Genomic DNA, 115,343 nt, shown 5'->3' on the forward strand with positions numbered 1-115,343 from the left:
CCCGATCACTGGTATCCGCTCGCCTGGTCGCGCGAGCTCAAGCCCGGCAAGACGCTGGGCGCCCATTTCGCCGGCGAGCCGATCGTGCTCGCGCGCACCGCGTCCGGCTCGGTATTCGCGCTCGAAGACCGCTGCGCGCACCGGCAGGTGCCGCTGCACGCGGGCGTGGTGGATGGCGAGTCGATTCGCTGCGGCTATCACGGCTGGACCTATGACTGCTCCGGCCAATGCGTGGACGTGCCCTACCTTGGCCGCGAGCGGCTGCCCAATGGGGTGCGCGCCTATCCGTGCCGCGAGGCGCACGGCATGATCTTCGTCTTCCCCGGCGACGCCACGCTTGCCGGCGAGCGGCCGCTTCCGCAGCTCGCCTCGGTGACGGACAAGGCGTACAAGACGCGCCGCTTCGGCCGCGAAGTGAGCTGTCACTACTCGTTCATGCACGAGAACCTGATGGACATGAATCATCAGTTCCTGCACCGGCGGCAGATGGGGCAGATGCGGGCGCGTTCGCTCGGGCGGCGGCGCGGCGAGAACTTCATCGAGGTCGATTACACGTTCGTGCGCATGGCAGGCAAGCAGCCGGCGGGGGAGGCGCTCGTGTTCGGCGCAAGCAAGAATCGGTCGGAACAGAGCGGCCAGAGCGTGATGACCGTGCGCACGGAATACCCCTATCAAACACTGCGGATACGCTCGAACGACGACGCGCTCGTGATGGACTTGTGGATCGTGTATGTGCCGCTCGACGCGCGGCAGCGCACGAACCGCACCTTCGGCCTGCTTTCGGTGCGCAGGCCGTCCGTGCCGTTTTTGCTCGACGCCGCATGGCCGCTGCTGGTCTGGTTCACCGAGCGCATCTTCAAGGAGGATCGCGCGATCGTGGAACTGGAGCAGGCCGCCCATGACAGGCAGGGTGCGGACTGGAACCACGAGGTCTTTCCCGTCATCAACGAATTGCGCGAGCTGCTGCGCAATTGCGGCGACCGCACCGTGATTCCGATACGCGAGGCGAGCGACCTGGCTTGACGCGAAGGCGCGCCGAAAGCGGCGCGTTCCACGAGCGCTTCCCGTACCTCCTTGCCCGCGGGCACGACTTCCTTGCCGATGCCGTCGCCAGTGTCGTTGCGCTTTACCCAGCTCGGGGTTCAAAAACCGATGCTAGACTCCGGGCATTCTTGACGTGAATTCACAAGTGACGATCGTGGCCGATATCGTCCAACCCGCCGATCTGGGCTTCTTTTCGACGCTCGTCTCCTCGGGCAGCCTGAGCGCCGCCGCGCGCGAACTGGGCCTGACGCCTGCCGCGGTCAGCAAGCGGCTTGCGCAAATGGAGGAGCGTGCCGGTGTGCCGCTCGTCAACCGCACGACCCGCCGCATGACGTTGACGCCCGAAGGCGAGGTGTATCTGGAGCACGCGCGCCGCATTCTCGACGAGATCGACGAACTCGGCGAGTTGCTGGGCGGCGCGAAGCAGCATCCCAAGGGGCTGCTGCGCGTGAATGCCACGCTGGGATTCGGACGCAGCCATATCGGGCCGGCGCTTTCGCGCTTCGTCGTGCAGTACCCGCAGGTATCGGCGCAGCTTCAGCTCTCGGCGACGCCGCCCCCGCTGACCGAGGACTCATACGATGTGTGCATTCGCTTCGGCGAGCCGCCCGACCCGCGCGTGATCGCGCGGCGTCTCGCTGCCAACCGGCGCCTGCTTTGCGCGGCGCCCGCGTATCTCGCTAGCCGGGGCGCGCCCGCCACGCCGCATGACCTCGCGAAGCACAACTGCATCAGCATTCGCCAGGGCGACGAGGCCTATGGCGTGTGGCGGCTTTCGCGCGAACGCGGCGGCTCGCGCAAGCCGGAAGCCATCCGCATCAATGGCAACCTCACGACCAACGACGGCGAGATCGCCGTGAAGTGGGCGCTGGACGGGCACGGCATCCTCATGCGCGCCGAGTGGGACATCAACGAGTATCTGGCCGATGGGCGGCTCGTCGTCGTGCTGCCCGAGTACGAAACGCCGGGCGCGGACATTTATGCCGTCTACGCGCAGCGCCTCCAGCTTTCCACGCGTATTCGCGCGTTCGTCGATTTTCTCGCCGTCGAACTCGGCAGATCGCAGCGGCATCAGGCGCCGCGCCGCGCTTAACGTCGCACGCGCGGTGCCTGCCAGTTCGATTTGCGCGCGAAGTCGACGAACGAACTCAGGTAGTCGACCACGGCATCCGATTCGCGCGTGCCGAGAAAGATCTGCTTGGCAATGCCTTCCTTGCCGAGCTTGAGCACGACCAGCGGCATGCGGTCGGCGTATTCCTCCGCGAGCCAGCGCGGCAACGCAGCCACGCCGCGTCCGCTCGCCACCATCTGCAACATGATGTCGGTCGTTTCGATCGTCTTGTGGCGGCGCGGCGCGATGTTGGCGGGCCGCAAAAACTGGTTGTAGATGTCGAGCCGATCCGTTTCCACCGGATAGGTAATGAGCGTTTCATCCACGAGCGCCTCGGGCTTCACATAGCGAACCTTGGCCAGCCGATGTCCTTCGGCCACCACGAGCACCTGCTCGTAGTCGAACACGGGTTCGAAGCGCAGGCCGGGCCGGTTGAGCGGATCGGGCGTGACCAGCACGTCGATGTCGTAGCCGAACAGCGCGCCGATGCCGCCGAACTGGAACCGCTGCTTCACGTCCACGTCGACGTCGGGCCAGCGCGCGAGGTAGGGCGAAACCACCTTGAGCAGCCACTGGTAGCACGGATGGCACTCCATGCCGATGCGCAAGGTGCCGCGCTCGCCTTCGGCGTACTGCTTCATGCGCGCTTCGGCAAGCTCGAACTGCGGCAGCAGACGCTCGGCGAGCGAGAGTAGATACTGTCCGGCCTGAGTGAGGCGCAGGCTGCGCCCCTCGCGGTCCCAGATCGGCGTGCCGAGCTGCTGCTCGATTTTCTTGACGGTATGGCTCAACGCCGACTGTGTGAGAAAGAGTGTGCTGGCCGCGGCCGTGAGCGACCCCTGGCGCTGGACCTCGCGGACGATGACGAGATGAATGCGTTCGAGCATGGTGGCCATAGATGAAAAAAAATAATCGATAAATGAAATAATGCCATTTTATTTCATGATGCGAAAATCCTATGATGACTGCCACCCGGGTTTTTCCCGCACTCTTCTTTTTGAACGGCAGCGCATATGGTCACCACGCACAATCTTGGCTTTCCGCGCATCGGCGCGAAACGCGAACTCAAATCCGGCCTGGAACGCTACTGGAAGGGCGAGTCCGCGCGCGACGAACTGAAGGCGCTCGGCGCCGAACTGCGCGCACGCCACTGGGGGAACCAGAAGGGGCTCGACTTCGTGCCCGCCGGCGATTTTTCGTTCTACGACCAGGTGCTCGACATGAGCTTCACGCTCGGCAACCTGCCCGAGCGCGTCCAGGGCTTTCACGGCGACAAGCTCGATAACTACTTTCGCGTGGCGCGTGGCCGTTCGGCACACGGCGCCGAAGAACACGCGGTCTGCTGCGGCGGCGTGGCGGCGGGCGAAATGACGAAGTGGTTCGATACGAACTATCACTACATCGTCCCCGAATTCACGGCCGGGACGCAGTTCAACCTCGACACGTCGCGGCTTTCCGGGCAATTGCGCGAGGCGCGCGAACTGGGCGTGAAGGCCAAGCCGGTCATCATCGGCCCGCTGACCTATTTGTGGCTCGGCAAGGTCAAGGACGACTCGGACAAGCTGGCGCTGCTGCCGCGCATCATGCCCGTGTACCGCGCATTGCTCGACTACTTGCGGGTGATGGAGGTCGAGTGGGTGCAGATCGACGAGCCCGTTCTCGTGACCGAGCTAGACCCGGCGTGGCGCGCCGCGTTTGCGAGCGCGTACGAAGGGTTCGAAGTGCGCGGGGTCAAATTGCTGCTCGCCACATATTTCGGACAACTGCAGGAAAACCTGGATCTCGCCTGCTCGCTGCCCGTCGATGGGCTGCACATCGATGCGATCAACGCACGCGACGAAGTCGCGCTGGCCGTGCAAAAGCTGCCTGCGCACAGCGTGCTTTCGGTCGGCGCGGTCAACGGGCGCAACATCTGGAAGACGGACCTGAGTGCCGCGCTCGAATGGCTCGAGCCGCTCGCGAAGCAGCTTGGCGATCGTCTCTGGATCGCGCCGTCGTGTTCGCTGCTGCACGTCCCGGTCGATCTCGCGGCCGAAGAGAAGCTCGACGCCGAAATCCGCTCGTGGCTCGCATTCGCGCTGCAAAAGCTCGACGAAGTGAAGGTGCTTGCGACCGCCCTCAATGAAGGCCGCAAGCAGGTCGCCGCGGAACTTGTCGCGAACGCCGCCGCGATTGCGGCGCGCTGTGCCTCGCCGCGCGTGAACAATCCGGCGGTAAAGGCCGCAATTGCGGGCATCGACGTGAAACTCGGCGACCGCAGGCACCCCTACGCCGAGCGCGCCGCGAAGCAGGCCGCGCGGCTCGGGTTGCCCGCATACCCCACCACGACGATCGGCTCGTTCCCGCAGACCGCGCAAATCCGCCACGCGCGCAGCCAGTTCAGGAGCGGCGCGCTCGACAACGCGGGTTACGAGGCCGCGATGCGCGCCGAGATCGAACGCAGCGTGCGCGAGCAGGAAAAGCTGGGCCTCGACGTGCTCGTGCATGGCGAAGCCGAGCGTAACGACATGGTCGAATACTTCGGCGAGCAGCTCGACGGCTATGCGTTCAGCCAGTTCGGCTGGGTGCAGTCGTACGGCTCGCGCTGCGTGAAGCCGCCCATCCTGTTCGGCGACATCAGCCGGCCGAAGGCGATGACCGTCGAATGGATCACCTACGCGCAGTCGCTCACGAACAAGCCGATGAAGGGCATGCTCACGGGCCCCGTCACGATCCTGAACTGGTCGTTCGTGCGCGACGACCAGCCGCGTTCGGTATCGTGCTACCAGTTGGCGCTCGCGATCCGCGAAGAGGTGCTCGACCTCGAAAAGGCCGGCGTGCGCGTGATTCAGATCGACGAGGCCGCGCTGCGCGAAGGCCTGCCGCTGCGTCGCGCGCAATGGAGCGAGTATCTGCGCTGGGCCGTGGAGTCGTTCCGCATTGCCGCGAACGGTGTGCGGGACGAAACGCAAATCCACACGCATATGTGCTATTCCGAGTTCAACGACATCATCGCGTCGATCGCCGAAATGGACGCCGACGTCATCACGATCGAGACATCGCGCTCGGACATGGAGCTGCTCGACGCGTTCGACAACTTCAGGTATCCGAACGAAATCGGTCCGGGCGTGTACGACATTCACTCGCCGAACATCCCGAGCGAAGCGCACATCGTGCAACTGATGCGCAAGGCTGCCGGGCGTATTCCGGCGCAGCGGCTGTGGGTGAATCCCGACTGCGGACTGAAGACGCGCCAGTGGACCGAGGTGATTCCCGCGCTCACGAACATGGTCGCCGCCGCCAGGACGCTGCGCGCCGAGGCTTAACCGGCAAGCGCCCGTCCTGTTTCGCGACAGCGACAATCACGGCGGCGAGACGATGCGCCGCCTCGCTCCGCCGCGCGCGGCGAGATCTGTCGAACCCGCCGACGCGCCGTGGGCGTGCGCGAACGAGGGCGACACCGTGCGCACCGCGGAGCGCATCGACGAATTGTGCGGAACAGCCAGATGGTCCTTACATTGTCCTTGCGCGCCGCGCCTGGCGGCGCGGATTTCCGGCCGCTCGGTCCGGCTTGCCGAACGGCGGCGTCTCTCCGATCCGCGCAGTTCCCGGTACGCTTCCGGTTCGCCGGGAATGAAACAAAGTGGATCTACAGAACAAGCCGCTTTTGAGGCAGACTGGGTCTGTGGCTGCGTCGGCCACGCTATCCTTTTACTCCACGAGCAGGGACAAACAGGGACAAACGCATGTACGTACCAGCCCATTTCGCCGAAACCCGCAAGGAAGTGCTGCATGACCGCATCGCCCAACACCCGTTCGGCACGCTGGTCACGCACGGTAAAAGCGGACTCGACGCCAATCACATTCCTTTCGAACTCGCGGCCGCCGAAGGCGAACTGGGTGTGCTGCGCGCGCATGTCGCGCGGGCTAACCCGGTATGGCAGGACGTGTCGAATGGCGACGAGGTGCTCGTGATCTTCCAGGCCGGCAACGCCTATATCTCGCCGACCTGGTACCCAAGCAAGCATGAATTGCACAAGCAGGTGCCGACGTGGAATTACATCGTCGTGCATGCTCGCGGGCGCATTGCGATTCTCGACGACGAGCGCTACGTGCGCGGCGTGATCGCCCGCCTGACGCGCACGCACGAAGCGTCCCAGCCGACGCCCTGGAAAATGTCCGACGCGCCGAAGGACTACATAGACGCGATGGTCAAGGAGATCGTCGGCGTGGAGATCGAAATCACGCAGCTCGTCGGCAAGAGCAAGCTCAGCCAGAACAAGGAGGAGCGCGATATTCGGGGCGCTGGCGAAGCACTCAAGTTGCGCGGCGACTCGCCGATTGGCGACGCCATGCTTGCCGCGGCCGCCGGGAAGGTGCAATAGCGCGGGGGGACCTTCAATGGCAAGCGTTCCATCTCCAGCGTGCGGCTTCCCGGTCAGAGATTCCGCGAGCACGCGATGGGTTTCGTCGCGCTTCGCGCTCGGCGTGGAGACCAGGCACCTCGGCAAAGCCGACGGCCGCGGCATGCGACTGGTCAGGTTCGCTGCGGGCGTCGAGTACGTGCCGATTTCCGTATCGCAGGCGCGATGCCGTGGCCTGAACCCGACAGTACGAGACCGGAACGACGCATCCTCGCGAATATGAAATCCACGACGCCCGTTTTCGCACGCTGCTGCAGCCGAACGCGCAGTTCGAGGAGCTCGCCGAGGAGCTCGCGGGCGACGGTATTCACTGCTATGCGCCCGATGGAACGCGCCTCGGCAAAGTTCTCGTGCCGGAAACCGTCGCGAATCTCGTGTTCGGCGGCGCGAAGCGCAATCGTCTTTCCATCGCGGCCAGCACGTCGCTGTATTCGCTTTATGTCGGCGTGCGCGGCGCGTCCCATGGAGAGTTGCCATGAAATCCGCTGATCCGGCCGCCGCTTTGGGGCTTTCGGGCGCGCTGATTCTGCTCGACGGTCGTGATGACGTCGCCATCGCGCGCGAGCAGTTGCTGCCGGGCTCGCCCCTGGGGGGCGAATACACGGTTGCGGGCATGATTGCGCCAGGCCACAAGGTCGCGCTGCGCGATATCGCAGAAGGCGAGCCGGTGCGCCGTTATGGTCAGATCATCGGCTTCGCGAGCCGTCCCATTCGCCGCGGCGAGCACGTGCACACCCAGAATCTGTCGATGGGCGACTTCGAGCGCGACTACGCGTTCGGCGTTGACGCGCACGAAACGCTGGCGGCCGCGCAACCCGCCACGTTTCTCGGCATCCGGCGCACCGATGGCCGCATTGCGACGCGCAATTACATAGGCATCCTGACGTCTGTCAATTGCTCGGCCACTGTCGCGCGCGCGATAGCCGACCACTTTCGCCGTGACATCCGTCCCGAAGCGCTGGAGCCGTTCCCCAACGTGGATGGCGTGGTGGCGCTCACGCATGGCGAGGGATGCGCGCTCGCGGCCGAGGGTGAGCCGATCGCGGTGTTGCGCCGCACGCTCGCGGGCTACGCGCGGCATCCCAACTTTCACGCAGTGCTGATCGTGGGGCTCGGCTGCGAGACGAACCAGATCGACGCTCTCGTGGAGGCCGAACACCTCGAGCGCGGTGGGCGCCTCTCGACGATGACGATTCAGCAGACCGGCGGCACCGCGCGCACGGTCGCCGCCGGCATCGAACGGGTGCGTGCGCTGCTGGCAGAGGCGAATCGCGTGACGCGCGAGCCCGTGCCCGCGCGTCACCTGATGGTCGGTCTGCAGTGCGGGGGCTCGGACGGCTATTCGGGCATCTCCGCGAACCCCGCGCTTGGTGCGGCGGTGGACCGGCTGGTCGCGCATGGCGGGACGGCGATTCTTTCCGAAACGCCCGAAATCTACGGCGCCGAGCATCTGCTTACGCGGCGGGCCGCCTCGCGCGAGGTGGGGGAAAGGCTGGTGGCGCGCATCCGCTGGTGGGAGGCGTATTGCGCGCGCATGCAAGCCGACATGAACAACAATCCGTCGGCCGGAAACAAGGCGGGTGGCCTCACGACGATACTCGAGAAGTCGCTCGGCGCGGTGGCCAAAGGCGGCACGACGCAACTCGTCGAAACCTACGAATATGCGCAGCCTGTGCGCGCGCAGGGGCTCGTGTTCATGGACACGCCCGGCTACGATCCCGTTTCCGCCACCGGCCAGGTGGCCGGCGGCGCCAATCTGATCTGCTTCACGACGGGCCGAGGCTCCGCATACGGGTGTGCGCCTTCGCCGTCGCTCAAGCTGGGGACGAACAGCGCGCTGTGGCGCCGCCAGGAAGAGGACATCGACCTCAATTGCGGCCGCATTCTGGACGGCGAGCAAAGCGTGGACGAGGCGGGCGCGGCGATCTTCGAATTGATGCTCGCGACCGCCTCGGGACAGCGCACGAAGAGCGAGCGGCACGGCTACGGCCAGAGCGAATTCGTGCCGTGGCACCTTGGGGCGGTCATGTAGGGTGCGCGCAGGCAGGACAGGCGCCGCCAGGCTGCAGTCACTGCGCGACATTCAGCCATGCACGCGGTTCGAAACATGTCGAACGCCATCGCTTCAAAGGGGCCGGAAGTCTCCGTCGACGCGTGGCCGCCCTGCGTTCGATGCGCCCTCTCGCGAGCACGACGCGCAGGCGTTCGTCGAGTGGCTGAAGGCGACGCGCCGCGAGGCGGGTCTCGTCGAGGCTGCGCGGATGGGGGACCGGAGCGGGAAATCGCTGCTTGCGAGCGCCAAATACGCCAATGACGCGCCGCTCACTGGTCGCACGTCACCTCGTTTTTGGGCGCGACGATAATCACGGGATACGTTCCCCGATCGAGTTCGACGCGCACGACGATGGACGTGGTGGCCGCATCGCTGTCGTCGTAGACGCTCACCTTTTCGTCCTTCAATAGCGTCACGCCGGTGCAGCCCGAAGCGTGGCTGTCGTCGTCGGCGATCTTGCATTGAATTTCGTTGTCCTTGAGGTAGCGAATCCGGTCGCGCTCGGGCGTCGCCAGATACTCGCGCACGCTCGACGGCGAGCCCGCCACGCCGGTGACGTAGCCGATGGCGCAGTCGCGTTTCGAGTTCGAGTCGCCGGCCGACGTTTGCGCCATGGCGGTCGTGGCGGCTGCGAGCGCCGTGACGGCGAAGACGGAGGAGAGGATGACGCACTTCATGTTTCTTCTTTGCCGCGTATGAGAGGAGCGTAATTCTAGCGCTTCCCGATATTCCGCTAAGATCGACGCGAAATTCACAGACTGAAGCTTCTGCAAGCCAAACGCGCAATGGACCGTATCGACGCCATGAAGGTATTCGTCGCCGCGCTGGACGAGGGGAGCCTGGCGGGCGCGGGCCGCCGGCTGGGCCGCTCGCCTGCGGCGGTGAGCCGGGCCATCGCGTTTCTGGAGGCGCACACGGGCGCGCCGCTGCTGTATCGCACCACGCGCACGATCCGGCTGAGCGAAGCGGGCGAGCGCTATGCGCTGGCGTGCCGGCGCATTCTCGCCGATCTCGAAGAAGCGGACCTGCTCGCAGCCGACGAGCGTTCCGCGCCGCGCGGGTTGCTCGGCGTGACGGCGGCGGTGGCCGTGGGCGAACACGTGCTGCGCCCGATGATCGACGAGTTTCTCGATCACAACCCCGAGGTGTCGATCCGCCTGCATCTGCTCGACCGGCCGGTCAGCCTTGTCGACGAGGGCATCGATGTCGCGCTGCGCATTGCGCATCTGCAGGACTCGACGCTCGTCGCGATACCGGTGGGTGAAGTTCGGCGCGTGGTGGTCGCTTCGCCGGAGTATCTCGCCACTCACCCAGCCATCGAGGCGCCCGCCGATCTCGCCAGCCACCCGATCATCTCCATGACGCATTTCGGGCTCGACTCGTGGAGCTTTCCGGCGGCGCGCCAGACGGCGCTGCCCAAGGTCGTGCAGTTCTCGCCGCGCTTCATCGTCAATACGATTCGAGGCGCGCTGGCTTCGGCCGTGGCGGGACATGGCGTGACGCGTCTCTTTTCCTATCACGTGGCCGAAGAGGTCAAGGCCGGCGGGCTCAGGATCGTCCTGCGCGACAACGAACACGCGCCGCTACCCGTGAATCTCGTGATGCCGCAAGGGCGCCTTTCGGTGCCCAAGGTGCGCCGTTTCGTCGATTTCGCCGCGCCACGGCTGCGCGAGTATTTCGAGCAGGCCCGGCAAATTACCGACGCCGATTGACGACCCATTCGATCGCCGCACGGAAGAATGACTTCCGCGCGGCGGCGATTCTCCCGGCGCGCGAGCTAACCTAGACTGACTCCCACATTCAACGGGTGCTTAACCGCATCGGGTCATGGGAGTTGTCATGCAGCAGGCCGTCCCGAATCCGGCCGTCTGCGGCGTCCGGCGGGGCACGCTCGCCGAGGTCGGCGCGAACCTGATCGGCATTCGTTTCGCCCGTATGCCGGTTTTCTCCGCGCCGAGGGCGAAATGAGCGCCACGGTTTCTTCTTCGGCGCGCGCGTTCGCGCCGGCCGAGCCAGGCGGCTACGCGGAGCGCAACCTCCGTTACTGGCGACGCAATCTCGTCGTCTGCGTGTTCGGCTCGTTCACGACGCTCGTGAGCCTGAGCATGCTCCTGCCGTTCCTGCCGCTCTACGTGCGGCAGCTCGGCGTAGCCTCGCAGCCGGCCGTGATCCAGTGGTCGGGCATCGCGTTCGGCGCGACCTTCCTCGGCACGGCGCTCACCGCGCCGCTCTGGGGGCGCCTTGCCGACCGCTTCGGCCGCAAGCCCATGCTCGTGCGCGCAGCCATCGGCATGGCCGTGGTGATGTCGCTGATCGGCATGGCGCATAACGTGTACGAGCTTGTCGCGCTGCGCCTGGTCGCCGGGCTCGTGGGCGGCTACGCGTCGGCGTCCGCGGTGATGGTCGGCACCCAGGCGCCGCGCGAACGCGCGGGCTGGGCGCTCGGCATGCTTTCCACCGGCGCGCTGGCCGGTAATCTCGTGGGGCCGCTGGTGGGCGGCGTGCTGCCCGGCTGGATCGGCATACGCGGCACGTTCTTCGCGGGCGGCGCGATGATCGCGCTGGCGGCATTGTTGACCATCTTCGTGGTGAAGGAAGCGTTTCATCCGGCCAGCGACGCGAAAGCCCACGCGCGCGGCGCGGCGGCAGCGAACGTGCGCCGTCCCGACTACGCGGTCGTGGCCGCGCTGCTGGTGACCGCGATGATGGTACTGCTCGCCAACATGTCGATCGAACCGGTCATCACGGTCTATATCGGCAGCCTGGGTGTGGGTGCGGCGGATCTCGCGCGCGTGGCGGGCGTGGTCATGGCATGCTCGGCGCTCGGCAGTATGCTCACGGCGGCGCGCCTCGGCGCCCTGGCCGACCGGTTCGGGAGCTGGCGCGTGATCGTCGCTTGCCTCGTGCTCACGGGGCTCGCGATGGTGCCGCAAGCGTTCGTCACGCACTGGTGGCAGCTTGCGGCCTTGCGCATGCTGATGGGCATGACGCTCGCCGGCCTCCTGCCCTCCATCGGCAAGCTGGCGCGGCAGTCGGTGGACGAAAGCAGGACGGGCAGCATGCTCGGCTATCTGCAATCGGCGCAATTCAGCGGCCAGGTGGCGGGCCCGGTGATCGGCGGCGTGATCGGCGTTCATTTCGGGCTGCACGCCGTGTTCTTCGCGACCGGCGCGCTCCTCGCCGCCTGCGGCGGACTTGCGCACTGGGCGCAGCGCCGCGTTCGAGCCTGATACGCTGACGGGCACAAGGAAACTGGACCGCATCCGGAGGGAAAGCAACATGAGCACACAAGCAGGCGATCGCGCGTTGCTGCGCGCGATCGGCATTCAGAAGCCGATCATTCAGGCGCCCATGGCGGGCGTCACCACGCCGGCGCTGGCCGCCGCCGTTTCGAACGCGGGCGCGCTCGGCTCGCTAGGCGTCGCCGCGATGAGCGCGGAGAACGCGCGCAAGGCGATCCGCCAGACGCGCGAGCTCACGGCGAGGCCGTTCAATGTCAACGTGTTCTGCCATCGTCCGGCCACGCCCGACGCGGCCGTGGAGTGCGCATGGCTCGACTGGCTCGCGCCGGTGTTCCGGCAATACGGCGCGACGCCGCCGCAGTCGCTCTCGGAGATCTATACGAGCTTCGTCGTGAACGAGGCGATGCAGGCCATGCTGCTGGAAGAGAAGCCGGCCGTCGTGAGTTTTCATTTCGGCTTGCCGCCAGATGCGGTGGTGGCCGGCCTCAAGCACGCGGGCATCCGCTTGTTTGCGAGCGCGACGAACCTCGACGAGGCGGCGGCAGCCGTTGAAGCGGGTGTCGATGGCATCGTCGCGCAGGGCATCGAGGCGGGCGGCCATCGCGGCGTGTTCGATCAAGACGCGCGCGACGAGGGGCTCGGCACGTTCGCGCTCACGCGCCTGCTCGTGAGCGAGTTCGACGTGCCGGTGATCGCGGCGGGCGGCATCATGGACGGCGCGGGCATTGCCGCCGCGCTCGCGCTCGGCGCGCAGGCGGCGCAACTGGGCACGGCATTCGTGGCCTGCCCGGAGACCTCGGCCGACGAAGGCTATCGTCGCGCCTTGCTCGGCGACGCGGCGCGCCATACGACGTTCACCTCGGCCATCTCGGGGCGCCTCGCGCGCAGCATCGTCAACCGCTTCACCGCGCTCGGCGAGGACCCGCAGGCGCCGCGCATTCCGTCCTATCCGATCACCTACGATGCGGGCAAGGCCCTGATCGCTGCCGCGAAGGCCAAGGGCGAGTCCGGCTACGGCGCGCAATGGGCTGGCCAGGCCGCGCCGCTCGCTCGCGCCTTGCCTGCTGCGGAACTCGTGGCGCAACTGGAGCGCGAAACGCGCGAAAGCATCGAGCGTTTGCAGTCCGTATGGGGCTGACGAGGCGGCTGGCGACAGCGCGCGGTCCGGCCCGGCTTGCCATCGCGTCGGCAAGCGGGCCCCGGCCGGGGGCGAAGAGCGGGGCACCGGCGCCGGAAATGGCGGCGTAGCTGCCGGGCGGTCGCGGCGGCGCGCGCCCGGTCGCCGGACCGAAGCCGGATGCGGCATACTGCGAAACGCGTCACGCCTTTGCTCCCGGGGAGGGCCGCGATGATTTTCCGCCAGCTTTTCGACCCCGTATCGTGTACCTATAGCTACGTGCTCGGCGACGCCGAAAGCGGCGAGGCGCTGCTGATCGATCCCGTCTACGAGCATGTGCCGCGCGACCTTGCGCTGCTGCGGGAACTGGGCCTGCGGCTTCAGGCGACGCTCGATACCCACGTGCATGCCGACCACGTGACCGGCGCATGGCGCTTGCGCGAGCGCTGCGGCAGCCAGATCGCGCTTGCCGCAGCGGTGGGCGCCGAGGGCGTGAATCGCCCGTTGCGGCATGGCGACCGGGTGACCTTCGGCAAGCGTCATCTGGCGGTGCGCGCAACGCCAGGCCACACCAGCGGCTGCCTGACCTACGTGCTCGACGACGAGCGCATGGCCTTCACCGGCGACAGCCTGTTGATCCGCGGCTGCGGCCGCACCGATTTCCAGGGCGGGAGCGCGGAGCAGCTGTTCACTTCCGTGCGCGGGCAGATCCTCAGCTTGCCCGACGCCTGCCTGCTCTATCCGGCGCACGACTATCGCGGCATCACGGTCACGAGCGTGACCGAAGAGCGGCGCTTCAATCCGCGTCTGGGCGGCGACGTCGATCTCGGCGACTTCGCGGGCTACATGAACAACCTGAATTTGCCGCACCCCAAGCTGATGGCCGTGGCGGTGCCCGCCAATCTGCGGTGCGGCAAGCCGGAAGGCGAGGCGCCGATAGACGAATCGCCCGACTGGGCGCCGCTCACGCTGCGCTTTAGCGGCGTTTGGGAAATCGAGCCCATGGCGCTGCTCGAACATGCGGCGGCGATGCAGATCGTCGATGTGCGGGAGGCGCCGGAGTTCATAGACCGCCTCGGCCACCTGCCCGGCGCCAAGCTGGTGCCGCTCTCGCAGTTGATGTCGCGGCTCGACGAGCTTGATCGGACACGGCCGGTCGTGGCGGTATGCCGCTCGGGCGCGCGGTCGGCGCAGGCGAGCGTGTTGCTGAGCAAGGCCGGCTTCGGCAAGGTGGCCAATCTCGCTGGCGGGATGCTGCGCTGGAAGGCCGAGGGGCTGCCCGTCGCGCCGGGCAACCCCTGACGACGCGTTCGAGGAGACGACCATGGCATCGCGCGACTTCACCGGGTTTTCCTGGGACGAACAGGAAGACATCAAGGCCGTGCTCGCAAGCCGGGGGCGCGATCTGCGCGAGTTCAATATCACGGACAACGACGAAGCGGCGGCCGGAGGAAAGCGCGCGACGACCCGGCAGATCAGCGTAACGCGGGTCAGCAACGGCAAGACGGCGGTCTACGACACCGACCGCTTCGCGCCGTGGATCGCGGATTTCGACGAAGCGCTGCGGGCTGGCGAGTTCGACGACTGAGCGAAAACGGACGCATCGAGCGCCCGGGTGGCGCGCGGCGCGCGCGCGTTGCCGGCGTACACTTTTGCCTTGGGAAAGCAAACGGGAACCAGGAGCCAGGCAAGCCATGACGAACGCGACGGTGCCCGATGGCCGGAACGATCACTGGCTCGTCGTGCGGCGCGATGCGCACACGGGCATCGAAAGCCTGCGCGCCCATTTCAGCGGCCACGCCTACGATCCCCACGATCACGACGACATGCTGATCGGCTACACGGAGCAGGGCGTGCAGCGCTTCCAGTGTCACCGGTCGCAGCATACGAGCGTGCCGGGCCGCGCGATCCTGATCGAGCCGGGCGCGCTGCACGATGGTCACGCGCCCGAACCGGGCGGTTTCACCTATGCCATGCTGTACCTGCCGCAGCCGTGGGTCGAGCGCGCGGCGCGCAGGCTGAATATTCCCGGGCTTGGCGGCGTCGAGGCGGCTTTCGGCAATACGCTCGTTGACGACGCGCGCCTTGTCGACGCGATTCGGCGCGCTTTTGCCGCGATCTACGGTAACGAAGGCCGGCTGGCGCGAGACGAGGCGCTCGATCGGCTGCTGGAGCGCCTCGGCGGACAGTTGCGCGATGCGTCGACAGCGGGCGGCCTCGCCGCGCCGCCCGCGATCGTCCGTGCGCGCGATCTGCTGCACGAGCACATGAGCTGGAACATCGGGCTCGACGAACTCGTCGATATCTCCGGCATCGACCGGTTTCGCCTGACGCGTATGTTCCAGCGCGAGTTCGGCACATCGCCGCATGCATACCTCGTGCGTTTGCGCCTGCGCGCGGCGCGAAAACTGCTTGCGGCTGGCCACACACCGGCGCAGGTTGCCGCGGAAGTCGGATTCGCCGATCAAAGCCATCTTGGCCGCTGGTTTCGCCGCGCGTACCGCATGACGCCCGCAACCTACCGGCGCATATGCACGAACATGCCGGACTGAGCACCGAGGTGCTGCGTGCGCATCGCTTTGCCTGGCAAGGGGGCTTTGGGCGCGGGCCCCGTTGGCGTTGAAATAACCGGGCCGCCAAACCACCATTCATCAGGCTATCAATCAGGCCATCAATCGCGCGCCAATGAAAGCGGAAGCGCTGCCTACACACGCAGCCCTGCTCAATCACGGATACATGACCGTCGACGTGTGGGCACGGAACACGCCGACCACCCGTGAATGCGCCGGCGAACCGGCCGCGTTGGCGCTTGACGGCAGCTTCCCGCAGGGCGGCTCCTGTGCGACATGCGGGGCAGCGGCGCGTATTTGGCGGCGTGGCGGCGTATGGCGCCAGCCCGCGGATTATCGGCTGAGCGCGGCCTGGGCCCGCTGCAGCCACTCGCTATTGTGTTCGCGGGCGTGGCGTGGCCAATGCTTCGCGTCGTGGACGATATCCGCGTAGAGGTCGCGCGCCCGCTGGCGGTCGGCTTCGTCGCCTTGCGTGGCCAGCCAGTCGGCGTACTGGCAACGCGGTGCGGCGTCGCTGGCGCAGGTGAGCGCGGTCTCGAACGCGGCGCGCGTGCCCGGCGCTCCGCTCGCGGCCAGGGCACGCGCATACAGCAAGGCAGGCTCCGGTTGCTGGCGGGCGAGAGGCTGAACGGCGAACAGCTTTTCCAATGTGTCTTGCGTGGCCGAAGCGTCGCCGTTCGCAAACAACGCGCGCGCAAGCCCCTGGAGCAGCGCCGGGTCGGACGAGAATGGGCCGCTGGCCGCCGCCTGATAATGCTGCAAGGCTTCGGCGGGGTTGCCGGCGTCGAGCAGCGCCGCACCTAGCCGCATGCGATGCGCGACAGTCGGCGCGCGGTCGAAATCGATGCGCGCTTCGCGCACCGCGCGGTTGGGATCGACGAGCTGCGAGAAAGCCTTTGTCGTTGCCCTTGCCCCGCGCGACTGGCGCAGCGTGGGCAAATAGATGACGAAAAAGTAGACGAGGCTGCCGAGGCCCGGAAAAAGAAACAGGATCAGCAGCCAGTACATGTTCTGCTGGGTGCGCACGGCGTGGACCGCGAAGAGCAAGGCGATGATGACGTAGAGGCTGATTCCGAAAATGCGCATTGGCGAGAAGGTCCGTAGTCGTGCGTAATTCGCGGCAAGTCGTTGAATCGACCTGGCCGGTTCGCGGGGCGGCGCCGCATTCGTGTGATTCCGGCGCCGATGCACCGGTGACGGCGCAACCGATATTGGCAGATTGCCGTGAATTCTAAACTGGAGGTGCCGGAATTGCGGAACACGACACCATGACGCTCGTCAATCGCCCCATTGTCCTGACCGGCGACCGCACGACCGGACGCTGTATCCCGGGCTCTACGTCGGCTCTTTGAGCGCTCGGCGCTCGCGTAGTGGCAACTCGAGGCGCAGCCGTTCCTCCTGCTCGCGGACACACGGGCGCCTTGGCCGACAACGTCGTTGATGTCGCGCTCGATCATTTCGCGGTCGGCATTGACCCGGCGAAATCGACTTCTTCATCCAGTCGCAGGTGACGGAGCCAGCCGGGCTACCGCAATATCTGCTGGATCTCGTTACTGTCGCGCGCTTCGAGCGCAATCCGACCATCAAGGCGCGGCTTCGGGCGCGACATCATTGGGGGCTTTCTCACCTGTCCTATTGCTCAGACGGCCGACGACATCGCGGTGTTCAAGGCAACGCACGTGCCTGTGCGTCTGCCGCTTACCGGAGCTCGCCGACCTGCAGGCGGCGGAGATCGTCGGTTACGGGGACTCCGGCAAGGATGACGAGCAGCATCGACAAGGGTATGCCGGATGCGAACCCAAAGTGACGGAACGCAACGGCGCCCAGCATTCCCCCGAACAAAAACATGCCGAGCAGGGAGGCGAGCACACGCACGCGCTGCATGTCCGCCGCAACATGGTGCGAGGCGGCCGTCGGCACGCCCCAGTTCCAGTACAGCGCCTTGCCGAGTTCGATGCCGAGATCCGTCACGATGCCGGTCACATGCGTGGTCCGGATCTCGGCGTGGGAAATTTTCGTGATCATGGCGTTCTGTACGCCCATGACGTAACAGAGGAGCGCAACAGTCACCGGCACGAAAAGAACCCGATGAACTTCGAGGTTCGCGCCGAGCGCGGCGAAGCAAAGAAGCAGGGCGGCTTCGAGCAGCAGTGGCAGGGCATAGACGCTGTGCGCGTCGCGGCGGCGTCCCCAGTTGATCAGAATGGCCGAAGTCGCCGCGCCTGCGGCAAATGCGAGGATCGCGCTCAGCGCGGAGAGCACGAGACCGAATTCGCCGAGCGCAACGTTGTCGGCGAGGGACGAAACGATGCCGGACATGTGCGATGTATATTGCCCGACAGCCAGAAACCCGCCGGCGTTGGTGGCGCCGGCGACCGCGGCCAGTGCGCGGCCGAGCCGGAGGTTGGTGTGGTCAGTGCGTTCGACTGAGGTCAAGCTGCGGAGGTACTGGATAGGCACGGCGGCTTTCCGGGCGGCGGGCATCGGGGATGCATAGTGTACGTCGCGTGTCCATGTCGGCAGCGTGGTATCCGCTACGTCGAACCTGCGGTGTGTTGCCGCAGGCGGCGCCAATCTCGCGCGGGTCGGCGCGCCGGTGGTGCTCGGTACCGTTTGGGGGACGCATCATTTCCGCGAAAAAAATGGCGCTTGTTCGATGCCGCTGGGGGCCGACAAAAAGAAGGCCACGATTGCCTGACGAAGCGCTTTGCGACGAACCTGACACGCCCACATGGGACCCGTGCGAGGAACAGGTAGATCCTCCTTGAGTTTGGTAATGTAGCGGTGCGGATTGCGAGTCGGCACACGAAGCACGCGAATGCGAGGTTTGTCCGTGGCGTCACGCAACGGATGTGGACTGCCTGCGTCTAACGTGTGCCGGTCGATCTCCTCGTTGTTCACGGGCGCTTGCAACGTTGGTTGCGCAAGCTGTTTTCAGGAGCGCAAGCATGAAGGCAATCGAGACGGGAAAGATATTCGGCGCAATGTTTGCAGCGGTCATCGCGGGTTGTGCGACCTTTGCAAACGCACAAACTAACATGAACGTTCCGGAAGCCGGGTCCTCCCAAAGGGAGGCGGTCGCGGTGTCTTCGCACCGGAGCCGCCCGGATAGCGCGCTGGTTCGCGACGTCCGCCGGGCCTTCACGCGCACACCGGGGCTCAATTTCGCGAACGTCCACGTCGCAGGACGCAACGGCGTCATTACGTTGACCGGCTCGGTGCCTCAGCGGTCGCAAATCGGGCGGGCCGGCAATGCGGCAAGGTCGGTCCGCGGAGTAAGAGGAGTGTCGAACAGACTGACGGTGCGAACCAGCCGGGGCAGCGGCCGTTAGGCCGCCGCTGCATGATCGAGGCCATTTGCAAGGCGGTCTTTGCGATCGCAGGCGTCGCTCCTTGCCGATTTATTTTCCACAAAGCAGCAGCAGACGTGCCTGGTCCGAGCATGGCGCTCCATTGATTTTCTGAGCGGCGGCGTTTTGCGCCGTGGTGGAGCCCGCGGCCGACTGCGTCGCGGCGCGATGCGCGAAACATGCCTTCAGGCGCCGCTCCACCGGCGGATAGTATTGCCAACCTTTTCCGAGGCCGGGGAGCTCTAGCTTCACCTGCTTCCATTTCGGGTGACCGTGCTCCTGCAGGTTGTCGAAGTTCTCGCAGAGCGAATCGGCGAAGCGTTTCAGGTTGCCGACCGTATCACGCAGATTGTAGTCATAGGTGACGAGAAAGGCCTTGACCGTCCACGTCGGCACGTCTTCCTTCAGCCAGTTCGGGTAGCTCGATACGCGGATCGTCGCGGGAAAGTAGGTTTGCCTCGCGCGTGCGGTTTCGGGAGCATTCGGGTCGACGCGCAGGAAGCGGATTTGCTGCAGAAGATCGGGATTCATGTCGGTAAAAAGCTTGGCGGGCTGTCCGGCGACGATGATCGCGACGTCGATCTTCTTTACGATCAGAGCGGCGAGCGCGTCTTCGTTGCTCAGGTGCTGCGCGTTCTGCTCGGGAATCGGCTGGCCGAACATCAGGCGGTACAGCGTCGTCGCCGACTGCGCGGTGCCGCTGCCGATCAGACCGACGCTGATCGTCTTGCCCTTGATTTCATTGATCGTCTTCATCGGCGAATCGTTTCGGACGACGAAGTAAATCTCCTCGTCGTAAAGCGGCATGATGAGCCGCAGCGGCCGAATCATCGTGCCGGCGTCCTCGTTGCCGGAATTCGCCATATCGACGTAGGCCTGGTAGACATCCGACTGGACGAGCGCGAGCTTCACGCCGGGCTCGAAGCGCATGCGCTGCACGTTTTCCGCCGAACCCTTCGATGGAATCACTTCGAGGTCGATGCCTGCCGGCTGGGCAACCCATTTCGACAGGTCCTGGCCGATCTGGATGTACGTGCCGCGCTCCGGGCCCGTCACGATCCTGTAGTGCGCGTCCGCCGTAGCCGCGACGGCGAGCGCCGCGAAAAGCAGGGCGAACAGTCCGGTCAATCCCGCTAGCATTGTTTTCAGCATGGTCTCTCTCCCGCTTCGGACGTGATATACGGCGGACTTCGGATATGTTATGGAATCCTTGTCAATGTGTGGCGGCGGCCGGTGAAGCGTGCTTCCACCCGAACTGGAGGATCGCGCGCTCCTCTGCATCGACATTGCTGCCGCTGCTGGCCGGGGTGGGGGTGCTGGCGGTAGCGGGCGGGTTCACCGGCTCCGCCCGGGCGCTTGCGTAGGCGTTTGCTGGTGCGTTCGTCGTGTTCGTCGCGCTCGGCAGCGGCGCCGGAGCGGCCGCTTGCGCGCCGCCACGCTGCGAATTCGGCGAACCGCGTGGCGTCCAGGCCGTCGCCAGGATGGCGCGCTCCATCAACGATTGCGCATGCGGGCTGCTGGAATCGATCGCTAGCGCTTCGGAGGCCCGTTGCTGCACGCAGGCCCAGGCGTTCTGCCTCGCACATTGGTCGGCGATCTGCAATGCGCTGTCGCGCCGTTGCTCATGCGCCGCGATGTCGCGCTGTATCTCGCGCGCGTCCTCGTTTTCGGCGTCGTGCGCGAGCGCGGCATTGCCCGCCGCCTTCGCTTCAGACAAGTTGTTCCCGGCGAGGCTTGCCCGCGCGGCGCGCAGACTGTCGGCCACGTCCTTGAAGTGGGGAACCGCGTATGGTTTCGGCGTGGTGGATTGCGGCCCCGTATCAGCACTTTGGGGCGTCAAGTCTGGCTGCGGCCGAGCCGTGTAGAACGAGACCGAACCGCCCGACGAGTGGGTGCTTTGCTCGTCGATTGCACTCTCCTGCCTGCGGATTTGGCCTGGCAGAAGATATGCGGCATACGTGATCGCGAGAAGGACACAGACTAGCAAGATGCCCTTCGTGAAGGTCCCCCGTCCCGTGCGCCAAAACAGCCATCCATGCTCGAGTTGATAGTTGTGCTGGTAATCCGCCTTCACCGACCGATGGTCGAACGTCGACGTGCCGGCCGGCGATACCTTCGCAGCCGCGGGCGAAGGCGGCGCGGCCGCCGTGGAGCCGAGCGCTCTGAACGTGGCTTTCGGGCCTGTGCGCGCAACCGCGCCGAGCGGATGATCCGCGCCGCAATAAGGGCAGAGGTCGGCGTACTGGTAGAGCAATCCGCCACAGCGCTTGCACGGTATAGGGATACTCTGGTCGCGAGTAATCTGAGCGGACATGATGTCGTCCCACCGTTATGGCGATGCCATTTCGGCATGCTCAGAATCGTCGTTGAAGCGATCGGCGAAGCGTCGCGGAACCCACGATCTGCATGCGCAGGAAAGCGGCGGGCTGGACCGAGCGCAGCCGCCTGGATAAAGCTTCGAAGAAAATATGGGTGATTTCCAACAGCGCGTCAATCGCCGTTGTTACCTACCGCACATAAGCGTGATGCGCAATGCTCCATGACGATTCGATCGCGGGAATATTTACCGCTTGCATGTCCGGATCGCGTGGCGCTTTTATTTATAAGAATAGCTAAATGACTGAATGTGCCTTGTCGAGAAGGCCCGATTGCTTTGTGTCTAAGTCGTATGCATGGTCCAGTCGGGCAATGCGCGCTGCGCGTAGCAATCGTGGTGTTGGAAGGGAACACGGCTTACCGATCGCCCTTCCTCACGGCGAATGCGTCGGATTCGGCATACGCCCGCTGCCACCAGGTCGAGCGCGCCGCCGGCGTGCAGCGAGCACGGCCGTAATCAGCGTCGTCGCGAAGACCGCCAGTGCCACTGCGCTCGTCATGCCCCCGGCCTGCCGCAGCCAGAATGCCGCGGCGAGGTCGCCCGTCACCCGCATGGCGAGCCCAACGTGGAGCGCAACGAGAGGCACATAGAAGAGAGGATGGTATTTCACGGGCAGTCGCGTGAGCGCGGGCACGATGATCGGCGCATGCCCGAACACCATGGAAAACACGAAGCCGAGCGTAAGCGCGTGAAGCGCCGCGTCATGCCACGGGCGACCGGGCGTCAGCGCGCCGGCAAGACCAAGGATGCCGCTCAGTGCGAGCCATCCATAGCCGCTGAGCAGACACACGGCGATAAACCGCGTGAGCGCGTGTTGCCGCACCGTATGGCGCGCAATGTCGAATCTGGCCAGCCACGCGGCGAGCAGAACGAGGCCGACCGCGAACAGGCGTGCGCCTGCGTCCGGCTGCCATAGCGCCCAGGGCAGGCTCGCGACCATCAAGGCGACCGGCACGAAAAAGGCATGCCGGGCGTAACGCGGCAACCGCAGCATTCGCGTGAGTTCGAGCCGTTCGGCTGCGATCGTCAGCACGAGGAACGAGAGCCAGCACAGCAAGCAAGCCGACACGTCGTTCGTAATCGTCCAGACCAGATTGCCGAACCACCAGCAGAGCACTGCGAGCGCGAGCACGGCCAGATGAAGGGCGGCTTGCCTGCGAATGACCTGCAGGCTCCCGACTAGCGCGACGCTGGCCGCAAAGAGGAGCAGCGATTGCGCGATGACAGGCGACGCACTGGCTAGCAGCACGATACCTGCCGCAATCGCGCTGGCGGGGGCCAGCAGGTAAACGCGCCTTTGCAGCGCGACTGCGCGCTCCATGCTGATTAGGGATCCGAAGAAAACGGGGGCCATGAGCACGCCATGCCAGGCGACGCTCGTCATCATGTGCGTGGGCACTCGCACGCCCAAGCGGGCGAGGCCGGCCATAACGGCGCAGACAAGCACGAGGACGATGGTCAGCGCGGCAGCGAGCCTGACAAGATGGCGCAATGATCGGGAGAGGTTCATGGTACGTGGCCCGGCTGTCGCGAAGATGACGGCATTCTGCGTGATCAGTCCGGTTCCCATCCGAGAACCTGGCGTGCCGGCTCGCTCATCATGGCAGGCGCCCAGGCTGGATCCCATACGAGTTCGACTTCGACTGTCGTGTCGTCCGAGACCATTTCCTCAGCCACGGCCCGTACCTCGTCGATCACCATCTGACTCATCGGGCAGGCCGGCGAGGTCATGGTGATGTCGATCTTCAGTCCGTCGGCGCGGCGGGCGATGCCATAGACGAGGCCCAGATCGACAATGTTGACGCCCACTTCGGGGTCGATCACGCTGCGCAGCGCTTCGCGGATCTCGCGCTCTTCGTTCGTGTCGTCGGGCTTTATGCGGGCGGTGTTCATGGAAAACGATAGGACAGCAAACAATATGCGGATGGCGCTTCGTACCGGCGGCGCCGAGGACACCAGGCGGCGTTCGTGCTCACCGTATAAAATTCACTGATGATGAATGTTTTAGCCATCATAGAGCGCCGGGAAGTCGAATGCAAAGCCTGCGGGCATCATTCGGTGCCACGAGCGGCATGCTAAAAACGCCGAATAATCAAATGCTTGAAAGTGCGCGCACACACGGGCTCCGGCTCTGTGCTGATTGGCCGCATGAAGCTATCGCGGCGGCGCCGGTCATGCCTACGGCAGGCCGAGAATTCAGCCTGCGGCTCGGGCCGATTCTGAAATTCCGGCGCGGCGAAGGGTGGCCAGATTGAGGGCGCCACGGCGAAACGCCAGAAAATCAATGGCTTGAGCGAGACTTCGCTTCGTGTCCGCGTGCTGGCACGGCTGCTGCTTTACAGACGCCCAGCGGCCATCCGGCTGCCATCATTTTTAAACAAGCACCGGAGACGCGACGCAGCCGGTCGCGAAAACGAAGGAGACATCCCGTGCACAACAGCGTACCCGCAACCGCCCCCGTCTCATCGCAGACGATCCCCGAGCCGTCCGCCGCCACCCGAACCCGCTTCTGGCCCGAAGGCTGGTGGAAGCTGATGGAAATCCGCATTGGCATCATTCCGCTGCCCGTCTATGTGATCCTCTTCGCGCTCATCGCCGGCTTCGCGGTTACCGGCAAGGTGCCCGGCGAGATCTCGATGGCGATCGCCGTGCTCGCGTTCTGCGGCTTCACGTGCGCCGAACTCGGCAAGCGCCTGCCGCTCCTGCGCAACGTCGGCGCGGCCGCGATCCTCGCGACTTTCGTGCCTTCGGCGCTCACCTACTATCGCGTGCTGCCGGGACCCGTGCTGCACCTCACGGTCGAGTTCACGAAGCAGACGAATTTCCTGTATCTCTTCATTGCGTCGATCATCGTCGGCAGCATTTTGAGCATGGACCGGCGCGTGCTGATCCAGGGCTTCCTCAAGATCTTCATTCCGCTCGCCGCCGGCACGCTGGCCGCGACCGTCGTGGGCACCACCGTCGGCGCGGCGCTCGGTCTTGGCGTCAAACATACGCTGCTCTATATCGTCGTGCCGATCATGGCGGGCGGCGTGGGCGAAGGTGCGATCCCGCTCTCCGTCGGCTATTCGGAAATCATGCACGTCGCGCAGGGCGATCTGTTCGCGCAGGTATTGCCGCCCGTCATGCTCGGCAGCCTTATCGCAATCGTCCTTTCCGGCATGCTCGACATGCTGGGCAAGCGCTTCCCGCATTTGACCGGGAATGGCCGCCTGCAAGTGGGCGAGGCCGACGAGATGGCGCCGTCGAGCGAGGTAATCGGCGGGCAGGTCGATGTGGGCCACATCGCCGCAGCGGGCATCACGGCGATCACGCTGTACCTCATCGGCCTGATGGCGAACAAGCTGTTCGGGTTGCCCGCACCGGTTGCGATGCTGTTCCTCGCCGTGCTCGTGAAGCTCGCGCGCGCGGTATCGCCGCCGCTGCAGGAAGGCGCGTTCGTGGTCTACAAGTTCTTCTCGACCGCGGTCACCTACCCGCTGCTGTTCGCCATTGGCGTGGCGATGACGCCGTGGGACAAGCTTATGGCGGCGTTCACGCTCGTCAATGTCGTGACGATCGCCGCGACCGTCGTGACGCTGATGGGGACAGGCTTCGTGGTCGGCCGCCTGATGAAGATGTACCCTGTCGACACCGCAATCGTGAACGCGTGCCACAGCGGCCAGGGCGGCACCGGCGACGTCGCGATCCTGACCGCTGCGAACCGCATGCAACTGATGCCGTTCGCGCAGATCGCAACGCGCATTGGCGGCGCGATCGTCGTGACGGTCACGCTCGTCATGCTTGCGCATTTCGGCGCATGACGCATGACGGCACGCACGCTCGCGATGGCGGCGCCGGCGCGGGGCATCCGCGCATTGCGCCGCCCGTTGGCGGCCCATCGACGAGGGCAAACGTGCACATGCGCTACAAGGGCATTCCGTGGTGGGGATGGGCGGCGGCGGCCGTGCTCTACGTCGGCACGGCCGCCGCCGCGGTCGAGTTCGCGTGGATCCGCGCGATCGATGCGCTCGCCGGCCTCGGCGCGCATCGGCTCGAACTTTACGCCGCGAGCCTGAAGAGCGAACTGGGGCGCTTCGAAATGGTGCCCGCGCTCGTCGCGAGGCAGGACAGTGTGCGTGCGTTGCTCGAAGCGTCGCCGGACGAAGCGCGCGGCATGCTGCCTGCGGTCAACGCCTACCTCGAAGCGGTCAACCGTGACGTGGGCAGCGGCGCCGTCGACGTGATCGACGCGCATGGGTCGGTGATCGCCGCGAGCAACTGGAATCAGCCGGGGAGTTTCGTCGGCACCAACGTGTCGTATCGGCCGTACTTCAAGGACGCGCTCGCGCGGGGCCGGGGCCGTTTCTTCGGCATCGGCACGAACACCGGCATTCCCGGCCTGTACTTTGCGAACGCGGTGCATGGCGCGAAGGGCACGGCGCTCGGCGCGGTGGCGGTGAAAGTCAGCGTCGATGCGCTCGAATCGGCGTGGCGCACGCCTGGCGAGGCGGCGATCGTCGTGGACGGCAACGGCGTGATCGTGATTTCGACCGAACCCGAATGGAAATTCGCGGCCATGCGCGCAATGACCGCGCAGCAGCAGCGCGACATTCAGGCGTCGCGCCAGTACGCGGGGCGCATCGTCGAGGCGTTGCGTTATCGGCGGGCCGGCGACTGGAACGAGGCCGCGTGGATCGGCATTTTTCCCGACCTGCGCCGAGCGGGCCGCACGACCCGCTTTCTCGTGATGTCGCAGCCGGCGCCCCAGGGGCACGACACGATCATGGTCCTGCTCGATACCGCCGGCGCGCGGCGGCAGCAGCGCATCGCATTCGCGTTCGTGACGGGCGTGTTCCTGATCGCCGCGCTCTACGCGCTGTATGCGGTCCAGCGCCGCCGTGCGATTGCGGAGAAGCTCAAGGCGCAGGAAGCGCTGCGCCGCGCGAACGATCGGCTGGAGACGACCGTCGCGCAGCGCACCGCAGCGCTCACGCACGCGAATGCGCAGATGCAGCGCGAGATCGCCGAGCGCGAGCGCACCGAGCAGCGCCTGCGCGCTACGCAGCAGGAAGTCGTGCACGCGGGCAAGCTCGCGGTGATCGGCCAGATGGCGGCCGGTCTCACGCACGAGCTGAACCAGCCGCTCGTCGCGATCCGCACGCTGTGCGACAACGCACGCACGTATTTCGAGCGCAATCAGCCCGCACAGGCCATGGCCAATCTGGAACGCGTTGGACGCCTCGTGGACAGCATGGCGGCGCTGACGAGCGAACTGAAGGCTTTCGCGCGCAAGCCGGCGGTGGAGCGCGTGGCGGTGTCGCTGGGCGAGGCGGTCGCGCACGCGCGGCTAATCTACGACGCGCGGATCCGCGACGAAGCGGTGCGGCTCGACGTGCGGATCGCGCCCGGCACGACCGTCTACGCGGAGTCGAGCCAGCTGCAGCAGGTGATCGTCAATCTGCTCGGCAACGCGCTCGACGCCGTGCGCGACGCGAACACGCGCGTCATCGCGATGGCGGCGAGCGAGCCCGATACGCAAGGCCGCGTGCGCTTCACGATCGACGACAGCGGCCCCGGCATCGCGCCCGAGGTGCTCGTGCACCTGTTCGAGCCGTTCGTCACGACGAAACCGCGCGGGCAAGGCCTGGGGCTGGGGCTCGCGATCACGTCGCGCATCGTCGAAGGCTTCGGCGCGAAAATAGCGGCGGCAAACCGTGAAGAAGGCGGGGCGCGCTTCACGATCGAATTCGCGGCGGCCGGGCCGCAAAGGACAGAACATGGAAGATGGGATTCGGGTACTGATTGTTGAGGATGACGAAAATGTTCGCATCGGAGTGGAGCAGGCCGTTGCGCTGGCAGGGTTTCCCGTGAGCGCGTACGCGTCGGCAGCGGACGCGTACGCGGACGTCGCGCCCGGCGCGCCCGTCGTGATCGTGTCGGACGTGCGGATGCCCGGCATCGACGGGTTGCAACTGCTCGACCACGTGATGTCGGTCGATCCGCAGATTCCCGTGCTGCTGATCAGCGGGCACGCCGATATTTCGACGGCGGTGAGCGCGATGCGCGTGGGCGCATACGATTTCATCGAGAAGCCGTTCTCTTCCGATGTGATCGCCGGCCGCGTGGCCCGCGCCGTCGAGAAGCGGCGGCTCACGCTCGAAGTCGAGGGGTTGCGCGCGTCGCTGCATAACTGGCAGGGAATCGAGGCGTTGGTGCTCGGCAAGTCGCCCGCGATGGCGGAAGTCCGCAAGAAGATTCTGCGGCTCGCGGATACGTCCGTGTCGGTGCTCATCACCGGCGAAACGGGCACCGGCAAGGAGCTCATCGCGCGCAGCCTGCACGACTTCAGCGCGCGGCGCGATGCGCATTTCGTGGCGCTGAACTGCGGTGGTTTGCCCGAGCAGGTGTTCGAGAGCGAGCTGTTCGGCCACGAGGCGGGCGCGTTCACGGGCGCGATCAAGAAGCGCGTCGGCAAGATCGAGTGGGCGAATGGCGGCACGCTCTTCCTCGACGAGATCGAGACCATGTCGATGCCGCTGCAGATCAAGATGCTGCGCGTGTTGCAGGAGCGCGTGGTCGAGCGGCTTGGCGCGAACGAGCTGATTCCCGTCGATTGCCGGATCGTCGCCGCTTCGAAGGCCGACCTCGCCGAGGTGGCCGCGGGCGGCGGGTTTCGCGCCGATCTGCTGTACCGGCTCAACGTCGCGCAGATCGAATTGCCGCCGCTGCGCGAACGCCGCGAGGACGTGCCCTTGCTGTTCGAGCACTTCGTGCTCGCGGCCGCGCGCCGCTTCGCCACGCCCGCGCCGGTCGTAACCGCTGCGCAGGTATCCGAACTGATGACCCACGCCTGGCCCGGTAACGTGCGCGAGCTGCAGAACGTGGCCGATCGCTTCGTGCTCGGGCTGACGGGAGAGAGCCTGCTTTCCGGTGGCGCCGCCGCGACGAAGGGCGACACGCTTGCGGAGCAACTGGCGTACTTCGAGCGGATGCTGATCGAGAACACGTTGCGGCGCCATCACGGCAGCGTCGCCGATGCGAGCACCGAGCTCGGCATGCCGAGAAAGACGCTCTATCACAAGCTGCGCCAGTTGAAGATCGCGGCGCGGGATTCGCAGGGCGAAGACAGGGACGCGTGAGCCCGGGCCCCCGAGCCCGACGGCGATCGTCCGTGTCAAACGTATTGCCGGGACTGCTTGCCTGATCGATCGGTGCTGGCACCGTTTGCATCTGGACCACGCGATCCGGTAGCGGCGGTAAACGAGCGAGGCGCCCTGGCGGCGGAACAACGTCCGCCGCCAGGGCGCCTCATGGACCGGTCTCGCGGCCGGTCAGTTGGCTACGTAGCCGGTCGGAACGGTCGAGTTGGCGCTGGCCACCGACGCGTTCTGCGAGATCACGTACACCGGCGACTCGGTCAGGCTCAATGCCAGGCTGCCGTTGGTGTACTGCATCGTCGAAGGATTGCCCATCTCGTCGATCACGGTCACGGTGCCGCTCGTGCCGGGCGCATCGACCGCGAGATGGTACAGCACGCTATAAGTCGAGCTGTAGCCGGTACTCGCGCTCCACACACTGTTGTTGTGGGTCCAGAGGGCCGTGATGACCGCGCCGTTGTTCAACTGCTGAAACGCATAGGCATAGACGCCCGCGGGTGTTCCCTTCACGGGGCCGAGCGTGTTGGTGCCGTCGAGAATGCGCGTCATCGCCGCCACGGCCATCGCCGCCGGCTTGGGGCTGATGTTCTGGGCACCGTATTGCCCCTGTGCGTCGCTCAGGTCGAAGAACGTGCCATAGCCCACCTTGTCGGGGAAGTCCGCGCCATAGAACACCCAGGTCTGATCGGCACCTTCGCCGAGAACGATCACGTGGCTGCGCGCCACCAGTGCGCCCTGTGCGTACAGGATGTTGGCGCCCGGATAGTTCGGGCCGTACGACGCGCCATTGTCATAGCTGATGCCCACCTCGGTATTGAACAGCTTCATGCCCGGCTTGTAGTCGGCCGCCATTTCGCTGCGCAACGCGCGCATCTGGCCCATCAGCGAGCCGGACAGCGTGGAAGGGTCGCTTGCGAGACGTTCCGGCGCATAGGAAGGCGAGGTGCCGTTGATGTCGTAATAGCCGTGCGTCGTCACGCCGTCGATGACCTGTGCGTAGCCGAGCGGCGCGAGCGTCCGGAGCTGCTCGGCGGTGCCGGACGGCGCCGTGTCGGTCGGGCCCATCACCACCGCGTGCGGATCGGTCGAGTGAATGCCTTGATACACGGTCTGGTAGAGCTGCACGAATTGCGCGTTCGTGCCCTGCCATTGCGCGTCCGGTTCCCAGGTGAGCTGGTAGTAGTTGGCCGCCTGCTTTGGAAAATAAGTCGTGCGAATGATGTTCGATTCCGTGCCGATCCGGCTCATGTAGTCTTGATAGTACGAGAGATCGGTGGGCGGCAGCGCTTCGTCTTCGAATATACCTGTCGGGCTTGCCCAGGCAGGAATGCCGTCCAGACGCACGAGGCGCATCACGTCGCCCGTCTTGTAGAACGGGTCGAGATTGTCGGCAGAGGGATTGAAGGTATTGCGGCCGCTGGGCTCCATGTTATAGAGCTCGCGATGGTCGAACGTCCACGAGATGCCGAGCGCGGAGAGCACGGAACCGTTGTCGTCCTCGCCCTGCATGCCGAAGCGATGCTGATCCTGATGTGCATAGGCGACGGCGGGCACGACGCCCGCGAGATTGGGCAGCACGCCGAACGTGGCGTTGCCGGCGGGCCGCGTCCCGGCGGATGAGATCTGCCCGCCGGCGGTGGCGAGCGTTGCGGACACGGCGAAATAACCCGCGAGCGTGGAGGTGCAGGTGAACGTGGTCGTCACGGGGCCCGCCGTCACGGGCAGGCTGCCGCTTGCGGCCACTTTGCCGACCTGGTCGGTGATCGACCAGATCAGCGTGTCGGACGCGGGCGCATTGGTCGTGAACGCGACGGGAAACGGCGTGCCCGAGGCGAAGATGCGGCCGCTTTGCGCAGTCGGCGTATCGGCGGAGACGAGCGTTCCGCTTGAGCCGGCGCTCGACGTGGCGGGCGAGCCGCAGCTCATCGTCCCCGGCGTCAGCGCCGGTGAATCCGAGCCTGAAGCGTTGGCGCCAGCGGCAGCGGCAGTGGCAGTGGAATTCGCGCTGCCTGTGCCTTGCTGGCCGGACGTTGCGCTCGCGGCATTCGCGCCGCCCGCGTTTTGCGGGGTGGTCGAAGCACTGGCGTTCGACGTATCCGTTGCGGGGCTTCCGGAGCCTCCGCCGCCGCACGCCGCCAGCACCAGCGACGACAACAAAAGATAAAAGAGCTTCATCGAATGAAAAGGCAAAGCGACGCCCAGCCGGCTACCGCGCGAGAAAAGCGCGCTCAGGTGCTGGCCGGAGTCGGAAGAATGAAACTGGCGGGTGCGCCACATCGGCTCGACGTGGCCATGCGCCCGCTGGATTGCGCCGCGCAGTTCGCGTGACAACGCGAACTGTGTATCTGTCCTTTCGCTTTCGCGCGGGCGAATGGTGCGCCCTTGCTACGGCTGCGCCGTCGGGATTTCGGCCTTGCGCGGGATCCCGGAAGGGAGGGAGACGTGCGCAATATTTGCAGGCTAAGATTTCGAAGTCACTACTTGAAGTCAGACGCGCGGCGGATATTACCGATATTCCCCCCTGGCATGTGAAAATCAGGCGTAACAAAATGTCACACGAATTGCGGCGAGTTGCAATTACCGAAATTTAGTGAAATTCCGCCAATAGCAAGGTATTAATTACCTCGACGCGCTGCGGCAATGCTTGCCGCATCAATTACGGAATGGACACGCTGTTGCCGGCTATAACGGCGGCTCTCAGGGGAACTGAAGGCGGTATCGTAAATTTTTCGCATCCATAATGCCGCCCTTTTATAATTTTTCTGAATTATTTCGGGTCGGGTATTAATTGTCCGGATGGATTTTAATTCGAGTGAACCGACTATGCCACCTGGGAGGATTTTCTCCGCTGTGGAGCGGTTTTTTTATGGCCCGTGAATTGCAAAGATTACCGGCGGCGGCATTCGTGGTGCTGCGCTCGCCTTGCGTCGTTCGGATATACCGCGGGTGGCCGCGACCACCGCGACCCGCGCTTTAGCGATCCGCGCACTGCTGCCATTGCGCCGGATAGCGGGCGCCGGCTTTCTGGATCGGCTCGAGCACCGCTTCGATGGCGGCGAGATCGCCGGGCGTCGATTCGACAAGGCCGCGCCGGGGTTTTCGTCGGGCCCAAAAGCTTCGTCATGCCAGGTAAAAGCCCTTGCCCCGCGGGCTGAACGGTACGAAGCCAATGCCCAGTGCCTCGAGAGCCGGCATGATCTTTTGTTCGGGTTCGCCCTATCGGAGCGAATACTCGCTTTGCAGCGCGGTCCTGGGGTGTACGGCGCGGGCGCGGCGAAGGGGACGGACTGCTCGCCGGCTTGGGAATGGTCGAAATGCTTGGCCTTGCCTTCGCGGATCAACTGCTTGACCGTCCCCGCCACGTCTTCCATGGGCACGTTCGGATCGACGCGGTGCTGGTAGAAAAGATCGTGCCGTCGGTCTTCAGGCGCTCAAGCAAAGCTTCGGCCACGGCGCGGAGGCGCTCGGGCTGGATGTCCATGGGTTTTTTCGAGTCGCCGCCGCGGAAGCCGAGCTTCATGGCGATCACCGCCTGGTCGCGAAACGGCGCGAGCGCTTTGCCGACGAGTTCTTCGTTGACGAAGGGCCCATGGACATCGGCGGACTTCGGCGGTGTCGAAGAACGTGACGCCGCGCTCGAACGCCGTGCCGATCACGCGGATCGCTTCGGTCTTTTCGGTGGCGGAGCCGTCGGGAATCCCAGCTCCATGCAGCCGGGAGGCGCAGGCCATGCGCGAGCGGGCCGACGCTGCGTCGTAGCGGGCCGCGACGGGCGGCGGGCGGACGGCCCTGCAATGCTGTGTATCCCGAGCCTGCGCCGATACAGTGGAATACAAAAGCGCGCGCGCCTTGCGGTATAACCCTACCATCCCCGCACACGGAGGCTGTTCATGCACGCCGACGGTTTCGCGGTCCGCTGCCTTGCCCCGCTCGCTTCGGCGGTGCGGCAATGAGCGCGCTGCGTTGGCCGCGCACGCTGTTCGCGCGTCTTGCCCTGATTTTCTGCGTCGGGCTCGCGTTCGCGCAGGTGTTGTCGTTCATGCTCACGATGACCGAGCGCGACGACGCCACCGCGAACATGATGACCGACTACATCTCGCGCGAAGTCGCCCTGTCCGTGGCGCTGCTCGACCATCTGCCCGCGGCCGGGCGCGAGGCGTGGCTGCCGCAACTCGCGCGGCGCAGCTACAGCTTCATCCTCGGTCCCGGCACGCCCGGCGAGCCGCCCCGCGCGCGGCGTTCGAAGCGCGTGGCGTCGGCCATCGCGAGCGGCGTGGGCGCGCAGTACGCGCCCACGGCCAATTCCGTGCCCGGCGACGGCGAACGGCTGCAGATCCACCTGCGTCTCTCGGATGGCGCGCCGCTCACCATCGACTATCGTCCGCCTTCCGCGCTGCCCTTGTCGGGCTGGCTGCCGGCCGTGCTGGCCGCACAGCTCGCGGTGCTGGCGGCATGCTGCTGGTTCGCGGTGCGCATCGCGACGCGGCCCCTGCATGAGCTCGCGCGCGTGGCCGACGCGCTCGGGCCCGACCTGAAGGCGGAGCGCCTCGAAGAAGACGGTCCCTCCGAAGTGGCGCGGGCGGCTCGGGCGTTCAACGCCATGCAGCAGCGCATTTCGGCGCACGTGGCCGAGCGCATCCAGATCCTCTCGGCCATCTCGCACGACCTGCAAACGCCGATCACGCGCATGCGGCTGCGCGTCGACCAGATGGACGACGAAGCGCAGGCCGGCAGGCTCACGCAGGACCTTCGGGAGATGGAACAGCTCGTGAAAGAAGGCGTGGCCTACGCGCGCACGCTGCATGGCACCGGCGAGACGCCGCGGCGCGTCGACCTCGACGCGCTGCTCGACAGCCTCGTCTGCGATTACGTCGATGCCGGCTCGCCCGTGACCTTCGAGCGCCGCCTGAACGTGGCGGTCGTCACGCGCGTGCAGGCGCTGCGCCGCATCGTGGGCAATCTCGTGGACAACGCGCTGAAATACGGCGGTTCGGCAGCGATCGACGTGAGTGCGTCGGCGCATGGCAACGCCGTCACGATTTCGGTGCTCGACCGCGGTCCCGGCATTCCCGACGAAGCGCTCGAAAAGGTGTTCGAACCGTTCTACCGGCTCGAAACGTCGCGCAATCGCGGGACCGGGGGCACGGGGCTGGGCCTCGCGATCTCGCGGCAGCTTGCCGTGGTCATGGGCGCCCGGCTCTCGCTGCACAACCGGCCCGAGGGCGGCCTGGAAGGACGGCTCGTGCTCGCGAGCGCGGACGACGCATGATCCTCGCACGCTCACGAAGCGAGCGGAATGAACACGTTGAACTGCCCTTCGTCGGGGTGCCGCGAGCGGTGGCCTTTGCCTACGGTGTCTTCGCAGAGCACGACCGTGCCTGGCTCGCAGCGGCGCATGTCGCCGTCGCTCGTTTCGAATTCGACCCAGCCGGTCATCCAGATCACGAACTGGCGAACCGGCGTGGTGTGCCAGTCCGCCTCCTTGAGACCTGCGGGCACCCAGCCGAAGCGCACCGATTTGGCCGGCTCCCAGGTCGAAAGATAAATGGGCGGGATGTTGGGAAAGAGTTCGAGCGGCGTGAGCGGGATATCCATGTCCTCGAAATGAGATTCGCCCTCGGCGTCGGCGTAGATTCGCAGACATTTCATGGGGACCTCCTGGAGCCGGTTTCGTGCTCGGCGCTCCGGCCGCGAGCGGGCATGAAGAATGCCGATATGGCGGCCGCCGGCCGTTTCAGGTCGGCGTGTGGCGCGCCGGAGCGCCAGCGGACATTGTCGTCCGGAATCGCGCAGCGCGGTGCCGCCTTGTAGGCCGCGCAGCAATTCACGCGCCGAATGCAATGCATTGTGTCTGCCCGCGTGGCCGGGACATTGCGACACGGAGGCGGGCGCGGCTTGCGCCATGAAGCAGTTCACGAGATCGATCGCATGGAGAGCGCGATGTGCATGTGTGCATGACGATCTGGAAGGGGGGCTGTCGGTGCGGCGCGGTACAGTTCGAAGTCCGTACGGCCATCGAGCGGACCGGCCGCTGCAACGCGACCCGTTCACGCCTCGCGCGCAAGGAGAGGAAGAGCCAATGATGGAAAAGAGAGATCATGTCCTGATCGTCGATGACGATCGCGGCATTCGTGAACTGGTCGGGATCTATCTCGAGAAGAATGGCATGCGCGTGTCGCTTGCCGCGAACGGGCGCGAGATGCGCGCGGTGCTGGAGAGCGGCGTGCCCGATCTGATCGTGCTCGACCTCATGATGCCCGGCGACGACGGCCTCGTGCTGTGCCGCGAACTGCGCGCGGGCAAGTTCCGCGCGGTGCCCGTAGTGATGCTCACGGCGCGCAACGAGGAGACGGACCGCATCGTCGGCCTGGAAATGGGCGCCGACGACTACTTGCCCAAGCCCTTCGCGGTGCGCGAATTGTTCGCGCGCATCCGCTCGGTGCTGCGCCGCGCGCGCATGCTGCCGCCGGGCATGGAGGTGAGCGAGTCGGCTCAACTGCTCGCGTTCGGCGACTGGCGGCTCGATACGACGGCGCGGCATCTGCTGGACGCCGAAGGCACGGTCGTGGCATTGAGCGGCGCGGAATACCGGCTTTTGCGCGTCTTTCTCGATTATCCGCAGCGCGTGCTCACGCGCGACCAGTTGCTGAACCTTACGCAAGGCCGCCAGGCCGACGCGTTCGACCGCTCGATCGATCTGCTCGTGAGCCGCCTGCGCCAGCGCCTGCGCGACGAGGCGCGCGAGCCGCGCTACATCAAGACGCTGCGCAGCGAAGGCTACGTGTTTTCAGCGGCGGTGAATGCGGCCGGGACACCGGAACAGGCGGGGCGTTCACGCCTGGTGTAGCCGAAAAAATTCAGCAGATCTTCGCTCACTGGCGCCGGCTGTTTCTCTGGCAGATCGTACTTCGGTGGGCGATTGTCACGCCAGTCTCGCCTTCTTCTTTTCCGCCCGGGACGTAGTAAAGCCGCGTGCCTTCAATGGTCGCGAAATGATGCGCGAAGCTCGGGAGGACCAGGTCGGGACCCCGGTCGACAGTGCAGGACGGCGTGCTCATGAAATGATGTTCCTGTGAAAAAATGGAAGCAGTCCAGTTTTAGAAGTAATCGTTTCCAAAATAGACAAAAGAATTTCAATCGAGCAGACGCATCGCTTCATCGGCGGTGGCCAGCATGTGGCGCAGCGTGCGCCCGGATTTGCCTATCAGACAAAAGCCGTGGAGCAAGGCCAGCAGGCTGCGCGCCATGGCCGGCACGTGGATTTCCGGTGCGATCGAGCCGTCTTTCTGCCCTTGCTGAAGCAGTTCGCGCAGCATGTCTTCGGTGTGCCGCATAGTGGATTCGATGCGCGCGGCGATTTCGTCGTCGAAGGTCGCGAGCGCCGTTGCGCTCGAAACGACGAGACATCCGCGCCGTCCCTCGGCGCCATGGGACGATTCGGCGTAAAAGTGCAGGACGGCACGGATCTTCTCGCGTGCGTTGGTGTGTTTGCCAAGACGGTGCCGCAAGTCGTCATTGCGCACGCTGACGTAATGATCGAATGCTGCGAGGAATACGCCGCGCTTGTCGCCGAACGCTTTGTAGAGGCTGCCCGCGGTCAGGCCGGTCGCGGCGCCGAGATCGCCCACCGATGTGGCGTGGTAGCCGCGTTCGCGGAATACGCGCACGGCGCCGCCGACGACGGTTTCCATGTCGAACTCGCGAGGGCGGCCGGGGCTGCGGGCCAGGGTGCGGGATTTGTGGTCGGATGCCATTGAGGAAATGATCGTTTTCCTGATCAACATGGCGGCGCCAAAACCCCTCACTCGACATTTTCTCCCCGTCCCTTATGCTGCGCCGCCAAACGCTCCTGATGCGCAGGCGGCACCGGATCATAATGGCTTAACTGAATGCTGTAATTCCCATGTCCGCCCGCAAGCGAATTCAGCCGGGACTGGTAGTCGTTCAATTCGGCAAGCGGCACTTTCCCCGCAATGACCATGGCCTGCCCGCCCATCGTGCGCGTCCCATGCACCTGCCCGCGCCGCGCGGAGAGATCGCCGATGATGTCGCCCATCGCCGCTTCGGGCGTCATCACCTCGATATCGACGATGGGTTCGAGCACGATGGGCTGCGCCTTGAGCACCGCGTCGATAAACGCCTTGCGCCCCGCAGTAACGAACGCCACTTCCTTCGAATCGACCGGATGGCTCTTGCCGTCGAACACCGTCACCCGCACGTCCTGCATTGGAAAGCCCGCGAGCGGTCCGTTGTCGACCACCTGCAAGATGCCCTTTTCGACGGCCGGCATGAACTGCGAGGGAATCGCACCGCCCTTCACCGCGTCCACAAATTCGAAGCCGGCGCCGCGCGGCAACGGTTCCACCCGCAGCATGACTTCGCCGAACTGGCCCGCGCCGCCCGTTTGCTTCTTGTGGCGGCAATGCCCCTCGGCCTTGCCGCCGATGGTCTCGCGCCACGCGATCGTCGGCGGCCGCGTCACGACTTCGAGTTTGTACTGATCGGTTAGCCGCTCGAGCATGTAGCGCAAATGCAGTTCGCCCAGCCCGCGCACGACGGTCTCGTTGGTGCCCTCCGGATGTTCGATTTGCAGGCACGGGTCTTCGGCTGCGAGCTTTTGCAGCACTTCCCACACGCGCTGCTCGTTGCCGGGCCGCGCCGGCTCGATCGCGAGGCCGTAAATCGGATTGGGAAACGCAGGGGGAGCGAGGTGGATGTTGCCGTCTTCGGGCGCGTCGTGCAGCACGGCATCGAAGCCGATGTCGTCGGCCTTCGCCACCGCGCAGATGTTGCCGGGTCCCGCGCGCTGGACCTCGGTATGTTCCTTGCCCTGCAGCATCAGCAGATGCGCCACCTTGAACGGCTGGCGCGCAGTGCCGATATAGAGCTGGCTGTCGCGCGTGACGGTGCCCTGATGAATGCGAAACACGGCCACCTTGCCGATATACGGGTCCATCACGATCTTGAAGACGTGCGCGAGCACGTGCTTCGCGGCGTCCGGTTCGGCGCGCATGGGCTCGACCTTGCCTTCGGCCTCGCGGTAGAACATCGGCGGATTGCCTTCGGTCACGTTAGGCAAGAGCCGCACGAAAACGTCGAGCAGTTGTGCAATGCCGGCCTCCGTCGTCGTGGACGTGAAGCACACCGGCACGAGATGCCCTTCGCGTAACGCACGTTCGAAGGGCTCGTGCAACTGCTCGGGGCGGATCGCCTGGCCTTGCTCGAGGTACAGCTCCATCAACTCGGGATCGAGCTCGATCACCTGATCGATGAGCGCATTGTGCGCTGCTTCCACGGAATGAAAGTCGGCCTCGCCGGCGGGATTGAAGAAACAGTCCACTACTTCGCGCCCGCCCTGTGCGGGCAGATTGATCGGCAGGCACGTCTTGCCGAAGGTCTCCTGAATCTGCGCGAGCAGTCCCGGCAAATCGACCTTTTCCGCGTCGATGCCGTTCACGACGATCATCCGGCAGAGCTTGCGCTGCTGCGCGTACGCCATCATGCGGGTGGTCGTCATCTCGATGCCGGTGCGCGCGTTGACGACGATGGCCGCCGTTTCCACCGCGGGCAGCGCGCTGATCGACATGCCGGCGAAGTCCGGATAGCCCGGCGTGTCGAGCAGGTAGATGCGCGTGTCCTGATGGTGGAAATGGGCAACGGCGGAATTGAGGGAGTGGTGGTACTTGCGTTCGAGGGGATCGAAATCGCAGAGGGCGGTGCCGCGACTGACGCTGCCTGGCGCGTGCAGCGCGCCGCCCTGGTGCAGGAGCGCTTCGGCAAGCGAGGTCTTGCCGCAGCCGGCATGGCCGACCAGAGCGATCGTGCGGATGGCTTCGGGACTGTAATCCATTTGGCGATCCATTGGTGTACAGGTTCATCCAGTGTGATCCACAATCATTCCTTGATTTCACTGTAGGATCAATGGGTTGTCAACATGATTGGCCCGACTGGAGCCATTTCTATCCAACTGCTGCCAGGCGGCTGGTGGGCTAGATGGCGGGGCAAGGTCCTTGGGGAAATACCCTATGCCAATGCTTGCCGACCGCGCGCTGCACAAACTGAAACCCGGCGACAGGCCGCTCACCGATAGTCAGGTGCCCGGACTGATGATCCGGCCCACTTACCATCGTCGGTAGTGGGCGCTGCGCTACGTGAGTCCTGCGACGCGGAAGCGCTGTGAAATGGGATTGGGGGTGTACCCGTCCACGTCGTTGCGCGATGCTCGAGCGCGCTGGAGATGCGCCGCCAGCTCGGCGACGGCCACGACCCCCTCCAGGAGCGTAGACGCGAGCAGATGGTCATCGAGCGGGATGCGAAGGTGCCCACGTTCTTGCAGCCCGCCGGGAAAAACACACGAGAAGGCAAAGAATGGTGGAAGCATGCCGACGGCAGAAATGCGCGGTGCTGGCTCCGTAGCGTAAAAGCGCACCTCGTGCCGCTGCTGGAACGTCGCGTCGATACCCTCAGGCCGCGCGACTTTTCCGATGCGCTTGCGTCTGCCTGGATCGGGCGCCCGCGTGTTGCGGATAATGTCTTTCAGCGTGCTGGTGCGATCATGGAATGGGCTTCCGCTGCGTACCCGGAGTACGTGGCTTGTAATCCGGTTCCAGGCGCGCGCCTTGCACGCATCGAACCGCACGAGGTTATGCGCGCGTGCACGTTCGTGCTGCTGCGCACGGCGGTTCGCCCGGCCGAGGCGCGCCGCATGGAGTGGAATGAGCTTGATCTTTGATCGGGCGCCGTGGCTGATCCCGGCAGAGCGAATGAAAGGCGGGGCGAACACGATGTGCCGCTCGTCCCCGGGGTGGTGAGCCTGCTGCGTGTGATATGCGAAATTCAAACGCACGATCGGTACGTTATCCTGAACGTAACCAATATTGGGCCGGTTTCCGATGTCGATCTGCAGACGTTCTTTCGGGAAACGGGCCTTGTGCCTGATACCCCGGGCCGCACGCCTGTGCCGCATGGATGGCGTGCGTGCTTTCGCGATTGGGTCGAGGCCAAAGGCCATGATCCCGGACTTGGCGAGCGCCAACTTGCGCACCAGCCATGCTGAGAGAGGGCAGTGGCATATCAACTGGATACGATGTTCGAGCGCCGCGCGCTTCTCATGGGCGCATGGACGAGCATCGAGGCCGGTATGGCGGCCGACAGGATAGTCAGCTCCGTATCGTGGGTTTCGCTCGCGCACTGACCGCTCCTTGTCATTGCTCAGCCCGTATGTCTGATGGCGGCGGCGGCGCGGGCGACACGACGACGGCGTACGCCATGTCGAGTTCTATCTCCAGCTTTAGCTCGCGCACGCAACTGGACTGCAGCGCTCCCCACCGAGCGCTCCCGTGTGGCTGCACGTCATGTACACGGGTATGGGCGGTAACGTTGTGTTTTCCACTTCGAGCGACGGAGAGACTTGGGTCCAGGAGTACAGCGTGGCGGCGCCGGTGCTTGGCGCTCTGTCGCGGTGCGGCCTGCGGGCTGACGCAAACAACCGGGGCGGCCTGGGTACCGCCAACCAGGGCGTCGCGCTGACCGGCTTCCATTGCGCGCGCGGTTAAGGGAGGCAGTGTATATTGCCGCTTCGGCCGCGCCGGATCGGCCTTCCAATAATCGATAGATACGGGGCTGAGACATGCAGGATCGAGTGGAGCGGTTCGCGACACTGGACGGAATACGCGCGGTGGCGTGCTTTCTTGTCGTGGCACATCATGCGCCGGACCTCTTCCCGTGGGTTCCGTATCCGGGCAATGCCTACCTTGCCGTCGATCTATTCTTTTGCCTGAGCGGTTTCGTGATCGCCCGAACCTACGGCGCGCAGTTGCGCAATGGCGAACTGTCGCCGGGGCGCTTTTTGCTGAACAGAGCGATCCGGTTTTATCCGCTGTATATCTTGGGGCTCGCGCCTGGAATTCCGCGATTTCTTGCGGCGTGGCATGGCACGGCTCCGGGGGCGCTTGTTGCCTTCGTTCTTTCGCCCGAGATTCTTTATTTGCCGACGTTAGGCTTGCGGGATGCATTTGTGTTAGATACCCCGGCCTGGTCGCTTTCCGCCGAGTTGCTGGTGAATGGTGTCTACGCGCGATTCGCATTTCGGTCACCGTTTGTTTGGCGGCTGCTGACGGCTATTTCGTTGTTTGCGGTCGTGGCGCACGCCGCCATTACGGGCGATGCTGATGCCGGCTGGAGCAGCGCGACCATACCGGTAGGATGGGCACGCGCCGCGCTGATGTTCTCGCTCGGGACCGTCGCGCAGCGATACGTGCGGATACATGCTGTACCAGGCAACGCAATCGCAGCGGCAGTTCTCGCTGTCGCTGCGATTGCACTGGCAGCACCTCATGCTTCGGCGTTTGCCGCGATCGCCGTGACGGTTATTGCATCTCCAGTCGCAATTTATCTCGGCGCGCGTGTCGAACCGACTGGTGTCCTGCGGACTATTCTGAAACTGGGCGGCCGGCTGTCATATGGGGTGTATATCCTGCATTTGCCCTTGATCGAATTGATCCGCATCCGCCTTCCTTTGGCGAGCCTTACGCGGACATCTGCGGAAGCTCTTGGGTTAGCGTTTATCGTGGTGCTATGCGCGGCCGTTTGGCTGCTGGAGCGCTACTACGTCCCTCCCGCGCACAGGCTGCTGCGTGGCGCCGTTGATTACCTGGCACGGCGGCCAAGGCCTGCATCGTTTGGGTAGACGACGTGCCGGTCTGAAAATCCGCATCACCACAGATAGCCGCCTCCGGGCGGTTTTTTATTTGGCCGCTATTGCGCGGCTTTTTTTTCATTTACGGTGGAGTGGATGCGCGTTAGGCCTGCCGTGGACGAAAGTGCAGGTGTCGCGCGGCCGGTGTTCAGCGTCGACGGGCATTCTCCGGAGAATGGCGCACGACGTATACGACACTGTTCGTGCCCGCCGCGCAGATCGGTACGCGGCAAATGTTCGAGCCGCTGCAGGGTGTGAATCTGGCATACTACGAGCGCTTCAGCGCGACGCTAGCCGGGCTGGTGATCGTGTGGGAACGGGGCGGACTGCCGGTTCGACTATCCACGCCTCGATCCGCGCTGGATTCACCGACCTGGCGAGATGCTGCATTTTCTCGAGCAGGACTGCCGCGTCATTGACACATCGGCGTGGCCGGATGGCCTCGACCTCGACGACCATAGTTTGAATTTCGGTTATTCGATGGCTGGATGCATGGGTGGAAACGGAGGGGCGGTCTACCGTTTAAATGAAGGCATGCAGGGCGAGTATGTGTCAATTGCATGTCACGACGTGAAGCGGAAGATGTGATTCGTCACAGCATTGAGCGTACAAAAAGCGGTCGATGGTCACGTGCGTCAAGTCTCTTATGCCCCAAAATTTAAAAAAGGTTGGGGCGCTCCGTTGGGTATCTGACTGGAATTTCGGCGCTCCGGGGCGATGTGGCCTGTGATTTCAGGAAGTCGGTACTCCATTGCTCCCGCGTTGTCGGTTCGAAGGCTTATTGCGCGCGAACGATTCTGGTGTCCTAAGCATTTATTAATCAATGCCACTGTGGAAAAGAAATGAAAAAGAAAATCTCAGCCGTTTTGATTCCAATTGCCGTCACGTCGTTGTTTGCCGGATGTGGAGGCGGTTCGGGGGGCGGGTCGGGTAGCATCGCGCCAGCAACAATCAACGGGGTGGCCGCAACTGGCGCGCCTATTGCGAATGCGGAGGTTTCGTTAAAATGCGCCTCCGGAGACGCGTCGGCGACGACGTCGACCGGCGGCGCGTGGTCGGTTAGCACTTCGGGTCTTGTCTTGCCGTGTGTTATGAGAGTGCCGACGTCTACCGGGCAGATTCTGCATTCCTATGTCACGGGGCCTGGCACGACAGACATTACACCGTTTACGGAACTCGTTACGGCGGCTCTCGCTGGCAGTACTGACACGGAAGCCTTCTTTAATACGTTCTCGGCAGCAACGGCAAGTGCGGCGAGCTCGCAGCTTCCATCGGCTTTGGCCAGTACGCGACAACTGCTCGCAAGCATCGGCATCGACACCAGTTCGCTGAATCTGATGAATCAGTCGTTTGAGCCGGCTTCGGGGAATGTGTACGACGATGCATTGGAGCTGTTGCGGACACAACTTTCTAACAATTCGACGAATCTTGGCGCTCTGGCGCAGCGGCTCGTAGTGGGCACCGTCGGGGCGACGGGTGCGACGGGGCCCGCAGGCGCCACGGGCGCGACCGGAGCTACTGGAGCAACAGGCTCTACCGGACCGCAAGGCACGACTGGGGCAACGGGTGCCACGGGAGCTACTGGCCCACAAGGCGCGACGGGCGCGCAAGGTACTCCTGGAAGCAATGGAGGGGCAGGCGTGCAGGGAGCGACGGGGGCTGCTGGTCCGACGGGTGCGACTGGACCACAGGGCGCCACCGGGGCGACGGGACCTGCTGGTTCGACGGGTGCTACCGGAGCGACAGGGTCTGCTGGTTCGACGGGTGCGACTGGACCACAGGGTGCTACCGGCGCGACAGGGTTGCAGGGAACACAGGGGGCGACGGGAAGCACCGGCGCCACCGGACCGCAAGGAGCGGCGGGGGCCACAGGAGTGACGGGGCCCACAGGAGCGACCGGTTCTCAAGGCGCCACTGGAGCGACGGGTCCCGCCGGAACAGTTTCCGGGCTCGGAACTCCCGGGAGCGCCTCAACGTCGACCGGCGCGCAATGCACGCTCGGTACGGTATGGTTGACTGCGGCTCACTATAGTCCAGGGCTTCCGGCTAACGGACAGCTATTGCTGATTGCAGATTACACGCAGTTGTTCTCGCTACTTGGCACTACCTATGGCGGGGACGGCGTCACCACGTTCGGTCTGCCAAATCTTTCTTCGGTGACGCCGAATGGCCTCACCTACATGATTTGCGTCTCTGGTGTATACCCATCTCCTGGTTGATGACCCGATGCATTTGAGCAACAGCGGCCTACAGTCCGAAGTAGGCCCTGTTCGACTCCACGCGTGCTGCTTCCTGGGGCGGGTAAAGCCGCTCGACGAGGAGGCGCTTCAGTGCGGCCCGGCCTTCATCTACCGCACCTGCATACCACGCGCTTACGGACAGTTCGTCCAGAGCCTTCCAGCGGTAAATCGATTCGTCAACGAAGAGGGTGTCTTGAGGGCGCGTCAGTGACGCCGCCCGGGCTGCGAACAGATGCGCTAAGGCAAATTCACCGCGCAAGCGGTGGTAGCGAGCGAGGTCGTGCAGGGGTTCGGCACGCGTCGGGCGGGCCTGAAAGGCGCTCAAATATGCGTCGACCACTTCGTTTCGCGGTGCGCCCAGTGCATCGGTCAGCGAGGCCGCCTGGTAGAGGCTGTACCAACATTCTTCGTCCCAGCCACCCATTGCGTGCCGTTCGCGGTATGTACGGACGCTGTCCGTAATTCGACCGGCGTCGCGATAGCTCTGGGCAAGGTAGAAACGATAACGCGCGTTTGCTGGCTCGTCGCGGACAGCGCGCTCCAGAACTTCAATGTCACGCTCGTAGGTATGCGTATCGCGCGCGCGAGCCCCATCTCGGGAAACCACGATCGTGGCGTCCGGCAAATCCACCCACGCATGGTCACGGTCCTGGGTCAGGTATTCGTGCAAGACGCCTTCCCAACGCCAGGGCTGCTTCGAAGCAACAAGTGCGTTACGCTGATAGGTCCATTCAACAAGCCTGCAACGGAACCGATAGCCATCAGCACTCAGGGCGGCCCATGAGTAGCCTTGTGGCAGCTCCAGCACCTCGTCGGCATCGATGAAAAGAAGATATTCGCCATGTGGCTTTGCAAGCGCCATGGCCTCATTGCGATTGTGCGCGAAATCACGCCACGGTCGCTCGTGCAATTCGCCGGGGACGTCCGCCATGCATTCACGGATAAGCGCCTGGGTGCCGTCGCTCGACCCCGTATCCACGATGACCCAATAGTCAATCCAGCTCTTGAGACTGGCGAGGCATCGCCCGATGACTGGCGCCTCGTTCTTGACAATCATGTTCAGGCAAATCTTCATTGAGCGCTTATCCGGACGCAAGAAGCATATTATGCATGCGGTGCCGACGACAATTTGTGGATCTGGCAATTGAGGATGGCGGCATCCAGGCACTGATACCGGGGCGGGAGAAAGGCAACACTATCGCGACCAGGGGAGTGGTGGCGTTGGTCGCCGTGCCAGTGACCACATGAAAAGAGGTCGCCGCATAAAGAGGTCGTCGTCGCAGTCTGGAGGAGCGCGGCGGCTTGAAGGTATCCCCAAGCGCACGAGCCCCACCGTGGCGTCGGGATAGATGATGGGCTGATACTTACCGGGCGGCCTGTTCCAGTTCGGCGTGTCGTTGTTGGGCAAGCGCGGATCCCGATCAAGACCGAGCGGGACGACATAGCCAATGGCTGCGAGCGCACGCGCGTGCCGATCGCCCCCGGAAGTCTCCATTGCGGATAGCTGAATTCCACGATCTGCCTTTTCCAGAACGCCTGTCGCGTGATGGACATGGGAATGACAGTTTTTTTGCCAGCTTTTGATTTCCATGCCTTATAATCCGGGCTCCCGAGCGGGTTCGAGTCCCGCCTTGGGCACCAGCAGCCGTGAAAATGAATCCGCCGCAATGGCAATTCATATGGCGGTCGTTCTGCATGGGGGTATAGCTCAGCTGGGAGAGCGCTTGCATGGCATGCAAGAGGTCAGCGGTTCGATCCCGCTTACCTCCACCAAATTAGTCGTTTGATGTCGTCCGGAACAGTCTGTCAATAGCGAAAAAAAGCCCCGAAAAATCGGGGCTTTTGCGTTTCTGGAGACCACGCTGTCTGGCTCGGTCTTCCGAAGGCACTGGCTGGTGAGCGCTACGGCCCGTCACCGGGTGGCCGGTGGCTTTAAAGGCTCGGCAATGCACAGGCCGGCGACGCTAACTCAAGGCAGTCAAGCAAGCTTGCTGAAAGCGGGGTTTTGGCCAACGCCGTCTTCCGCCTGCTCCCTACCGTTAAGGGTTCGGCATGCCGATTGACGGCGATGGTAATCACGTTGCTCGCGCAACATGACGCTTTTTATCCTCATCGTGATGGCCGCGACGTTTCTCGTCTGTGCGTGTCACTGATGACTCGGCGCACCGTGTTCCTTAAGAGCGTCGGCATCGCGATGCCACGACCGCAACCCCCTGCACTCCATCTCCATTGCTCGATGCAAGGCGTACGGCGCTTTCGCGGGCCGCGCGGCATCCTTGCGTGACGTCTTCCGGGTCGTGCGCAGTCTGTGGCGACCCCGTACATCGATCTCTTGCCGTGTTCGTCAAAAAGCGCAATGCATGGTTGACTACCATCGCTAATTTGTTTGGTGGATGATCCACGACGAAAAAGGCGAGCATTATTCGATCAAAATATTGATTCAGATCAAAGAATGCGTGAATTTTCGACTGGAGTTACGCGCGGGAGTGCCGATAGAAAAGATACCGACCCTTGATTGATCCTCGACAAACTGGTCAGGGTCATGGCGACGGTGGCTCCAGACAAATGACTGGTTGAGAACACGAATGGAAAATATCTTGCGCAAGCAAGCAAGCAAGCAAGCATCCTGACTTTGCGGCCATCGGCGGCTGCTTCATTCGATGCGGACCGTCTCCGTTCCGACCGCTGGCTGGCATGATGCCGTCGCGGGAGGGCTGTTGCAGGGATCCCGTTTGTCGCGTCCGATGCTCCTCCCCTTGTGGAGCGGGTGCCGGCGCAATCCCTGCGCGCCTCGCATGTAGCACTTCGTCATTTCGTGCCGGCCGTAGCCGTAGCCGTGCAACGGTCAGCAGGGTTCCCGGGCAGTCAGCTTGCCGGTCGATTCCGGGTTGCCGCCGAAGTGGACAGCGACGTTGCGCGCAGGATCGTCCGTCGCCGAGCCCTACTGTCTCCGGACACCGGCGCGGCGATTTCAGGTTCGCGGCCAGTCGAGCGTCGGCTCGACCGGTGTTGCGCCGGAGCCGACGACCACGACCAGACCAATCACTCTTGCCGCGGCTTTCGCCGCGCAATGCCCGCAATGCACCGGGGCGCGCACGGCCGCGAGGCCGACAACCGCGGCCGGAGCACCTCAGATTCGAGATATGACATGGAAGATCTGCGCGAGACCTTCGAGCTGAAAATTGCAGCTCACCGTGTACTCCTCGCCAGTTTGCTGGCGAAGCTTGCTGGGACGGACGAGGAATTGGAAAGCCTGCGCGAACAGGTTCTCGATGGGAACCTGGCCGCATTGGTCAGGATCCGGTATCCGGGAACCGGGGACGCGTTCTTCGAGGAGATGGAGCACGTGCTGCTGTTGGCCCACCTGGCCGCGGAGCGAGTCGAGGAGCGGCGCAGGGCCGGGAACGAGGAATAACGCGGCACCGGATTACGAACACAACGAACAAGCCGTGGGATTCGAGCCGTTCACGATGAATTTTCATATATCGCAATCCTCTGGATGGAATTGCGCGGCTCCGGAACGGGAGTTTTTCTGTCCCACGGCGTATCTAATCGAGGATCAACGATGCGAAACAATCAGCCGGTCACCCAGCGCGAGCGCGAACTCCCCGCGAACTCGACGCTCATGTCGAAAACCGATGCGCAAGGCCGGATCAATTATGCCAACGTCGATTTCGTGCAGGCCAGCGGCTTCAGTGCCGACGAGCTTCAAGGTCAGCCGCATAACATCGTGCGCCATCCCGACATGCCCGGCGAAGCGTTCGCCGACATGTGGCGCACCCTCAAGGACGGCCAGCCGTGGTCCGCGGTGGTGAAGAACCGGCACAAGAGCGGCGACCACTACTGGGTGACGGCCAACGCCGTTCCGATTGTCCGCGGCGGACAAACGACCGGATATCTGTCGATCAGGACGAGGCCGTCGCGCGAGGAAATCGCCGCGGCGGAAGCGCTATATCGCGACTTTCGGGAGGGCAGGGCCGGTAAGCGGTCCTTTCACAAGGGCTTGATCGTCCGTTCGGGGCTGATGAAAATCACCTCGTTATTCAAGACCGCGAGCGTGCGGACGAGACTTCACCTCGCGATGGCGGCGTTCGCCGCCTGGCAGATCGCGGGCTTCGTCATAGCCGGGCCGACGTCGATTCCCGCCGCCGTGACGGCCGGATTCGCCCTCGCCGGCATGGCCGCTCTCACCGTGTTTTTCGGCAGGCAGATCGCGACGCCGCTCGAACGGGTCCTTAAGGGAGCCCTCGAGGTCGCCTCCGGCGACAGATACGAGGTCAAGCCGCTCGACCGTGTCGACGAGATCGGCATGATCAATCGCGTGGTCGGCCAACTGGGCCTGATCTTGCGCTGGCTGGCACTGGACGTGAACGGGCAGGTGGCGGGCGTCCGTACCGCCAGCCGCGAGATCGCCCAGGGAAACCTCGACCTGAGCCGCCGCACCGAACAGGCGGCGACGAGCGTGCAGCAGACCGCGAGCGCGATGGCGGAGATCACGTCCGCCACGCAGAGCAACGCCGAAACGGCCCGCGAGGCCGCCTTGAGCTCCGCGCAGACCCGCGACGCCGCAACGAAGGGCGGGCAGGCCATCGAGGAAGTGGTGGTCACCATGGGCGACGTCACGTCGAGTTCGCGCAGGATCACCGACATCATCGGCGTGATCGAAGGCATTGCGTTCCAGACCAACATCCTCGCGCTGAACGCCGCGGTCGAAGCCGCGCGTGCCGGCGACCAGGGGCGGGGGTTCGCCGTGGTGGCGGGCGAGGTTCGCGCCCTCGCGCAGCGCAGCGCCACGGCGGCCGGCGAAATCAAGCAGTTGATCGGCGAAAGCGTCAGCACGGTCGATTCGCAGTCCAGCCAGGTCAACGAAACCGGCCAGACCATGAAAGAGATCGTGGAGCAGGTGAAGCGGGTTTCCGGGCTGATCGCCGAAATCAGTGCGGCCATCAGCGAGCAGAGCATCGGGATGACGCAGATCGACGGGGCAATCGAGAAGCTCGACGAAATCGCGCAGCAGAACGCGGCGCTCGTCGAGGAGACCGCGGCGGCGTCGGAAAACCTGAAGCAGCAGGCGACACAGCTTGCGCAAGCGGTCAGCGTATTCTGCTGACCGCCTGGCCGAACGTGATCGTTGTCCTTCCCGATGCGAAAACCCGGCCCCGTCAGGGACTCATGCGGTTAAACGAGGGCGGAGCGCCGAACGTCACGCAGAAAACCTCATAGAGCATCCGCTCCGCCGCGCGCCAGGCTTCTTCCACCACGCAGTACCGCACCCGGGCCGCGCCGCGGGCGATGCACTGGAACAGCGGCATATTGTTGCTGCTGCCGCGCAGATGATGGCCGAGCCGCTGGCGCAGATCGCTACTCGACCCGATGTAGACCACGTCGGTGGGGGTCGCCCGCGCGAGTCCACTGTCGGTCCAGCTTCCACTGCTGCCGTGCTGTGCTGCTTCCGCGTTCGCGCGGATCTCGTAGACGCCCGGCTGGTCCGGTACGCAGGCACGCAGCGTTTGAGCTGTTAGCGGGAGCAGCGGGGAGAACCCCTCCGTTGCGGCCACGTAGCCCATGCGAGCACGGCGGTTTCGGGAATCTGGAATGGCGAGATCGCGGCGGATGCTTGCCACCGAACGGCGCAGTACTCGCACGCCGTAGTCCTGCGCCAGAATGCGTGCGATGGCGTCGTCGGTCAGCGGCGTCTGCAGATCGCCTCGCAGCATCCGGCTCTTTTCTTCGCGGATCACGCTTTCGACCATGTGCCGGTGTACCTGCCGCGGCTTCGGAGCGAGCGTGGCAAACGGAACGATGCGTCCGTCGGCTGTGGTGAGGGAAAGCCGGCGGACGAGGCGCGAAACGCGACCCTCGTCGGCCACCACGGCCAACTGCGGGTCGGCACGCAAACGGGCGGAGAGGAGCCCTTGTGTCAGCGGCGTCAGCGTCAGCGGAGCCCCCGAGCGCAAATAATGCTCCTGTGCTGCGATGGCCGCCCCGGCGAGCGCGTCGGTCAGGCGATTGCGCGTGTTGATGAGCCGCAGACGCCCAAGCAGGGCGGACTGATTCTGGGCAAGCGCCGCACGCCGTACACGGTGCTCCAGTGCCGCCTCGTCGAGCCGGTATTCACGGATGTAACTCTCGCGGGCGTAACGCAGCACCAGCACGCCGTTTGAGTCTGCGATGCGGCCGAGCGTCGGGTTTGCAGGCCCGTTCTGTCGAGCGTCCTCCAGATGCGAACCGGACAGCCGCCCGATCTCGACCCACGCGGCGAGTCCCAGCCGGCCGATATCGGCGTCGGCTGTCGCCACCGCCCGGCTGAAGCTGCGCAGGGACAGTTCGAGAAAACGCGCCAGCACGATCTTGCCAAGCAGATCGGGGTCCATCCTTCTACCAGGTTGCATTGCTCGGTTGCCTTGCTTTGTCATCAGAGGCGCGGATACTGGCACGCTCCGGTCCGGCATGGCAACTGCGGAGCCGGCCGCCAGCGTTTCGCCGACTACATTCCCCTAGCAAGTTTTCGAGAATCGAGCATTACTTTTGCCGATTCTGTCCCCACAATATTTTTGACGCACATCAACATTTTTTGCATCAGCACCTCAAACACCGCAGGTACAGGCCGATAAAAAGTTAGTCACGCCCAGCTTGCGGGACAGGGCGTGGTTCGCAAGAACGACAGGTTGACGTGAAGACGCGTTGCCCATGCAAGGCTGGCTGACGAAGTGCAAGGCCAATGCGGTGACGGCCTGCATCGGTCTCGGTTTCTGGTCCCTTGCGACCGGAAGGCAGGCGCATTCGGCGAGGCGAGGAAGGCCCGCGCGCCACGGGGCAGGTCGTTCATGACATTCCGCAGATCGATCCCAGCCAGTTCCGGCCTTGCCTCGCAGGCTGGAATGGCACGGTCACACCCAGTTGCGGCCGCAAACACCCCCTCGCCAGTCAGCCAATCCATCCGCGAAGGATGGGTTGCATCTGGAACATGAAGCAGAACAGTCACGTTGCAAAGAAGGATTGATTGTGCGTAACAATTTGCCCGTTACCGGGCGCGAATATGAGTTGCCGAAAGACACGACGCTCATGTCGGTGACCGACTGCAATGGGCTCATCACGTATGCGAATGCGGCGTTCGTCCGGGTAAGCGGGTTTGAGCGGGAGGAACTCATCGGTCAGCCGCACAACGTGGTACGCCATCCGGACATGCCGCCCGAGGCGTTCGCCGACATGTGGGCCACCTTGCGGGCGGGATTGTCGTGGGCCGCGCTCGTGAAAAACCGGCGCAAGAACGGCGATCACTACTGGGTCCGCGCTCACGTGGCTCCCATCGATCACCGCGGCACGCTGCTCGGCTACATGTCGGTCCGCACATGGGTCGGCCGCGACGAGGTCGAAGCGGCCGACGAACTCTATCGGCGTTTTCGCAGCGGGAAGGCGACCCATCTGGGGTTCCATCGTGGCACGGTGGTGCGAAGCGGATGGATGCGCTGGGCCTCGTCGCTGAAGACGATGCGCGTGCGTTGGCGCATTCGCTGCGGCGCGCTGATTGCCGCCGCGCTCGGCATACTCGGCAACGATGCGTTCGGGCTACGAGGCGTCAGCCTCGCCGCCGTCTCGGGAATCGAGGTGGCCATCTTGCTGCTGCTGGTGGCATGGATCGACATGCAAATATCGCATCCGGTCGAGCGCGTGCTTCGCCAGGCCCTCGACATCGCGACCGGCAAGCGCAACGAAGATCTGCACATGGACCGCGTCGACGAGATCGGGATGATCCTGCGGGCGATCGAGCAGTCCGGGCTGAACCTGCGTTCGCTCGTGGACGACATCGGCGAGCAGATTCCCGGGCTGGGAAGTACCAGCCGGGAGATGGCCCAGGGCAGCATCGATCTCGGCTCGCGCAGCGAAGAGACCGCGGCGAGCCTGGAACACACCGCCGCGTCCATCGAACAGATCACCGCGGCGGTCAGGAACAACGCGCAGACCGCCGGCCGCGCGAACGAACTCGCCGTCGCGGCCAGCGCGGCGGCGGCCCATGGCTGCGAGATGATGGACAAGGTGACGGCCACCATGGACGGCATCACGGTGTCGAGCCGGCGGATCAGCGAAATCGTCGACGTGATCGACGGCATTGCGTTCCAGACCAACATCCTCGCGCTCAACGCGGCGGTGGAGGCGGCCCGCGCGGGCGAATCGGGGCGCGGCTTCGCGGTGGTGGCCGGCGAAGTCCGGGCACTGGCCCAGCGCAGTGCGAACGCGGCGAAGGAGGTCACGGCGCTGATCGGGCAGAGCGTCGCCACGATAGAGGGCGGCAATCGCCTCATCGACGAGGCGAGCACGGCGATGACCGGCATCGTCGATTCGATCACCAGCGTCACGTCGCTGATCGGCGATATCAGCTCGGCCACGCGTGAGCAGTCGGACGGCATCGGCGAGGTCAACAGCGAAGTCATCCGGTTGGAGCAGATGACGCAGCAGAACGCGACCCTCGTCGAGCAGAGCGCGGAAGTCTCCGGGCGATTGCAGCATCAGGCCGCGCGGCTGATCGAAGCTGTGACCGTATTTCAATGAGCGCTTGCGTCCTGACAGACAAAAAGATGGACGATCGATCAGGCTTACAGAATAAAGGGGATTGCGAGTGCAGAGGATAACCGGGTTGTTTGTCGCCCGTCAGCCGGTTCTGGACCGGAGCGGTTCCGTCGTCGCGCACGAGATACTGCTTGGGGACGACGATGCACAGGTGGCCGACGATCACGGGCGCTTGCGCGAACAGGCCGGGAGGGCGGAGCGTGTCCGCAGTTCGGGGGAGCTGGAACGACTGATCGGCTTGGGGGATACGTTCGTCAGTTATGCCGATGTTACGCATCCGCAGGATCTGATCGGCGAGTTGCCGTTTTCCGGCGTGGTGCTCGAGGTCGCGGCCGGATTCCTGCCGGCACCGCAGCTTGTCAGCCAATGCGAGCGGCTGCGCGCAATGGGTTATCGCCTTGCGCTCGACGGCGTGCGGGGATTCGATCCGGCACTCGAGGCGCTTCTGCCCTATGTCGATGTCGTCAAGCTGGACTGGCCCCGCATTCCCGCCGACGAAGCGGCGGGGATCGTGGCCCGGTTCAGGCAGGCCGGAAAGCAGGTACTGGCGGAAAGGATCGATCAGCGCGACGCCCATGCGAACGCGATGCTGGCCGGTTGCGACCTGTTTCAAGGATTCTTCTTCGCCACGCCGCTGGCGTCGCCGGTATCGCGCCCATCGTACGCGTTCGCCGCGATATTGAAGGTGCTTCGCATGTTGACCGCAGACGCAAGCGAGGCGGAGATCGAGCAGGCGCTGAAGGAAGCGCCAATGCTGGTCGTCCAGTTGCTTCGGCTCGCGAACAGCAGCAGCCTGCTTTCGCTGCGCAACAGGAAGATTGCGTCGATACGGCAGGCTTTTTCTGTCGTCGGCAGCCGGCAACTGACGCGCTGGTGTTGCCTGCTCCTGTACGGCAGTCCCTCCGGACTCGCAGCGGAAAACGATCCGCTGGTGCAGTTCGTGACGCAACGAGCCGCGATCATGGAATTCATCGCGCAGGAGACGGGCGGCGACAGCGGCCTCTGCCAGTCGGCCTATCTGGCCGGCTTGCTGTCGCTGGCCCATGTTTCGCACGGTGGCGATGCGAGTACGTTCATCGCGGAGTTGCCCGTCGGTCCGGCCATCAGAGCCGCCGTCACCGAGCGCGGCGGCCCGCTGGGCAGCATGCTGCTGATCGCCGAACAGCTCGAAGCAGGAGGCTACCGGGCCGCATTGGCGTCGTGCCGGGCGGCATTCGGGCCGGAACTGGCGGCGCATCTTGCGAACTGGATGCCGTGACGGCTGCGCAGATCCGGCCATCCCGTCATGGGCGGCCTCGCGGCACACTCGCCGTGAAAATGCCGCTCAAGCAACCAGGGCGACTTCCGTAAAAGTATCTGTAGCAGCTCATTTCCGGCTCGACTCACGGGCGCGATCTGTTACGCCAAGGAACGGATTCATGTCAGCGGGGAGTGACCATGCCGGAATGCAGATCTGATCGATACATCAGCGATCCGAACCTCATCGATATACTCGCCCGGTCGCTGGAAGAGGTCATTCAAGGCCTTCGGAAACCTGTGTTGCCGTCTCTCGCCGCCTGCGGAACGGCGAACGGGGGCCGGCAAATGGAACGTGGCCGCAGCGAGCCGCGTCCGCCGGACGAGCAATGCAACGGCGATCAGGAAAGCCATGTCACCAGGTCGAAGTGAGCTTCGCGACCGGGCCGCGCCAGGCGCGCCGCGAGGACGCCGATGGACGCGCGCGTGGCGATCGCGTCGTGCGCGGCGCGAGCCAGGCGCGTGCGCCGCAACCGGCTGATCCGCGAGGCGCCGGGTGCGTTTTTTCAACCCTTTCCCAATCGTTCAGGGGCTAACGTGGCAGCAGTCCAATCCATCCGTGGCACCGGTATGCAAGGCGCGGCCGGGGCCGATGCAGGCGGGCAGGAATTTCTCGTCTTCACCCTCGGCGCGGAAGAGTACGGCATCGACATCCTCAAGGTGCAGGAGATACGTGGTTACGACAGCGGGACGCGCATCGCGAACGCGCCCGACTTCATCAAGGGCGTCATCAACCTGCGCGGCATCATCGTGCCGATCGTCGACATGCGCATCAAGTTCCATCTGGGCCGCGTCGAGTACGGCCAGCAGACGGTCGTCATCATCCTGAATATTGCGCACCGCGTGGTCGGCATGGTGGTGGACGGCGTCTCGGACGTGCTCACGCTGCAGACGGACCAGATCATGCCCGCGCCCGAGTTCGGCGCCACGCTCACGACCGAGTACCTCACGGGTCTCGGCACCGTGGACGGCCGCATGCTGATCCTGCTCGACATCGAATCGCTGATGTTGAGCCCCGACATGGCGTTGATGGACGAGCCGGCAACATGAACAGCCTGCCCGACAAGGACGGCAGGCGTTAGAGAAAACTCGTTATTTCAGGAACTTGAATCGACATGAACCAGATGATCGATCCCCATACGGCTGGCCCAGGCAACGGGTCTGTCGACGTTGCAAGTGAGCGGATTCTCGCGCGTATCGCGCAACTGACGCGTACGTTGCACGATTCGCTGCGCGAGCTGGGGCTGGACAAGAACGTGGAGCAGGTCGCCGCCGCCGTGCCCGACGCGCGCAAGCGCCTCGAGTGCGTCGTGGAGATGACCGGACAGGCCGCGGACCGGGTATTGACGGCAATCGAGATCGCCATGCCCATGCAGGAGCAGCTGAGGCTCGATGCGAGCAGCCTCGATGCGCGCTGGACCCGGTGGTATGCCGCCCCGCTCGGGGAAAAAGACGTCGAAGCGCTAATGGACGACACGCGCGCGCTCTTGCAGCGGATTCCCGTCGTGACCGGCGCAGCCAGCGAGCAACTGCTCGAAATCACGCTGGCCCAGGACTTTCAGGACCTGACGGGACAGATGATCCGGAAGATCATGGAAATCATGCGCGTCATCGAGCAGCAGCTCGTGAACGTGCTGCAGGAGAACATTCCTGCGGCACGCCGCGCGCAATTCGCCGCCATCGCCGCGCCACTGGCAGCGAACGCGGATGTTCCGGATCGTCAGACCGGCGTGCAGGGCGGGGACGACGCGGGCGATGCGGCAGAGGATCAGGCGATGCTCGACGAGTTCCTCGAAAGCCTGGGATTCTGAGCAGCCGGACGAATGTGATGAGTCGTCCGGTGACGTCATGGGAGAGGGGGCAGAAACTGGATTTTTACTTTAAAGAAATCAATTCGAATGGCAAACGTTTTACAGATAAATAAATTAGCCTGATTCCGGATCGCAAACGTTAAAATCAATCGCGGATTCACCATTAATTCATAAGACAAGATACGACACAGCGTTCGAATGGCCATCGCAGCAGGCTTTGATCGGCCACCAGAGCGAAAACGCAATAAGGAGAACGCCTGTTTAAATTGCATTAATTAAAAAGACTGCCCTTAAGTAACCCGAATCGCAGCCGTTGAAGACAGATTGTGTCCGCGTGCAATCTGGTGATCTGTAATGGCAATCCATAGCGATAGTTCGTCCCCGCCTTCGGCTGGGTTCAGCCCCCCCGTATTCCGGGCGGAAGGCGAGGACGAATGGTTCGCAGAACTGGACTCGTTGAAGGGGCGCAAACGCTCGTCTGAAGATCCCCTTGACCGCATCGTGCGCTGCGCCGGGAAATTCTTCGACGTACCGGTTTGCATCGTTTCGCTGCGCGGGCGCGACGCGCAATGGTTCAAGGCAAAAGTCGGTATCGAAATCGACACGATGCCGGGCGATGGATCGTTTTGCGAAGCCGCGCTGGCTCAAAGCGATTTTTTTCTTGTCGAGGACACGCTGCTTGATCGCAACTTCGCCAGTCACCCGTTGGTGACCGGAGAGGAAGGCATTCGCTTCTACGCTGGCACGCCACTGGAAATCGAGCCGGATCTCAAGATCGGCACTTTATGCGTGCTCGACAGGAAGCCGCGCCTGTTCGGACAGAGCGAACAGGAGATGTTGAGAAACTTCGGCGCGTTGGTGATCGAAGAGTTGCGCCTGCAAATTCGCGAGATCCATTTCGAAGTCGAATTGAACAAGGTCCGCGAAGCCGAGGCGGCCAAGCTCGCATCGCAAAAGGAGCGGGCCGAGTTCCTCGCCATGGTGGCGCATGAGGTCCGCACGCCGCTCAATGCCTTTGCGGGCATGGTTGCCTTGATGGGAAGCGATGCGCTGGCCGATGACGATGGTTCGGCCATGAGCGCATTGCAGAATTCCGCCGATCACCTGGTCAGGATCGTCAACGAGGTCCTCGATTTTGCCCAGCTGGAAGAAACCGGCTTCGTCTTCCATGACGCACCGTTCGACCTGCATCGCGAACTACGTTGCGTATTCGCCGTGCTCCGGCCGCAGGCAACGGCGAAGGGATTGCAGTTCGATCTCGACCTCGACGCATCGGTACCGCAGTATGTCGTGGGCGATCGCACGCGCATCTCGCAGGTCTTGCTGAATCTCCTGACAAACGCGATCAAATTCACGCCGCAAGGATGGGTTCACGTGTACGCGACAGCCCACGCCGTCTCGGCGACGCGCGTGGCGTTGACGATCGCCGTGCGCGACACCGGCATCGGCATGACGTCCGAGGCAACGGCCAGCGTGTTCAAGCGCTACTCGCAGGCCGATCCGCACGTCCGCAAGAAATATGGCGGGACGGGCCTCGGGCTCGTGATTTGCCGGAAACTCGTCGAAGCGATGGGGGGAAGCATTACCGTCGACAGCGTTCCGAAGGCCGGTTCGGTTTTTACGCTGCGCATTCCGTTCGAGAAGGCGACGTTTCAGGCGCCCGGCGCCACGGTTCGCGATGATCGCGACGGCCACGGCATCAACCGCGCAGGCCTCACGATACTGGTCGTGGACGATGACGCCGTGAGCCGCAAAGTGACGAGCGCGCTGCTCCTTCGCCTCGGCTACGCCGTCGAGGCCGTGGCGACCGGGCGCGAAGCGCTCGCCGCATTGCGCTCGCGGCCATTCGATATTGCGTTCGTCGATCTCGGCATGCCGGATCTCGATGGGCTTTCGCTGGCTCGGGAGCTGCATCTGCAACCTGAGTTCGGCGTGCCGCCTCCCCTGATCGCATTGACGGGCCGCGCGAAGCCCAGCGACGAGCCCCAGCTCGACCTTTTCGACGACTACCTCGTCAAGCCCGCAAGCGTCACATCACTCGACGAAGCCATCATGAGCATTCTCTCGCGCCGGGAAAATGTATCGACCGGCGCCTCCGGACTGGAAAGCCTCGAGTGAAACCCTCCCTGAATGAGCTGGGGCCGACGACGCATCGCCCGTTCGTGCGACGGATCGGTTGGCTCGGCACCACCGCGCTGGCGGTGGGGGGATGCAACCAGAATCTGCTTCTCGTCACGGCGCTGTTCGTGGGCGAGGGGAGCATTCCAGGCCACGGGAGCGCCGCGGTGCTGCTGCTGCTGGCCGGTCTTCTGCTGGGCTATGCCGCGCTTCCCGGCTGGATCGAGCTGGTGATGATGTCGCCCAACCGGGTCGGCGGCGTCGCATCGGCCTGCGCAGAGGCATTCAAGCCCTACGGCAGCATGCTTTCGACGTTGACGGGCATGTGTTACTGGTGGGGGCGCATACCGGTCTGCGGACTGGCCGCCTTGCTTTGCGCCACCGCGATCAATCGATGGTTTCTCGCCGGCGTTCCGGTTCCCGCCATCGCCTGTGCGCTGCTCGGACTGTCGACGCTGGCCAGCCTGCGTGGAATCCAGTGGGTGGCGCGGCTCGCCGTGCCGGTCGCGACGGGCTCCGCATTGCTGGCGCTCGCCGCCATCGTCGGACCGATGCTGACGGGCACGGCCGACTGGTCGAGGGCCACCGACCTGCACTTGACGCTTCCGTTCGCGGGCTGGTTCGGCACACTCACGTCGGCGATGTCGGGGCTCTACCTGGTCGGATTCGTCGCGCCCGCATTCGAGGCCGCCGCGTGCCATGCGGCGGAAACCTTGAATCCCGAGCGAAACGTGCCGCGCGCGATGAAGGCCAGCGCGGCGATGGCGGCCGTCTATTTCGTGGGACTCCCGCTCGTCTGGCTGCTTGTCCCCGCTGCGGGGCCGTTGGGCGCCGACCTCGGCCTGCTGATGGGCGCGGCCTTCGCGCCCGCCTTCGGCGCGCTGGCCAAGTGCGCGGCCGTGTGGTTCATCGTGTTCAACACGCTCATGGGCGCGCTTCAGCCGCTGGCGGGGGCCTCGCGCACGCTTTCGCAACTGGCTGACGACGGTCTCGCGCCCGGTTGCCTTTCGCGCCGAAATGCCAACGACGCCCCGGTCGCGGCCACGCTCGTCACGGCGGGCGCGGCCGCCGTGTTTCTCCTCGCCGACGTTCCCGTCTGGCTTGTCGCCGCCGCGAACTTCGCCTATCTGTTCGGCATCGCCATGCCGGGCATCGCCGTGTGGCTGATGCGGCGCCACGAACCGCTGGCTTTGCGTCTATACCGGGCGCCCCGATTCACGATCGGACTCGGCCTCGCCGCTGCTCTCGCGTGGTGCGGGGTCACTGTCCTCGGTCTCCAGCAGTTTGGCCGCGCCGCTTTCCTGACGGGGCTGGCGATGGCTTACTCGGGCGTCGCGATCTACGCATGGCGAAAGTGGGAGGACCGGCGCCGCGCCGGGTTGACCGGCCTCGCCTTCACGCTGCAGTTCCGGTTGACCGGCGCGATGCTGCTGGTGCTCGCCCTCTACGGAGCGGGCTATTTCCTCGCCGTTTCGCAACTGCCGCCTGGCCTCGTGGTCTTGAGGGCCGCGCTCGAAGACCTGTTCGTGGTGGTCGCCATGCTGACCATCATGGTCGGCATCGTGTTGCCGGGCATGATCGCGCACTCGGCGCAGGAAGTTGCGCGGGTCGCGAGAAATCTATCGAGAGGCACGCTGCGCGACTTTTCGAACGCCATGAATGCGCTCGGCCGCGGCGACCTCGACGCGGCAGAGGCCATCATCGACATCAAGCCTGTCGAGGCGCGCTCGAACGACGAACTGGGCGAGCTGGCGGCCAGCTTCAACGAATTGCAGGTGGAGGTGGCGTCGGCCGCGCTTGGACTCGCGGGCGCGCGGCAGGGATTGCGCGAAGCCCGGGAACGCCTGACTCGCGCGAACACGGCGTTGCAGCAGAAGTTCACCGAGCAGCAGCAACTGGCGGCGGAACTGCTGATCGCCAAGAATGCCGCGGAGATTTCGAGCGCGGCCAAGAACCGCTTCATGGCGCGCATGAGTCACGAGCTCAGAACGCCGCTCAACGGCGTGATCGGTCCGGTGGAGCTGCTGCTCGATTTCGAGCAGAGTGCCGAGCAGCATCGGCTGTTGACCATGATCCGCCATTCCGGCGCCACGCTGAGAGACCTCATCGAGCGCATTCTGGACATTGCCGGGATCGAAGAAGGCCTCGTCGCGCTCAACAAGGAGCGCTTCGACATAGTCGGCCTCGTCAAGGAAGCCGCGCACCCGTTCGTTCTCGACGCCGAGGCGAGGGGGCTGGCGTTTCATCTGGAGATCGAAGGGCTGGAGGATGCAATCGTCTGGTCCGATTCCGGGCGCATCCGGCAGATCATCGTCAACCTTCTGTCGAACGCCCTGAAATTTACCGGACATGGCGGCGTCGGGCTGCGCGTGAATCTGCTGTCCGGCCCCGGTGGAAACGGCCATCTGCGGATAGCGGTTCAGGATACCGGACGCGGGATTTCCCCTGATAACCACGAGCGCATCTTCATGCCGTTCGCTCAGGCAGACGAGAGTCGAACCCGGGAGTGCGATGGAGCCGGTGTGGGTCTCTTTCTCGTCCGCGAACTGGTGGTGCGCTTCGGTGGAGAAATCGAGGTGACGAGCGAGTTGGGCAGCGGCGCGACATTCGTGGTGCGCTTGCCCGTGGACCTTACGTGGGCGGAGGCCCGGCTCAATGCCTCGCCTTCAGACGATTTACCGATGGCGGAGCCGCCGATGATCGATACGGTGCCTGACATTCCCCCGGCGGCGCAGGATCCGGCCAGGCCGGCGCCCCCGGTCTGCGCCTGTCCGCCGGAGCAAATCGGTTCGCCGCCGCGCATCCTGCTCGCCGAGGACAACCAGGTCAATCGGGCGGTCGTGGTGGCATCGCTTGGCCGTCTCGGTTTGACTGCGGAGATCGCGGTGGACGGCGAGCAAGCAGTACGCGTATTCGAGCAATCGCATTTCGATCTCATCCTCATGGATTGCCATATGCCGAAAATGGACGGCATGGCGGCGATTGCCGCCATCCGCGCCTCGGAGCGCGCGCGCGAAATGCCCCCCATGCCGATCATCGCCATCACGGCGGACCTGACTTCGGCAAACGTCGCGCAGTGCATGGCCGCGGGCGCGTCGGAAGTGCTTGCGAAGCCGTTCACATTTGCACAATTCTCGGAGAGAGTCATGTTCAGGGTAAATGCGGCCGGTTCGCCGGGCGACGACGCGGCCAGCGGCAGCAGCGTGGCCGTGCGAGGCGGGCATCCGGCGCAGCAAGATGCGCAGATCGACATGCAATGTATCGACGAACTGTCCGATCTGGCGGACGGCGACGACGGAATGGCGCTGGCCGCCGACATCGTCACCACGTTCCGCGAGGATGGCGCACGTCAGATGGCCGAATTGAACCTGGCCATATCGACGCGGACGATGTTGCAGGTCGGCCGAATCGCCCATTCCCTGAAATCCAGCAGTGCGTATGTCGGGGCGAGCGGCTTTTCCGCCCTGATGAAAGAGATGGAAATGCGGGCATCCGCCAACGACAACGACAACGGAACAATCTCTGATCTTATGGAACGAGCCGAGCGCGCATTTGCCTTGATCGACGAGCGTCTTTCGGAAGTGGTTCGGGAGATGACATGACGGAGGCGAGCAATGATCGTGGCGGCGCGGCCTTGATCGTCGAGGACGATCCGGTTCAGATCAAGATCATCCAGGCGATGACGAACCAGCTCGACGTCGAAACCGTCATGGCGACCAACGTGAACGAAGCGCTGCGTCTGCTGCGGGATACAAGCATCGAGTGGATATTGCTCGATCTGAAGCTGGGCGAAGAATTCGGCCTCGATCTGCTGCGCAATCTGGGGGCCATCCAGCCGCCGCGCTCCGTTATTCTGGTGAGCGGATGCGACAAGAAAACCCAGGCGGCGGCGATGCGGCTGGCCCAGACTCAGGGCGTCCACGTAGCGGGCTCGCTGAGCAAGCCGATTAACCGGGACGAGCTGGGGCGCTTGTTGAAGCAGAGGACGCCGAATCATCCGTTGCAGTCGTCGCAGCGCGAACCGGCTGCCGTGTGTGCGGCGGATCTTGCGTCTGCGATCGAAGCCGGCGAGATCGTTCCTCTGTACCAGCCCAAGATATCGCTTTCGAGCGGTATACCGATAGGTGTCGAGGCGCTGGCGCGATGGCCGTCGCCAAAGATGGGCAATATCAGCGCCGACGTGTTCATCCCGCTCGCGGAGTCGTCGGGGCAGATTCGCTCGCTGACGGAAATCGTGTTGAGAAAGGCGCTGGAGGCTTGTGCGCGCTGGACCGACGAATTTCCGCATCTGTCACTATCGGTCGCGGTAAACGTGAGTCCATTGGCGATCGATTGGGCGTTGCTCGCCTTCGTCGGGACGGTCCTCAAGGAAACCGGAGTTCCGGCCAGTCGCCTCGTTCTGGAAATCACGGAGGGTAACGACCTCGGTAATTCCTTCGAAGTCAGCGACGTGCTGACGCGTCTGCGGATCATCGGCGTGCAGTTGTCGATCGACGACTTCGGGACCGGTTATGCCTCGCTGCTGTCGCTTTTTAGAATGCCTTTCAACGAGCTGAAGCTCGACCGGGCATTCGTTTCGTCGGCGAGCAGCGACGTCGATGCAGACCGGATGCTGCGCTCGATCGTCAGGATGGCACATGAAATGGGCCTTCGCACCATTGCCGAAGGCATCGAGACGGAAGATGCGCTGCGCTGCTTGCAGGATTATGGCTGCGATGCCGGCCAGGGATGGCTGTGGGCGCCGGCGTTGACGGAAAATAATCTGGTCCAGTGGTTGCGCAGCGGGGTGGGCGGCTGGGTCCCCGCAGGGTACGACGGGGGCCGGTGCGTTCCTGCGCTCCCGGGACATTGAGTATCGGTTGGAGGGGCATGGTGAATCGCGATCGGAGCATTTCTGGCGACACGCGCGAGAGCGTCGAGCTCGCGTGTCGGGCCGCGGGGTTGCCCCGTTGGGAGGTGCTTGCCGCAGCCTGTCGCAACGGCCGCCTCGTGAGAGTGGCTTTCGCGAGTCCGCGCCCGGCGGAATTCGTCAAGGAGTTCGCGGAAATTGTCAGGGCGAGCGGAATGAAATTCGTCGTCGACCGGGACCTGGAGCTCTACATAGGCGGGGGCGATGCGATCGGGCCTGGCCGGCAACGGGGCGGGGAGGATCTGCGGGATCTCGTGATCGGCGAGCTCATGGATTTGGGCGCTGTCGGTGAAAAAGAGCGTAAGGCACTGCGCGCAGAGCTGTCCGCCGTGCAGCGCGCGGCGGGCGTCAAGTACAGAAACCGGCGCAGGCCGATGCGGTTGACCGGCGTTTCGGCGCTGGTGCTCGACGACGACGCGGTGTCCAGAAAAGTGCTGGCAGCCGCGTTGCAGCGCGAAGGTTGCGCCGTGAAGTCGGTCGGCGACATCGACGAAGCGTTCCAGTGGTTGAGCAAGTCTCCACCCGACGTCGTGATCGTGGATATCTCGCTGGGCGGCACGGTCGACGGGTTCGCCGTCTGCGAAATGATTCATGCGAGTCCGCCACTGCAGGCGACGCCCGTCATCATGGTCACCGGCTATCCCCAGGTCAATCCGCAGGAACGGGCTGAAAAGACCGGCGCTCGCGCGTACTTCGAAAAGCCGGTCAAGCCGCTCAAGCTGAGGGAAAGCGTTCTCAAGTTCATTGGGCGCGATCTGAGGTAGGCGCGCCAGGCGATCTTTTGAGCCCGGCTGGGGCCGTTGCCCGGCGGCGTGGCGGCGGCCGGGCTTTACCGGTATCTGTACGCCGTGCATTGAGCGTGCCGCGCCGCTTCGGCAAGGCGCTGTGCAAGCGTCACGAGGTCAGGCGCGAAGCCCGTGAGCGACACGCGTTAGCGGATTGTCGGCCGGCTTGTTTCACCGGTTTCTTTCTCGTGTTTCATCGGCTGAGTCCATGCGCCCGCGCGGTAACGGGTTATCCGTTACCGCGCGGGCAGCGCTGGAAGCGGGCCGTGCGTCAGGCTGTTGCGCACGAGTCGGGATGGAACCCATGCGGCGCGCCGGTTCTTCGCGATTGCCTCAGGTTGCTCGGCGTGACGCCGAAGCGGAGCCGGAAGGCCGTCGAGAAGTTGGCGCCGCCGCTAAAGCCGACCATTTCGGCAATGGAACCGACCTCGAGCGAGGTTTCCGTCAGCAATTGCTTTGCCTTCTTCAGGCGCTTCTCGCGCACGTACTCGGCCGCGCTCAGCCCGACGCAGCGCTGGAACGCGAGCGTCAGCCGGCGCGCATTGGTCCCCACCGATTTCGCGAGTGCCTGCATGTCCGGTGTTTCGGCGAGGTTGGCATGCACGATGGCGCGTGCGCTGCGAAACAGCACGACGTCGAGGTTGCGCGCGGTTTCGTTCAATATGACGCTGTCGTCCTCATGAGGACGGACGGCCTTGTTGAGCATGTGTATCTTGAGGCGAAGGCGCAGTTCCTCGAGGTCGAACGGCTTGAGGATGTAGTCGATGGCGCCGGCCATCAACCCGGCTACGCGCTCCAGCGGCTCCACGGCGGCGGTCACGAAGATGAGCGGAATGGCCTGCGTCGCCGGATTGGCCTTGATTTGCCGGCATGCCGCGAGCCCGTCGCATATCGGCAGCGTGATATCCATCAGGATCAGATCCGGCTGGACCAGCTGGGTCTTTCTGACGCCGTCGAGTCCGTCGGCGGCGACGTAGACCCGGTACTCCTGCTGTCCCAGGAAGTCCGCGAGCAGCACCCTGTCGTCCGGATTGTCATCTATCACAAGTACGCGCAGTTTCCCGTTCCGGCTTCTGACGGGGCTACGTTCAAGCTCTGCCTGGTTCATGTGTATCGGATCGTTGGTCGTGTCTGTCGAGCGGCAAGATTGGCGACCTGGCGTCTGGTGGCAGACGGGCGAGTCACTCGGGCAATCAGAGGTATCGATGGCTTCCGCGACTGCCACGCTCCCTTCTTTAGTACATATCGGTTCATCTCTGCGTTCCTTGAGTCCACTTGCGGGTCGCGTTTGCATTGCCTCAAAACAGCAGGCAAAAGCGCTATATACATCGGGGTCTGCCTCGCTGACAAGGCTTCTCGCCAGCGTTGCGCCTGTGTGCGCGGTTCGCGTTCAACGTTCCGGGCGCGATGCCTGTGCCCACAGATTTCCAGGCAAACGTTTGGCATGTAAACGACGGGTGCATGGTGCGTTGTCGCCGTCGCCGCGCGACGCCGGCCGGCTTCAATTTTTTTTTCGAAAGCAAAATTCCCCGGCAGTTTGGCAAACGTCTTGAGTCGCGAAGTTTTTCTCGACCCGGTATTGTTCGACTCCTGTGAAACCCCGGGCAATGAAGTTACCGGGAGGGTCCCGGTAACTTGCAACCGCCGGCATTTGCCAGGCGGTGGGCAGAACAGCGAGGTATTCCATGAAGAAGGCAGTACTACTAACGTGTGCGCTCGCACTCAGTGGAGGCGCATGCGCCGCCGCCGGGACAGAGAGCGCCAGCGTCGTGGCGAGCACGGGGGACATATCGCTGTCGCAGGCGGACGTGACAGCCATCATCGAGTCGCTTCCCGCCGACGTCCGGACGCGCCTGCGTACCGATCCTTCGTTCCTCGACGACATCGTGAGGGGAAGGCTGATGGACCGCCGGGTGCTCATGGAGGCGCACGCAAGAGGCTGGGACAAGCAACCGCAGGTGCGCGCGCAGATGGAGGCGGCGCAACGTAACGCAATCGTTCGTAGCTATCTGTCCTCGCTTTCCGAGCCGCCGGCATCCTACCCGGACGACCATCTGATCGAGGCCGTCTGGCGGCACGATGCGGCGAGGTTCACGGTGCCGCGCGCCCTGCATCTGGCGCAGATATTCATTCCGGCGCCCGCGGGAGCGGACGCCGCAATGCTCGCGAAGGCCCGCAGGCAGGCCGACGACGCGGCTCGCCAGGCGGGCGCGCCCGGCGCCGACTTCGGCGCAGTTGCCGCGACGTACTCGCAGGACGCCGCCAGCGCGGCGAAGCACGGCGACCTCGGCTTCGTCCCGGAAACGCAGTTGCTGCCGCCGGTTCGCCAGGCCGTCGACACGCTCAAGCCGGGCGGCACGAGCGGCCTCATTCGCACCGACGCGGGCTTTCACATCGTCCGGCTGATCGAGGTGCGGCCCGCCTTCGTGAGGCCGCTTTCCGATGTCAAGGACTCCATACGTACGGCGTTGCGGCTGCAAAAGCAGCGGGCGAACGCCCAAGCCTATCTGGCGACGTTGATGAAGCAGGACAGCGTGAAGATAAACGAGCAGGCGCTCAACCAGGCGTTCGCCGCGGCGCACTGAGCGGGCCCGGCGCGGGCCGCAAGATCGTGCGGCAACGGGCGGCCGGAAACCGGAGCGAAGCAATCGTTCAGTAGTGCAAAAAAAGAAGGCGGCATGCGCGCGCTGCCGGACGGTCCTCGACGACCGTCGGCGGCGCGGCGAGCCGTGCATTCGATACTCAGCGATACGGGGAAATTTTTCGATGAAGACAGAGTCATTTCCGAGTCTGCCAGGGCGGGCTGGTCGGCTGGCGACCAGGAAGAGCACGGCCGCCGTTTCGACCGCCGTCATGTTGCTGGCGGGGCTTTTGAACGGACAGCAGGCGCTGGCGAACGGCACCAACAGCACCCATGCGGCGGCCACGCCGCCGACGCCGTCGTATCTCTCGACGAGCCAGCAGGTGTCCGATCCGTCGGATGCGACGTGTAGCCAGCAGCTCACCAATCTCGGCATCGTCGCCCAGGCTGCGGGCACGGCGGCCCAGCTGGCCGGCGTCACGTCGGAAGCGGCGGAGCTCGCCACGGAAGACGGCTTTGCCAACCCGGCTCCCGCAACCGGGGCCGCCGCGGATGCGGTCGGCCTCGGCACCTCGCTGGCGGCCCTGTACGTTCAGGTGACGCAGGCCGGCCTGCCGAACTGCGATCAGGAATTCACCGGGTCGATCCAGGTCGACGCGGGCGGCGCGAACATCACCGGCGACTCGATCTTCCAGAACAACCTCGGGGTGGTCGGCAACGTCAACGTCGGCGGCGACGTCAATGCGAGCCACGTTGCCGCGACCCAGGGCATCTCGGCGGACGCCGGCGCGATCACGCTCGGCGACACGAACATGTCGACCTGGTCGAACGGCATCACGCTCGGCGGCGGCGCGCTGTCGGGCGCGGGCTACGGCGGCGCCGAGGCCACCACGGGCGACGTCAACGCAGTGGCGATCGGCAACAGCGCCAACGCCACCACGGGCACCTCGACCGCGCTCGGCACCGACGCGAACGCCTCGGCGGTCGGGTCGACGGCCATCGGCGCGGGCGCCTCGGCGACCGGCATCTATTCGACCGCGGTCGGCGTGAACGCGACGGCGTCGGGCACCAACAGCACCGCGCTCGGCGCGGAGTCGCTGGCGAGCGGCGACAACAGCACGGCGGTCGGCGAGTCGGCGCAGGCGACCGGCCTCAACTCGACCGCCCTCGGCCAGTCGGCGGTGGCGTCCACGACGGACAGCACCGCGCTCGGGCAGAACGCGCACGCGACCGGCGTGGCCGCGACGGCGACCGGCGAGGGCGCGGTGGCGTCCGGCGCGGACAGCGTCGCCAACGGCCAGGGCGCGGGCGCACTGTCGGCCAACAGCGTGGCGATCGGCCAGAACGCCGTGGCGCAGGCGGTGGACGCAACGGCGCTCGGTCAGGGCGCGTTCGCGTCGGGCCTCAACGCGACGGCGCTCGGCCAGGGCGCGGTGGCGTCGGGCAGCAACAGCACGGCGACGGGGACCGGCTCGCTCGCGAGCGGACTGAACGCGACGGCCAACGGCGTCGCGTCGGTGGCGAGCGGCGAGGACACCGGCGCGTTCGGCGGCGGCGCCAGCGCATCGGGTCTCGCGGCCACGGCGCTAGGAGAAAGCGCCGTGGCGTCGGGCGACGGCAGCACGGTGACGGGGCAGGGCGCGCTCGGCAGCGGCATGGGCGCGACGGTCACGGGCCAGAGCGCGCAGGCGACGGGTGCGTACAGCTCGGCGTTCGGCCAGGCTTCGCAGGCGAGCGGCGACCAGTCGACCGCGTTGGGGCAGGCATCGCTCGCATCGGGCGAGAACGCGACGGCGGTGGGCGAGTACGCGGTCGCCAACGCGGCGGGCACGACCGCGTTCGGCCAGGGCGCGCAGGCCATCGCGCAGAACGCGACGGCCACGGGCCTGAGCGCCCTCGCGTCGGGGGCGAGCAGCACGGCGACGGGTGCCGGTTCGCAGGCAAGTGGGCTGAACGCGACGGCCAACGGCGTCGCGTCGGTGGCGAGCGGCGACGACAGCAGCGCGTTCGGCGGTGCGGCCAGCGCGTCGGGCCTCGGCGGGACGGCGCTCGGCGAGTCGGCGCTCGCCGGCGGCGACTATTCGACGGCGACGGGCCTGGGCGCGACCGCCACGGGCGTCAGCAGCGTGGCGAACGGCGCGGGTGCGCTCGCGAGCGGCGCAGCGAGCGTGGCGGCGGGCGCGGGCGCAACCGCCAACGCCGATTACACGACGGCGGTCGGCCAGGGCGCGACGGCGTCGGGCCTCAACGCCACGGCCAGCGGGCAGAGCGCGACCGCGAGCGGCGCGGGCGCGACCGCCACGGGCCAGGCGGCGCTGGCGAGCGGCATCGATTCGACGGCCACGGGTCAGGGCGCGCAGGCGAGCGGCACGAACGCGACCGCGACCGGCAACGTCGCGGTAGCGAGCGGTGCGAACTCGACCGCCGAAGGCACGTCGGCCGTGGCCTCGGGCGACGACAGCCTCGCGGCCGGCGCGGGCGCGGCGGCCACCGGCAACGCCAGCACGGCCACCGGCGTGCTGGCGCAGGCGAGCGGCGTGAACTCGACCGCCAACGGTCAACTGGCGGTCGCTTCCGGCGTCGCGGCGACGGCGCTCGGCCAGGGCGCGCAGGCGGGCGGCGCGGACGCGACGGCCACCGGCGCGGCGGCTTCGTCGTCGGGCCTGAACAGCACGGCGACCGGCGCGCTGGCCCAGGCGAGCGGCGACAACTCGATCGCCTCGGGCCAGGCATCGATCGCTTCCGGCACGAGCAGCTCGGCATACGGGCAGAGTGCGCAGGCGATCGCGGACTACGCGACGGCGCTCGGCCAGTCCGCCCTCGCGGCCGGCGTCGGCAGCACGGCGAGCGGGGAGGGCGCGCAGGCCGGCGCCGCCTATGCGACGGCCAACGGCTCGAACGCCGTGGCAAGCGGTTCGTACAGCACGGCGGTCGGCTCCGGCGCGAGCGCTTCCGCGCTGAGCGCCAGCGCGTATGGCGCGAGCGCCACGGCCGCGGGCACCGGGGCGACGGCAATCGGCGACGGTGCCTCCGCGAAGACCAACGACACGGCGCTCGGCTACAACGCGCACGTCACGGCCGACGGCTCGGTGGCGGTCGGCGCGAACTCGCTCGTCGCCGCGCCGGGCGGCATCGCGGTCGGCTCCGGCTCGCAGGTGAGCGGCGCGGGTGCGCTCGCCATCGGCCAGGGTGCGCAGGCGAACGGCGCGGGCGCGCTCGCCATCGGCCAGGGCGCGCAGGCCAATGCGCCGGGCGCGATCGCGCTGGGCAGCGGCACCGTCAACAACCAGGCGAACACCATCTCGACCGGTGGACGCCCGCTCACCCAGCTCGCGCCGGGCTCGAGCAACACCGACGCAGCCAACATCGGCCAGTTGCACGCCGCCGCGGCGCAGGCCATCGCAATCGGGCTGATCGCCTACCCGAACGGACAGAAGTCGAACTACATCGGCGTCGCCGCCGGCCGCTACGGCTCGGCGAACGCCGTCGCGATCGGCTATGCGCACGACTTCTCGTCGCAACTGTCGGTTCGCGCGGCGGTGTCGTACTCGCCCACGTCCGGCGCATCCACCGGCGAGGGCGTGTCGATCAACTTTAGCTGGTAACGGGCGGCGCCCGGCACGGCAAGACAGCGTATTCGTTCGGCCGCTGGCGCACGCGCGGCGGCCCCCTTCTCTTTGAATGAAAGCATCCGAGCAGACGATGAAGACTTTCCCGATGGGTCATGGCCTTCCGAAAAGGAAGACTGCCATTGCGGTTGCATTTGCGTTCCAGGCATTCGCGCTCAGTTATGGCGCCGCCGCGCAGACGGTGACCGTCGACAGCACCGCAGGCGACGCGACCGGCACGGTGTCCGGCAACGAAACCAATGTCGTCTATTCCGGCAGTCCGGCCGCGCCGGCCATCGCCGCGGTGACGATGGTGCAGAACGCCTCGCTGGGCGGTCAGGCCGGCGTCGCGGTGTCGAGCACGGCGACGAACACCGACACGCAGCTGGCCCTGTCCGGCGGCAACACCATCAACGGCTCCGTGAGCGGCGTCAACGAGATCAATGTCGGTGGGCACACCGATTCGTCGATCAACGGTTCGGTGCAGTCGGTGGGCACGCTGACGCTGGACACGACGAGCCACCTGCTCCTCGGCGGTTCGACCTCGGTCAACCAGGTGAACTTCGATCAGGGCGCGACGGTTGGCGTGTCGTCCTCGTTGCAGGCGTCGACGATCGACTTCCGCAACGTGGCCGGAACGATCGACGTCGCGAGCGGCGGGACGCTGGCCGGCACCGTGCAGAGCAGCGGCGGATCCAACGGCACCGTCGTGTTCGAGCGCGGCGGGAGCGCGAGCGGCGCGCTGGGCACGACCGCGGCGAAGCTGGGTTCGGTGCAGGTCGGCGTGGCGGGCGCGGGCACGCTGACGATGCAGGGCGGCGTGGCCGCGCAAAGCCTCGCGATCGAGAACGGCAGCACGGTGAACGTCAGCAACGGTTCGGTGACGGCGGGCACGTCGCTCGCCGGCGGGGCGACGCTGTCGGTGTCGAACGGCAACGTGGCGGGCAACGTCACGACGACGGCGAACGGCACGGGCACGCTGACGCTCGGCGGCGGCACGCAGACGGTGGCCGGCAACGTGGGCGCGAGCGGCGCGGCGCTGGCCGCGGTGAACGCGGGCGCATCGGGTTCGACGACGACCTTCACGGGCGCCGTGAACGCGGTGAATACGAATGTCGGGGCGGGCACGGCCAGCTTCGCGGGCCTGACGACGGGCACGCTCGGCTTCACCGGAGCCGGCACGGCCAACCTCGGCGCGGGTCTGACGGGCAACGTCGATTTCGAAAACGAGGCCGCGACGGTCAACGTGGCGAACGGCCAGACGCTCGACGGCACGGTGCAGAGCACGGGCGGCGTGAACGGCACGCTGGCGTTCGCGCAGAACGGCACGGTGACGGGCGACGTGGGCACGAGCGGCGCGTCGATTAGCGCGCTGAACGTGGGTACCGCAGCCCAGGGGACGGTGACGGCCCAGGGCAACGTCTACGCGAACACGGTGTCGTTGCAGAACGACAGCACGCTGTCGCTTTCGGCAAACCAGAACCTCACGGGCAACGTGACGACGACGGCGGACGGCACGGGCGCGCTGTCGCTGTCGGGCGGCACGCAGACGGTGAGCGGCGACGTGGGCGCGAGCGGCGCGTCGCTCGGCGCGTTGAACGTGGGCACCGCGTCCCAGGGGACGGTGACGGCCCAGGGCGACGTCTACGCAAACACGGTGTCGCTGCAAAACGGCAGCGCGTTGACGCTGGTGGCGGGCAAGAACCTCACGGGCAGCGTGACGACGGCTGCGGACGGCACGGGCACGCTGACGCTGGCGGGCGGCGCGCAGGCGCTGACCGGCAGCGTGGGCGCGAGCGGCGCGTCGCTCGGCGCGCTGAACGTGGGCACCGTGTCCCAGGGGACGGTGACGGCCCAGGGCGACATCTACGCGGATACGGTATCGCTGCAAAACGGCAGCACGCTGTCGGTGTCGAACGGCGACGTGGCGGGCAACGTCACGACGGCGGCGGACGGCACGGGCACGCTGACGCTGGCCGGCGGCACGCAGACGGTGAGCGGCGACGTGGGCGCGAGCGGCGCGGCGCTGGCTGCGGTGAACGCGGGCGCATCGGGTTCGACGACGACCTTCACGGGCGCGGTGAACGCGGTGAACACCACCGTCGGAGCCGGCACTGCGAACTTTGCGGGTCTGACGACGGGCACGCTGGGCTTCAGCGACGCGGGCACGGCGAACCTCGGCGCGGGCATGACCGGCAACGTCGATTTCGCAAACCAGGCCGCGACGGTCAACGTGGCGAACGGCCAGACGCTCGACGGCACGGTGCAGAGCACGGGCGGCGTGAACGGCACGCTGGCGTTCGCGCAGAACGGCACGGTGACGGGCGACGTCGGCACGAGCGGTACGTCGATTAGCGCGCTGAACGTCGGTACCGCAGCCCAGGGGACGGTGACGGCCCAGGGCAACGTCTACGCGAACACGGTGTCGTTGCAGAACGACAGCACGCTGTCGCTTTCGGCAAACCAGAACCTCACGGGCAACGTGACGACGGCGGCGGACGGTACGGGCACGCTGACGCTCGCGGGCGGCACGCAGACGGTGGCCGGCGACGTGGGCGCAAGCGGCGCGGCGCTGGCCGCGGTGAACGCGGGCGCATCGGGTTCGACGACGACCTTCACGGGCGCGGTGAACGCGGTGAACACCACCGTCGGAGCAGGTACCGCGAACTTCGCGAGCCTGACGACGGGCACGCTGGGCTTCAGCGACGCGGGCACGGCGAACCTCGGCGCGGGTGTAACCGGCAACGTCGATTTCGCAAACCAGGCCGCGACGGTCAACGTGGCGAACGGCCAGACGCTCGACGGCACGGTGCAGAGCACGGGCGGCGTGAACGGCACGCTGGCGTTCGCGCAGAACGGCACGGTAACGGGCGACGTGGGCACGAGCGGCGCGTCGATCGCCACGCTGAACGTCGGTACCGCAGCCCAGGGGACGGTGACGGCCCAGGGCAACGTCTACGCGAACACGGTTTCGGTGCAGAACGACAGCACGCTGTCGCTGGCCGCGAACAAGAATCTCACGGGCAACGTGACGACGGCGGCGGACGGCACGGGCACGCTGACGCTCGCGGGCGGTACGCAGACGGTGGCCGGCAACGTGGGCGCGAGCGGCGCGGCGCTGGCTGCGGTGAACGCAGGCGCGGCCGGCGCCACGACGACCTTCACGGGCGCCGTGAACGCGGTGAATACGAACGTCGGGGCGGGCACGGCCAGCTTCGCGGGCCTGACGACGGGCACGCTCGGCTTCACCGGAGCCGGCACGGCGAACCTCGGCGCGGGCATGACCGGCAACGTCGATTTCGCAAACCAGGCCGCGACGGTCAACGTGGCGCACGGCCAGACGCTCGACGGCACGGTGCAGAGCACGGGCGGCGTGAACGGCACGCTGGCGTTCGCGCAGAACGGCACGGTAACGGGCGACGTGGGCACGAGCGGTACGTCGATCAGCGCATTGAACGTCGGCACCGCAGCCCAGGGGACGGTGACGGCCCAGGGCAACGTCTACGCGAACACGGTGTCGTTGCAGAACGACAGCACGCTGTCGCTGGCGGCGAACCGGAATCTCACAGGCAACGTGACGACGACGGCGGACGGCACGGGCGCGCTGTTGCTGTCGGGCGGCACGCAGACGGTGAGCGGCGACGTGGGCGCGAGCGGCGCGGCGCTGGCCGCGGTGAACGCGGGCGCGGCCGACGCCACGACGACCTTCACGGGCGCCGTGAACGCCAACCAGATTCTGGCGGGCGGCAACGGATCGGTGACCACGTTCGACGGCGCCACGACCGGCGCCGTGCAGTTCGCCGGCAACGGCAGCGTCGTGCTGAACGGTCCCGCAGCCCTGAAGGGAACCGTCGATTTCAGCGGCAACGCGGGCGCGCTGCACATCGGCGATGGCGTGAACGTGGCGTTCGATGCCGCGCATCTGAACCTCCAGAACGCCGGCTCGGCCACGCTCGCCTTCGACGGCAGCAGCACCGTGACCACTTCGATCGGCAGCGCCGGCAACGGCGTCGTCAACAACAGTCCCGCGCCCGGCGCGGGCAGCGGCAGCGTGCCGGGCGCGATCGACGCCGGCGCCGACGGCAAGGTCGTGACGTTCACGAACACGGTCGCGGTGGGCTCGGGCAACCTCAACGTGAGCGGCACCGGCGAGGTGGTGCTCCAGCGCGGGCTCGACGGCGGACTGAATTTCGCGGCGGACGGCACGGCCATCGTCGCGGACGCCCGGCAGATCAGCGGTGCGGTCAGCGCGTCGGCGGCCGGCACGGGCACGCTCGACTTCGCGGGATCGAGTTCGACCGCGGCGGCGATCGGCAGCGCGGCGGCGCCGCTGAAGGCCATCGACTTCAACACGTCGGGTCAGCAGGCCACCGCGTCGCTCAACAACGACCTGTACGCCGACACCATCAGCGTGGGCGCGAATACGGCGGCCACCGTCACGTCGAACCTCGCGTTCGGCGGCAACCTCTCGCTGGCGGCCGCCAGCTCGTCGCTCGACCTGCAAACGTCGACGCTCTCGGGCGTGGCCGGCGCGAGCGGGTTCGATCTCGGCAGCGGCACGCTGAAGACCACGATCGACGGCGCGACCTTCGGCGCGGTTCATGCGAACGCCTTCAGCAATGCGTCCGACGCGCACGTCGCGGTGACGGTGCTGCCGTCGAACACGGCCGTCCAGAACGGCGAGACGTTCGAGATCGGCGGGGCCGCCGCGGGCAATACCGGCGCGCGCACGCTCGACGCCGGCAACGTGTCGACGAACAGCGCGGCGCTGTCGTTCACGGCCGAAGCGGGCTCGTCCGGCGGCGCCGTGCTCGGGGCGGACAGCGGCAGCGCGGGCCAGAGCCTGTACCTCGTCGCGCATCGCAACGACTATGCGAGCGCCGCCGGCCTGGCCGGCTCGCAGCCGGGCGCGAGCGCCGCATCCGCGTTGAGCGCGCTGGCGCTCGACCCGGCCGCGCTCGCGGCATCGGGCCTGACGGGCGTGGTGGGCCACCTCGACGCGGAAACGGCCTCGCAGCTGCACGCCGACGCGCAACGCCTCGCACCGCTGACGAACAGCTCGCTGACCCAGACCGCGTTCCTCGCCTCCGATGCCGCGCTCGGCAGCATCGCGAGCCGCCAGGCCGCGCTGCGCGACGATCCGGCGGCCGGCAACGGGCCGACCGCCGGCGCGCTCGGCATCGGCGCCGACCCGGGCCGTTACAGCGTCTGGGTCAAGGGCTATGGCGCGAAGTCCAGCCAGAGCGCCGAGGACGGCTACGCCGGCTACAACGCGACCACAGGCGGAATCGCCGTCGGCGCCGACGCCCGCTGGGCGCAGGGCGGCGCGGGGATCGCGCTGAGCCAGGGCATCTCGTCGATCGACGAAAACGACGCGCTCAGCGGCGACACGGCGCAGGTGAAGAGCTACCAGCTCACGGCCTACGCGACGCAGGCGTTCGGCCGGGCCTATGTCGACGGACTGATCGGCGTGGCGCGCGAGCGGTTCGGCACGACGCGCGTGAGCGCGCTCGACCAGGTGGCGAACGCGAACTTCAACGGTATGGAAGGCGTGTTCCGCCTGAGCGGCGGCTATCCGATCCCGCTCGCGTCCTCCGTGCTGCTCACGCCGATCGTGGCGATCGAGGGCGACGTGCTGCACCAGGACGGCTACACCGAAAGCGGGGCGGGTCCGCTCGACCTGAACGTCGAGTCGAAGAACAGCGCGCGCGTGCGATTGAGCTTCGGCGGCAAGCTGAGCGGGGAGACCGGCACGGCTATCCGGGTGCGCCCGGAACTGCACGCGTTCGTCAACCAGGACTTCGGCAACGAGAGCGATGGAACGAATGCCAGCTACGTCGGCGGGGGCGCGTGGTTCTTCACGCCGGGCTACCACGTGTCGCGGACGAGCGTGACGGTGGGCGGCGGGCTGTCGCTGGACCTCACGCGGATGATCCAGTTGCAGGTGCAGGCCGACGTCGAGGCGCGCAGCGGCTACGACGCGGTCTTCGGCGGCATCGTGGCGCGCGGCAGGTTCTGACGTCAGCAGTCCTTCGCCGTGCGTGGGGGCGGCAGGGATTGCCCCCACGGAGTCATGGCTTCGTTCGAGAACCGCCTGGACCGACCTGCGACCGGTTTGCCGCCGGGCGCAGGCGCGGTCGACGCAGTTCCCGCACCTGCGCCCGCGACCGCATCTGGCGGCCGCGGGCGCGGTTTCGAACGGCGCCTGGTTTCGACGGCAGCACCCCGGGTGCGCCCTCCGCCGCCAGCTTTCTCCTCCTCCTTCACCGGGACCCGTTTTCGCGGCACGGGGTCACTGGCGCCTGCGGAAAATCAATTGCTCCACCTTCAGGCACGCACCGCGATGCCGTAAATACAGGACGGCGCCACAACCGTGCCGCCCCTTCGCGCGCGACATGGGCGTCGGCGGCAGGCCTGCCGTTCGGGTGCAGCGGGTACAAGCGTGAACGGGCGGCCGGCGCCTGACGTTGAGTTATGCGAACGGCCTCGGCCGAAAGCGATTCAGCGATTCAGCGATTTTTTTCTAAAAGAAGATGTTGGGAATGCCGTGTTCGAAGTGGTGTTGAGATTCACGCGAAAGCATGCGGAAATCGATTCCGTTCATGCAGGATCGCGGCACATGGACACGCGTTCGCGGGCCATCCTCTTCGGCTGCTTCGTTCTGGCGGTCGTCCTGCTCGTGCTTTCCGGCGGCCCGGCGCGGGCGGATGTCGTCGCCCACGCGGTCGATCTCTCGACCGTCGCCGAATCGCAGCCACTCGTCACCCCGTTGTTCTTGCTGGACGACCGCGAGGCGCATCTCGACGCGACGGCGGCACTGGGCGCGCCGGGCTGGCAGCCGGCATCGGCGCATGCACTGTCCCGTGGCTATACGCGTTCGGCGCTCTGGCTGACAGGTGAGTTCTACAACGGCAGCGCGTTTCCCGTCACCCGATGGCTGTCCGTCGGCCCGGTGCGGCTCGACGACGTGCGCTATTACACCGTCACGGGCACCGACGATCCGGTTGTACAGGAACAGTATCGGGCCGGAATCGGGACGCCGGCCGGCGCCCGCCGGATCGATACGGCCCTGCCGGTGTTTCCGGTGACGCTCGCGCCGGGCGCGCATCAGCGGTTTCTGCTGCGCGTGCAGAGCCGTTCCGCGATTTCGCTGGACGTGAAGCTGTGGTCGCCCGAGGCCTACCGGCGGGACGAACGCAACGAGACGATGCGGCACATGTTCCTCGTGGGCGTGATGCTGACGATCGCCGCCTTCGCCGTCGTGCTCGGCGCCGTCTGGCGCGATCGCATCTTCGCGCTGCTCGCCGCGAGCATTGTCGGGGAGGTGCTGTACGAGCTGGCCTACGAGGGCCATCTGTACGAATTGTGGCTGCGGCAAGGGGGCGATTTCGTCGGCCGGCTGCCGAGCATCGCGGGCAACCTGACGGTCGCGATGTTCACCGTGACGGTGATGGCGTTCGTCGGCCTGCGCAAGATCCCGCTGTGGAAATGGACGTATCGCATCCTGGCCTGCGCGATGTGCGTGGCCGCCGTGTGGACCACGCTGGGCGACTATCGGGTCAGCGCATCGGCGTCGATCTACGGCGTGTTTCTGTGCAACATCGTGTGGGTGGCTTCGATGCTGGACGGATGGCGGCGCGGCCTGCCCAATGCGCGCCTGCTCCTGATCGCCTTCGCGCCCGACTGCGCGACGCTCTTCCTGCGGCTCGGCATGGCGGCCGGACTGCTTTCCGGACGGTGGGTGACCGGCTCCGCCCAGGTATGGGACAGCCTGTCCGTCCTGCTGATGATGGTGCTGATCGTCGGCGGCCGCTCGCGCCAGGTCTACCGCGCGCAGCGGGCCGCGCAACGGGCCTTGCTCGATGCGCAGGAGAAGGAGGCGGAGCGGCTGGAGCAGGCTGTCAACGCCCGCACCGGCGAACTGCAGCATGCGCTCGTCGCGGCGGACGACGCCAACCGCTCGAAAGGGGATTTCCTTGCGCGGATCAGCCACGATCTTCGCACGCCGCTCACGTCGATCATCGGCTTCGCGGACCTCATCCTGGCCGCGGGCCGGGAGGATGCGGAACGGGGACGCGTCATCCGCCGCAGCGCCGACCACATGCTCGGGATGGTGAACGACCTGATCGACTATGCGGCCGGAGAAAATCCCGACACGCTGCGCGTCGAGCCCGTGTACGTCCACGCGCTGCTGGAGACGGTGGGGCAGCAGGGCGCCACGCTCGCCGCGCGAAGCGGCAACGCGTTCGGGCTCGACATCGCGGACGAACTGCCGCCGGTGCTGGAGCTGGACGGCAGGCGCTTGCAGCAGATGATCGGCAACCTGCTCGACAATGCCGCGAAGTTCACCCGCGACGGCGCGATCCGGCTTGCCGTCGAATCCCGCGTGACGGATGCGGATCGCCAGCTCTATCTGCTGGTCTTCTCCGTGAGCGACAGCGGCTGCGGCATTGCGCCCGAAGACCAGGCGCGGATCTTTGAGCCGTTCACGCGTCTCGATGGCGCCCGCCACACGCCCGGCATCGGGCTCGGGCTCGCGATCGTCAAGCTGTGGGCCGCCCGCATGGGCGGCTCGGTGCAGGTCGACAGCACGCCGGACCGCGGCACGACGATCCGCATCCGGATTCCGGCGCGCGCGGTCGGCGAAGCCGGCGTCAGCCATGCGCGCCTGCCCGAAGCCGTCGATGCGCTCCCGCCGATCGACGGCGCCGGGCGGCGCGTGCTGGTCGTGGAGGACACCGGGGAAATCCGGCAGCTGCTTCACGACGATCTGGCGAACGTGGGCTTCGAGGTCGAGGCCGTCGCCGACGGCGCGGCGGCTATTGCCCGCCTCGAGACCCGGACGGCGCCGCCGCCGGATCTGGTGTTGACCGACCATCTGATGCCGGGAGCGAATGGCGACGCGGTCCTTGCCGCCGCCCGGCAACACTGCCCCGGCGTGCCCGTCGTCGCGCTGTCGGCGACGCCGCAAAGGGCCGTGACCGACGATGCGTCGCCGGGCGCGCCCCGCTACGACGCGAGTCTGCTGAAGCCGGTGAGTCTCGTCGACCTGCGCAACACGATTGCGCGCGTGCTTGGGCTCGCGCGGGCCGGGATCGCCGCCGACGCGGCGTGGTCGGCGGAGTCGCCCGTCCCGCCGTCGGGCGAGACATTGGAGGAGGCGCGATGCCTTGTCGAACTCGGCGCGGTTTCCGACCTGATCGAGTGGGCCGACCGGCTTGCCGACGAGCAACCCGAATGTGAGCCGTTCGCGCGGTGCGTAGGCCGGTTCGCCCGTCTTGGCGAGCTCGCGAAGATCGAGGCGCTGCTGGGGACCGGGGCGGCACAGCGTTCGGCGCTGTCCACCGCCTTGCCTGAATGACGCGACGATGCGTGGCGTGACGCGAGAATCTGGCGATGCGCGGTCCGTACCGGGTGGCCGGGCAGCGGCCGCAATCCGCGAGCGGACCGCGTGCAGAGTCACTGCCCGGCATACCCTTCGCCGAAGGGCGGCATAAACGGTCCTCCGGCCGGCCCGCCGAACTGCCCGGGCGTCGCGCCCGCCATGGGGAAAGCGAGCCGCCCCGAAGTCGCTCCCGGCCCCCAGCCAGGGGACTTGCCCGCCATCGATCTCTTGCCCGCCGCACGGGTGCGCTCCCCACGTCTGACGCGCGCAGCGGCCTCTCGAACACAACCTTGAAGGTCCAGCGGTCGCCACCATTGCAGGCCGGGCGGGAGCCGGGTGAAGCAAGTCCAACGCGCGCGGACGAAACAGAACGGGGAGTGCCGACGCGCGACGCCATGTCAAACGAGAAATGGCGAATTGAATACGAATAAAAGGCAGATCGCCTGCGGCGGCCCACGCCGCGCGGCAACCCGTGAATATTGAGCGTGGTGTAAAGGACTGTTCCAGTCTCTGCGCTATATCGACGCAGGGTGCCGTAACCAATATACCGACCTGCCACCGCGACTGCGCGCTTTATCGCGGGCAAGTGGCGAGATCTTCAAAAGCAGATTTTCATATTTAAATATTCGGACTACGAATTTAATTTGACGAGAGTCGGGTGACGGAACATGGCGCAATTGGGATTGACTAGAACAACATACGGCATCGTCGGCTTCGGGGTCTTGGTGGCGACGACTTCTCCCCTTACGTGGGCACAGGGCTCCGTTCAGCTTTCGGGCATCATCGACACAGGTATTGCCTATGTCAGCGACGCCGGCAATACGCAGGGGCATCAAAGCGCATGGCAGGCAAAGAGCGGCGACATCAACGGCAGTCGATGGATCCTGTCCGGCAACGAGGCACTCGGCGGAGACCTGAGCGCGGTCTTCATGCTGGCCAACGGCTTTGCGCCGATGACGGGCGGGATCTCGCAGCAGGGCCGGATGTTCGGCTTCCAGTCCTGGCTCGGACTGCAGTCGCAATCGCGGGGCACGCTCACGTTGGGGCGGCAGTTCGACGAGGTGGTGCAGTTCGTGGAGCCGTTCTCGCTCGGCGGGACGCGTTACGGCGGCACGGCCTTCGCGCACGTTTTCGACAATGACAACCTCGACAACTGGACGCGGATCAACAATTCGGTCAAGTACGTGAGCCCTCTGATGGGCGGCCTGAAGCTGGGCGCGTTGTACGGCTTCTCGAACCAGGCCGGAGGTTTCGACAACAATCGCGCCTACAGTCTGGGCGCATCGTATCAATACGGGAATCTCGATCTCGGTGCGGGCTATTTCCAGTTCAACAACGCATCGAATCTCGCGGGCGCAAACACGGATGGCGCGGTGCCGGCCGGGGCGCCCTTCAATGCGAGCCGCCAGCGAACCTGGGCTGCGGGCGGCCTGTTTCATTTCGGCAATGGCGCCGCCGGCCTCGTGCTCAGCGAGACGCGGCTCGATAACGCCAAGTCGATCAACAACGTCGTCGATACCGCGATCAGCCTGCCGGGCGACGACGTGCGGTTCCAGAATATCGAAGTCAATGTGCGCTATACCGTGCTGCCGCAGTGGGACGTCGCCGCTGCCTATACGTTCACGGCCGGCCGCTTCGCGACGCCGACGGGCGTGCGCTATCCGAAATGGCACCAGGCGGGCATCGTCAATACCTACTTCCTGTCACCGGCCACCGACGTCTACGCCGAGGTGATCTATCAGCGCGCCAACGAATTGTCCGGAACGGGCATACAGGGTGCGCAGATCGCCAACTTCTCCCGCGCGTCGGGCGCGAACCAGCTCGTCGCTTCGATTGGTTTGCGGCACCGGTTCTGATGCAGGACGGCGATAGCCGTTCTTCGTCGAATGCTTAGCGCCGAGCGGCATAAGTCGATAGGCGCCGCTGAGAGATATCGATTTTCCTATCCGTTATTGGAGCGGCGCGCGCCATGTTCCTATACTCGATTCCCCATCAGCACTCGCATTAGGCGAGTGCCACTTTCACCCGCCGACATTTGCGAGGAATGCCCCATGAGTCTGCGCCCATTGCACGATCGCGTGATCGTCAAACGACTTGATCAGGAAACCCGAACCGCGTCGGGTATCGTCATTCCCGACAGCGCCGCCGAAAAGCCCGACCAGGGCGAAGTTATCGCCGTCGGTCCGGGCCGGCGAGACGCCGAAGGTCGCCGCATCGCGCCGGACCTCAAGGTCGGAGATCGCGTGCTGTTCGGCAAGTACGGCGGCCAGACCGTCAAGGTCGACGGCAACGAACTGCTCGTACTGCGCGAAGAAGACATCGTCGCGGTCGTCAACGCTTGAGAGCCTGGGAGAAAACCATCATGGCAGCCAAAGATATCGTATTCGGCGACGTCGCCCGCACCAAACTCATTGAAGGCGTGAATCTGCTCGCCGACGCTGTGAAAGTCACGCTCGGACCGAAAGGCCGCAATGTCGTCCTCGAGCGCGCGTTCGGCGCACCCGTGGTTACGAAGGACGGCGTGTCGGTCGCGAAGGAAATCGAGCTGGCCGACAAGCTTCAGAACATCGGTGCGCAGATCGTCAAGGAAGTCGCGTCGAAAACCAGCGATGCGGCCGGCGACGGCACCACGACCGCCACGGTGCTCGCACAAGCCATCGTGCGCGAAGGGCAAAAGTACGTTGCGGCAGGACTGAATCCGCTCGATCTGAAGCGCGGCATCGACAAGGCCGTTCACGCCGCGATCGAAGAACTGAAGAAGATCAGCAAGCCCACGACCACGAGCAAGGAAATCGCCCAGGTCGCGACGATCTCGGCCAATGGCGAAGAGTCGATCGGCCAGCGTATTGCCGAGGCGATCGACCGTGTCGGCAAGGAAGGCGTGATTACCGTCGAAGACGGCAAGTCGCTCGACGACGAGCTGGACGTGGTCGAAGGCTTGCAATTCGATCGCGGTTACCTCTCGCCGTATTTCATCAACAATCCCGACAAGCAGATCGCGGAACTCGACAATCCGTACATTCTTCTGCACGACAAGAAGATTTCGAATATTCGCGATCTTCTGCCATTGCTCGAGCAGGTGGCGAAAGCGGGCCGCCCGCTTTTGCTCATCGCCGAGGACATCGAAGGCGAGGCGCTGGCCACGCTCGTCGTCAACAATATTCGCGGCGTGCTCAAGACGGTCGCCGTGAAGGCACCGGGTTTCGGCGACCGTCGCAAGGCGTTGCTCGAAGACATCGCGATACTCACGGGCGGCCAGGTCGTGGCCGAGGAAACGGGGCTCACGCTCGAAAAAGCGACGTTGCAGGAGTTGGGGCAAGCGAAGCGCGTGGAAATCGGCAAGGAAAACACCACGGTGATCGACGGCGCCGGCGAGGCCTCGGCGATCGATGCGCGCGTGAAGCAGATTCGCGTGCAAATCGAGGAGGCGACGTCCGACTACGATCGCGAGAAGCTGCAGGAACGGGTCGCGAAACTCGCGGGCGGCGTGGCCGTCATCAAGGTGGGCGGTGCGACCGAAATCGAAGTGAAGGAAAAGAAGGACCGCGTGGACGACGCGCTCCACGCCACGCGCGCGGCCGTGGAAGAGGGCATCGTCGCGGGCGGCGGGGTCGCGTTGATTCGCGTGCGCCACGCCATTCTCGGTCTCAAGGGCAATAACGCCGATCAAACGGCGGGCGTGAAGATCGTCTTGCGCGCGCTCGAAGAACCGTTGCGCCAGATCGTGACCAATGCGGGCGAGGAAGCCAGCGTGGTCGCGGCGAAGGTTGCCGACGGCACGGGCAATTTCGGCTACGACGCGGCCACGGGCGAGTACGGCGATCTCGTGGAGAAAGGCGTGCTCGATCCGACCAAGGTGACCCGAACGGCGCTGCAAAACGCGGCCTCGGTGGCGGGCTTGCTGCTCACGACCGACGCCACGGTCCATGAGGCGCCGAAGCCTGCCGCCGCGCCCGCGCCCGCGGGCGGCCCCGGCGGCCCGGATCTGGGCTTCTGAACCGACCGGCAAGTCGAGGAAGCGGGCCGCGAAAGCGCGGCCCGCGCATCTGGGCGATCGATCTGCGCGGTGTGGGCGTCGAGATCGCCCGCGATACCGCGAAGTACGCCGCTGGATAGTGCGCTGCCGGGGCAGCCGGGGGCTCAGATCACGAAGAAGCCGTGCGTGCCGTCGCGCCCGAGCTGCGCGACGAGACCGTACTCCCATTCCAGATACGCATTCATCGCTTCGTGCGCGTTGCCGGTTCCTTCGTATGGGCGTCGATAGCGGTCGATACGCGGCGAGGCCAGATGCGCGTCGCCGCTCTCGACGGGCAGCCCTGCGCGAATCCAGGCCGAGGTGCCGCCTTCGAGCACTTCGACCGGCTTGCCGGTGAACGCAGCGACGTCGGCTGCGGCGAACGGGGCGAGCGTGTTCGTCATGCACACGGCGACGTAGCGTCTCGCGTCAGGCAGCGCGCGCAGGTCATTGAAACCGGGGCCGAGATGCGCGCGCAGCGCCCACCGTGCGCCGGGAATGTGCGCCTTGATGTGATTCGCGCTCGACGTGAAATCGAGCACGACGGTGCCATGGCCGCGCTCGGCAAGACGCGCGGCCAGCGCTTCGGCCGTGACCGATTCGACGCGCGCTGCATCGGGCTTCGGCGCGTGCCATGTCCCGGCTTCGGTCAGATCTGCGGCGCGCGCTTCGTCGACGACGTAGACGTCGATGTTCATCTGGGCGAGCCAGGACGCGGTCATGTTCGCGCGCACGCCATCGTCGTCGAAGAGCACGACGCGCGCGCCGCGCACGGGCGCGAACATTTCCGTTTCCTGCACGAGCTGGCCGCCCGGCGCGCCCTGGAAGCCGGGCGCGTGCGCATGCTCGTACTCGGCCGGCGTGCGCACGTCGAAGCGATAGGTCGTGCGCGCGGTCTCGGCGGTCCAGCAGGCGGCTTCGTCGAGCGTCGTGCGTCCCACGCCGGCGCGGCCGGCCAGCGCGGCGGCGGCGGCGCGCGACGAGGCCAGCGTGGCCGCGTCGCGTCCTGCCTCGAGATCGAACTGGCGCGCACTCCCATGTTCGAGCGCCTGCCCCGCGAGCGTCCAGCCGATCGTGCCGTTGCGCAATGCCGCCACGACGTTCGGCAGCCCCGCATTGACGAGCGATTGCGTGCCGATGATGCTGCGCGTACGCCCCGCGCAGTTCACGACGACGCGCGTGGCCGGATCGGGAGCGAGCGCGCGGGCGCGCAGCGCGAGTTCCGCCCCCGGGACGCTGATGCTGCCGGGGATGTTCATGGTCTGATATTCGTCGAAGCGGCGCGCGTCGAGCACTACCACGTCTTCGCCGCTCGCGAGCAGCGCCTTCACGGCCTCGGCGGACAGCGAAGGCGTGTGGCGCCTCGCTTCGACGAACTCGCCAAACGCCTTGCTCGGCACGTTCACATCGCGGAACACTTCGCCGCCGGCACGAATCCAGCCTGCGAGCCCGCCTTCGAGCAGCGCGATATCGGTGTAGCCGAGCGCGTCGAGCTTCACCGCGGCGCGCTGCGCGAAGCCTTCGCCGTTGTCGAGCAGCACGATGGGCACGCTGCGGCGCGGCAGTTTCGTCCAGACGTCGAGTTCCAGTTTGGAGAGCGGCAGATTCGCGGCGAAAAGCGGATGGCTTTGCGCATGCGGATCTTCTTCGCGCACGTCGAGCAGTGCGATTTCGCGGCGGGCAAGCAGGGCATCGCGCACGTCATGGTACGTGCGCGTGGGAAATGACTTCATGAGGCGAGGGTTTCCTTGCCCAGATCCCAGAGATTCGGAAGGGCGTCGTTGGAGTAGCCGGAAATGAAAGGCTTCGGCGCGGCGCCGGGCGGGTAGGTGAACCGCCGCACCGCGCCGATGTTCGCGCCGTAGACGTGAATGCTGACCGACACGCGATCGTCGTATGCGTTGCGCACGCGGTGAATGTCGCCGACGGTCGGCGAGACGGCCTCGACCGCGCCGCGTTCGAGCAACACTTCGTCGCCGAGCGCTTGCAATGCGCCGGCCGCATCGCGCGCGTAAGGTTGCGCATACTCCGCACCGCGCAGGACGCCGATCAAGCCCCATACCGTGTGATCGTGCACGGGCGTCTGCTGACCCGGTCCCCAGACGAAGCTCACCACCGAAAAGCGTTGGCGCGCATCGGCATGGAGCAGGTATTGCTGATAACGCTCGGGCGAAGGCCGGGCGTAGGCGTCGGGCAACCAGTCGTCATCGCGAACGAGTTCGCGCAACGCTTCGAGCCCTTGTTCGATCAGCTCGGGCTCGGGCGGTGCCCGGTCGACGAGTTCTGCGATCGTGCCGACGAAGCGGCGCAGCTTGTGGATGCCCATCAGTCGGGAAGCTCCGGTTTCCTGGGTTGTGCGAAACGAACGGACAACGGCCTGCGTCGAGCCGTGTCAAGCGGCGGCGCGCACGCGCGAGGTCAGTTCGCGCGTGGCCGGAATCAGCGCGCGGCCGTAATCGACAGCGTCTTCGAGCGGGTCGAAGCCGCGAATCAGGAACGTGGTGACGCCAAGCGCATGGTATTCGGCGAGGGCCTGCGCGACCTGCTCGGGCGTGCCGACGAGGGCGGTCGAATTCGACCGGCCGCCGATCTCCCTCGCCACGGCGGTCCACAGGCGCTCGTCGGCGCGCACGCCCTCGCCGGCGGCGGCGAGCAGCCGGCGCGCGCCTTCGCTCTGAAGCGGGCCACCCTTGTCGAGACCCTGTTCGGCGCGCAGGCGGCGCGTTTGCGCGAGGATGTGCTCCGCGCGCTCCCACGCGGCCTTCTCGGTGTCGGCGAGGATCGGCCGGAACGAAACGGAAAAGCGCACGTTGCGTCCGTGCTTCGCGGCCTCGGCGCGCACGCGGCCGATCAGGTCGGCCACCCCTTGCTTCGATTCGCCCCACAGCGCATAGACGTCGGCATGCTTGCCGGCCACTTCGAGCGCGGCGTCGGATGCACCGCCGAAATAGATGGGCACATGCGGCTGCTGGCGCGGCTTGACCTCCGACCAGGCCTGTTCGAAGCGATAGAAGCGGCCTTCGTGATCGAACGGCTTGTCTTCGGTCCAGACGCGTTTGAGGATCTGCAAATACTCGTCAGTGCGTGCATAACGCTCGTCGTGACCCAGGTAATCGCCGTCGCGTCGCTGGTCGGCGTCGCTGCCACCCGAGATGAAATGCACGGCAAGCCGGCCGCCCGAAAAATGATCGAGCGTCGCGAGCTGGCGCGCGGCGAGCGTCGGCGCGACGAAGCCGGGCCGGTGCGCGAGCATGAAATGCACGCGCGAGGTCACGCTAGCCGCGTAGGCGATGGTGAGCGTGGCGTCGGGGCTGATGGAACTGTGCGGCACGAGGATGCGGTCGAAGCCCGCGCGCTCGTGCGCCTGCGCGAAGTCGCGGACGTAATCGACGTCGATTGCCGGGCCTTGCGGGAGATGCGTTTCCGATACCTTGCGCTGCTGGATCATGCCGATGAATTCGATGCTCATGCTGGCTCCCTCCATGGACGGACCAGCCTAACATCCGGTCATGCAAACTTTAAATATCGAATGCTGATAAACATTCCATTTGCACATGAAGCGCCGCCTATGCGCCGATCGTAACCGCGCGCTTCAGGGCGAAGTCCCAGCGATCGGCGCGCGCCGTCTCCACGGGGGCGGGCAGCAGGTGCGCGTTGAAGAACGTATCGGCGATTTTTTGCTGTTCGCCGAAATTCGCCGCGCTCACCTCGCGCACGAGATAGCTACGGCGCGCGTTGGCGCGCTCGATGGTCGAGGCGTCGAGACCCCAGATCGGCGCGAGCAGGCGCGCGGCGTCCTTCGGCGCGTTGCGCACCCATTGGCCGGCGGCGCGCAACTGGGCGTAGACGCCGTCGATTACGTCGGGCCGCGCCTCGGCAAAGCGGGTCGAGGCGAGGTAATAGCGCTGGTAGCTGGCGAGTCCCTTGCCGTCGGCGAGGATGCGCACGTCGGCCAGTTGGTCGACGGATGCCACGTAAGGGTCCCAGGTGACCCATGCGTCGACGCTGCCGTGCTCGAATGCGGCGCGCCCGTCGGCAGGCGTGAGGTAGTGGATGCGCACGGCGTCGGCGGGAACGTTGGCCTGCGCGAGCGCCGCCAGCAGCAGGTAGTGGCTGCCGGCCGCCTTCGTCACGGCGATGTCCTTGTCCCGCAGGTCAGCGAGCGTGCGCAGCGGTCCCGCGCGCTTGACGATGATGGCCTGCGCGGCTGGCGAGGGCGCTTCCTGGGCAACGTAGACGAAGCGCGCATGCGCGGCCTGAGCGAAGATCGGCACGGTATCCGCGACGTCCGCGCTGAAGTCGACGGCTTCCGCGTTGAGCGCCTCCGTAAGCGGCAGGCCGCTCGCGAACTCGCTCCAGCTCACGCTGACGCCGAGCGGCGCGAGCGCGGCTTCGAGCTTGCCTTGCGTCTTCAGCACGGTGATGAGCGTCGAGGACTTCTGATAGCCGATACGCAGCGTCGAAGCCGGCGCGGCGAACGCGAGCCCCGTGGTCGCCGCGAGGCCGAGAATCGAACCACGAACGAGCAGGCTGCGGCGCGAGGGAGAAAACATGGCGGATCCGGAATCGGTTGGCGAAACGACGAGTCTGGATCGATCCCGCGTACAAGACAACGAAGCAATTGCGCTAAGGATTCGCGCGCAGGAACTTTACGCGGCAGGGAGCGGGTCTTCGAACCGGCGGGCGGCTACACGGCCACGCCCCGCAGGAGCGAGACGCCCAGATGAGCGAAGAGACAGGAAGAGGTTACGTCAGCCATGCGGGTTTCGTCATTGCCGTGACCCGGTACGACCGTGACGAAAAGCCTTCCCTGCGGATGGCCGCTTCGATTTCGCTCTGCGGGGTTGCGAGAAGAGAGCCCGCTATTAAAGACCGCTCGGCGCAGCGATGACAAGCGGTTTTTCGTGCTTTGCTTTTTCCATTTGACGGACAGCGCCTCATGAAACAAACATGCGCGACGTAAATGATTCAGCCAGATAAACATATATACATAGAATAATTCTCACGCCCCGGCTTCCCCGTTACGCTTCTCCCACAAATGCAAGCGAGGACCTATGGGCAGCTCTGCTTCATCATCGTTTATTCCGCGCCGGCGCCTGCCGTGCGCTTGTGTCCCGGCCGACGTCGGCACGTCGCGGCCGGTGGCCGACATCGCGGCGCAAGACGGCATCGCGCCGCGTCGTCTGCGCGCGCGCGCCGTTGCCGATACGCAGACCGGCGCCCCCGTCTGATCTCGCGAGGAGGAAGCATTCATGGCTACGCATACGCTCGATCTCGCCGCGCAACAGGCCGTGCAGCGGAAAAGGGAAGGCCGTGCCCGGGGCCTCGCGGGCGTGCTCGCCGCGCTCGCATGGCTTGGCGCGGCGGCGGTGACGTACTTCTGGCCGAGCCTCGACGACTGGCCACACTCGGACGCGCTGCTCGCAATCGAGCTGCTGCTTGCGGCCTTTTCGCTGCTGATTGCATGGCGTACGCGTCGTGCAACGCCGGCGGATGGCGGCACGGTGCCGCGCGGGTGGCTTGCTGCCGCGCCGTGGCTGCTTGCGCTCGCCGCAGGCACGAGCGCCTGGGAGGTGGTCACCGCCAAGCTCGAATGGCTGCCGCGACCCTTCTTCGCGCCACCCGAAGCGCTGATCGCCGTTTTCTTCGACGATTACGCAAGACTCGCCGCTAGCGTGTCGCATTCGTTTGGACTGCTTATCCTGGGTTATGCGATTGGCGCGGCAACGGGTTTCGTGGTGGGCGTGAGCATCGGCTGGTCGCGCGCGGTGGGATATTGGCTGCATCCCGTGCTTCGGCTCATCGGGCCGCTGCCGGCGACCGCGTGGCTGCCGCTCGCGTTCTTCTTCTTTCCGTCGAGCTTCAGCGCGAGTGTGTTTCTCATCGCGCTCGCCTCGGCATTTCCGGTGGCCGTCCTCACGTGGTCGGGCGTCGCGGGCGTGAGTCCGGCGTTCTACGACGTCGCGCGCACGCTCGGCGCGCGTCCCGGCTTTCTGATTGTGCGGGTCGCGATTCCGGCCGCGCTGCCTTCGGTGTTCGTCGGCCTTTTCATGGGCCTCGGGGCGTCGTTCTCGGTGCTCATCGTCGCCGAAATGATGGGCGTGAAGGCGGGGCTTGGCTGGTATCTGCAATGGGCACAGGGCTGGGCTGCCTATTCCAATATGTACGCGGGGCTGCTCGTGATGGCGCTGATGTGTTCGGGCCTCATCACGCTGCTCTTTCGCGTGCGCGATCGCCTGCTCGGCTGGCAAAAGGGACTGCTCAAATGGTAGCCACGAACGAAGCGTTCGCCGACGCACCGCGAAGCGTCGCGCGCCGCGCGGGCGCGCGTATCGATATCCGTCACGTCAGCCACGGTTTTGCGTTGCGCGGCGAGATGTTGCCTGTGCTCGATGACGTCAGCCTTACCGTGCAGCCCGGCGAATTCGTCGCGTTGCTGGGCCCGAGCGGCTGTGGCAAGTCCACGCTGCTGAGGCTTGTCGCGGGCCTCGAGCGGCCGCGCGCGGGTGCTATCGAGGCGGATGGCGCACCGATCGCCGGCCCCGATCCGTCGCGTGTGCTCGTATTTCAGGACCCGACGTTATTTCCGTGGCGCACGGTGCGCGACAACGTGGCCGTTGGTCCGCAGGCGCAGGGCGCCGGTCGCGGTCCGAACGGGCCGGACGTGCACGCGCGCATTGACGCCGCGCTGGAACTCGTCGGCCTGAGCGCGTTCGCGCATGCGTGGCCCCATCAGCTTTCCGGCGGCATGGCGCAGCGCGCGGCGCTCGCGCGCGGCCTCGTCAACGATCCCGCAGTGCTCGCGCTCGACGAGCCGTTCGGCAAGCTCGACTCGCTCACGCGCATGCGCATGCAGGCGGAACTCGTGACGCTGTGGCGGCGCGCGCGCTTTTCCGTGCTGTTCGTGACACACGACGTCGAAGAGGCGCTCGTCATGGCCAACCGCGTGGTGGTGTTCAGCGAACGGCCGGCGCGCATCGTCACAGAAGTGGTCAACGTCGCGCCGTATCCGCGTCATCGCGACGATCCCGCGCTTGTCGAGCTGCGCCGTAGCGTGCTCGAACAGCTCGGGCTCGATGCGTGAGCGTCGGGCCGCCCCTCATTTCCCGAATGGAACACCCCCCCCTCATGAATCCGATCGACGAACTCGCACCGTTCAGCCCTCCGCGTCGCGAATGGCTGCGCAAAACCGCACTAGCCGCGGGCGCCGCCGCAATGGGCGGTCTTTCCTTCGGCCTGCCGGCGACGCGCGCGCTCGCCGACGAGGGCTCGAAGTCGCTGAAGCTCTCCTGGAACGCGGGCGCGATCTGCACGGCGCCTGTGCCGGTCGCGCTCACACAGGGCTTTTTTCGCAAGCGCGGGCTCGACGTCGAACTCGTCAATTTCGCGGGTTCGACCGACCAGTTGCTCGAAGCGATCGCCACGGGCAAATCCGACGCGGGCGTGGGCATGGCGCTGCGCTGGCTCAAGCCGCTCGAGCAGGGCTTCGACGTCAAGCTCACCGCGGGGATTCACGGCGGCTGCATGCGCCTGCTCGCGACGAAGCGCTCGGGCATCGTCGATCTCGCGGGCCTGAAGGGCCGCACCGTCGGTGTGAGCGACATGGCGAGCCCCGCGAAAAACTTCTTCGCGATCACGCTGAGGAAGCTCGGCGTCGATCCGGACAGCGATGTGCGTTGGCGCCAGTATCCGGCCAACCTGCTCGGCGAGGCGCTGAAAAAGGGCGAAGTGCAGGCAATCGCCGACGGCGATCCGACCATCTGGACGCTGCGCGAATCGGATCATCTCTACGAAGTCTCGAACAACCTCTGCGGCGAATACGCCAACCGCGTGTGCTGCGTGCTCGGCGTGCGGGGTTCGTTGATCCGCAAGGACCGGGCCGCGGCGCAGGCGCTCACCGAAGCGCTCCTCGAAGCGACCGAATGGACCGCGAACCATCCCGACGACGCGGCAAAGGTCTTTTCGGCCTATGCACCGAACGCGGACGTCGGGCAGCTTGCCGCGATGCTCAGGAGCCACACGGACCATCACCATCCGACCGGCGAGGCCTTCCGCAAGGAAATCGCACGCTATGCCGACGACCTGAAAACGGTCGGCGTCGTTAACGCCGGCACGGATTCGGACCGGTTCGCGTCGCGCGTTTTCGCCGACGTCATCGCGTGATCCCCGCGCCCGCGATGCGCCAGCCCTGTGCCGCGCGCGGCGAGGGTCGGCGCGACGAAGACGGGTTGACGCGCGGCGGGACGCCGAGCCGGCGCGTCTGTTGCGCGACGAACGAGGCGATCCGCAGGCCGTCGGGCGAAGCGTTCGAATGCGCGATCAGCACGCGCTCGAAGCCGCCCTGCTCGCGCGCCCGCGCGACGGCCGCGATCCATGGCGGGTTGACGGCCGGCTTTCGGGAAGATGGATTACGCGGGACTCCTGAAGACTGGCGTAGCCGATGAATGCGACGCGCGCGACAGGGCTTCTTGCCGATCGCTGGATGGCGTGGACGGAGTGGCCGCGTGAGCCGCAAACGCGGCGCGGCCGAGATTGCCGAGCACGGTGTCGTTCTGCGGCGTATGAATGCGCGCGCAGAGCACGTCGCGATAGTGGCGCTCAAGCGGATTGTCGCGGGAGAGGCCCGGATTGCTGCTGGCTTCGAGCGCGATCTCGACCGCCTCGATCGCATGGCGGCTCACGAGGTACTTGATGGCCGGCGCTTCGTCCACGGGCACCGCGCCGGCTGCGCCCGCGTCGAGCAGCAGGCGGCTGGCGAGGAGGAGCGCGTCGATGCGGCCCGCGGTCTGCCGGAAGCTATCGAGACTCGAGAGCGGCGCGTTGAGTCCGGACGGCGTGCGCTTCGCGGCCCACTGCACGAACCAGTCGCGCGCGGCGCGCGCCACGCCGTCGTAGATCGCCGGCAGCAACACGTTCATCCATACCGCGGTCACCGGGTCCATGCTGTTCGAAGGCCCCGGCGTTTGCAGATCGACGGCGTGTTCGAGCGGCACTTCGACGTTCTCGAAAATCACCTCGTGACTGCCGGTGGCGCGCATCCCCAGATGATTCCACAGCGCGCCGATGCGTACGCCCGGCGAGTCGTAATGCACGAGCCAGGTGCCGACGCGCGCGGACGGTTCGTCGGTGCGGCCCCAGACGGCAAGCCATGTGAGGCCTGGGCTGCCCGTCGAATAGAGCTTGCGCCCGTTGAGAATCCAGCGGTCGCCGGCGCGACGGGCAACGGTCGCGGGTAGTCCGCCGCGCGAAGGCGAGCCGAGCTCGGGCTCGACGCGCAGCGAGTTGATGAGCGCGCCGCGTTCCACCGCGTCGCGCGCCACGCGCGCCTTGAGTTCGGCAGGCCAGTTCGGATTGGCCTGCAGACGCAGATGATAGAGACACTGCATCACGAAGATGAGCGCCGTCGACGGCTCGCCGCGCGCGATGGCGCGTACCACGCGCAGCGTCTGCGCGAGCGTTGCCTCGCGGCCGCCCAGCGAGCGCGGCACGGTGAGCGAAAGCAGGCCCGCGCGGCGCAGGCACGCGAGGTTCTCGTGCGGGAAGAGCGGACCGGCGTCGAGCGCGGCGGCGCCGCGCGCGAATGCGTCGGTGAGGTCGGCGAGCCAGGACGCGGCGGCGTCGGAATCGAGGTCGGCGAGCGCGGCGAGGGCGCTCGCGTCTCGTTCGGTGTCGGCGAGGGCGGCTTCGGGAGGTCGGTGTGTCATCGGGAGTCCAAACGACTGGCGGTGGTCAAGGCGCGGTGGGCGAGAACTGCTTGTCGAAGCTCGGCGCGACGTCGAGGCGCGTCTTGATGACGTCTGCGCGCAGATAGAGGTCGGCGGTGCGCTGCTGCTCGGCGATCAGGCCGTCGTCGATCGGGACGGGATGGAGTTGCGCGCGCCGGTACACGGTCTTCAGCACGTCGGCGGGCAGCCCCGTCACGCGCGACTGGATTGCCGCGACTTCGTCGGGATGCGAGAGCGCCCACCGCTGGCCGGCCGCCACGCGGCGCAGGAAATCGGCGAGCTCGGCGCGCTTGTCGCGGATCGCCGAGTCGGTCGCGGCCTCGAAGCTCAAGCCCGACGAGACGCCCACGCCGTTCGCGATGCTGCGCGCGTGCTGGCGTGCCTCGGTCAGCGCGACGTACGGGTCCCACGCGGCCCACGCATCCACGCCGCCGGAGGCGAGTGCGGCCTGCGCGTCGATGGGCTGCATGTAGGACCACGTCACGTCGGTGAGCTTGAGGTTCGCGCGTTCGAGCGTCGCGACGGCGAGATAGTGGCCGATGGAGCCGCGCGTGGTGGCAATGTGCTTGCCCTTGAGGTCGGCGGCGCTATGGATCGGCGAACCGGCTGGCACGACGATCGCGAGATCGACGGGGGTCGAGCGCGTGGCCGAGACCGCGCGGATCTTCGCGCCTGCCGCGTACGCAAAGATGAGCGGCGCGTCGCCAAGGCCGCCGACGTCGATCGCGCCCGCGTTGAGCGCCTCGCCGAGCGGCTGCGCCGCAGGGAAGTTGAACCATTCGATCTGATAGGGCACGTCCTTTAGCTGTCCCGACGCTTCGAGAATGCCGCGCGTCTGGAGCTGCTGGTCGCCGACCTTGAGCGTGGCAGCCGGCGCGGCGAGCGGCAACGCCGCGGCGAGCGCGAGGATCAGTCTTGCATAAACAGGGCGCATGAAAGCTTCCTCAGATGATGCGTATAGCGAAAAGAACACGATACGGAGGCCACCTTCATAACGCAAACGCATTGTTCTTCTATCGAAATATGCGGGGAGCAAATGCGCGGCGGCTTGAACGCCTGTCCACAAAGACGCTAAGCTAGGCGATCATCACATCGGGACCACCATGAAACTCGACGAGATCGAAGCTTTCGTCGCCGTCGTGCGCAGCGAGTCGCTGAGCCAGGCGGCCGAACGGCTCGAGCTGACCCAACCGGCCGTGACGCGGCGCATCCAGAACTTCGAGGAATCGCTGGGCGTGGAGCTGCTCGACCGCAACACCAAGCCCATGCGCACGACGCCGATGGGCCGCGCCGTCTACGACCAGTGCCGCGCGATCGTGCGTGAAATCGACGTCCTGCGGCAGCTCGTGAACGACGGCGCGCCGCTCGCCGGCGTGCTGCGCCTCGGCGTGGCGCAAACCGTTGCGGACATCGCGATGCTCGACGCGTTGCAATCGCTGCGTCACGCGCATCCGGAGTTGCAGGCGCGCGTCTCCACGGGCTGGGGCTCGCCGCTGCTGCAGAAAGCGGAGGACGGCGAGCTCGATGCGGCCGTCGTGTTGCTGCCGGCGAACCGCGCATTGCCGGAGACGCTCGCGGGCGAATCGCTCGGCACGCTCAAGCTCGCCGTGGTCGCGCAAAAGGGGCTGCTCAAGCGCCGTGCGCACACGCTCGCCGAATGCCAGGCGCACGGCTGGGTGCTCAATCCCGACGGCTGCGGGTTTCGAGCCGGTCTGCAGCACGCGCTCGCGGCGCAGGGCCACGTGCTCAAGCTGAATCTCGAAACGCTGGGCACCGAGTTGCAGCTCGGACTTGTCGCCGACGGCGTGGGGCTCGGGCTGGTGCCGCAGCCGCTCGTGGCGGCAAGCGCCCACGCCGCCTCGCTCGATATCGTTCATGTGAGCGACTTCAAGCCGGAGATCGCCGTGTGGATCGTGCGTTCGCGCGCGATCGGCAAGATGGAGTCTGCGCTTGCGGTGCTCGCGCAGAGCATTGCGCGAAGTTTCAGGTCCGCAAGGCTCGCACGCGCGGCCTGAGAGGCGGCGGCGCGGCGCGTGCCGGGCCGCCCTCGGTCCCGGGTTCGCCACGGCGATATCCCAAGGCAAGGTGCGATGCGTTCATGCCCACCACGCAGCAGCGCGTCAGCATACTGTGCTGATTGTCCAGCACGTTCACCATTGTGACCGGGGTTCTTTGCTTGACGGTAACGGTCTTGCAGCATGGCATGGCTTCTGCTTTTGGTGAGCAACCGCCAATTCTGATTTGCCGGAGCCGATATGACCGCCTCAAATCACCTGAAATCCATCTCTACGTCCGATGCACCGCTCTCGAGGGGCACGGATTACGAGCGTTTGGCCGACCGTTTTCGCCCGATTTTTGCCCGTATCGCAGACGGTGCGCTCGAACGCGAGCGCTCGCGTTCGCTGCCTTACGAACCGATCGAGTGGCTTCGCAACGCCGGCTTCGGCGCGGTTCGCGTGCCTGTCGAGTACGGTGGCGCTGGCGCATCGGTGCCGCAGCTCATCCAGTTGCTGATCGAACTGGCGGAGGCGGATTCGAATCTGCCGCAGGCGCTGCGCGGGCATTTCGCATTCGTCGAAGATCGCCTGAACGCCGACCCCGGCGCTGCGCGCGACGTATGGTTCAAGCGTTTCGTTGCGGGTGAACTGGTGGGCAACGCCTGGACGGAGGTCGGCGGCGTCGCCATTGGCGACGTCATCACGCGCGTGTCGCGCTCCGGCGACGGCTGGGTGGTGAACGGCTCGAAATACTATTCGACCGGAAGCATCTTCGCCGACTGGATCGACGTATTCGCGCGCGACGAGAATGGCCGCGATGTGATTGCCGCCGTGCGTACCAATCAGCCTGGCGTGAAGCGGAGCGACGACTGGGACGGCTTTGGCCAGCGAACCACGGGAAGCGGGACGACGGTTTTCACGGCCGCGCGCGTGGAGGAAGAGGACATTATCGATTTCTCGACGCGCTTCAAGTATCAGACGGCACTCTATCAGCTCGTGCTGCTGTCCGTTCTGGTGGGCACCGGGCGCGCTGCGCTGCGCGATTTTGCGCGCGAAGTCCGCACACGAAAGCGCATCTACAGCCATGGTAACGCGCCCTCGTTCGCGCAGGACCCGCAGGTGCAGCAGGTGGTCGGCGAGGCGGCCGCGCGCGTGTTTGCCGCCGAGGCGGCCGCGGTACGGGCGAGCCACGCTTCGCAACGTGCGTACGAAGCGCGCTTCGGCGGCGACGCGCAAGCCGAGCATCAGGCCAATGTCGAAGCCGAGCTCGATTCGGCGTTCGGGCAGGTCGCCATCGCCGATCTCGTGCTGCGAGCGACGACCGATCTGTTCAACGCGCTCGGCGCGTCTGCTGCGAGCGAGAGCAAGGCGCTCGATCGCCACTGGCGCAACGCGCGCACGGCAGCCTCGCACAATCCGCTGATCTTCAAGTCCCGCATCATCGGCGACTGGAAGATCAATGGCACGGAGCCGCCCTATGTCTGGCAGATCGGCGCGGGTCCGGCTAACCTGACGGACAAGACGCCGGTTGCGGCCTGAACCCCGGCGGGCCATTCACTTGTGCGCGGATGGACGGTCTGCCCGATGAGGCCGTTCTTCGCCGTTATTTGAGCGCGCTGATTTCGCGCGCGCGGATCAGTCTGGCGCGTAACACGTTGCGGCTGATTCCAAGCAGTTTCGCCGCCTGGATCTGATTGCGGTGACTGAATTCGAACGCCACGCGCATCACCGTATCCTCGATGTGCTCGAACAGAACGTCGTGTTGCTCGTCGAACAGGCCGCGCAGCGCCTGCTCGAACGCTTCCTGTGCATGACTGCCGTGCTGCGCGAATCCGCTGCGGGAAGGTAGTACGGTGTCGCCGTACCTGATCTGGAGATCGGATTCCTGGAGCAGGGCGTGACGGCTCACCAGCAGCGCATGGTGGATGACGTTTTCCAGCTCGCGGATATTGCCGGGCCAACGATGTGCGAGCAGTTTTTGCTCGGCCCGCGCATCGATGTCCGCCGGTCCGTAGCCGAGGCGGCTGCGATAGTCGTCGATGAAATAGCGCGCGAGCGGCAGGATGTCGCGTGGCCGGTCACGGAGGGCGGGGATCGCAAGCTGCACGACGTTGAGTCGGTAGAACAGGTCTCCGCGGAAGTGGCCCGCCGCGACCGCATCGTGCAGATGGATATTGGTGGCCGCCACCACGCGCACGTCGATCGGAATGCTATGGCGCGACCCGAGCCGGACGATTTCGCGCTCCTGCAGCACGCGCAGCAGCTTGACCTGCATCGACAGGGGCAGGTCGCCGATCTCGTCGAGGAACAGGGTGCCTCCATTGGCTGCTTCGAACCAGCCTGGCTTGGCGCTGAATGCGCCTGTGAACGCGCCTTTTTCGTGGCCGAACAGTTCGCTTTCCACCAGCGTTTCGGAGAACGCGCCGCAGTTGACGGCGACGAACGGCCGGTTCTTGCGGTGGCTCAGATTGTGCACATGACGTGCAACCAGTTCTTTCCCAGTCCCCGTTTCGCCGACGATCAGCACGCTTGCGTCGCTGGGCGCGACCATGCGGATCTGCTCGAGCAGCGAGAGCGAGCAGGGATCGACGAACACCTGTGCGCGTGCGCGGATCGAGGTGGTGAGCGTATGCCGGTCGGGCAAGGTCAGCACGGCCACGTCGGCAGTACTAATCGGCTCGTCCGGCTGGGCGGCTGGGAGCGAATGGTTCATGAGTAGAAGGTCGGTTTGGGGTAGGTTCGTTTGAGCGCCCACTCGCCGAGCTCGCGCAGCTTGTAGGCCAGCGGATCGTGCAGCGAGTGCGTGCGCAGATTGCGCCAGTGCCGGTCCAGACCCAGCGCGCCATGCGTGGCGCGGGCCCCGGCGACATCGAACATGCGGGTACAGATGTCGAGGCCGATCCGGATGGCGGGCACTTTGGCGCTCGCGACGGCAAGCGCGACTTCTCCGCGTTCCTCTTCGCTGAGTGCCGCGTCACGCGCCCAGGCGTCGTCAAGGCGGTGGGCCGCGCGATCGGCGAGCACGCGTACGGCCTCGAGGCCGGCCCAGAATTCCCCGTACTGGCCCACGATGTAGGGATCGTCGCCGGTTCGCTCGACGCCGGAAGACGGCCACGGTCTGGCTTCGTGCAGGGTGTAGTGGCGTGCGTCGTTGAACGCGGCTTCACCGATGCCGAGGTAAATATTCGTGAGAACCAGTTGGGCGATCAACGGACGCAGGCACGCGCGCGGCGTGGAGAGCGGGCCCGGATTGCCGAGAATTTCGTGATGCTCGATGCGCACTTTCTCGAGTGTGACCGTGCCGCTGTCGGTCTGACGCTGCCCGATGTTGTTCCAGTCTTCCGAGATCGAGATGCCGCTGCGTTGCGTCGGAATGGCCGCGATCAGCAACGCATTCGTGTCGATATCGCGTGCCGACACGATCAGCATTTCGGAATCGAGCGCGCCTGAGCAGAAACTCTTCTGGCCGCTGAATTCGAGCCAGCCATTGCATGGCGAACTGACCGCGCGCTCGTCCAGCGGGTTGAGGGCATTGCCCCAGAACCAGTTGTGGGTCGCCGTCTGCTGGAACCATGGTTCCCATTGCGCCGGCGCGCCAAACAGTCGGACGGTCGCCAGCAGCAGATGATGAAAACCGAATAGGTGCGCGATCGAGCTGTCGGCGCGGGCCAGCGTGCGCACGATGTCGAGCGTGGTGTGCCAGCTTGCGCCGAGGCCGCCGTAGACGGTGGGAATGCTGAGCCGCAGAAGACCGCTCGCGCGCAGTTCGTCTCGCTCGGCCTTCGGCGTGCCACCCGCGCGGTCCCGCTCGGCGGCGGTTTCCGCGAATCGGGCGGCCAGGTTCGCGGCGATGGTGCGTACCGTTTGCGTATCGGCGTGCGTTTCTTGCCGCACGGGCAGCCCGGTCGTGTCAGGGTATGTCGCGAGTGTTGCCATGTGAGGGGAAGTGAAAGGGACGCGGTGCAGTGCCGCGGTTGCAGGAATTTTCTTTAGCGTGATGCTGCTTTGGAAGCAACGAATTTTCATATCCAATCCACGTGGCGAGGCCTCGGGCAGAAAAGACGGCGCGACTGCTGGGTGAGCAGCAAGTTATTGATGGGCCGCTGCCTGAGAAGCATCGGGCGTAACGGATCTTCGGTTTTCTGGCCAGTTCCCTATGGCATACGACGTGCTTGGTGAAGGCGAAATATCGAACAGAAGGAGTTATGCCTATGCATTCCATCAGTACGGAGACTGCGGAATCGGCCCCGTGGCAACCGGTCGTGGACTCGGTTGCCGAGGAACTGGAGCGCACGGCCGTCGCGCGCGACCGGGCGGGAGGGACGGCGTTGCACGAGCGGCGTGTGCTGCGCGATAGCGGGCTGCTCGGCCTGAGCGTGCCTCGCGCGTATGGCGGTCACGGAGCGAGTTGGTCCGACACCCTGGCTGTCGTGCGGCGCTTTGCCCAGGTGGACAGTTCGCTCGCACACCTGTTTGCCTTCCAGCATCTGCATCTCGCCACGGTGCGCCTGTTCGGGCGGCCGCGGCAATGGGAGCCGTGGTTTGAGCAGACCATTGCGCAACGCTGGTTCTGGGGCAACGCGCTCAACCCGCTCGATCAGGGCACGCGAGCGGTGCCGGACCGCGCCGGAGGATGGTATTTCGTCGGGCGCAAGAGCTTCTGTTCCGGTGCAGCCGATTCGGATCGCCTGCTGGCCTCGGCGTTCGATGAGCAGGGGCGTTTGCTGATCGGTGTGGTGCCGACCTCGCGTAAGGGGATCGGCGTGCTCGACGACTGGGACAACATGGGCCAACGCCAGACCGATAGCGGGACTGTGGTATTCGATCAGGTTGCGGTGGCGGGCAATGAGGTGCTTGCCGATCCGGGACCGCTGTCGTCGCCGTTCGCGTGTCTGCGCCCGTTGCTGGCACAGTTGATTCTCGCGCATATTTATCTCGGTCTCGGCGAGGGCGCACTGCGGACCGCGCGGGATTTCACGCGGGCAAGCAGCCGAGCGTGGATCGCGTCGCCCGCCTCGCATCCCACGGAAGATCTATATGTACAGGGCCATTACGGCCGTTTCTGGCTCGCGCTCGAAGGCGCTCGCGTATTGGTCGGGCGTGCGGCTTCCGCATTCGATTCCGCATGGCGCCGTGAAACGGCGCTCACGGAGACCGAGCGCGGGAAGGTGGCAATAGCCGTGGCTGCCGCGAAGGTTCAGTCCGCGCAGGCGGGTCTCGACGTCACGCAGCGCATGTTCGAGGTGACCGGGGCGCGTGCAACGACGGCGGCGCTGCGGTTCGACCGGTTCTGGCGGAATCTGCGCGTTCATACCCTGCACGATCCAATCGACTACAAGATTCGTGAGCTGGGGGACTGGGCACTGAACGAGCGTTTTCCGGATCCGTCCTTTTATTCCTGATGCTGCTGATGGAGCAGTGGGGAAGCAATGCTGCTGCCCGCCATTCATCGGGATTCGGAATATGGTTTCCATGGCTTCCCGTATTAATTAAGGATCACGTAATAATCCATGAATGCGGCGGAGATATCGAAGATTTACGTTCCATTCAGTCTCCTGCGGATCGGCAATCGATAGCCTGGCACGGTATTCGCTAAACAGGTCGTAAGCGTGGTCACGACGCCGTGGCACATGAAAAGGAATTCACGATGAGCAAGAAGATTTATAAGGTCGTCGCGGTATCGGGCAACACGTCGCGACCGTCTCGCACGCTTACGCTGACCGAGGCATTGCTGTCAGGCCTGCGTGCGGGGCTGCCGGTCGAGCCGCAACTGATCGAGCTTGGCGATATTGCGCCCATGCTGTCCGGCGTGCTTTCGCGAGCGGACGCTTCGGCTGAACTGGAATTGCGGTTGCGCGCGATCGAGGAAGCCGATGCGCTGATCGTTGCGAGCCCGGTTTATCGGGCGTCGTATACGGGGCTTTTCAAGCATCTGTTCGACCTCGTGCATCACGAGGCGCTGATCGACGTGCCGGTGCTGCTGGCCGCGACGGGCGGCAGCGAGCGTCACGCGCTGGTGATCGACCACCAGTTGCGCCCACTATTCAGTTTCTTCCAGGCGCGGACGCTGCCGATCGGCGTCTACGCATCCGAGCAGGATTTCCGGAATCACGCGATCACCAGCGCCGAACTGCTCGCGCGCATCGAACTTGCCGTTGAGCGGGCGGTGCCGCTCGTGCGGGAAAGCAGCCGTTTCGAATCTTCCGTGGCCACGCAGGCCGCATGAGTCTCCACATCTTCTGAACAGGGTATTTTCATGAGCCATACCACTTCTGCCGACGCCGTCAAGTTCGCCTACTGGGTGCCGAACGTGAGCGGCGGCCTTGTCGTGAGCACGATCGAGCAGCGCACCGACTGGAGCCTCGACTACAACCAGCGTCTCGCGAAAGCCGCGGAGAATGCCGGATTCGAATATGCGCTGAGCCAGATTCGCTTTACGGCCGGTTATGGCGCCGAATACCAGCACGAGTCGGTGTCGTTCAGTCAGGCGCTGCTGCAGGCCACCACGAAACTCAAGGTGCTCGCGGCGATTCTGCCGGGGCCCTGGCATCCGGCCGTGGTCGCCAAGCAGATCGCGACGATCGACCACATCACGAATGGCCGTATCGCGATCAACGTGGTCAGCGGCTGGTTCAAAGGCGAGTTCACGGCGATCGGCGAGCCGTGGCTCGAGCACGACGAGCGCTATCGCCGCTCCGAGGAGTTCATCCGTGCGCTCAAGGGCATCTGGACCCAGGACAACTTCACCTTCAAGGGCGACTTCTACCGCTTCCATGACTACACGCTGAGTCCGAAGCCAGTGCAGAAACCACACCCCGAAATTTTCCAGGGCGGCAGTTCGCGCGCCGCGCGCGACATGGCCTCGCGTGTGTCGGACTGGTATTTCACGAATGGCAATACGCCTGCGAACCTCAAGGCCCAGATCGACGACATTCGCGAGAAGGCGGCGAAAAACGGCCACGAGGTTCGTATCGGCGTGAATGCGTTCATCATTGCGCGCGACACGGAGGAAGAGGCGAAAGCCGTGCTCGACGACATCATCGCGCACGCGCACGTGGAGGCCGTGAACGCGTTCGGCGACGCGGTGAAGCAGGCCGGCAATGCTTCGCCGGAAGGTGAAGGAAACTGGGCCAGGTCGACCTTCGAGGATCTGGTCCAGTACAACGACGGCTTCCGTACGAACCTGATCGGCACGCCGCAGCAGATCGCGGAGCGCATCGTCGAACTGAAGGCCGTCGGCGTCGATCTGGTGCTGGCCGGCTTCCTGCACTTCATCGAGGAAGTCGAATATTTTGGCAAGAAGGTCCTGCCGCTCGTGCGCGAACTGGAAAGCCGCCGGCAGAAGGCCGTGGCCTGACGCGAGGATCATGACATGTCGCAAGCTGCACCGGCCCTGCTCGCCGTCGACGGCATTTCGCTCTCGTTCGGGGGCGTCAAGGCCATCACCGACATCAGTTTCGAGGTGGCGGCGGGTGAAATCTGCGCGCTGATCGGTCCGAACGGCGCGGGCAAGAGCTCGCTGCTGAACGTCATCAACGGCGTATATCGCCCGCAGCAGGGCACGGTGCGCTTCGATGGTCATGCGTACCGGCGCATGGACCCCTATCAGGTGGCGCATCGGGGGATCGCGCGCACGTTCCAGAACCTCGCACTGTTTCGCCGGATGACGGTGTTCGACAACGTGCTGACCGGCCGGAACCTGCACCGGCGCAGCACCTGGCTCGAGCAGACCCTGCATCTCGGGCGCGCGCACCGCGACGAAGCGGAACAGCGCAGGCAGGCCGAACGCGTGATCGAGACGCTGGAATTGCATTCGTATCGCGACGCCGTAGCCGGCACCTTGTCCTATGGCCTGCAAAAGCGTGTCGAACTGGCGCGTGCGCTGGCTGCCGAGCCGCGCCTGCTGCTGCTCGACGAACCGATGGCCGGCATGAACGCCGAGGAAAAACACGCGATGGCGGGGTACATCCTTGACGCGAGCGAATATCTCGGCCTTACCGTGGTGCTGATCGATCACGACATCGGCGTGGTGATGGGGCTGTCCGATCACGTGGTCGTGCTCGACTACGGGCGGAAGATCGCCGACGGCCGGCCCGAGGAAGTGCGAACGAATCCCGAGGTGCTCGCGGCTTATCTCGGCACGCGGCACTGACGCACAGGCGAGGAAAACATGGAATTCTTCATTGAAGTACTGGTCGGCGGCCTGCTCGCCGGCGTGATGTACTCGCTCGTCGCGATCGGCTTCGTCCTGATCTACAAGGCGTCGGGGATCTTTAATTTCGCGCAGGGCTCGCTCGTCCTGTTCGGCGCGCTGACCTACGTGAGTCTCGTCGAACGCGGCTGGAGCGCGTGGCTCGCATTCGCGGCGACGCTCGTGGCGCTCGTCGTGATCGCCGTCGTGACGGGGCGACTGGTGCTGCTTCCGCTTGTGAATCGCTCGCCCATCGTGCTGTTCATGGCGACCCTCGGCCTGAGCCTGATTCTCGAAGGCGCGGCGCAACTGTTCTGGGGCGCGCAGGTGCATGGCCTCGATCTCGGTATCGACGACAAGCCGCTGCGCCTCGCCGGCGTGATGGTCAGCCAGTTCGACCTGTTCGCGGCGGCGATGGCCGGCGTGCTCGTACTCGGGTTTTCTCAGTTCACGAAATGGTCCCGGCTCGGACTGGCCCTGCGCGCGGTGGCGGACGATCCGCTGGCCGCCTTTGCGGTCGGCGTGCGCCTGCCGCGTGTCTGGACCACTGTCTGGGCGCTGGCCGGCTTTACCAGCCTGGTGGCGGGCCTGCTCTGGGGCGCCCGGCTAGGCGTGCAGTTCTCGCTTTCGCTCATCGTGCTCAAGGCCCTGCCGGTTCTGATCATCGGGGGCTTTTCGTCGATCGGCGGCGCGATCGCCGGCGGGCTGCTGGTCGGTGCGACCGAGAAACTCGCCGAAGTGTATGCCGGTGCCGTGATCGGAGACGGCATCGAGAACTGGTTCCCGTATCTGCTCGCGATGCTGTTCCTGCTGGTACGTCCGTACGGGCTGTTTGGCGAGCCGGCTGTCGAGCGTATCTAAGGGAGCGAAGCATGGAACTTGCCGACAACACGACATCCGTCCCGACCCGGCGCCGGACCAACCCGCTTCGATGGCTCGTGCCGGCGGCGCTCGCGTTCATTGCGTTCGCCGGCGTGCCGCTGTGGGCCAACGACTATTGGCTCAATGCGATCCTTGTGCCGTTCCTGATCCTCTCGCTTGCGGGGCTGGGTCTCAATTTCCTGACGGGCTACGCGGGGCAGTTGTCGCTCGGTTCGGCCGCGTTCATGTCGATTGGTGCGTATGCGAGCTACAACCTGCTCGTGCGTCTGCCCGCGTTGCCGCTGCCCGTCGACCTGTTGCTTGGCGGACTGGTGAGCGCGGCGGCGGGCGTGCTGTTCGGGCTGCCGAGCCTGCGCATCAAGGGGTTCTATCTGATCGTCTCGACGCTGGCCGCGCAGTTTTTCGTGGTCTGGTTGTTCACGCGCGTGGGCTGGTTCTCGAACAACGACACTTCGGGCGTACTGAGCGCGCCGAGGCTTTCGATCGGTCACTGGGCCATCGATACGCCGGCTTCCCGTTACCTGTTCGTGCTCGGCGTCGTCATGGTGGTGTTCGCGTTCGGCATGAGCCTCGTGCGCAGCGAACTTGGACGACGCTGGATGGCGGTACGCGACATGGACACGGCTGCCCGGGTGATCGGCATTCCAGTCGGGCGCACGAAACTGCTGGCATTTGCGCTGAGTTCGTTCGCGCTCGGCATTGCCGGCGCGCTCTGGGCCTTCGCGTACCTCGGCACGATCGAGCCGGACGGATTCAGTCTCAACCTGTCGTTCCAGGTGCTGTTCATCATCATCATCGGTGGCATGGGCAGCATCGGGGGGAACTTCCTTGGCGCGGCCTTCATCGTGCTGCTGCCGATTCTGCTCTCCAACGCGGGCGGTCTGCTAGCGAATGTCGGCATTGGCGACGATCAGCTCCAGAACCTGCAAAAGATCGTGTTCGGATGCCTGATCATCGTTTTCCTGATCAAGGAGCCGGAGGGTCTTGCGCGGCTTGTACAACTGGTCTGGCAACGGCGATCGGGCGACGCCTGAAATTCTAAATCGATTTTTTTTGCAAATGAAAATAAGGAATACGAATATATGGAATCGAACCAGATGAACGCCCGGCGTTTCCCGCCGGGGAAATGGCTCGCCGCGCTGGGTCTCGCGCTGACGCTCGGCGCGGCCGCAGCATCGCACGCGCGGGCCGAGGGCGCTCAGTATTTCCCGTTGCAGAGCTATCGCGTCGGCCCCTATGCGGCCGGCGGCAGCGGCTTCTTTGGCGGCTTTATCGACTACATGAAGTTGATCAATGCGCGTGACGGCGGGGTGAACGGGGTCAAGCTGGTCTGGAAGGAGTGCGAGACCGAGTATGTGGTCGAAAAGGGCGTGGAGTGCTATGAGCGCCTCAAGAACAGCGGCCCGAACGGCGCACCGACGGCGGCGACCAATCCGCTGTCGGTTGGCATTGCCTACGCGACGATCGACCGTTCCACCGCCGACAAGATTCCGCTCATCACGATCAACCACGGTCGTACGGACTCGACCGACGGCGCGGTGTTCCCGTACATTTTCCCGCTGCAGCTCAATCCATACAGCGAGGTGTCGGCCATCGTCAACTATATCGGCCAGCGCTCGGGCGGGCTCGCGAACCTCAAGGGCAAGAAGATCGTGGTGCTCTACCACGGCTCCCCCTATGGCCGCGAGACGATTCCGGTGGTCGATCTGCTGGCGAAGAAATACGGCTTCGACGTGACCCAGATCGAAGTGCCGCACCCGGGGAACGAACAGGGATCGCAGTGGCTGAAGATTCGCCAGATCAATCCCGACTGGGTGATCCTGCGCGGCTGGGGCGTGATGAACCCGGTTGCGCTCAAGACGGCGCAGAAGGTCGGCTATCCGGTCGATCACATCATCGGCAACATCTGGAGCAATTCGGAGGAAGACGTCCGGCCCGCGGGCGACGCGGCCAAAGGGTTCATCTCGATCACGACGCATCCGTCCGGCACCGATTATCCGGTGCTCCAGGCGATCAGCCAGTACGTGATCAAGCCCGGAAACGGCGATCTCAAGGACCCGGCGCGCTTCGGCACCGTGTACTACAACCTCGGCGTGGTGAACGGCATTCTCAACGTCGAGGCCGTGCGGGTCGCGCAGCAGAAGTTCGGCAACAAGCCGCTGACGGGCGAGCAGGTGCGGTGGGGCTTCGAGCACCTGAATCTCGACGATGCGCGTCTCAGGCAGCTTGGCGCGCTCGGCCTCGTGCAACCGCTCAAGCTGTCCTGCGCGGATCACGAGGGCGGCGGCGCGGTGCGGTTTCAGCAGTGGGACGGCCGGCAGTGGCGCGTGATAAGCGACTGGGTGCAGGCAGACCGCGCACTGCTGCGGCCGATCATCGAGAAGTCGGCGCAGTCCTACGCGAAGGAGAAGGGCATTACGCCGCGCGATTGCAGCAAGGACCTCTGAGATGAGCGAGCCGATCCTGCAGGTCGACGAGATCGCGGTGACCTATGGCCGGATCATTCCGGCCTTGCGAGGGGTGTCTCTGGCGGTGCCGCACGGCGCGATCGTGGCGCTGCTCGGCGGCAATGGCGCGGGCAAGAGCACGACGCTCAAGGCCATATCGAGTCTCGTGCACGCCGAGCGCGGCGAACTCGTGGGCGGTCGCGTGCGCTACCAGGGCGAGGACGTTGCGGGTATCGAGCCGTGGACGCTGGTCGAGCGGGGTCTCGTGCAGGTGCTCGAGGGGCGGCGCTGCTTCGCGCATCTGACGGTCGAGGAAAACCTGCGGATCGGTTCGTTCGCGCGGCGGCCGCGGCGCGCCGAAATCGATGTGGAGCTGGAGCGCATCTATGAAATCTTCCCGCGCCTCAAGGTGCGCCGGAAGTCGCTGACGGGCTATACGTCGGGCGGCGAGCAGCAGATGGTGGCCATCGGCCGGGCCTTGATGGCCCGTCCTGCGCTCGTGCTGCTCGACGAGCCTTCGATGGGGCTCGCGCCGCAGGTCGTCGAGGAGATTTTCGACATCGTTGCCGCGCTCAGCCGCGACGAAGGCATGAGCGTGTTGCTCGCTGAACAGAATGCCGCGATTGCCCTGCGCTATGCGAGCTATGGCTATGTCCTGGAAGGCGGGCGCGTGGTTGCGCACGGTGAGGCGGACCGACTCAGTGGAGTCGACGCGTTACAGGATGCCTATCTTGGCGGCGCGCCGGTCGATTACGGTTCCCGACGCGCACGACCGGCGGCGCTGGCGACTTCCGCATGACGGGCGTTGCCGTTCGGGAAGCCCGGTGAGATCGGGTAATCAACAGCACGGGGCGCCGATCGTCTATACGACCGCCCACGGGGTTCCGTGCGGACAGAAGGAGAAAAGGCATGAGTCGCCAGATCCGTTTCAATGCGTTCGAGATGAACTGCGTGGGCCACCAGTCCCCGGGGCTGTGGACACATCCGCGGGACCGTTCGTGGCAGTACAAGGACCTCGAATATTGGACCGACCTCGCGAAATTGCTCGAGAAAGGTATCTTCGACGGAATTTTCATTGCCGACGTCGTGGGCTACTACGACGTCTATCACGGTAACGCATGGCATGCGCTGAACCAGGGCGTACAGATTCCGGTCAGCGACCCGCTGCAGCTGGCAGCCCCCATCGCGCTGGCGACCGAACATCTGGGTATCGGCATTACCGCATCCACTTCGTTCGAGCATCCGTATACGTTCGCACGCAGGCTGTCCACCGCTGACCACCATACGAAGGGCCGGGTTGGCTGGAACATCGTGACCTCCTATCTCGAGAGCGGAGCAAAGAACGTTGGCCAGAGCGGACTCGCCATCCACAACAACCGGTACGAGATCGCGGCCGAATACGTCGAGGTGATTTACAAGCTGCTGGAGGGAAGCTGGGAAGACGGCGCGGTCGTGCGCGACCGGGAGAAGCGTATCTTCGTGCATCCGGAAAAGGTGCATGAGATAGGCCACAAGGGGCGTTACTTCGATGTGCCAGGCTATCACCTGAGCGAGCCTTCTCCGCAGCGCACTCCGGTCCTGTATCAGGCGGGCTCGTCGGGGGCGGGCAAGGCGTTTGCCGCGGGGCATGCGGAATGCGTGTTCGTGTCCACGCCGCTGCGCGGCACGCTTCGCGCATACGTCGCAGACATTCGCCGGCAGGCGGCCGAGGCGGGGCGGGATCCGCGCTCGATCCTTACCTATGCGCTCGTGACGGTGATTGTCGACGAGACGGACGCAAAGGCGCAGGCCAAGTTCGAGGAGTACCAGCGATACGTCTCTCGCGACGGCGCGCTGGCCCTGTTGTCGGGATGGACTGGAATCGATTTCGGCCAGTATGCCCCGACCGACCTCGTCAAATACGTCGAAACCAATGCGATCGTTTCGACGGTCGAGCATCTGGCCAACGGAGGCAAGGCGTGGACGATCGACGAACTGGCGCGCTGGGGAGGGATCGGCGGGCTGGGGCCCGTGTTCGTCGGTTCGGCTTCGACGGTTGCGGACATCCTCCAGGAGTGGGTCGAGGAAACGGACGTGGACGGCTTCAATCTGGCCTACGCCGTGGCACACGAGACGTTCGAGGACGTGGTGCATTACCTCGTGCCGGAACTCCAGCGGCGCGGCGTGTACCCGGGCGCGTATCGGCCGGGAACGCTGCGCGAGAAGCTCTTCGGCAACGGGGCCTACTTGCCGGAGAGCCATCCGGCTGCACAGTACCGCGATATCGAGCGTTTCAAGCGCGAGCAACAGCAACGGCAACAGCCCGCTGTTGCAGGATAGGCGGGGAGACGCTCGTGGGGGACCTTCAGCCACTGGATGCGGACGTGTCGTTCGAATCTGCGGCATTGCTGACAAGCATCGCGGCAGATGGAAGGGTCGGCGCTGGAAGGAGGCAGAGGACAAATACCATTCACCCGTTTTTACGTTAATTATCAGGAATGCATGCTATGTCGAAGAAAACTGAGGCCGAAACGACCGAGAGTCGTCCCCGTGTGAACTCTTCCGCGCCGTTTGCGCCGCGCCCACGTCCGGGTGTGCCGGCGCATGTGATCCGTGACGATGCCGAGGCACTCCAGACTGCTCGACGTCTTGCCGCCGAATTCTCCCAAGGTGCGTCGGAGCGCGATCGTGAGGGGTGGCTTCCCGTCGACGAAGTGGATGCGTATTCGCAGTCGGGGCTGTGGGGTATTACGGTGCCGCGCGCCTATGGCGGGGCGGAGGTGTCCTACGCAACGCTCGCCGAGGTCATCAGCACCATTGCCGCGGCTGATTCGAGCATTGCGCAGATTACGCAGAATCATCTAGCGCTTGTCTCGCAGATTGCGCTAGACGCGAGCGACAGTCAGAAGAAGGAACTTTTCGGTCTGGTACTCGAAGGCTACCGTTTTGGCAACGCATTCTCCGAGCGTAACAGCCGCAACGTAGCGGCGTTCGAGACGCGGCTCGTCGAGCAGGGCGAGGACGTGGTCGTCAATGGTCAGAAGTTCTATACGACCGGCGCATTGCTCGCGCATATCGTGCCGATCGTCGCGGTCGATGCAGACGGCAAGGGTTTCCTGGTATTCGCGGAACGCGATGCGCCGGGGCTCACGGTGATCAATGACTGGTCGAGCTTTGGGCAGCGGGTCACGGCATCGGGCTCGATCCTGATCGACAACGTGAAAGTGCCGAAGTCCCGTGTAGTTTCCGTGGATGCGTTTGATCGCCCGACGGCAGCCGGTCCGATTTCGCAGATCATTCAAGCCGCCATCGACGCGGGGATTGCAAGGGGAGCCCTTGACGAGACGGTCGCTTTCTTGCAGACAAAGAGTCGTCCCTGGATTGATAGCGGAAAGGATCGGGCGACGGAGGACCCGTTGACGATTTCGACGGTCGGCGGTCTCGTGATTCGCTTGCATGCGGCGGAAGCGCTGCTCGAGCGGGCAGGGCGTCGTATCGACGCGGCAGTGCGTGCGCCCGGCGAGGACACGGTGACGGCCGCGGCGCTGGCGACTGCCGAAGCCAAGGTGCTGACCACGGAGGTAGCCATCGAGGCGACGAACCGCCTGTTCGAACTGGCCGGTACGCGTTCCACGCTGGCCGAACACAACCTCGACCGATACTGGCGCAATGCACGTGTGCATACGCTGCATGACCCGGTGCGGTGGAAATATTTCCACATCGGAAATTACGAGCTGAACGGTATTAGCCCGCCGCGCCATCCCTGGAACTGAGCTTCATTGGTTGGCCGCTGTTTGCGAAGTGGCTCACTTTACCCATGCTGCAAGCGGTCCGGGGGGCAGTCGCCCCCGGCCGCATTCCGGTCGCCAAATAAACACCAGGGAGAAACACGGATGAATACGACTGTTCGAACGCATAGGTCGGGCCACCGCGTGATTGATCTGCGCTGCCGCCCGGCCTATCTGCACGACTTTTTCGGCGCGAGGCCGGGGTCCGCTGGCGAGGCCGCCGCGCGGTGGTTGAACCGCCGCGTGGGCACGCGAGGCGACGATGCGCATTTCATCCGCTCGCGTACACCAGAGGGCTTTCTGGACGAAGTGCGCGAGGCGGGCCTGGCTCACGCCGTCGTAGTGGGACGCCATACGCCCAGCCAGCATCTGCCGAACGACACCATTCACCACATTGTAGGTGGCCATACTGAATTGATCGGCATCGGTTCCGTGGACCCCGTTTTGCAAGGTGAAGACGTCGCTCTGGCCGAGGCGGAGCGTGCGGTCCGAACGCTGGGGCTGGCTGGCATCAATATCGAACCGGGTTTCGGCGAGCCACCGCGGCACCCGGACGATCCGGCTTACTGGCCAGTCTACGAACTGGCCGTGAGTCTGAAGGTTCCTGTGTTTTTGATGAGCGGCCCGACCACACCGGACCTGCGTTTCAATGATCCGGCACCGCTTGCGCGCGTCGCTCAGGCATTCCCCTCACTGCAGATCGTGGCCTTTCACGGCTACTGGCCCAACGTGCAGCAGATCGTAGGCGTGGCGTTTCGCTACGAAAACGTATTCGTGGTGCCCGACATGTATTTGTTCCAGCCGGGCAGTCAGACCTATGTCGATGCGGCCAACAGTTTTCTGGGCGACCAGTTGCTGTTCGGCTCTTCATATCCATTCCGTCCGATCGCTCAGACCATCGACGATTTTCTTACGTTGGGTTTCAGTGAGGATCGGCTGGACAAGCTCTTGTACAGCAATGCCGCAAGGCTATTCAAATTAGGCGATTAGCGTTGGCAAACAAACAATACTATGTAGTCCGTTGCTGAGGGCAAGGCCCACAGGGTTTTGACTTTAATCACGGCGCGGGGCGTCAAACGCAACGACAATACGCGTCGTCTACACGTCGCAGGAGTGCCGGGCTCTCTTGCCTCTCCTGCGAACTCCGCGCCGGGCTTTATGCCCGGCGCTTTTTTTTGCGAGTCGGCTTCGCGGCAGTGGGCCGGCGGGCGAACGCCAGGAGGTCTTTCCGCGATGCGGTCCGCAACCCGGCTTGCAATTCGCACCCGTCCGGTGCATGGTTCAACGACTTGTCACCGCAACCGGCTTGAACCAGGAGACTTCACGATGTCGCTCGCGTTATATGGCCACCCGTTCTCCTCGTACACGCAGAAGGTGCTTGTCGCGCTGTACGAGAACAACACGCCCTTCGAGTTCCGGAACATCGGTCCGGATACGCCCGAGCATACGGCGGACTGGCTGCGGCGTTGGCCGCTGCGCAAGTTCCCGCTGCTCGTGGATGGCGAGCGCAATGTCGCCGAGACGAGCGTCATCATCGAGTACCTGCAACTTGCGCATTCGGGGCCGGCGCGCCTGCTGCCCACCGATCCGATGGCCGCACTCGACGTGCGTTTTCTCGACCGCTTCTTCGACCTGCACGTCATGACGCCCGTGCAGCGCGCGGTGGAAGGCGCGCTGACCGGCGACCCGGCAAGACGCGAGGAGGGGCTGGCCTTCGCCATCGAAAAACTCGAGCTTGCATACGCATGGCTCGAAGGCCATCTCGGGGGCAAGACCTGGGCGGCGGGCGAAGACTTCACGCTGGCCGATTGCGCTGCGGCGCCGTCGCTCTTCTACGCGGACTGGACACATCGCATTGGCCCGGCGTATCGCGTACTGCGTGCGTATCGCGAGCGCCTGCTCGCCCGTCCCTCATTCGCCCGTGCGGTGGATGAGGGGCGGCCGTACCGTCCGTTGTTTCCGCTCGGGGCACCCGAGCGCGACTGATGTCGCGGTCGCGGCAATGCGCGCGGCCATAATTCGTCAAGCTGCTTGCAAGCAACGAGACATCTCTGCCCGCGCACGAACGATTAGCCTACCGAAGGTTCTCCTTCGCCGGGCCGCTTGCCCGGGTGATCGGAAGGCGACTGCCTGCGGGATTTGTCATCTCGCTCGGGCATGGCGCTGCGCTCGTCGTCGCTGTGCGTGGGCCGCTTCGGTGTCTGGGTTCCCTGGTCAGGCTCGTCGGCTTTCCGGGGCTTCTGGTTGCTGGCGTTCATCGATCCTCTCCCATTTCCGGTACGCCAGCCGGATACCGCAAGGCTCGCTCCCGGCGCGTGCGCCAGCCTTTTCCGGCGCGTTCCTCGCTCCGGCCGTCTAACTGGCGCAACGCCACGCCAGCGGCCGCTCCCGGCGCTCGACGTTTGCGCAGCCGAGCGAAAAGCTCGCTCGCAGGCTCGCCTTCGAGAAATGCCGCTTGGTAAGCCTTGGCATAAGCTACCAGATCCGGTCTGGTACCGCCCTTCGTCCGTCCGTGCGAGTCCTGTCGCCACGCGGTGCCCGCCGGTAGGACCATGGTCCGATTGTCTTCATTCCGCGCCCTCGACATCATTGAACAGACTACCGCGCGGGCCACCTCGCGGAGAGCCTTGGCGCGGCCTGCGCCGTGTCCGGGCGCGTGATTGTCGCTTCCCGCCTCCGGCCGGTACCGTGCCGGGGCCGCCGGCGTGCGCCCGCACACGCATAAGGAGTTCATATGGATACCTATGTAAATCGCCGGGCCGGGGCATTCTGCGCGGCGGCGCTGCTTTTCACGAGCGCGGCGCAAGCCACGCCTATTGCCTATCCGGCGAAGGGGCAGAGCGCACAACAGCAGCGTTCGGATGAATCGGCGTGCTACGCGTGGGCGAAGAACAACACGGGCGTCGACCCCGCACAGGTGGCGTCGACACCGCCGCCGCCTTCAGGGCCGGCCGTGGGCGGTGGCGAGCGTGTTCAGGGTGCGGCGCGCGGCGCGGCGGGGGGCGGCTGTGATCGGCGCCATCACTGGCGATGCAGGCAAGGGCGCGGCGATAGGCGCGGTAGGCGGAACGATGGTGGGCGGGGCGCGGGCGCGGCAGAACCGGCGTGCGCAGCAGGCCAATAGCCAGGCTCAGTCGCAGGGGGCGATCGACACGTTCAACCGCGCGTTTTCCGCGTGCATGGAAGGGCGCGGCTACACGATCAGGTAGCGCTCGCTGCATCATGCGACGGCGTAAGACCACGGTCCCGTTTGTCCTGCTCGCACCGTTTGACAGTATGTAACGGAAAATGAGCTAGCAACGTCTCATTCTCGCGTGGCGATGGCGGCTTGCAGGCGGGGGCGCAGTCGACGGCCTTGATCGTCCTCTTCATGACCCAAGACTCGCTCGCCAATGCGAGAACCGCGACGGTGTCCGTCCAGGCGATCGTGAGGACGAGCACGGGTCGGGTGGCGGATGCATCGGCGGCGGGTACGAAAATGACGATGCTGAACCTTTGAACGGAGGGGGGCGATGCGGCACCTCAAATGGTTTGTTTCAGCAGTGTTTGTCGCCGTGGCGCAGCTTGCCGCAGCCCAGGGCCTACGCGCCGCCCATGTGACGCGCGAGCCAGGCAAGGCCACCGTCTCCGGCATGCAAAAGGTGACGGCCACCGTCGAGAAGATCGATGCGGATACGCGCACCGTGACGCTCACGCGTCACGACGGCAAGATGATCGACGTCCAACTGGGGTCCAAGGCCAGAAACTTCGATCAACTAAAGGTTGGCGACGTCGGGACGACGGCGTACAGGGAAGCGCTCACGCTGAGCCTGAAGAAGGGCGGTAGCGTCGAGGCCTCGATGCAGGAAACACCGCAGGTCGAGCGCGCGGCAAGCGGCGAGAAGTCCGGCGGCAGGGTGGGGCGCGAGGTCAAGGTAACGGCGAACGTTGTCGCCGTCAACGAGAAAGCCGGAACGGTCACGTTGAAGGGACCCGAAGGCGGCATGATGGACCTGAAGGTCGAGGACCCCGTTCAGCTTGCAAACGTGCAGGCAGGAGATCAGGCCGAGGCAGTGTATACGGAAGCGTTCACCGTACCCGTCGAGCCAGCGCAACACAAGTAGCCGCACATGAGGGGCAGTCACGTGCGCATGGCAGGCCGGCTGGCGCGACGGGCGGCGTCAGCCAGGCTGTGCTCGTGGGTAACCGGACGCGAAAGCCATATGAACAACGTGACACGATCCGTGGCCGTCGTCGACGACGAAGTATCGGTTGGGCGGGCGATCCAGCGCCTGTTGAGGTCGGCCGGCATCGACTCCGATGTGTTCACGAGCGGCGAGGCATTTCTCGACGCGCTGGCGGCGGCGGGGCCTCATGCGCCGTCCTGCGTGGTCCTCGACATCCAGATGCCGGGCATCAACGGTATCGAGGTGCAGCGCAGGCTGGGCGGTTCAGGCATTCAGTGCATCGTCACCACGGCTCACGACGATGCGCGTGTGCGCGAGCAGGCGCAGGCGGCAGGCGCCGTCGCGTACCTGCGCAAGCCGTTCGACGGTTCGGCGCTGATCGGCGCGGTTCGTGAGGTGCTTGACATGCCGCCGACGGCGTGATGCACCGCCCGTCGCGATCCCTTGATGACCGGACCAGCGGACGCCCCAGCCATGAAGCGCGCCGAGCTTTTCGTTTGCCAGGTTTGCGATCTCTTGCAGCAGGGTGCGCCCTGCCCGCACGGCGGCATCGGTGCGTCAACTTGCTGGCTATCTCGAGCGACATCCCGAGGCGGTAGCTCAGGGCAAACCGGGAGGCAGGCAGTGAGCCGGTCGTGACACACGCTGCTTTCGCCGCTGCGATTGCGTGCGGCGTCGGTATGGCACGGGGATTGCCGGGTGCTCTTCGCCGGACGCCGCAATGATTGACGCCGTCGTCGGCCCTGGTACCGTGCCCGACATGGCCGACCGGCCGCAAATCGCGACGCGCCATCCGGACAACACGATCGGTGCGGAAACGAATCTATTCGCTTTCGGGGGATGGATAGGATACCTTGTCATTTACACGCCGAGATGATTCTCAAGGCTGGCGGAATCGAGTTCGGGAGGTCGAGGATGAACATGCGTTTTGCCGTGCCATGCGTGATCGCATGCGTGCTTGGTGCGCCGACTTTCATGTCAGAGGTATTTGCGCAGGCTGGAACGCCGGGGACGAAGCAGATGCGGGACGTGCAGCGTAAAGCAGAGCAGAAAGCGCGCCGGAACCAGCCTCGTCGAAATACGGCGCAGCATCAGGCGGCGAGCGCGGTCGCGCCGGCGTCATCACCATGACCGGACGAATGCATTGCCCGCTCTTGCATAACCATTTAAAGATTTCGTGGCCTGAAACGGTAATTGACTCTATTTCATGAAATTCCCATTGCGTTCCTGTTCGCCGAAATCAGATGGGTATTCAGCATGAGTAAATCAGGCTATTTCTTCCGCGGCCGGGTAGCGCGACTTTAATAGAAGGTTCGCAAATATCCGGCGAAATCCACGCAAATAAAACGCCGCGTGAAGACGAGCAAACCATTGCCGCGATTGAAAGCGTGGGCGTACGGGAAAAATTATCCAAAACAATTGCGCTGAAATCCGATCGTCGGGAATTTCTTTCATATAATTCACTCGCGGAGCCAGAGTATAGGCAGCGTGTAAGCCACGCGCTGTGCTGTGCGTCACGCCCGTATTAATGCAGTCAATCGATCTGTAGCCTTGATTACATACATCTGTTTCTTCGCTGACTGGTTCAGTCTTTGCAATAGCCGGAGGACACCGTGGTCAGGGAAAACATGGGGAACGAGACGCTAAATCCGATCAGGTCGAGCGCCGGGCAGGCAGCGCGGAGCCTGTTGTCCTGGCTCGGCAGACCCAGAGCGCGGGATGTTCCGAACGGGAACGCATGCGCGTTGG

At 65.3% G+C, this 115,343-nt stretch carries 88 protein-coding genes, 1 tRNA gene and 4 pseudogenes (1 of these 93 cut by a window edge); 64 read left to right on the forward strand and 29 right to left on the reverse strand.

Annotated elements, in window-relative coordinates:
- Positions 1 to 1,023: the 3' portion of an aromatic ring-hydroxylating oxygenase subunit alpha gene (locus BLU17_RS03895; protein WP_091994703.1), read on the forward strand. It extends 75 nt beyond the left edge of the window; the window shows 1,023 of its 1,098 coding nt (coding positions 76–1,098); the start codon falls outside the window, past its left edge; the stop codon is at positions 1,021 to 1,023.
- A 175-nt stretch (positions 1,024 to 1,198) separates the two neighbouring features.
- Entirely contained in the window at positions 1,199 to 2,137 is a 939-nt protein-coding gene (locus BLU17_RS03900; RefSeq protein ID WP_091995080.1) for a LysR family transcriptional regulator, read from the forward strand.
- Here BLU17_RS03900 and BLU17_RS03905 read toward each other — a convergent pair.
- Positions 2,134 to 3,042: a LysR family transcriptional regulator gene (locus BLU17_RS03905; RefSeq protein ID WP_091995083.1), complete on the reverse strand. Its 909-nt coding sequence runs from the start codon at positions 3,040 to 3,042 to the stop codon at positions 2,134 to 2,136. The genes BLU17_RS03900 and BLU17_RS03905 overlap by 4 nt on opposite strands.
- Positions 3,043 to 3,168: 126 nt before the next feature.
- On the opposite strand from BLU17_RS03905, the gene metE reads away from it, so the two are divergent.
- The 4 genes and pseudogenes from metE (at position 3,169) to BLU17_RS03930 (ending at position 8,590) form a co-directional block, all read left to right on the forward strand.
- Positions 3,169 to 5,460, forward strand: a complete 2,292-nt coding sequence (metE, locus tag BLU17_RS03910) for a 5-methyltetrahydropteroyltriglutamate--homocysteine S-methyltransferase (protein WP_091994706.1) — start codon at positions 3,169 to 3,171, stop codon at positions 5,458 to 5,460.
- A gap of 420 nt (positions 5,461 to 5,880) precedes the next feature.
- A complete protein-coding gene (locus BLU17_RS03915; protein WP_091994711.1) occupies positions 5,881 to 6,519 on the forward strand; it encodes an FMN-binding negative transcriptional regulator in 639 nt (212 codons plus the stop codon).
- A gap of 332 nt (positions 6,520 to 6,851) precedes the next feature.
- Positions 6,852 to 7,037, forward strand: a pseudogene (locus BLU17_RS33620) (SMP-30/gluconolactonase/LRE family protein); the annotation flags it as partial.
- Positions 7,034 to 8,590 (forward strand): UxaA family hydrolase, encoded by a 1,557-nt coding sequence (locus tag BLU17_RS03930; RefSeq protein WP_091994718.1) that lies wholly within the window; start codon positions 7,034 to 7,036, stop codon positions 8,588 to 8,590. The pseudogene BLU17_RS33620 and the gene BLU17_RS03930, both read left to right, overlap by 4 nt.
- Positions 8,591 to 8,880: 290 nt before the next feature.
- Here the strand turns inward: BLU17_RS03930 and BLU17_RS03935 are convergent, their stop codons facing one another.
- Positions 8,881 to 9,288: a hypothetical protein gene (locus BLU17_RS03935; RefSeq protein ID WP_091994722.1), complete on the reverse strand. Its 408-nt coding sequence runs from the start codon at positions 9,286 to 9,288 to the stop codon at positions 8,881 to 8,883.
- A 108-nt stretch (positions 9,289 to 9,396) separates the two neighbouring features.
- On the opposite strand from BLU17_RS03935, the gene BLU17_RS03940 reads away from it, so the two are divergent.
- From BLU17_RS03940 to BLU17_RS03965, 7 genes are all read left to right on the forward strand, one after another.
- Entirely contained in the window at positions 9,397 to 10,323 is a 927-nt protein-coding gene (locus BLU17_RS03940) for a LysR family transcriptional regulator (protein WP_091994725.1), read from the forward strand.
- A 127-nt stretch (positions 10,324 to 10,450) separates the two neighbouring features.
- Positions 10,451 to 10,579: a hypothetical protein gene (locus BLU17_RS34175; RefSeq protein ID WP_281247797.1), complete on the forward strand. Its 129-nt coding sequence runs from the start codon at positions 10,451 to 10,453 to the stop codon at positions 10,577 to 10,579.
- Positions 10,576 to 11,841 carry an MFS transporter gene (locus BLU17_RS03945; RefSeq protein WP_091994730.1) on the forward strand — a complete coding sequence of 422 codons (1,266 nt, stop codon included), beginning with the start codon at positions 10,576 to 10,578 and terminating at the stop codon, positions 11,839 to 11,841. Before BLU17_RS34175 ends, BLU17_RS03945 begins: the two co-directional genes overlap by 4 nt.
- 49 nt (positions 11,842 to 11,890) lie before the next feature.
- A complete protein-coding gene (locus BLU17_RS03950; RefSeq protein WP_091994734.1) occupies positions 11,891 to 12,991 on the forward strand; it encodes an NAD(P)H-dependent flavin oxidoreductase in 1,101 nt (366 codons plus the stop codon).
- Between the two features lie 210 nt (positions 12,992 to 13,201).
- Entirely contained in the window at positions 13,202 to 14,272 is a 1,071-nt protein-coding gene (locus BLU17_RS03955) for an MBL fold metallo-hydrolase (RefSeq protein WP_091994737.1), read from the forward strand.
- Positions 14,273 to 14,294: 22 nt separating this feature from the next.
- The gene (locus BLU17_RS03960; protein ID WP_091994741.1) at positions 14,295 to 14,558 is read left to right on the forward strand and encodes a hypothetical protein; all 264 of its coding nucleotides are present in this window, start codon (positions 14,295 to 14,297) and stop codon (positions 14,556 to 14,558) included.
- Between the two features lie 106 nt (positions 14,559 to 14,664).
- Complete coding sequence (locus BLU17_RS03965; protein WP_091994746.1) at positions 14,665 to 15,522, forward strand: AraC family transcriptional regulator; 858 nt, start codon at positions 14,665 to 14,667, stop codon at positions 15,520 to 15,522.
- A gap of 351 nt (positions 15,523 to 15,873) precedes the next feature.
- On the opposite strand, the gene BLU17_RS03970 is transcribed toward BLU17_RS03965, so the two are convergent.
- The gene (locus tag BLU17_RS03970) at positions 15,874 to 16,626 is read right to left on the reverse strand and encodes a tetratricopeptide repeat protein (protein WP_091994750.1); all 753 of its coding nucleotides are present in this window, start codon (positions 16,624 to 16,626) and stop codon (positions 15,874 to 15,876) included.
- A gap of 182 nt (positions 16,627 to 16,808) precedes the next feature.
- Between BLU17_RS03970 and BLU17_RS33625 the strand changes: the two are divergent.
- Positions 16,809 to 17,228: pseudogene (locus BLU17_RS33625) on the forward strand (tryptophan--tRNA ligase); the annotation flags it as partial.
- A 10-nt stretch (positions 17,229 to 17,238) separates the two neighbouring features.
- Here the strand turns inward: BLU17_RS33625 and BLU17_RS03975 are convergent.
- Positions 17,239 to 18,000 carry a YoaK family protein gene (locus tag BLU17_RS03975; RefSeq protein ID WP_091995086.1) on the reverse strand — a complete coding sequence of 254 codons (762 nt, stop codon included), beginning with the start codon at positions 17,998 to 18,000 and terminating at the stop codon, positions 17,239 to 17,241.
- A 488-nt stretch (positions 18,001 to 18,488) separates the two neighbouring features.
- Here BLU17_RS03975 and BLU17_RS03980 point away from each other — a divergent pair, with 488 nt between their 5' ends.
- On the forward strand, positions 18,489 to 18,872 hold the full coding sequence (locus BLU17_RS03980; RefSeq protein ID WP_091994754.1) for a BON domain-containing protein: 384 nt from the start codon (positions 18,489 to 18,491) through the stop codon (positions 18,870 to 18,872).
- Positions 18,873 to 18,941: 69 nt separating this feature from the next.
- Here the strand turns inward: BLU17_RS03980 and BLU17_RS03985 are convergent, their stop codons facing one another.
- The 4 genes from BLU17_RS03985 to BLU17_RS04000 all read right to left on the reverse strand — a co-directional run bounded on the left by BLU17_RS03985 (position 18,942) and on the right by BLU17_RS04000 (position 23,160).
- Positions 18,942 to 20,042 (reverse strand): TAXI family TRAP transporter solute-binding subunit, encoded by a 1,101-nt coding sequence (locus tag BLU17_RS03985; RefSeq protein ID WP_091994757.1) that lies wholly within the window; start codon positions 20,040 to 20,042, stop codon positions 18,942 to 18,944.
- Between the two features lie 61 nt (positions 20,043 to 20,103).
- Entirely contained in the window at positions 20,104 to 21,204 is a 1,101-nt protein-coding gene (locus BLU17_RS03990) for a DUF2057 domain-containing protein (RefSeq protein WP_143189173.1), read from the reverse strand.
- Between the two features lie 436 nt (positions 21,205 to 21,640).
- Positions 21,641 to 22,777, reverse strand: coding sequence for a hypothetical protein (locus BLU17_RS03995; protein ID WP_091995089.1), 1,137 nt, complete (start codon positions 22,775 to 22,777; stop codon positions 21,641 to 21,643).
- Positions 22,778 to 22,821: 44 nt separating this feature from the next.
- A complete protein-coding gene (locus BLU17_RS04000; RefSeq protein ID WP_091994765.1) occupies positions 22,822 to 23,160 on the reverse strand; it encodes a metal-sulfur cluster assembly factor in 339 nt (112 codons plus the stop codon).
- A 581-nt stretch (positions 23,161 to 23,741) separates the two neighbouring features.
- Here BLU17_RS04000 and BLU17_RS04005 point away from each other — a divergent pair.
- The 3 genes from BLU17_RS04005 (at position 23,742) to BLU17_RS04015 (ending at position 28,388) form a co-directional block, all read left to right on the forward strand.
- Positions 23,742 to 25,070 (forward strand): 2-hydroxycarboxylate transporter family protein, encoded by a 1,329-nt coding sequence (locus tag BLU17_RS04005; RefSeq protein ID WP_091995091.1) that lies wholly within the window; start codon positions 23,742 to 23,744, stop codon positions 25,068 to 25,070.
- Between the two features lie 98 nt (positions 25,071 to 25,168).
- Complete coding sequence (locus tag BLU17_RS04010) at positions 25,169 to 27,058, forward strand: sensor histidine kinase (RefSeq protein ID WP_091995094.1); 1,890 nt, start codon at positions 25,169 to 25,171, stop codon at positions 27,056 to 27,058.
- Positions 27,027 to 28,388 carry a sigma-54-dependent transcriptional regulator gene (locus BLU17_RS04015; protein ID WP_091994768.1) on the forward strand — a complete coding sequence of 454 codons (1,362 nt, stop codon included), beginning with the start codon at positions 27,027 to 27,029 and terminating at the stop codon, positions 28,386 to 28,388. Before BLU17_RS04010 ends, BLU17_RS04015 begins: the two co-directional genes overlap by 32 nt.
- A gap of 192 nt (positions 28,389 to 28,580) precedes the next feature.
- Here BLU17_RS04015 and BLU17_RS04020 read toward each other — a convergent pair whose 3' ends face one another.
- Positions 28,581 to 30,581: a hypothetical protein gene (locus tag BLU17_RS04020; protein ID WP_091995097.1), complete on the reverse strand. Its 2,001-nt coding sequence runs from the start codon at positions 30,579 to 30,581 to the stop codon at positions 28,581 to 28,583.
- 3 nt (positions 30,582 to 30,584) lie between these two features.
- Between BLU17_RS04020 and BLU17_RS33010 the strand changes: the two genes are divergently transcribed.
- Positions 30,585 to 30,734 carry a hypothetical protein gene (locus tag BLU17_RS33010; RefSeq protein ID WP_176928902.1) on the forward strand — a complete coding sequence of 50 codons (150 nt, stop codon included), beginning with the start codon at positions 30,585 to 30,587 and terminating at the stop codon, positions 30,732 to 30,734.
- An 804-nt stretch (positions 30,735 to 31,538) separates the two neighbouring features.
- Here the strand turns inward: BLU17_RS33010 and BLU17_RS04025 are convergent.
- Positions 31,539 to 32,137 (reverse strand): annotated as a pseudogene (locus BLU17_RS04025) (aldo/keto reductase); the annotation flags it as partial.
- A gap of 218 nt (positions 32,138 to 32,355) precedes the next feature.
- On the opposite strand from BLU17_RS04025, the gene BLU17_RS04030 reads away from it, so the two are divergent.
- Entirely contained in the window at positions 32,356 to 33,675 is a 1,320-nt protein-coding gene (locus tag BLU17_RS04030; RefSeq protein WP_091994771.1) for an ATP-binding protein, read from the forward strand.
- An 11-nt stretch (positions 33,676 to 33,686) separates the two neighbouring features.
- On the opposite strand, the gene BLU17_RS04035 is transcribed toward BLU17_RS04030, so the two are convergent.
- Positions 33,687 to 34,055 (reverse strand): cupin domain-containing protein, encoded by a 369-nt coding sequence (locus tag BLU17_RS04035; RefSeq protein WP_091994776.1) that lies wholly within the window; start codon positions 34,053 to 34,055, stop codon positions 33,687 to 33,689.
- A 433-nt stretch (positions 34,056 to 34,488) separates the two neighbouring features.
- Here BLU17_RS04035 and BLU17_RS04040 point away from each other — a divergent pair, with 433 nt between their 5' ends.
- On the forward strand, positions 34,489 to 35,253 hold the full coding sequence (locus tag BLU17_RS04040) for a response regulator (RefSeq protein WP_091995100.1): 765 nt from the start codon (positions 34,489 to 34,491) through the stop codon (positions 35,251 to 35,253).
- Positions 35,254 to 35,278: 25 nt separating this feature from the next.
- On the opposite strand, the gene BLU17_RS04045 is transcribed toward BLU17_RS04040, so the two are convergent.
- The 4 genes from BLU17_RS04045 to BLU17_RS04060 form a co-directional block, all read right to left on the reverse strand.
- Entirely contained in the window at positions 35,279 to 35,464 is a 186-nt protein-coding gene (locus tag BLU17_RS04045; RefSeq protein ID WP_091994780.1) for a hypothetical protein, read from the reverse strand.
- Between the two features lie 75 nt (positions 35,465 to 35,539).
- Entirely contained in the window at positions 35,540 to 36,097 is a 558-nt protein-coding gene (locus tag BLU17_RS04050; RefSeq protein WP_091994783.1) for a TetR/AcrR family transcriptional regulator, read from the reverse strand.
- A 110-nt stretch (positions 36,098 to 36,207) separates the two neighbouring features.
- Complete coding sequence (gene fusA / locus BLU17_RS04055; protein ID WP_091994790.1) at positions 36,208 to 38,256, reverse strand: elongation factor G; 2,049 nt, start codon at positions 38,254 to 38,256, stop codon at positions 36,208 to 36,210.
- Between the two features lie 297 nt (positions 38,257 to 38,553).
- Positions 38,554 to 39,441, reverse strand: a complete 888-nt coding sequence (locus tag BLU17_RS04060; protein ID WP_091994793.1) for a hypothetical protein — start codon at positions 39,439 to 39,441, stop codon at positions 38,554 to 38,556.
- Between the two features lie 30 nt (positions 39,442 to 39,471).
- Here BLU17_RS04060 and BLU17_RS34180 point away from each other — a divergent pair, with 30 nt between their 5' ends.
- From BLU17_RS34180 to BLU17_RS04075, 3 genes are all read left to right on the forward strand, one after another.
- Positions 39,472 to 39,600, forward strand: coding sequence for a hypothetical protein (locus BLU17_RS34180; RefSeq protein WP_281247798.1), 129 nt, complete (start codon positions 39,472 to 39,474; stop codon positions 39,598 to 39,600).
- A gap of 435 nt (positions 39,601 to 40,035) precedes the next feature.
- Positions 40,036 to 41,094 carry an acyltransferase family protein gene (locus BLU17_RS04070; protein WP_091994800.1) on the forward strand — a complete coding sequence of 353 codons (1,059 nt, stop codon included), beginning with the start codon at positions 40,036 to 40,038 and terminating at the stop codon, positions 41,092 to 41,094.
- Between the two features lie 390 nt (positions 41,095 to 41,484).
- Positions 41,485 to 41,691, forward strand: a complete 207-nt coding sequence (locus tag BLU17_RS04075; RefSeq protein WP_091994805.1) for a hypothetical protein — start codon at positions 41,485 to 41,487, stop codon at positions 41,689 to 41,691.
- Positions 41,692 to 41,923: 232 nt separating this feature from the next.
- Here the strand turns inward: BLU17_RS04075 and BLU17_RS33630 are convergent, their stop codons facing one another.
- Positions 41,924 to 42,169: a hypothetical protein gene (locus BLU17_RS33630; RefSeq protein WP_245746724.1), complete on the reverse strand. Its 246-nt coding sequence runs from the start codon at positions 42,167 to 42,169 to the stop codon at positions 41,924 to 41,926.
- A 271-nt stretch (positions 42,170 to 42,440) separates the two neighbouring features.
- On the opposite strand from BLU17_RS33630, the gene BLU17_RS34185 reads away from it, so the two are divergent.
- A complete protein-coding gene (locus tag BLU17_RS34185; protein ID WP_281247800.1) occupies positions 42,441 to 43,322 on the forward strand; it encodes a tail fiber protein in 882 nt (293 codons plus the stop codon).
- 28 nt (positions 43,323 to 43,350) lie between these two features.
- Here the strand turns inward: BLU17_RS34185 and BLU17_RS04085 are convergent, their stop codons facing one another.
- Both BLU17_RS04085 and BLU17_RS32190 read right to left on the reverse strand, forming a co-directional pair.
- On the reverse strand, positions 43,351 to 44,418 hold the full coding sequence (locus BLU17_RS04085) for a tetratricopeptide repeat-containing glycosyltransferase (protein ID WP_176928910.1): 1,068 nt from the start codon (positions 44,416 to 44,418) through the stop codon (positions 43,351 to 43,353).
- A 120-nt stretch (positions 44,419 to 44,538) separates the two neighbouring features.
- Positions 44,539 to 44,934, reverse strand: coding sequence for a hypothetical protein (locus tag BLU17_RS32190; RefSeq protein WP_143189174.1), 396 nt, complete (start codon positions 44,932 to 44,934; stop codon positions 44,539 to 44,541).
- Between the two features lie 106 nt (positions 44,935 to 45,040).
- On the opposite strand from BLU17_RS32190, the gene BLU17_RS04090 reads away from it, so the two are divergent.
- The 3 genes from BLU17_RS04090 (at position 45,041) to BLU17_RS04100 (ending at position 48,453) form a co-directional block, all read left to right on the forward strand.
- Positions 45,041 to 45,116, forward strand: a tRNA-Ala gene (locus BLU17_RS04090).
- A gap of 1,375 nt (positions 45,117 to 46,491) precedes the next feature.
- Positions 46,492 to 46,758 (forward strand): hypothetical protein, encoded by a 267-nt coding sequence (locus tag BLU17_RS04095; RefSeq protein WP_091994817.1) that lies wholly within the window; start codon positions 46,492 to 46,494, stop codon positions 46,756 to 46,758.
- A gap of 150 nt (positions 46,759 to 46,908) precedes the next feature.
- A complete protein-coding gene (locus tag BLU17_RS04100) occupies positions 46,909 to 48,453 on the forward strand; it encodes a methyl-accepting chemotaxis protein (RefSeq protein ID WP_091994821.1) in 1,545 nt (514 codons plus the stop codon).
- Between the two features lie 52 nt (positions 48,454 to 48,505).
- On the opposite strand, the gene BLU17_RS04105 is transcribed toward BLU17_RS04100, so the two are convergent.
- The gene (locus BLU17_RS04105; protein ID WP_218136992.1) at positions 48,506 to 49,717 is read right to left on the reverse strand and encodes a GIY-YIG nuclease family protein; all 1,212 of its coding nucleotides are present in this window, start codon (positions 49,715 to 49,717) and stop codon (positions 48,506 to 48,508) included.
- A gap of 526 nt (positions 49,718 to 50,243) precedes the next feature.
- Between BLU17_RS04105 and BLU17_RS04110 the strand changes: the two genes are divergently transcribed.
- The 8 genes from BLU17_RS04110 to BLU17_RS04145 all read left to right on the forward strand — a co-directional run bounded on the left by BLU17_RS04110 (position 50,244) and on the right by BLU17_RS04145 (position 62,809).
- Positions 50,244 to 51,893: a methyl-accepting chemotaxis protein gene (locus tag BLU17_RS04110; protein WP_342713801.1), complete on the forward strand. Its 1,650-nt coding sequence runs from the start codon at positions 50,244 to 50,246 to the stop codon at positions 51,891 to 51,893.
- An 85-nt stretch (positions 51,894 to 51,978) separates the two neighbouring features.
- A complete protein-coding gene (locus BLU17_RS04115; protein ID WP_176928911.1) occupies positions 51,979 to 53,169 on the forward strand; it encodes an EAL and HDOD domain-containing protein in 1,191 nt (396 codons plus the stop codon).
- A 575-nt stretch (positions 53,170 to 53,744) separates the two neighbouring features.
- Positions 53,745 to 54,257, forward strand: coding sequence for a chemotaxis protein CheW (locus tag BLU17_RS04120; RefSeq protein WP_091995106.1), 513 nt, complete (start codon positions 53,745 to 53,747; stop codon positions 54,255 to 54,257).
- A gap of 65 nt (positions 54,258 to 54,322) precedes the next feature.
- Positions 54,323 to 55,018, forward strand: a complete 696-nt coding sequence (locus tag BLU17_RS04125; RefSeq protein WP_425434059.1) for a protein phosphatase CheZ — start codon at positions 54,323 to 54,325, stop codon at positions 55,016 to 55,018.
- A 354-nt stretch (positions 55,019 to 55,372) separates the two neighbouring features.
- Positions 55,373 to 57,136, forward strand: a complete 1,764-nt coding sequence (locus BLU17_RS04130) for an ATP-binding response regulator (RefSeq protein ID WP_091994832.1) — start codon at positions 55,373 to 55,375, stop codon at positions 57,134 to 57,136.
- Positions 57,133 to 60,738: an ATP-binding protein gene (locus BLU17_RS04135; protein WP_091994835.1), complete on the forward strand. Its 3,606-nt coding sequence runs from the start codon at positions 57,133 to 57,135 to the stop codon at positions 60,736 to 60,738. The genes BLU17_RS04130 and BLU17_RS04135 overlap by 4 nt, the downstream gene beginning before the upstream one ends.
- Entirely contained in the window at positions 60,735 to 61,988 is a 1,254-nt protein-coding gene (locus BLU17_RS04140; protein ID WP_091994838.1) for a two-component system response regulator, read from the forward strand. Before BLU17_RS04135 ends, BLU17_RS04140 begins: the two co-directional genes overlap by 4 nt.
- A 212-nt stretch (positions 61,989 to 62,200) precedes the next feature.
- A complete protein-coding gene (locus tag BLU17_RS04145) occupies positions 62,201 to 62,809 on the forward strand; it encodes a response regulator (protein ID WP_176928913.1) in 609 nt (202 codons plus the stop codon).
- Positions 62,810 to 63,101: 292 nt separating this feature from the next.
- On the opposite strand, the gene BLU17_RS04150 is transcribed toward BLU17_RS04145, so the two are convergent.
- Complete coding sequence (locus tag BLU17_RS04150; protein ID WP_091994844.1) at positions 63,102 to 63,938, reverse strand: response regulator transcription factor; 837 nt, start codon at positions 63,936 to 63,938, stop codon at positions 63,102 to 63,104.
- Positions 63,939 to 64,515: 577 nt separating this feature from the next.
- Between BLU17_RS04150 and BLU17_RS04155 the strand changes: the two genes are divergently transcribed.
- The 7 genes from BLU17_RS04155 (at position 64,516) to groL (ending at position 82,401) form a co-directional block, all read left to right on the forward strand.
- Positions 64,516 to 65,415, forward strand: a complete 900-nt coding sequence (locus BLU17_RS04155) for a peptidylprolyl isomerase (RefSeq protein WP_091994847.1) — start codon at positions 64,516 to 64,518, stop codon at positions 65,413 to 65,415.
- A 181-nt stretch (positions 65,416 to 65,596) separates the two neighbouring features.
- Positions 65,597 to 69,016 carry a beta strand repeat-containing protein gene (locus BLU17_RS04160; protein ID WP_091994851.1) on the forward strand — a complete coding sequence of 1,140 codons (3,420 nt, stop codon included), beginning with the start codon at positions 65,597 to 65,599 and terminating at the stop codon, positions 69,014 to 69,016.
- Between the two features lie 97 nt (positions 69,017 to 69,113).
- Positions 69,114 to 75,038 (forward strand): hypothetical protein, encoded by a 5,925-nt coding sequence (locus BLU17_RS04165; protein WP_143189175.1) that lies wholly within the window; start codon positions 69,114 to 69,116, stop codon positions 75,036 to 75,038.
- 600 nt (positions 75,039 to 75,638) lie between these two features.
- Positions 75,639 to 78,380 carry a hybrid sensor histidine kinase/response regulator gene (locus BLU17_RS04170; RefSeq protein ID WP_091994855.1) on the forward strand — a complete coding sequence of 914 codons (2,742 nt, stop codon included), beginning with the start codon at positions 75,639 to 75,641 and terminating at the stop codon, positions 78,378 to 78,380.
- Between the two features lie 692 nt (positions 78,381 to 79,072).
- Positions 79,073 to 80,260 (forward strand): porin, encoded by a 1,188-nt coding sequence (locus BLU17_RS04175; RefSeq protein ID WP_091994858.1) that lies wholly within the window; start codon positions 79,073 to 79,075, stop codon positions 80,258 to 80,260.
- Between the two features lie 195 nt (positions 80,261 to 80,455).
- The gene (gene groES, locus BLU17_RS04180; protein ID WP_091994861.1) at positions 80,456 to 80,746 is read left to right on the forward strand and encodes a co-chaperone GroES; all 291 of its coding nucleotides are present in this window, start codon (positions 80,456 to 80,458) and stop codon (positions 80,744 to 80,746) included.
- A gap of 20 nt (positions 80,747 to 80,766) precedes the next feature.
- Positions 80,767 to 82,401: a chaperonin GroEL gene (gene groL / locus BLU17_RS04185; RefSeq protein WP_091994864.1), complete on the forward strand. Its 1,635-nt coding sequence runs from the start codon at positions 80,767 to 80,769 to the stop codon at positions 82,399 to 82,401.
- A 143-nt stretch (positions 82,402 to 82,544) separates the two neighbouring features.
- Here groL and BLU17_RS04190 read toward each other — a convergent pair whose 3' ends face one another.
- The 4 genes from BLU17_RS04190 to BLU17_RS04205 form a co-directional block, all read right to left on the reverse strand.
- Positions 82,545 to 84,152, reverse strand: coding sequence for a rhodanese-like domain-containing protein (locus BLU17_RS04190; RefSeq protein WP_091994867.1), 1,608 nt, complete (start codon positions 84,150 to 84,152; stop codon positions 82,545 to 82,547).
- Entirely contained in the window at positions 84,149 to 84,745 is a 597-nt protein-coding gene (locus tag BLU17_RS04195) for a cysteine dioxygenase family protein (protein ID WP_091994870.1), read from the reverse strand. Before BLU17_RS04195 ends, BLU17_RS04190 begins: the two co-directional genes overlap by 4 nt.
- Positions 84,746 to 84,811: 66 nt before the next feature.
- Entirely contained in the window at positions 84,812 to 85,888 is a 1,077-nt protein-coding gene (locus tag BLU17_RS04200) for an LLM class flavin-dependent oxidoreductase (RefSeq protein WP_091994873.1), read from the reverse strand.
- Between the two features lie 97 nt (positions 85,889 to 85,985).
- Positions 85,986 to 86,972, reverse strand: coding sequence for an aliphatic sulfonate ABC transporter substrate-binding protein (locus tag BLU17_RS04205; RefSeq protein ID WP_091994876.1), 987 nt, complete (start codon positions 86,970 to 86,972; stop codon positions 85,986 to 85,988).
- Between the two features lie 699 nt (positions 86,973 to 87,671).
- Here BLU17_RS04205 and BLU17_RS04210 point away from each other — a divergent pair.
- The 3 genes from BLU17_RS04210 to BLU17_RS04220 are packed head-to-tail and all read left to right on the forward strand — an operon-like array spanning position 87,672 to position 90,582.
- A complete protein-coding gene (locus tag BLU17_RS04210; RefSeq protein ID WP_091994879.1) occupies positions 87,672 to 88,691 on the forward strand; it encodes an ABC transporter permease in 1,020 nt (339 codons plus the stop codon).
- A complete protein-coding gene (locus BLU17_RS04215; RefSeq protein ID WP_091994882.1) occupies positions 88,685 to 89,503 on the forward strand; it encodes an ABC transporter ATP-binding protein in 819 nt (272 codons plus the stop codon). The genes BLU17_RS04210 and BLU17_RS04215 overlap by 7 nt, the downstream gene beginning before the upstream one ends.
- 44 nt (positions 89,504 to 89,547) lie before the next feature.
- A complete protein-coding gene (locus BLU17_RS04220; RefSeq protein ID WP_091994885.1) occupies positions 89,548 to 90,582 on the forward strand; it encodes an ABC transporter substrate-binding protein in 1,035 nt (344 codons plus the stop codon).
- A gap of 245 nt (positions 90,583 to 90,827) precedes the next feature.
- On the opposite strand, the gene BLU17_RS04230 is transcribed toward BLU17_RS04220, so the two are convergent.
- Entirely contained in the window at positions 90,828 to 92,123 is a 1,296-nt protein-coding gene (locus BLU17_RS04230; protein ID WP_091994888.1) for an acyl-CoA dehydrogenase family protein, read from the reverse strand.
- Between the two features lie 25 nt (positions 92,124 to 92,148).
- Positions 92,149 to 93,078, reverse strand: coding sequence for an ABC transporter substrate-binding protein (locus tag BLU17_RS04235; protein WP_091994891.1), 930 nt, complete (start codon positions 93,076 to 93,078; stop codon positions 92,149 to 92,151).
- A gap of 169 nt (positions 93,079 to 93,247) precedes the next feature.
- On the opposite strand from BLU17_RS04235, the gene BLU17_RS04240 reads away from it, so the two are divergent.
- Together BLU17_RS04240 and BLU17_RS04245 are read left to right on the forward strand one after the other, a co-directional pair.
- Entirely contained in the window at positions 93,248 to 94,159 is a 912-nt protein-coding gene (locus BLU17_RS04240) for a LysR family transcriptional regulator (protein WP_091994895.1), read from the forward strand.
- A 240-nt stretch (positions 94,160 to 94,399) separates the two neighbouring features.
- Complete coding sequence (locus BLU17_RS04245; protein ID WP_091994899.1) at positions 94,400 to 95,680, forward strand: acyl-CoA dehydrogenase family protein; 1,281 nt, start codon at positions 94,400 to 94,402, stop codon at positions 95,678 to 95,680.
- 64 nt (positions 95,681 to 95,744) lie between these two features.
- Here the strand turns inward: BLU17_RS04245 and BLU17_RS04250 are convergent, their stop codons facing one another.
- Together BLU17_RS04250 and BLU17_RS04255 are read right to left on the reverse strand one after the other, a co-directional pair.
- Entirely contained in the window at positions 95,745 to 96,854 is a 1,110-nt protein-coding gene (locus tag BLU17_RS04250) for a sigma-54 interaction domain-containing protein (RefSeq protein ID WP_091994903.1), read from the reverse strand.
- Complete coding sequence (locus BLU17_RS04255; protein ID WP_091994906.1) at positions 96,851 to 98,077, reverse strand: acyl-CoA dehydrogenase family protein; 1,227 nt, start codon at positions 98,075 to 98,077, stop codon at positions 96,851 to 96,853. Before BLU17_RS04255 ends, BLU17_RS04250 begins: the two co-directional genes overlap by 4 nt.
- A 275-nt stretch (positions 98,078 to 98,352) precedes the next feature.
- On the opposite strand from BLU17_RS04255, the gene BLU17_RS04260 reads away from it, so the two are divergent.
- The 12 genes from BLU17_RS04260 to BLU17_RS04315 all read left to right on the forward strand — a co-directional run bounded on the left by BLU17_RS04260 (position 98,353) and on the right by BLU17_RS04315 (position 111,414).
- A complete protein-coding gene (locus tag BLU17_RS04260) occupies positions 98,353 to 99,543 on the forward strand; it encodes an acyl-CoA dehydrogenase family protein (RefSeq protein ID WP_091994910.1) in 1,191 nt (396 codons plus the stop codon).
- Positions 99,544 to 99,788: 245 nt separating this feature from the next.
- Positions 99,789 to 100,367 (forward strand): FMN reductase, encoded by a 579-nt coding sequence (gene msuE / locus BLU17_RS04265; RefSeq protein WP_091994914.1) that lies wholly within the window; start codon positions 99,789 to 99,791, stop codon positions 100,365 to 100,367.
- A gap of 30 nt (positions 100,368 to 100,397) precedes the next feature.
- A complete protein-coding gene (sfnG, locus tag BLU17_RS04270; protein ID WP_091994918.1) occupies positions 100,398 to 101,498 on the forward strand; it encodes a dimethylsulfone monooxygenase SfnG in 1,101 nt (366 codons plus the stop codon).
- Between the two features lie 15 nt (positions 101,499 to 101,513).
- A complete protein-coding gene (locus BLU17_RS04275; RefSeq protein ID WP_091994922.1) occupies positions 101,514 to 102,293 on the forward strand; it encodes an ABC transporter ATP-binding protein in 780 nt (259 codons plus the stop codon).
- Positions 102,294 to 102,311: 18 nt separating this feature from the next.
- Entirely contained in the window at positions 102,312 to 103,193 is an 882-nt protein-coding gene (locus BLU17_RS04280) for a branched-chain amino acid ABC transporter permease (protein WP_091994927.1), read from the forward strand.
- Positions 103,194 to 103,204: 11 nt separating this feature from the next.
- On the forward strand, positions 103,205 to 104,248 hold the full coding sequence (locus BLU17_RS04285; RefSeq protein WP_091994930.1) for a branched-chain amino acid ABC transporter permease: 1,044 nt from the start codon (positions 103,205 to 103,207) through the stop codon (positions 104,246 to 104,248).
- Between the two features lie 63 nt (positions 104,249 to 104,311).
- Positions 104,312 to 105,661 carry an ABC transporter substrate-binding protein gene (locus tag BLU17_RS04290; RefSeq protein WP_091995118.1) on the forward strand — a complete coding sequence of 450 codons (1,350 nt, stop codon included), beginning with the start codon at positions 104,312 to 104,314 and terminating at the stop codon, positions 105,659 to 105,661.
- 1 nt (position 105,662) lies between these two features.
- Positions 105,663 to 106,460, forward strand: a complete 798-nt coding sequence (locus BLU17_RS04295; protein WP_091994933.1) for an ABC transporter ATP-binding protein — start codon at positions 105,663 to 105,665, stop codon at positions 106,458 to 106,460.
- 110 nt (positions 106,461 to 106,570) lie between these two features.
- Positions 106,571 to 107,980, forward strand: a complete 1,410-nt coding sequence (locus tag BLU17_RS04300) for an LLM class flavin-dependent oxidoreductase (protein ID WP_091994937.1) — start codon at positions 106,571 to 106,573, stop codon at positions 107,978 to 107,980.
- Between the two features lie 167 nt (positions 107,981 to 108,147).
- Positions 108,148 to 109,413 (forward strand): SfnB family sulfur acquisition oxidoreductase, encoded by a 1,266-nt coding sequence (locus BLU17_RS04305; protein ID WP_091994941.1) that lies wholly within the window; start codon positions 108,148 to 108,150, stop codon positions 109,411 to 109,413.
- A gap of 120 nt (positions 109,414 to 109,533) precedes the next feature.
- A complete protein-coding gene (locus BLU17_RS04310; RefSeq protein ID WP_091994943.1) occupies positions 109,534 to 110,418 on the forward strand; it encodes an amidohydrolase family protein in 885 nt (294 codons plus the stop codon).
- 336 nt (positions 110,419 to 110,754) lie between these two features.
- Positions 110,755 to 111,414 (forward strand): glutathione S-transferase family protein, encoded by a 660-nt coding sequence (locus BLU17_RS04315; RefSeq protein WP_091994947.1) that lies wholly within the window; start codon positions 110,755 to 110,757, stop codon positions 111,412 to 111,414.
- 83 nt (positions 111,415 to 111,497) lie between these two features.
- On the opposite strand, the gene BLU17_RS33645 is transcribed toward BLU17_RS04315, so the two are convergent.
- The gene (locus tag BLU17_RS33645) at positions 111,498 to 111,686 is read right to left on the reverse strand and encodes a hypothetical protein (RefSeq protein ID WP_091994951.1); all 189 of its coding nucleotides are present in this window, start codon (positions 111,684 to 111,686) and stop codon (positions 111,498 to 111,500) included.
- Between the two features lie 476 nt (positions 111,687 to 112,162).
- Between BLU17_RS33645 and BLU17_RS04325 the strand changes: the two are divergent.
- From BLU17_RS04325 to BLU17_RS04340, 4 genes and pseudogenes are all read left to right on the forward strand, one after another.
- Positions 112,163 to 112,637: pseudogene (locus BLU17_RS04325) on the forward strand (YMGG-like glycine zipper-containing protein).
- A 303-nt stretch (positions 112,638 to 112,940) separates the two neighbouring features.
- A complete protein-coding gene (locus tag BLU17_RS04330; RefSeq protein WP_091994955.1) occupies positions 112,941 to 113,531 on the forward strand; it encodes a hypothetical protein in 591 nt (196 codons plus the stop codon).
- A gap of 99 nt (positions 113,532 to 113,630) precedes the next feature.
- Complete coding sequence (locus tag BLU17_RS04335; RefSeq protein WP_091994959.1) at positions 113,631 to 114,017, forward strand: response regulator transcription factor; 387 nt, start codon at positions 113,631 to 113,633, stop codon at positions 114,015 to 114,017.
- Between the two features lie 492 nt (positions 114,018 to 114,509).
- Positions 114,510 to 114,725 (forward strand): hypothetical protein, encoded by a 216-nt coding sequence (locus BLU17_RS04340; protein ID WP_143189177.1) that lies wholly within the window; start codon positions 114,510 to 114,512, stop codon positions 114,723 to 114,725.
- Positions 114,726 to 115,343 lie beyond the last annotated feature (618 nt).

It is taken from the genome of Paraburkholderia lycopersici (assembly GCF_900096975.1).
Lineage (GTDB): Bacteria > Pseudomonadota > Gammaproteobacteria > Burkholderiales > Burkholderiaceae > Paraburkholderia > Paraburkholderia lycopersici.

Bases quoted from the DNA above. Each gene is read 5' to 3' on its own strand.
- BLU17_RS04190 (WP_091994867.1), bottom strand. From the start codon at position 84,152: ATGAAGTCATTTCCCACGCGCACGTACCATGACGTGCGCGATGCCCTG.
- BLU17_RS34175 (WP_281247797.1), top strand. From the start codon at position 10,451: ATGCAGCAGGCCGTCCCGAATCCGGCCGTCTGCGGCGTCCGGCGGGGC.
- BLU17_RS04335 (WP_091994959.1), top strand. From the start codon at position 113,631: ATGAACAACGTGACACGATCCGTGGCCGTCGTCGACGACGAAGTATCG.
- BLU17_RS03965 (WP_091994746.1), top strand. From the start codon at position 14,665: ATGACGAACGCGACGGTGCCCGATGGCCGGAACGATCACTGGCTCGTC.
- BLU17_RS04305 (WP_091994941.1), top strand. From the start codon at position 108,148: ATGTCGAAGAAAACTGAGGCCGAAACGACCGAGAGTCGTCCCCGTGTG.
- BLU17_RS03990 (WP_143189173.1), bottom strand. From the start codon at position 21,204: ATGTCCGCTCAGATTACTCGCGACCAGAGTATCCCTATACCGTGCAAG.
- BLU17_RS04290 (WP_091995118.1), top strand. From the start codon at position 104,312: ATGAACGCCCGGCGTTTCCCGCCGGGGAAATGGCTCGCCGCGCTGGGT.
- BLU17_RS03955 (WP_091994737.1), top strand. From the start codon at position 13,202: ATGATTTTCCGCCAGCTTTTCGACCCCGTATCGTGTACCTATAGCTAC.
- BLU17_RS04340 (WP_143189177.1), top strand. From the start codon at position 114,510: ATGAACATGCGTTTTGCCGTGCCATGCGTGATCGCATGCGTGCTTGGT.
- BLU17_RS04130 (WP_091994832.1), top strand. From the start codon at position 55,373: ATGGCAATCCATAGCGATAGTTCGTCCCCGCCTTCGGCTGGGTTCAGC.
- BLU17_RS04175 (WP_091994858.1), top strand. From the start codon at position 79,073: ATGGCGCAATTGGGATTGACTAGAACAACATACGGCATCGTCGGCTTC.
- BLU17_RS03970 (WP_091994750.1), bottom strand. From the start codon at position 16,626: ATGCGCATTTTCGGAATCAGCCTCTACGTCATCATCGCCTTGCTCTTC.
- BLU17_RS04030 (WP_091994771.1), top strand. From the start codon at position 32,356: ATGAGCGCGCTGCGTTGGCCGCGCACGCTGTTCGCGCGTCTTGCCCTG.
- BLU17_RS04310 (WP_091994943.1), top strand. From the start codon at position 109,534: ATGAATACGACTGTTCGAACGCATAGGTCGGGCCACCGCGTGATTGAT.
- BLU17_RS34185 (WP_281247800.1), top strand. From the start codon at position 42,441: ATGAATCAGTCGTTTGAGCCGGCTTCGGGGAATGTGTACGACGATGCA.
- BLU17_RS03960 (WP_091994741.1), top strand. From the start codon at position 14,295: ATGGCATCGCGCGACTTCACCGGGTTTTCCTGGGACGAACAGGAAGAC.
- BLU17_RS04170 (WP_091994855.1), top strand. From the start codon at position 75,639: ATGGACACGCGTTCGCGGGCCATCCTCTTCGGCTGCTTCGTTCTGGCG.
- fusA (WP_091994790.1), bottom strand. From the start codon at position 38,256: ATGGATTACAGTCCCGAAGCCATCCGCACGATCGCTCTGGTCGGCCAT.
- BLU17_RS04240 (WP_091994895.1), top strand. From the start codon at position 93,248: ATGAAACTCGACGAGATCGAAGCTTTCGTCGCCGTCGTGCGCAGCGAG.
- BLU17_RS04255 (WP_091994906.1), bottom strand. From the start codon at position 98,077: ATGGCAACACTCGCGACATACCCTGACACGACCGGGCTGCCCGTGCGG.
- BLU17_RS03915 (WP_091994711.1), top strand. From the start codon at position 5,881: ATGTACGTACCAGCCCATTTCGCCGAAACCCGCAAGGAAGTGCTGCAT.
- BLU17_RS03930 (WP_091994718.1), top strand. From the start codon at position 7,034: ATGAAATCCGCTGATCCGGCCGCCGCTTTGGGGCTTTCGGGCGCGCTG.
- BLU17_RS04015 (WP_091994768.1), top strand. From the start codon at position 27,027: ATGGAAGATGGGATTCGGGTACTGATTGTTGAGGATGACGAAAATGTT.
- msuE (WP_091994914.1), top strand. From the start codon at position 99,789: ATGAGCAAGAAGATTTATAAGGTCGTCGCGGTATCGGGCAACACGTCG.
- BLU17_RS04315 (WP_091994947.1), top strand. From the start codon at position 110,755: ATGTCGCTCGCGTTATATGGCCACCCGTTCTCCTCGTACACGCAGAAG.
- BLU17_RS04045 (WP_091994780.1), bottom strand. From the start codon at position 35,464: ATGAGCACGCCGTCCTGCACTGTCGACCGGGGTCCCGACCTGGTCCTC.
- BLU17_RS04050 (WP_091994783.1), bottom strand. From the start codon at position 36,097: ATGGAAACCGTCGTCGGCGGCGCCGTGCGCGTATTCCGCGAACGCGGC.
- BLU17_RS04215 (WP_091994882.1), top strand. From the start codon at position 88,685: ATGGTAGCCACGAACGAAGCGTTCGCCGACGCACCGCGAAGCGTCGCG.
- BLU17_RS03945 (WP_091994730.1), top strand. From the start codon at position 10,576: ATGAGCGCCACGGTTTCTTCTTCGGCGCGCGCGTTCGCGCCGGCCGAG.
- BLU17_RS03980 (WP_091994754.1), top strand. From the start codon at position 18,489: ATGAAGGCAATCGAGACGGGAAAGATATTCGGCGCAATGTTTGCAGCG.
- BLU17_RS04100 (WP_091994821.1), top strand. From the start codon at position 46,909: ATGCGAAACAATCAGCCGGTCACCCAGCGCGAGCGCGAACTCCCCGCG.
- BLU17_RS04010 (WP_091995094.1), top strand. From the start codon at position 25,169: ATGCGCTACAAGGGCATTCCGTGGTGGGGATGGGCGGCGGCGGCCGTG.
- sfnG (WP_091994918.1), top strand. From the start codon at position 100,398: ATGAGCCATACCACTTCTGCCGACGCCGTCAAGTTCGCCTACTGGGTG.
- BLU17_RS33645 (WP_091994951.1), bottom strand. From the start codon at position 111,686: ATGAACGCCAGCAACCAGAAGCCCCGGAAAGCCGACGAGCCTGACCAG.
- BLU17_RS04230 (WP_091994888.1), bottom strand. From the start codon at position 92,123: ATGACACACCGACCTCCCGAAGCCGCCCTCGCCGACACCGAACGAGAC.
- BLU17_RS04020 (WP_091995097.1), bottom strand. From the start codon at position 30,581: ATGAAGCTCTTTTATCTTTTGTTGTCGTCGCTGGTGCTGGCGGCGTGC.
- BLU17_RS04280 (WP_091994927.1), top strand. From the start codon at position 102,312: ATGGAATTCTTCATTGAAGTACTGGTCGGCGGCCTGCTCGCCGGCGTG.
- BLU17_RS03940 (WP_091994725.1), top strand. From the start codon at position 9,397: ATGGACCGTATCGACGCCATGAAGGTATTCGTCGCCGCGCTGGACGAG.
- BLU17_RS04085 (WP_176928910.1), bottom strand. From the start codon at position 44,418: ATGAAGATTTGCCTGAACATGATTGTCAAGAACGAGGCGCCAGTCATC.
- BLU17_RS04160 (WP_091994851.1), top strand. From the start codon at position 65,597: ATGAAGACAGAGTCATTTCCGAGTCTGCCAGGGCGGGCTGGTCGGCTG.
- BLU17_RS04105 (WP_218136992.1), bottom strand. From the start codon at position 49,717: ATGGACCCCGATCTGCTTGGCAAGATCGTGCTGGCGCGTTTTCTCGAA.
- BLU17_RS04165 (WP_143189175.1), top strand. From the start codon at position 69,114: ATGAAGACTTTCCCGATGGGTCATGGCCTTCCGAAAAGGAAGACTGCC.
- BLU17_RS04070 (WP_091994800.1), top strand. From the start codon at position 40,036: ATGCAGGATCGAGTGGAGCGGTTCGCGACACTGGACGGAATACGCGCG.
- BLU17_RS04330 (WP_091994955.1), top strand. From the start codon at position 112,941: ATGCGGCACCTCAAATGGTTTGTTTCAGCAGTGTTTGTCGCCGTGGCG.
- BLU17_RS04075 (WP_091994805.1), top strand. From the start codon at position 41,485: ATGCTGCATTTTCTCGAGCAGGACTGCCGCGTCATTGACACATCGGCG.
- BLU17_RS04035 (WP_091994776.1), bottom strand. From the start codon at position 34,055: ATGAAATGTCTGCGAATCTACGCCGACGCCGAGGGCGAATCTCATTTC.
- BLU17_RS04140 (WP_091994838.1), top strand. From the start codon at position 60,735: ATGACGGAGGCGAGCAATGATCGTGGCGGCGCGGCCTTGATCGTCGAG.
- metE (WP_091994706.1), top strand. From the start codon at position 3,169: ATGGTCACCACGCACAATCTTGGCTTTCCGCGCATCGGCGCGAAACGC.
- BLU17_RS04245 (WP_091994899.1), top strand. From the start codon at position 94,400: ATGACCGCCTCAAATCACCTGAAATCCATCTCTACGTCCGATGCACCG.
- BLU17_RS04250 (WP_091994903.1), bottom strand. From the start codon at position 96,854: ATGAACCATTCGCTCCCAGCCGCCCAGCCGGACGAGCCGATTAGTACT.
- BLU17_RS04155 (WP_091994847.1), top strand. From the start codon at position 64,516: ATGAAGAAGGCAGTACTACTAACGTGTGCGCTCGCACTCAGTGGAGGC.
- BLU17_RS04235 (WP_091994891.1), bottom strand. From the start codon at position 93,078: ATGCGCCCTGTTTATGCAAGACTGATCCTCGCGCTCGCCGCGGCGTTG.
- groL (WP_091994864.1), top strand. From the start codon at position 80,767: ATGGCAGCCAAAGATATCGTATTCGGCGACGTCGCCCGCACCAAACTC.
- BLU17_RS04260 (WP_091994910.1), top strand. From the start codon at position 98,353: ATGCATTCCATCAGTACGGAGACTGCGGAATCGGCCCCGTGGCAACCG.
- BLU17_RS04125 (WP_425434059.1), top strand. From the start codon at position 54,323: ATGAACCAGATGATCGATCCCCATACGGCTGGCCCAGGCAACGGGTCT.
- BLU17_RS03905 (WP_091995083.1), bottom strand. From the start codon at position 3,042: ATGCTCGAACGCATTCATCTCGTCATCGTCCGCGAGGTCCAGCGCCAG.
- BLU17_RS03995 (WP_091995089.1), bottom strand. From the start codon at position 22,777: ATGAACCTCTCCCGATCATTGCGCCATCTTGTCAGGCTCGCTGCCGCG.
- BLU17_RS04210 (WP_091994879.1), top strand. From the start codon at position 87,672: ATGGCTACGCATACGCTCGATCTCGCCGCGCAACAGGCCGTGCAGCGG.
- BLU17_RS03950 (WP_091994734.1), top strand. From the start codon at position 11,891: ATGAGCACACAAGCAGGCGATCGCGCGTTGCTGCGCGCGATCGGCATT.
- BLU17_RS03985 (WP_091994757.1), bottom strand. From the start codon at position 20,042: ATGCTGAAAACAATGCTAGCGGGATTGACCGGACTGTTCGCCCTGCTT.
- BLU17_RS04295 (WP_091994933.1), top strand. From the start codon at position 105,663: ATGAGCGAGCCGATCCTGCAGGTCGACGAGATCGCGGTGACCTATGGC.
- BLU17_RS04145 (WP_176928913.1), top strand. From the start codon at position 62,201: ATGAAATTCGTCGTCGACCGGGACCTGGAGCTCTACATAGGCGGGGGC.
- BLU17_RS32190 (WP_143189174.1), bottom strand. From the start codon at position 44,934: ATGGAAATCAAAAGCTGGCAAAAAAACTGTCATTCCCATGTCCATCAC.
- BLU17_RS04275 (WP_091994922.1), top strand. From the start codon at position 101,514: ATGTCGCAAGCTGCACCGGCCCTGCTCGCCGTCGACGGCATTTCGCTC.
- BLU17_RS04205 (WP_091994876.1), bottom strand. From the start codon at position 86,972: ATGTTTTCTCCCTCGCGCCGCAGCCTGCTCGTTCGTGGTTCGATTCTC.
- groES (WP_091994861.1), top strand. From the start codon at position 80,456: ATGAGTCTGCGCCCATTGCACGATCGCGTGATCGTCAAACGACTTGAT.
- BLU17_RS04150 (WP_091994844.1), bottom strand. From the start codon at position 63,938: ATGAACCAGGCAGAGCTTGAACGTAGCCCCGTCAGAAGCCGGAACGGG.
- BLU17_RS04300 (WP_091994937.1), top strand. From the start codon at position 106,571: ATGAGTCGCCAGATCCGTTTCAATGCGTTCGAGATGAACTGCGTGGGC.
- BLU17_RS04220 (WP_091994885.1), top strand. From the start codon at position 89,548: ATGAATCCGATCGACGAACTCGCACCGTTCAGCCCTCCGCGTCGCGAA.
- BLU17_RS04000 (WP_091994765.1), bottom strand. From the start codon at position 23,160: ATGAACACCGCCCGCATAAAGCCCGACGACACGAACGAAGAGCGCGAG.
- BLU17_RS04285 (WP_091994930.1), top strand. From the start codon at position 103,205: ATGGAACTTGCCGACAACACGACATCCGTCCCGACCCGGCGCCGGACC.
- BLU17_RS04040 (WP_091995100.1), top strand. From the start codon at position 34,489: ATGGAAAAGAGAGATCATGTCCTGATCGTCGATGACGATCGCGGCATT.
- BLU17_RS04095 (WP_091994817.1), top strand. From the start codon at position 46,492: ATGGAAGATCTGCGCGAGACCTTCGAGCTGAAAATTGCAGCTCACCGT.
- BLU17_RS04200 (WP_091994873.1), bottom strand. From the start codon at position 85,888: ATGAGCATCGAATTCATCGGCATGATCCAGCAGCGCAAGGTATCGGAA.
- BLU17_RS03935 (WP_091994722.1), bottom strand. From the start codon at position 9,288: ATGAAGTGCGTCATCCTCTCCTCCGTCTTCGCCGTCACGGCGCTCGCA.
- BLU17_RS04195 (WP_091994870.1), bottom strand. From the start codon at position 84,745: ATGGGCATCCACAAGCTGCGCCGCTTCGTCGGCACGATCGCAGAACTC.
- BLU17_RS33010 (WP_176928902.1), top strand. From the start codon at position 30,585: ATGAAAAGGCAAAGCGACGCCCAGCCGGCTACCGCGCGAGAAAAGCGC.